Here is a 115,343-nt window from a genome sequence, read left to right on the forward strand (position 1 = left end):
TCGCAGCAATTTTTAGCTGCGAAGGTCTTTTTGTTGTTGGTTAATTAACCGTGGTGTGCACGCTTGGCAAAGAAATCACCAATGAATTGAATCAAGACGATCAAAAGTAGAATCAAGATCGTTGCTAGCCACATCACGTCGTTTTGGAAGCGTTGGTATCCAGTCACGATTGCGGTTGTTCCCAAACCACCAGCACCAATGGCACCGGCCATGGCTGTCAAACCGACCAAACTAATCAATGTGACCGTTGATACACGGATTAATTCAGAACGGCCTTCACGTAGGTAGACATCGGTAATGATGTCCCAGTTTGTCGCACCAAATGAACGCGCGGCTTCAACTTTACCAGCATCAACACCAAGCAAAGCGACTTGGACTTGACGTGCGTAGAAGGGGAAAACACCCAATGACAATGGCACCAAGGCGGCTGTCGTTCCGATTGTTGTGCCGACAATCAACTGGGTCAAAGGTGAGAAGGCGACCACCATGATGATAAATGGAATGGCACGTCCAACTGAGACAACCTTATCCAAAATCTGGAAGAGTGGTCGGTTTGGCGTAATACCATCATCCGCCGTTAGCACCAAACCAGTTCCGAAGAGTAAGCCAATCAAACCACCAATGATGGCAGATCCGACCGTCATGAAAATGGTTTGCCAGATAGCGATCCCCCAACCGAAATCACCACCCCAACCAAGTGAGTAAACGTTAGGTAAGTTTTGTTGTATCCAATCAGCCATTAGTGTTGTCCTCCTACGTGTAATTCTTGAATTTGAACACCGTGATCAGCAAAGCTTGCCTTTGCCGTTGCACGTTGTGACGCTGTTCCCTTGAAGATAGCAATTGCTAAGCCAACCGGTGTCTTGGTTAGGATTTCCATGTTTGAGTACAACAGGTTGGTTGTGACACCGTAATCGGCGTAAATCGTTGACAACAGTGGTTGGGCCGTATCGGCACCAACATAGTTAATTTGCAACAATTCTTCATCATCAGCCAAAGGTTGTTCTTCGAGCAGCTCAGTCACCTTTTCAAGGGCTTCATCACGGTTTGTGGCCGTGTTGATAAAGTCCTTGGTCAATTGCTTCTGTGGGTTCGTGAAGATTTCCAACAATGAGCCACGTTCGATGATGACACCGTTTTCCATGACGGCCACCTTGTTGGCCGCTTCCTTAACGGCTTGCATCTCGTGCGTAATCAAAACGATTGTTAGGCCGAGTTCTTGGTTTAGCTTCTTCAATAGCGCTAGGATTTGGTTTGTTGTCTTAGGATCCAAAGCAGAAGTTGCTTCATCGGAAATCAAAATTTCAGGGTCGTTTGCCAAGGCTCGGGCGATGGCAACACGTTGCTTTTGACCACCAGACAATTGGGCAGGGTAGTTACCAGCACGGTCTGCCAAGCCAACCAAGTCAAGGAGGTCATTAACCTTCTTTGCCTTGTCGGCCTTGCTCATCTTGGCGTGCTTCAATGGTTGCGCAACGTTCCCAAAGACGGTTAACTCGCTCATCAAGTTAAAGTGTTGGAAGATCATCCCAATCTTCTTGCGCTCATCACGTAGTTGCGCTGGCTTAAGTGACGTCATCTCAGTGCCGTTAACAAGGACGCTACCAGATGTTGGTCGTTGTAGCAGGTTGATGGTGCGGACAAGTGTTGACTTACCAGCTCCAGAGTAACCAACAATACCGTAAATATCGCCTTTTTCAATTGTGATTGATTCGTTTTGTACGGCCACGATTTCGCGATTTTTTTGCTTAAAAGTGACGTTAATGTCTGTTAATGAAATAACTGCCATGAATCTTCTCCTTATATCTCCGTTATGTATAACTGCCAGACTAAAATAGCCTGGCAGTTGGATTGTCTATGTGGGTGATGATTACTTCAACGTAATATCCCAAGCTGGCAATTCAGCTTGACCCCAAGTCTTCTTCAAGTATTGCTTTGTAGCCTTAGTTTGGTAAGCCTTCACAACTTCCTTGTAAATCTTCTTGTTAGCATTCTTCTTAGAAGCAGCGATGATGTTGATCCACTTCTTTGAATCCTTGTTAACCGGCTCAACGTAGATTGCTGAGCTCAACTTCAACTTAGCTTGTTGGGCGTAGTTCGTGTTGATAACGGCGCCTTCAACAGACTTCAATGATGAAGGTGCTTGATCAGCTGCGACTTCCTTGATATCCAACTTTAACTTGTTTGACTTAATGTCCTTAACCGTTGGCATATCAACACCCTTCTTCAAGGTAATCAAACCAGCTGATTGTAGCAAAACCAAAGCACGTGCTTCGTTTGTCGCATCGTTTGGAACGGCAATCGCGTCACCCTTCTTAAACTTCTTCACAGACTTGTACTTCTCAGAGTACAAACGAATAGGGGTGATAAACGTCTTACCAATTGCCTTAACGCCGTTCTTGTTTGACTTGTTCCAGTTTTCCAAGAAGTAGTAGTGTTGGAAGGCGTTCAAGTCCAATGTGCCATCGGCAACGGCTTTGTTAGGTTGGTTGTAGTCCGTAAAGACCTTGGTCTTCAATGTGATGCCATACTTCTTCTTGGCAGTCTTGGCGACTTCCTTCCAGAGGTCAGCATCTGAAGTACCAACGATACCAACCGTTACGGTCTTTGAGTCAGCACTGACGGCTGCGGCTGGCAAAATAACTGAGGCTGTCAAAGCAGTAGCAGCAACGGCTACCCCATAAGTAAAGAACTTCTTCATAAGTCATGTCTCCCAATAAAAACTTTTTAGTATTATTTGTTAATTGCTTCAAGTTATAACATAGCGTTCGGTGGCTAGGAAACAAAAAAGACCCGTTTCCGTCAGGCCATCCAATTGACAGCCAGATAGAAACGAGTCTTCGTGTTACCATTCTACATTTATCCAGAAAATTACTCTTCTGAACCTTAACAACGAGCGGGCAGTGAGCGATATGATGCTTTGCCGATTCGTGTGTCTTGTAACGTAGACCAACCCGTCGTTCGCTTACAGACTTGCTGCTCACCAACGCCAATCACAGGCCATTTTCAATTACTCACCACATAACAACTTCCACCGAACGTTGTCTCTCTTAGATGCTTTAAGCAATTTACTTTCCTGCTCAACTTGTTTGTTAACTTGAAATGCTTGATTTGTATATTAAACGATTCTCATAATCATGTCAACACTTTTAGGGTTACTTTGTGCCTAATTCATCCTGTCGTACGAAGAACCAAACGAACAGTAGCATGATTGGGGCACCAAACATGGTCCAAGCCCCGATGATCAAGCCAAGGTAGTGTGCAACGATGGCGGCGATTAGAAAGGCGGCAATGACTAAGCCGACGTTCCGCGTCTTCACAAATTGGGTCTTATCGTGATTGAGCAGACCACTGCCTAGCGTGGCCCCAAAAGTCTTCAAATTACCAGTACTCAAGACGGTGGCGTAGGGCATCCCCCGCAATTTACCGAAAGTATCAGCCTGCATCGCCATAAAGATGGCCAAAATACTGAGGACGAGTTCTGTTGGCACGTGAGTCATTTCCAAGATGGCTACCAAGAGAACACCAAACATTTCGATAAGGACCGAACGGGCTTCCCATTGCATCTGCGTGCGGAAGGAATACTTCTTGATTAATTGGTTTAGCATCGCCCCAAATAAGAAGGCGATGACAGGCCAGAAAAAGAGGCTCGCTTGGTGCCAGTGCCCTGAGGCAACGTTAATCCCAAATTGCAACAAGTTACCACTTTGGAAGCTAGCGAATCGATTGTCGTGAAAGGCAAAGGTGTAGGAGTCGATGTACCCAGCGGTTCCGGCCAGCAACATCCCCACACGCAATGACTCCTTATATGCGAATTTTTGTTCTGCCATTAGTACTTTTACCTGCTTTCTACTTATATAAATGATAAAATAATTCCAACTGATAGTTTAACACTTACGCAAAGAAAGGTGTTTTTTTAGGCGTCCAATGTTAACAACTGGTTGTGGTAGAATAGCAGTTAATGAATGAAAATTAGGAGACAGAACGTCATGACACTGGAATTTCCAGATGATAGTATGGCCCTCCATACTGATGCATACCAATTATCAATGATGCAAACTTACTTCAAGAAGGGCATTCACGAGCGTAAGGCTGTTTATGAGATGTTTTTCCGCAATATGCCATTTAAAAATGGCTACGCGGTTTTTGCCGGTTTGGAGCGAATTGTTGACTATTTGCGGGGCTTGCATTTTTCAGAAAGTGATATTGCTTATCTGCGTTCAACGGGTGAGTTTGATGAAGACTTCATGGATTACCTAGCAACTTGGCAATTTAAGGCCACGGTGCGCGCACCGCATGAAGGCGAAGTCGTTTTCAATAATGAACCAATTATTCAAGTTGAAGGTAGCGTGTTTGATGCGCAACTCGTTGAGACACCGCTACTTAACATTGTTAATTACCAAACGTTAATTGCGACCAAGGCGTCACGCATTCGCTCAGTCGTCGGTGATCAACCGCTCTTGGAATTCGGCACGCGCCGTGCGCAGGAAATGGATGCTGCTTTGTGGGGGACACGTGCGGCTTATATTGGTGGCTTTAATGCCACTTCGAATGTGCGGGCTGGTAAGCTGTTTGGCATTCCAATTTCAGGGACGCACGCGCACAGCTTGGTGCAGGTCTATCGCAATGACTATGAAGCGTTTAAGGCCTATGCCGAAACCCACAAGGATGTGGTCTTTTTGGTCGATACTTATGATACGTTGCGTTCAGGTGTCCCTTCAGCCATTCGTGTGGCTAAGGAAATGGGCGATAAGATTAACTTCATCGGCGTGCGTATCGATTCAGGTGACTTGGCTTATGTCTCAAAGGGCGTCCGCAAAATGTTGGATGAAGCGGGCTTCCCAGATGCTAAGATTGTCGCCTCAAATGATTTGGATGAAGAGACGATTACGAGCTTGAAACTGCAAGGCGCTAAGATTGATACTTGGGGAATTGGTACTAAGCTGATTACGGCCTATGATCAACCAGCTTTGGGTGGTGTTTATAAGGTTGTGTCGATTGAAAACGAAGCCGGCGAGATGGTTGATACCATCAAGATTTCGGGCACTGCTGAGAAGATTTCAAACCCAGGTAAGAAGCAGGTTTGGCGCATTACCCGTAATTCAGATGGTAAGTCACAAGGCGATTACATCGCGTTGTGGGATGAGAATCCCCGTGATTTGCCTGAAGGTTTGTACATGTTCCATCCAAGCTATCCTTATTTGAATAAAACAGTTGTGGATTATACGGCGCGACCAATTTTGCACGACATCATCGTTGATGGTGAATTAGTGTATGAATTGCCAGCCTTGGACGACATCCGCAACTATACGGCTGAGCATATTGAGTCATTGTGGTCAGAGTACCGCCGTGATTTGAATCCACAAGAATACCCAGTTGATTTGTCACAAGCGGCTTGGGACCACAAGATGAACTTAATTAAGGAAATGCGTGAGTACGTTTCTGAAGTTGCAAAAGAGTACGATAAAGATTAAGGAGCATAAATCGCATGCGTGAGTTACAAAAGCACATTATTGATACATTAGGCGTTCAAGCCACGATTGATCCGGAAACGGAATTCCGTCGTTCAGTTGAATTGTTGAAGGACTACCTTAAGAAGACGGGCATGAAGACGCTGGTTTTGGGTATTTCAGGTGGGCAAGATTCAACGTTGGCCGGTAAGATGTCACAAACTGCTGCTGAAGAGCTGCGGGCTGAAACCGGAGATGACAGCTACAAGTTTGTGGCGATGCGTTTGCCATACAATGCCCAAGCTGACGAACAAGATGCCTTGGATTCAATCGCCTGGCAACAAGCCGACCAAACGGTCCGGGTCAACATTGAAGATGCCGTTGTGGGGATGACGAACCAATTGGCTGAAGCAGGTATTGCAATCAGCGACTTCAACAAAGGAAACATCAAGGCCCGTGAACGCATGATTGCCCAATATGGTGTGGCTGGTGCGATGCATGGTGTTGTTGTCGGCACGGACCACGCGGCTGAAGCGTTGGCTGGGTTCTACACGAAGTTTGGGGATGGCGCTGCGGATATTACACCGTTGTACCGTTTGAATAAGCGCCAAGGTCGTCAAATTTTGGCCTACTTGGGTGCCCCAGAACATTTGTACCAAAAGACGCCAACGGCGGATCTTGAAGAAGACCGTCCAGCTTTGCCTGATGAAGTTGCTTTGGGTGTTAGCTACGATGCCATCGATGATTACCTTGAGGGTAAGGATGTTGCTGAAAAGGATGCCATCCAAATTGAAAAGCTCTTCACCATGACGGAACACAAGCGTCAATCACCAGTCACGGTATTCGACGAGTGGTGGCGTTAATTTAATAAGCACGACTAATTTTTAAAGCGCAAATCTGTTGCTGACACAGGCAACGGATTTGCGCTTTTTTGCTATGGGGAAGTAATTCGGACCGCTATTAAATTCTTCACCTTAAAAACGGACAAAGTTCACAAATGAGCATGAAAATGGAATTATAAGCGAAATTTATAATTATTTTCGTTTGTAATATATACAGTTAGAAACGCTTATATAAAGGCGTTTGTTAACTAAAAACAAGTTTGTGAAGTTTTGACCAATCTGTTAGTTGTGTCGTTTAATTAACTTATCGATAAAATATGTGAAACAAAGAACTAGTTGAGAGTTTTTGAGGAAGAGCAATGAATTATGTAGCTATTGTTGGTACGAATGCTCGTAAGTCATATAACCGAAGTTTACTTTGGTTTATGAAGAAGCATTTCAATGCCCAAGCAAATATTGAGATTGTGGAGATTGCTGATTTACCACTATTTAGTGAAGATGCTGAAACGCCAGTACGAATTGCTGAAATTGCACGTCAAATCGCCGCGTCAGATGGTGCTATCATCTCAACGCCTGAGTATGATCACTCGATTACGGCAGCGTTGAAATCATTCGTTGAGTGGATGAGTTATGGTGACTTACACCCATTCACGAATTTACCCGTCATGATTGTCGGGGCGTCACTTGGCCGCCAGGGAACGAATAATGCGCAAGAACATTTACGGCAAATTATGGATGCACCAGGAATTGATGCGTTTGTGTTACCAGGTAATCAATTTTTAGTTGGACCAGCGGCCACGAATATTGATATTAAGACCGATGACATGACAGATGCGCGGACGATTTCATTTTTGGAAACGATTTTCCAAAACTTTATGGTCTTTGCTAAGTCATTGCAACCAATGCGCGCCATGGCGTTCGACCGGACAAGTGGTGCTATGCCAACAGTTGCGGGTGAAGGCGTGGTGGAATCTGTTAAGTTGGGTTATGCCAACCTTGATAAGGTGATGCCGGGTTCGGGACTCGATGTGGATGCGGTACCAACCGTCATTTCACCTGATGTGGATGCAACGGTTGTTGAACAAGGAGACGGTTGGTGGATTGAAAAGACGACATTGACTGATGATGTCGTTACCAGTCAGCTTGTTACAGCAGGGGCGGCCGTTGATGACGATGAAGAAGATGCCACCACGGGAGCTTCTATGTTTTGATTAAAATATCGAAAGCATGGCGGGCGATGGGCACGACCAATCAAATTACTTTGTTTGGCACGGATGATGAACGATATCTCGATGATGCGATTCGTTTTGTGAACCATTACGAGGATTTATTGACGGTAAATCGCCCAGTGTCGGCGGTGATGGCTATCAATCATGCTGCCGGTCAGTCGCCGGTGGTGGTACCACCAGCAGTTTATCAGTTGGTCAAACGGGCGGTTGCAGTTAGCAACCAGCATTTTGGATTTAATGCCGCGATTGGGCCGTTAGTCAAACTTTGGCACATCGGTTTTGCCGATGCGCGGGTCCCTAGCGATATCGAAATTGGCCAGCGTCGTGAATTGATTGGCAGTGATGAGATTGTCCTGGATGATGAGCGCTTGTCGGTCTATCTACCGCATGCGGGGATGGAATTAGATTTAGGAGCTATTGCGAAAGGGTACATTGCGGACCGGTTGCAGGATTATCTGAGGTCCCAGGGCCACATGGCTGCGATTATTAATTTCGGTGGCAACATTGTGTTGATGAACGAGGCGCCACATAAAGCTGACGGTCGTTGGCGCATTGGTGTCCGGGATCCCTTGGTCCGACATGGCAAAACGATTGGTTTACTTACCACACCGGCAACCTCGGTCGTGACAAGTGGGGTGGCAGAACGGCACCTGGTCGCAGACGGGCAGACTTATCACCATATCATTGATCCAGAAACAGGTTATCCACATGATAATGAGTTGGCTAGTGTCACGGTTATTTCACCTGAATCAATTGATGGTGAAATCGAGACAACCCGGTTGTTCTTCAATGATGGCCCAATCGATGGCCAGTACCCGTTTGGTGCAATTTTTATTTATCGTGATAAATCCATTCAGTTGGTTAACATTCGACCGGATGATTTTAAAATAACGAACCCTGATTTTTATCTTAAGGAGTCATAACAAATGGCAGATCAAATTGAATTAGAAAATAACAAGACGCTGATTGATGAGCAAGGGCTGATTAACTTGCCAACTGGAAAATTGTCATTGCACATGTTGCGCCAAGTGTTGCGCGTGCTGCCATTCGAGATGGATTTGGCAGATGCTGACGATAACTTGATTTATTTTTCAGACAATGACCAACGTGTGAATACACGCGCAACGAAGCAACTTGGCCAACCATTCGTGGGAACTTTTGCGAAGGAAGAACAAGAAGCTGTTGCGATGATGTTGGCCGATTTGCACAAGGGCGCAGCTGATCATTTCGAACAATGGTTTCCTAAAAATGAGCAAACCATCTATGTTAACTTTTACGCAATCCGCGACATTGATGGGACTTTCTTAGGCACGTTGCAATTCACGGGTGACATTACGCGCATTCAAGGGTTCCGTGGTATTCGGACCGCGTTTAATGCCGGAAAGTCAGACAAATAAGCAATTTTAATTGGCAAAACGTTTAACTTGTGTTGCAGGGGTTCTGCCAAATTCAGGGCTATGCTATTATTTGTGAAGGTTATAATTTGCGGAGGTAGCACACGTGTTATTAAATGACTTAGATTATTTTGTCACGCTAGCTGAAGAAGGGACGTTCACAAAGGCGTCCCAGAAAAAATACGTCTCACAACCCTCGATTACCAATGCCTTACAGCGATTGGAAAAAGAGTTGGGTGAGACATTGATTATTCGCCAACGGGGGACACGTTCAGTTGTGTTAACCGAAGCGGGTCAAATCTTATATAAACACAGTAAACAAATTTTACGTGAGACTGAAATCATTAAAAGTGATATCAGTAATCAACAAAAGATTTGGCTAGGTGTACCACCAATTATTGGTGCAACCATTTTTCCAGCGATTATGCGACGCTTGGGGACTGACGAGATTGATGCCATTCACATGGTGGAAAGTGGTTCCAGCGACATGTACGAATTACTGGATAAGGACCGCGTTGATATGGGGTTTGTTGGTAGCTTAACGCCAGAGCGCAGCAAGCAATACGACAGTACCTATATTACGAAGAGTTCCTACGTGGTGGCCTTACCAGTTGATCATCCGCTAGCAACTCGCGATTATTTATCGTTTGAGGACTTACGTGGTGAACGGTTCATCTCCGTGGGGGATGCCTTCACGCAACACCAAGTTCTCGTTGATCAGCTCCGTCGTTATGATATGCATGATGAAATTGACAATATGTATATCACGAACGAGCTGATGACTGAGCAAGGATTGATTGCAGCGGGTAATGGTGTTGGCATCATGATTAAGTTGGCCGTTGCCGGTCGTCGCGATATTGCGATGGTACCGCTCCGAGATCCGATTGATTTTTATATCTATTTGATTCAGAAGCGTGATCATCAATTATCAGATTTTGAAAATATCACAAAACAGAAAATGGTTGAGGCAATTAATGACCTTAACTTCTAATTAATGAGGAGAAATATTATGTCACAAGAATTCCGTATTGAATCAGATGCAATTGGTGAAGTACAAGTGCCTGTTGAGGCTGCTTGGATGGCCCAAACACAACGTTCATTGCAAAACTTTCCAACTGGTGCACGGATGCCTTTGGGAATCATCCGCGCTTTGTTGAACATCAAGCGTGCGGCTGCAATGGCTAACAAGGCTAACGGTTCATTGGCTGCCGACATGGCCGATGCGATCGTGGCAACGATTGACGGCTTGTTGCAATTGGATGATGTGGAATTGCGTAAGGACTTCCCACTATCTGTTTACCAAACGGGTTCAGGTACGCAAACAAACATGAACACGAACGAAGTGGTTGCCCACTTGGCAAGTGAACAAAGTGGTTTGCAAATCTTGCCTAACGACCACGTGAACATGGGTCAATCATCAAACGATATCTTCCCAACGGCGATGCACATTGTGGCGGTTGAAGCTGTCGATAACGTTGAAAAGGCATTGGCCCACTTGATTGATGAATTGCGTGTTAAGCAAGACGCCTTCTGGGAGACAATCAAGGTTGGTCGTACGCACTTGCAAGATGCAACGCCATTGACATTTGGTCAAGAATTGTCAGGTTACATTTCAGCTTTGAAGCACAACCAAGCTAACATTGATGCTTTGCGCCCACAATTGTACGAATTGGCAATGGGTGGTACGGCAGTTGGAACTGGCTTGAACGCGAACACGGAATTGGGTAAGGCAATTGCTGCAACAGTTTCAGAAGTTTACGGCTTCCCATTCACGGCCGAAAGCAACAAGTTCTACGGTTTGGCTAACCACACAGCCATGAACACGGTTCACGGTGCCTTTAAGTCATTGGCTGCCGACTTGATGAAGATCGGAAACGACATCCGCTTCTTGGCGTCAGGTCCTCGTGGTGGTTATGGTGAGTTGTCAATTCCAGCTAACGAACCTGGTTCATCAATTATGCCAGGTAAGGTTAACCCAACCCAAGTTGAAGCATTGACGATGGCTGCTGTGCGCGTCTTCGGAAATGATACGACGATTACGATGGCCTCAAGCCAAGGTAACTTCGAGTTGAACGTCTTTAAGCCTGTTATGATTGACGCCTTCCTGGAGTCAGCTGAATTGATGGCTGGTACGATGACGGGATTTGCCGATCGTATGATTCACGGTTTGGACGTTAAGCCAGCTCGCATGCGTGAGTTGTTGGATAACTCATTGATGACGGTGACCGCATTGTCACCACACATCGGTTACCACGCCGCTGCTGAAATTGCACAAGCTGCTGACAAGAATGGTACGACGTTGAAGGTCGCTGCGCTTGAGTCAGGTGATTTGACTGAAGAACAATACGACGAGTGGATGGACTTCATGGCAATGACGAACCTTGAGCGTTCAAACAAGGAGTAAAAACATGGCTAAGTTTATTTTCCCTAAGGCAAATATCGCTGACTTGCAAGATAGCTACGATTTCGTCGTTATTGGGTCAGGCGCAGCAGGTATGACGGCCGCAATTCAAGCACAAGAATTGGGTTTGAAGGTTGCCATCTTTGAAAAGCTGGAAGCGCTTGGTGGTAACTCGAACCGTGCATCATCAGGTATGAATGCGGTTGAAACGTTTGTCCAACTTGATCATGGGGTGATTGATTCACAAGAATCATTCTATGAAGATACGCTTAAAGGTGGTGGCGGTGCCAATGACAAGGAATTGTTGCAATACTTTGTGACGCACTCTGAGTCAGCCGTTGATTGGTTGTATAACCACAACATCAACCTAACTGATTTGACGTCAACTGGTGGGATGACGCAAAAGCGTGCACACCGTCCTGGCGATAAGTCAGCGGTTGGTGGTTACTTGGTGAAGGGTTTGCAAAAGCAATTAGCCTTTAAGCAAATTCCATTGTTTGCCGGTACTGAAGTCTTGGAATTGGTTAAGACGGCTGACAAGATTACGGGCTTGAAGATTAAGCACGCCGAAATTGGTGAGCGCACGGTCAATGCCAAGGCGGTCTTGATTGCAGCGGGTGGCTTTGCGCAAAACAAGGAGATGTTGGCTGAATACGCCCCTGAAGTGTTGGACTTGAAGACAACGAATCACCCCGGTGCAACTGGTGACGGGATGAAGTTGGCGACGGCCGTTGGTGGTACGTTGGTTGATATGAGCAAGATTCAAATTCACCCAACTGCGCAACAAGATACAGATCACGTGTACTTGATTGGTGAAGGTGTGCGTGGTGAAGGGGCCATCTTGGTTAACCGGGCTGGTCAACGTTTCGTGAACGAAATGACGACGCGTGATAAGGCGACAGCTGCGATTAACGATTTGCATGAAGACGGGGCAACGTTGATTTTGGATCAAGGTATTCGCGATGCGTTCCCAGCAATTAACTTCTACCACGCCATGGGCTTGGTGATGGAAGGGGCAACGTTGGCTGAGTTGGCAGAAACGGCTAACTTGGACGCTGACAACTTGGCTGCAACCGTTGCTAAGTGGAATGAGTTCCAAGCTGCTGGTGAAGATGCAGAGTTTGGTCGTAACACGGCGATGGATCGTGGGATTGCCACGGCGCCATTCTACGCCATTCACATTAAGCCAGCCATCCACTACACGATGGGTGGCATCAAGATCAACACGTTGACTGAGGTTGTGACGGAAGCTGGCGAGCCAGTGACTGGCTTGTATGCCGCCGGTGAAGTAACGGGTGGTTTGCACGGTAACAACCGTATCGGTGGTAACTCAATTGCCGAAACGGTGGTGTTTGGTCGTCAGGCTGGTAAGCAAGCGGCTAAGTACGTCCTTGGTTTGTAAAATAGCATAGAAAATATAGATAGGAAATTTCTCATGAATTCTTTGGAAAAAGTGGATTATAAGAAATTCATTGCGCCATTGGTAGTTGGGTTAGTGCTATGGTTCTTGGCCAGTGTGCGCCCAGACGGTATGTCAATTAGTGCGTGGCACATGTTTGCGATTTTCGTGGCCACGATTGTTGGGTTGGTCACTAAGCCATTGCCACTTGGTGGTGTTGCTTTGGTTGGGTTCGTTGCGGTTGTGTTGACGGGTACGGTCCCAATGGACACGGCTATCGTGGGATTTGGAAATGGCTCAATTTGGTTGATTGTGATGGCCTTCTTCATTTCACGTGGGTTTATCAAGACTGGTTTGGGGCGTCGCATTGCGTTGATATTCGTACGCGCTTTTGGTAAAAAGACGCTAGGGTTGGCATATGCTTTGTCTGCGGTTGACTTGGTTGTTGCCCCTGGAACGCCATCAAATACGGCTCGTGCTGGTGGGGTGATGTTCCCAATCATTAAGTCATTGGCCCAAACGTTTGGTTCAGATCCTGAAAAGGGTACGGAACGTAAGATTGGTTCATTCTTGATTTTTACGGAATTCCACGCTAACGCTATTACGGCGGCCATGTTCTTGACGGCCATGGCAGGTAACCCAATTGCGCAAGCCTTCGCGGCCAAGCAAGGTGTTGATATTACTTGGATGAACTGGTTCTTGGCAGCTTTGGTGCCTGGTATTTTGTCATTGATTATTGTGCCATTCTTGATTTACAAGATGTATGCCCCTGAAGTTAAGGAAACGCCAGATGCCAAGGATTGGGCAGCCGGTGAGTTGCACGAAATGGGTAAGATTTCGAAGCCAGAAATCATGATGATTGTTGGTTTCGTCATTGCCTTGGCATTGTGGATTTTGGGCTCATTCATTGGGATTGACTCAACGACAACTGGATTCTTGGTTATTGGTTTCTTGTTGATTGCTGGTGTTTTGTCATGGAATGACATTCTAAAGGAAACTGGCGCTTGGAACACATTGTTCTGGTTCTCAGTTTTGGTCATGATGGCGAGTCAATTGAATGCCCTAGGCTTCATCCCTTGGTTGTCAAAGACCATCGGGGCTAGCTTGGGTGGTTTGAACTGGTTCGTAGTGTTGATTGTTTTGCTTGTCGCATACTTCTACAGCCACTACTTCTTCGCCTCATCAACGGCCCACGTTTCAGCTATGTACGCCGCCTTCTTGGCCGTGGCGATTGCTGCTCACGTGCCAGCGTTGTTGGCAGCATTGATGCTTGGATTCTTCGGAAACTTGATGGCCTCAACAACGCACTATTCTTCAGGTCCTGCACCTATCTTGTTTGGCGCTGGTTACGTCAAGCAAGGTGAATGGTGGCGGATGAACTTCATCTTGGGATTGGTTTACATCGTCATTTGGATTGGTGTTGGTAGTTTGTGGATGAAGTTGCTTGGTATGTGGTAAACAACTTCGTTTGAGTTAAACAGAAAAAATAGCAGAGATGACTCGGTTCGCAAGAATTGGGTCATCTCTTTTCGGTAAAGAGGAATTTTAAGATGACGCAAAAACATCATCAAAAGGTCGTACTAGTTGGCGACGGGATGGTTGGATCAGCCTTTAGTTATGCGTTGATGCAACAAGGGGTTGCTGAAGAGTTAGCCATTGTGGATGTGGCGAAGGATTATGCCACGGGGGATGCCTTAGATTTAGAAGATACGGCGCCTTGGACGTATCCAAAGCAAGTGACGGGTGGTCATAATTATCAAGTGGTCGCAGATGCAGATATTGTGGTGATTACAGCTGGTGTTGGACGTAAACCAGGACAGACACGGCTAGAGTTGATTGACAAGAATTTGACGATTGTGAAACAGGTCGTTGATAACGTCATGGCGGAAGGGTTTACAGGGATCTTTGTGGTCGCAACGAACCCGGTTGATATCATCACGTTAGCGGTCCAACAATTTTCGGGTCTCCCTGAACATCGTGTGATTGGGACGGGGACAGCTTTGGATACCGCGCGTTTACAAGTTGCGTTGGCTGAACAGTACGGCGTGGCACCAGCTGCAATTGATGTCTTAGTCTTAGGCGAACATGGTGATTCGGCGTTTGCAAATTTTGATGAGGCGCAAATTGGCGGACAATCATTAAACGACTTTAATAAAAAGTACGGAAATTCTGCCCAAGACTTGGTAGAATTAATGGAAGCAACAACAAAGAAAGGCGGGGCCATTATCGGCCGCAAAGGGGCAACGTTTTATGGCGTTGCGACAGCCTTGGCACGCATTGTCCGTGCGATATTGCGAGATGAAAGCATGGTGTTGCCAGTTAGTGCGTGGATGAGTGGCCAGTATGGCTTGTCAGATATGTACATTGGTAGCCCGGCAGTTATTAACGGGGATGGTGCAAAAACCGTCATCATGGCAGCGTTATCATCAGCTGAACAGATGCAAATGCAACGTTCGGCTGAGATCCTGCGAGCCGTGACGGCTGACGCACTAGCAAACTTCATGAAGTGAAGATGTTGAGGGATATTGAATGAAAAAATTATTAGTCGCAAATCGTGGTGAGATTGCTATCCGTTTGATGCGTGCTGCAAGTGAATTGGGCATGCAAACGGTTGGTATCTTTGCAAAGGAAGATGAGTTTGCAAAGCACCGTTTCCGAGCAGATGAAGCCTATCAAGTGGGTGAGGGCAAGGCACCTATTGCAGCGTACTTAGATATTGATGATATTTTGCGAATTGCGAAGGAAACGGGAGCGGATGCAATCCACCCAGGTTATGGGTTCCTATCTGAAAATGCTGAGTTTGCTGCTAAGGTTGAAGCAGCCGGCATCAAGTTTGTTGGGCCAAAGGTTAAACACTTGGAGATTTTTGGTGACAAGATTCTTGCGAAACAGGCTGCGATTGCTGCGGGTGTCCCAACAGTGCCCGGCACTGACCACCCAGTCGAAACGCTTGCGGAAGCAATTGCATTCGGTCATGAAAACGGCTTCCCAGTCTTTGTAAAATCAGCAGCCGGTGGTGGTGGCCGTGGGATGCGTGTCGTTAATCATGAAGAAGAATTGCGTGAGGCATTTGAACGTGCTGCGTCAGAAGCCAAGGCCAGCTTTGGTAAGTCAGATGTCTACCTAGAGAAATACTTGCAAGATCCCAAGCACGTTGAAATTCAAATTTTGGCTGACGAACAAGGGGAAGTCATGCACTTGTTTGAGCGTGACTCATCAATTCAACGTCGTCACCAAAAGATTATTGAATACGCCCCCGCAGTTTCTGTTTCGAAGGATATGCGTGCGCGAATTCAGGCCGCAGCGGTCGCTTTGATGCAGAGTGTCGATTACCAAAGTGCCGGTACGGTGGAATTCCTGGTGGATGGGGATGATTTCTACTTTATTGAAGTGAATCCGCGTGTTCAAGTTGAGCACACGGTTACGGAAGAGATTACCGGTGTTGATATCGTGAAGTCACAATTGTTGATTGCCCAAGGCGTTGGGCTACACGACGATCCGTTGCAAATCCCGCATCAGACAGATTTGCAGGCAATGGGTGTGGCAATTCAATCACGTATTACGACGGAAGATCCGATGAATCAATTTATGCCTGATTCAGGACGCATTGAATGGTATCGCTCACCTGGTGGAACCGGGATTCGTCTGGACTCGGGTAGTGTGGAAGTTGGTTCGGTAGTTACGCCTTACTTTGATTCTTTGTTAACTAAGGTCATTTCACACGCAGCCACGTTCTCAGAAGCGGTTGATAAAATGCGCCGAGCGTTGGATGAATTTGAGATTCGTGGGGTTAAAACAAATATTCCGTTCTTGAAGAAGGTCTATGCACACCCCTTGTTCCGAGCCGCCAATGCGCCAACAACGTTCGTTGATCAACACCCAGAACTTTTCGATATTTCAATCGAAAAGCAAGACGACCGCAAATTGATTCAGTATGTCAGTGAAATTACGGTCAATGGCTTCCCAGGGGTTGATTATGACTATCCCAAGTTGCATGAACCACTACAATTCAAAGCGAATACTGATTTGGTCTTGCCAACTGATTTGGTGACGGCGAAGGATATTCTTGATGCACAAGGGCCTGATGCCGTTGCTGAATGGGTAAAAACGCAAGATAAGGTATTGCTAACGGATACGACGATGCGTGATGCGCACCAGTCATTGTTTGCGACCCGGATGCGAACGAAAGATATGTTGGCAATTGCGGATGAGACTCAGGTGGCCATGCCAAACTTGTTCTCTAACGAGATGTGGGGTGGTGCCACGTTTGATACGGCGTTCCGCTTCTTGGGTGAGGACCCATGGGAGCGTCTGCGTGCTTTGCGTGAAAAGATGCCACGGACGTTAACGCAAATGCTATTCCGTGGTTCAAATGCAGTAGGTTATCAAAACTACCCGGACAATGTCTTAGAAGAATTCATTAAGTTGGCCGCCCAAAACGGGATGGACGTGTTCCGTATTTTTGATAGTTTGAATTGGTTGCCACAAATGGAGAAGAGTATCCAATATGTGCGCGACAATAACAAGATTGCCGAAGTCGCCATGGCGTACACAGGTGATATCTTAGATCCAAACCGGACGAAGTATACCCGTGATTACTATGTGCAATTTGCCAAGGAAATTCAGGCAACTGGGGCGCACATGTTGGCGATTAAGGACATGGCAGGTTTGTTGAAGCCGGAAGCTGCTTATGAACTAGTAAGTGCGTTGAAGGACGCGGTTGATATGCCAATTCATTTGCACACCCACGATACAACGGGTAACGGTGTTTATACGTATGCCCGGGCTGTTGATGCGGGCGTCGACGTGATTGATGTGGCACAATCAGCCTTGTCAGGGACGATGTCACAACCGTCAATGGGTGCGACGTATTACGCCTTAAGCGGTAATCAGCGCCAACCTGAGTTGAATATGACAGCAGTTGAGCACGTAAATAGTTACTGGGCGGAAATCCGACCACAGTATAGTCAATTTATGAGCAAGATGGTTGGGGCACAAACGGATATTTTTGAAGTTGAAATGCCAGGTGGTCAATATTCAAACTTGCAGCAACAAGCACAAGCGTTGCGATTAGGCGACCGTTGGGATGATGTGAAGCAAATGTATGCAACGGTTAACCAAATGTTTGGGGATATCATCAAGGTAACCCCATCATCAAAGGTTGTCGGTGACATGGCACTATTCATGGTTCAAAATGATTTGACACCGGCGAAGGTGTTGTCAGATGGGATGACGATGGACTTCCCACAATCAGTCGTTGATTTCTTTGCTGGAAACTTAGGTCAACCGGTTGGTGGCTTCCCGGCAGATTTGCAGAAAGTGATTTTAAAGGGCCGGCCTGCTTTGACGGTTCGACCTGGGGCATTAACGCCAGCAGCTGATTTTGATGCAATGCAGGTCACGGTAGATGGTATTTTAGGTCGCGTTGCAACGCCAGAAGAAGTGATTTCATACATTATTTATCCGCAAGTCTTTAAGGATTATGTGACAAACCAAGGTAAGTTTGGTCCGATGACCGTATTGGATACCCCAACTTTCTTCCAAGGCATGCGAGTGGGCGAACGGGTCGACGTTGCGTTGGCACCAGGTCAAACGGTGATTTTCCAATTGCAACAAATCGGTGATATTAACCCAGATGGTCGTCGGACGATGTACTTTGATGTGAATGGCACACCGGTTGAAATTTCAGTGCAAGATGAATCAGCGCAAGTGACAACCGTGCAACGACGTAAAGCTGAGCCAACGAACCCAAGTGAAATTGGTGCAACGATGGCTGGCAATGTTTTGTCGGTTCACGTTGAGAACGGCCAAGCTGTTAAGCAAGGGGATGTGCTAATTGTCACAGAAGCCATGAAGATGGAAACGACGGTACAAGCGCCATTTGATGGCACGGTTAAATTTGTGCATGTGGCCGACGGTGAAGTTGTGGCCGGTGGTGACTTGTTGATCGAAATGAATCCTGAATAACGGATGCAAGTGTAAATGCTTAGAGTATTTGAAGTCATATGCTAAAATTAACTTATTAAATTAAAGGAGCATGCAAAAATGATGAAGACCTTCAACACGATGAGCTTGGAAAAGGAAACTTTTACGCCCATCAATGAAAAGACGATCAATATGTATGTCTGCGGACCAACTGTTTATAACTACATTCACATCGGTAATGCACGTTCAGCGATTGCATTCGACACGATCCGCCGTTACTTCGAGTATCGTGGATACGAAGTGAACTATGTGTCAAACTTCACGGACGTTGACGACAAGATGATTGCTGCAGCTAGCGAGCAAGGTATCACCGTACCAGAATTGGCTGATAAGTACATTGATGCCTTTAACGAAGATACGGCACCATTGAACATCAAGCCTGCCACTGTTCGTCCACGTGCAACGGAGCACATCCCAGAGATTATCGAATTCGTTGAGGATTTGATTAAGAAGGGTTACGCCTACGAATCAGAAGGTGACGTTTACTTCCGTGCCAAGAAGTTTAAGGGTTACGGTATTTTGGCCCACCAAGACTTGGCTGAAATGGAATCAAACGCTGCTGGTCGTTTGGACGATGGCGAATTGGCTCGTAAGGAAGACCCAATGGACTTCGCAGTCTGGAAGGGTGAGAATGGCGATGGTGCAATTGCCTGGAACTCACCTTGGGGTAAGGGACGTCCTGGTTGGCACATTGAGTGCTCAGTGATGTCAACGAAGTACTTGGGAAACCACTTGGACATCCACGGTGGTGGAATCGATTTGGCTTTCCCACACCACACAAATGAAATCGCACAAACTGAAGCTCACACGGGTGAAAAGTTCGTTGAGAAGTGGTTGCACAACGGTTTCGTTACGGTTGGTGATGAAAACGAGAAGATGTCAAAGTCATTGGGAAACTTCACGACTGTGCACGAATTGTTGCAACAAATCGATGATCCAATGGTTTTGCGTTTCTTCATAGCTACGACACAATACCGTCGCCCAATTGCCTACTCACAAAAGAACATGGACTTGGCTGCCCGCAACTTGGAGCGTATCCGCACTGGTTACCGTAACTTGCAATTCCGTTTGGGATCAGCAGTTGCCGGTTCAGATGCTGATATCGAAGCAAAGGCGCAAGAAAAGGTTGATGCCTTTGTTGAGGCTATGGACGATGACTTCAACGCACAAAACGCGATGACTGCGGTTTATGAGTTGATTGAATTGGCCAACTTGTACTCACAAGCTGAAGAAGTTAAGACTGACACGGTCAACTTTGTTTTGAAGCAAATCAAGGACTTGATGAACGTGTTTGGTGTTGATGGTTTGGAGCAAGCACCTTTGTTGGATGCAGATGTTGATGCATTGATCAAGGAACGTGATGCTGCCCGTGAGACGTCAAACTTTGCTCGTTCAGACGAAATTCGTGATGAATTGGCTTCACGTGGCATTATCCTAGAAGATACGCCACAAGGAACGCGTTGGCGTCGTGCCTAATCAAACATTTTTACATGATTGATTAATTAGTAATAGAAATCCCCAGAGACAAGTGATCTTGTTTCTGGGGATTTCTTTTTGTGGTTCTCTGATAGTGTTGCTATCAAAGCTTGGGAGCATACGGGCTCACTAATGGCTGGTGCCTGGTTAGCCGTGACACTGACAAAAAAGGCACCCCGTTGAGAACGGGGTGCCAAAGCTTTGGATGTAGAAATGATTTGAAAGGTTTAAACAATGCTTGTTGAGAACATTATTAGTTATTGATTGTGAGATTTATTTAGGAATCAGCTCAATTCTACGTCTTTTATTATACTTTATTAGAAGTTAAAAAGTGAACAATCTGTCCGTTTAGCTGTACCGCATTCGAGAATTTAATCCGCCTGAATTAAGGCTTAGTGCCTTTAAATAGGCGTTTTTTAATAATGTTCATGGAACGTCGCCAAGATATAATTGTCGTTTATAACTTAACTATTGGTGTTAATTAATTGCTTTTTAGGTTTTTATCTAATCTAATTCTAATTAAAGTGTTGACGTTTTTTAATGTGGTGCTATGATAAGGATATCGACTAAGAAGAGATAAGTACTTTTTAACGGTTGCCCAGAGAGTTAGCGTGTGGTGCGAGCTAATCAACTGAAGAATTGGAAAATGGTCTTGGAGTTAGAATGACGTGAGCAAAACGTGTTAGCGTCATTCGGGTGCGCCCGTTATTGCGCTTAGATATCGTCCGACATAGGACCGTATTGAAAGAGGGTTATTTCGTATGGGAATAACTAAACCCGGGTGGTAACACGTGTCAACGTCCCGTAGCTAATTGTAGCTACGGGACGTTTTTTTACGTCAAAACTTAAATGTGGAGGACAGACAATGCAAGTATTATGCGTGACGATTCACCGATGTCTTGTTGTCGGTGAGGGATTAGGCCAAAGTCGAATGTGATGCGACGAAATTGACACTCGTAGCGCAAACAGACGGAGAAATTGGCATGGATGATTTGACAAAGATTTTACAAGTAACGACGACGCATGATCAACTGACAGGAGCGGTTAATACACCGATTCAATTATCAGCGACGTTTGCTCAAACGGATTTTGATAACTTAGGTGAATTTGATTACGCCAGAAGCGGTAATCCAACCCGCTTGGCAGCGGAGAAGGCGGTAGCGGCTTTAGAACATGCGACACATGGTTATCTCTTTAGTTCGGGGATGGCAGCCATTAGTAGTGTGCTCATGACCTTCTCAGCTGGTGACCATATCGTGGTGACGTCGCACGTTTATGGTGGGACATTTCGTGTATTAACGGATGTGTTATCACGATTTGGTATCACACATACGTTTGTTGATTGTGGTGAACTAGCAGACGTCGCGGCCGCAATTTTGCCGAATACAAAGGCGATTTATATTGAAACGCCTTCCAATCCAACCTTGTCAGTGACCGATATTGCAGGGATTGTCGCAATTGCAAAAGCGCATGATCTTTTAACGATTGCGGACAATACCTTTATGTCACCTGCTTTACAGAAGCCGCTAGATTTCTTCGTTGATGTCGTCGTACATTCAGCTACCAAGTTTTTAGCAGGACATTCAGATATTTTAGCTGGCACGGCAGTGACAAAACGGGATGATTTAGCTGAGCAAATCTATTTCATTCAAAATGCAGTTGGCGCCACCCTGGGTGTGTTAGACAGTTGGCTGCTATTGCGGGGAATGAAAACGCTGGGGGTGCGAATGGCGCAGGCGAGTGCCAGTGCAACTCAGCTGGCCGCATGGTTAACTGACCAACCGCAAGTAAATGCCGTGCATTACCCAGGCTTACCGACGCATCCGAACTATCAGGTGCAATTAACGCAAGCCAAAAATGGTGGGGCAGTCTTGTCATTTGATGTTGGGTCGATTGAAAACGCCCGACAATTGGTTAAACATCTCACTATTCCAATTTACTCAGTCAGTTTAGGTGGCGTAGAAAGCATTATCAGCTATCCGCCAAAAATGTCCCATGCGGAATTATCGGCAGCTGAACAAGTAGCTAGTGGTATTACACCAGGCTTATTGCGCTATTCAGTGGGACTCGAAAGCATTACAGATATCATTGCCGATTTGTCGAATGCCTTTTCATATTTAGGAGAAGAATAATTATGACAACAGCAACTAAGCAACGTTACCATTTTGATCAAGTGGGTTCATATTTGCGACCAGCAACGCTAAAGCAAGCGCGAGCAGCCTTTGCAGCTGGTGAAATCACACAGGAGGCTTTGGTAAAGATTCAACATGACGAAATTCACGATTTGGTTATTCACCAGCATGAAGTTGGTTTGAAAGATGTAACGGATGGTGAATTTGCACGGTCATGGTGGCACTTGGACTTTCTGTGGGGTTTGACCGGTGTTGAACGATATGTACAAGAAGATTCCTATAAGTTCCACGGCGAGAAGACTCGTACGGATAATGTCCGGTTGACTGGCAAAATTGCCTTTAATCCAGATCATCCATTCTTTGCTGATTTTGCGTATTTACAATCAGTCGCACCGGCAGGAACCGAGCCGAAGTCAACCATTCCGGCACCAACGTTGTTATTCCGTGATGGCCGTTCAGATAATGCCTTGTCATTTTATGATACTTGGGATGACTACTTGGATGATTTGGCTTTGGCCTATCATGAAACATTGCAACATTACTACGATTTAGGTTCACGTTATGTGCAATTAGATGATACAACCTGGGCGTTTTTGATTAGTAAATTGAACGAATTTGCCACCAATCCAACTGAACGGGCAAAGTATGAAAAGATTGCAGCCGACAGCGTGTATGTCATTAACAAGGCGTTAGATGGCTTGCCTGATGATTTCAAAATTTCGACGCACATTTGTCGCGGTAATTTTAAGTCAACGTACTTGTTCGAGGGTGGGTATGCGCCAGTAGCGGACTACCTGGGTCAATTACATTACGACACGTACTTCTTGGAGTACGATGACGCACGTTCTGGTGATTTCACACCGTTAACGGCGATCTGGGCTAATCGACCTGATGTGACGCTAGTGTTAGGCCTGGTCACGAGTAAGTCACCAGAACTGGAAGCAGCGACGGATATTAAGGCGAGAATTCAGGAGGCCACGCAATTTGTGCCACTTGAGAATTTGGCGCTTTCTACGCAATGTGGGTTTGCCTCAACCGAAGAAGGTAATGCACTGACGCCAGATGAGCAATGGGCGAAGTTAGGGTTTATCAAGCAAATTGCCGAAGAAGTGTGGGGATAGGCCGATGACGAATAAAGTTGGGTTAACCATCGTGGCGGGTTTAGCAGCAGTTAGTTTAGGCGTCCTGGCAGGCACAACCGCAGCACATGCGGCTGAAAAGGTAACGGTTGGATCCGTCACCTCTGATGCAGATATTTGGCGTCATATTGCGAAGTCACCAGCGGCGAAAAAGGCAGATTTGCAAATTAAAGTGAAAGAATTTACCGACGGCGCAACCTTGAATCGAGCGACTGCTTCAGGTGAAGTTGATGTCAATGCGTTCCAATCGTATAGCTATTTTCAAGCCTTTAATAAGGAAACTAATACCGCGAAGCTGGCTGCGTTAGGCACGACGTATATTGAGCCAATGGGTGTGTATTCACATCGATACAAGAAGGTGGCAGACATTCCGAATGGCGCAACGATTGCCATTGCACGTGACAATGCGGACGCGGCCCGTGGGTTGAAATTATTGGCCAGGGCGGGATTAATCACCTTGAAGTCTGATTTCTCAGCCCTTTCAGGGGTTGCCGATATCGCAACCAATCCCCATCATTTTCAATTCAAGGAAATTGATGACACGACTGGGGTTGCCGTGTTGAAAGACAAAGCGGTCGCGGCGGTGTTGATTTCTAATTCAGTCTCACAAGCCGGTGGGTTGAACGTGTTACATGATTCGATTTATCGCGAGTCAATTAACACCAGCACGAAGGCAAATATTAATATCTTGGCAACGCGTCAGTCAGAGGCTAAAAATAAGACCTATCAAAAGTTGGTCAAGTTGTATCACAATGCATCAGAACAAAAATGGATTAAGGCAAAGTACCACGGCACCAAAGTTGAGGTACAAAAGCCACTTAGTTATGTGGAGGGCAATTAATTATGGCAGAAGTTGAAAGTTTTACATTAGATCACACACAAGTTAAGGTACCGTACGTGCGTTTGATTGCAGAAGAGCACGGGCCTCAAGGTGGCACGATTGCCAATTATGATTTGCGCTTGGTCCAACCTAATGAGACGTCAATTGAGACGGCGGGCATTCATACATTGGAACATTTGTTTGCGAGCTTAGTTCGCGATGAGCTAGATGGCATCATTGATATTTCACCATTTGGATGTCGGACAGGGTTCCATGTCATCAGTTGGCAGTCGTACACGCCAACGCAGCTAGCCGAAACGTTTACTCGCGTGTTGCGCAAGATTCGTGATGACATTACGTGGGATGATGTCCCAGCCACGACTATTCGAGAGTGCGGTAACTTTAAAGATCATAGTTTACATTCGGCAAAGGCGTGGGCAGATGTTATCTTGCAAGCCGGTTTGTCAGATGATCCGTTTGTCCGTCATGTCGTTGAAGCATAAGCATAATTTGTTAAACCGGGTCATTGGCCCGGTTTTTCTGTTATTATAGTAAGCATGAATGAGAAGATTAATTATGAGCAATTAAATGGCTTGGATTTGGCCTATTATGGGGATGCGGTGTATGAAGTGTACATCCGTCAACATTTGTTGGCTAAAGGGATTACGAAGCCGGCCCGCCTGCAACGTGAATCAAAGAACTACGTGTCTGCTAAAGCACACGCGGCTTTGTACGCCTTGATGGAAGCGGAAGATTTGTTGACTGAAGAAGAAATGGTGTACTTTAAGCGTGGACGCAATGCTAATTCACATACAAAGGCGAAGAATACAGATGTCGTGACATACCGTATTTCGACTGGATTTGAAGCATTGATTGGTTTTTTGGCAGCTAGCAATCAAACAGCACGTTTAGATGAGATTGTGGCTTGGGTATACGAACAAGTAGAAAGTGGGCGAACGAGAGCAAATGGCACAACAAACAAATAATCGTAACGGTCGTGATCGTGGCGGACGTCAAGAACGACCAACTAATCGTCGCGGTGCCGACCGTCGTTTCAACGACCGCGATCGCCAACCACGCCAGAAGCGTGAAATGCGAGTAGAAGCTGAAGCCGTCGATGATACGGCACAAACTGAGTTCGTGTTTGGCCACCATGCGTCGGTTGAGGCGTTGAAGGGTGAAACAGAAATTAACAAGGTTTGGCTACAAAGTGGTTTGGCTGACAAGATTCGTAATGAAGTGATGGCATTAGCGAAAAAGCGGGGCTTGATTATTCAAGATGCGCCAAAAGCTAAGTTAGATGAATTGACGAATGGTCAAAATCACCAAGGTGTGGTGTTATCGATTGCGGCCTATGCATATGCAACGATTGACGATTTGTTTGCGAAGGCAGCTGAAAAATCAGAAGCACCATTTTTCTTGGTGTTGGATTCAATTGAAGATCCGCACAACTTAGGCTCAATTTTGCGTACGGCTGATGCGGCCGGGGTGCATGGCATTATTATTCCTAAGCGCCGAGCGGTACAATTGACATCAGTTGTTGCGAAAACGTCAACAGGGGCAATTGAACACGTGCCTGTTGCACGTGTGACGAACTTAGTGCAAACGGTTGAACAACTTAAGGAACGTGGGTTGTGGGTCTTTGGCACAGACATGGATGGTAAGGATTACCGTCGTTGGGATGCTGCTGGTCCAACTGCTCTAATCATTGGTAATGAGGGTAAGGGGATTTCACCGTTGTTGAAGAAGACGGTGGATGAAACGCTGACGATTCCAATGGTTGGTCACGTCCAAAGTTTGAATGCGTCGGTTGCAGCTAGCTTGTTAATTTATCAAGCATTTAGTAGTCGTAACCCGCTTTAACCACATGAAAAAATGCACAATAACCGGTAACTTGATGCCGGTTATTGTGCATTTTTTCGTCTTGAATCCGAATCATCGGCACACTGTTAGCAAGCCGGAGGAGGGTAAAATAAGATGACGAACCAAAAGGCAATGCAGTTAATTCAGGCGGCACAAGCGGGTGATGAAGCTGCTTTTCAGGATATTTTTGAGGCGTTTCGGGGATTGGTGTGGACGTTATACCGTGATCACAGTCTCCAGACGCAGCAATACGATTGGGAACAGGAGAGTCGGTTAGTGTTGTACCAAACATTACGCAAGCTAAAGGCCACACATTGGGGTGCGCTGACGCGGTACTATAATCAAGCGTTGCGGCACCGAATTGTCCAACTGTGGCGGGAGTCCTATCGGTACGAGTCGGTGGAGGGCGTTTCGTTGAATGAAGCGTGTGTAACGACGTATGTGCAGAGTGCACAAATTACGCCGCCTAGTGCAGCAGTGGCGACCATTGTTGATTTAATATCGAATTTAGGTGTAAAGGAACGGGAATTCGTCTTGTTACTCGCGATGGGATACGACATCAATGAATGTGCGGTCCAACTCGAACGATCACGTTCTTGGTGTTATGCAACGCGACAAAATTTGAAGAAAATCTACCAAGCTGAGGCGAAAGGTAGCTGAATAAAGGCATTCGTGGTAAACTGAAAATACTATATTAGAGAATTTTAAAAGAGCGGAGACACGATTATGGCAGCGAAGAAAGTCGCATTAGCGTGCAGTGTCTGCGGATCACGAAACTACATGGTAACTAAGAAGCCCAACCGTCTTGAGCGTCTTGAAGTTATGAAGTTTTGCAAGTTCTGCGGGCAACACACGATGCACCGTGAGACGATGTAAGAACGGAGTTGGGTCGCCCCACTCTGGAAACAGGAGTACATACTGATGAAGTTTTTAGCAAGCGTTGTCGCTGAAATGCGCAAGGTCACTTGGCCTACGTTTAGTGAAAATGTTCGAGACACATCAATTGTTTTGATGACCGGTTTGTTCTTCGCCATTTTGTTTGGTGGCGCTGACTGGGTCTTTGAACAAGGGGTTACTTGGTTGTCTAAGTAAGCTTATTGCGATATAATAAGGACATTGAAAAGCGACTAATAAACCCTCAATCTTGAGGGTTTTTAATTTACAAAAATTACAGGCACGACCTAAGGAGGCAATCATGGCAGTTGAGTCATATGATAAGCAATGGTACGTCTTGCACACTTATGCAGGATACGAAAACAAGGTTAAGGCGAACCTCGAGTCACGTATTGAGACGATGGGGATGACGGACTACATCTTCCGTGTTATCGTGCCAGAGCAAGAAGTTGAAGTTGAAAAGGATGGCGAGACGAAGATTGTTAAGGAAAACGACTTCCCTGGTTATGCTTTGGTTGAGATGATTATGACCGACGAAGCATGGTATGTTGTGCGAAACACACCAGGTGTAACTGGTTTCTTGGGTTCACACGGTGGTGGATCAAAGCCCGTGTCATTGTTGCCTGATGAAGTTGATGACATGTTGGCTCGCATGAACATTGTTGAACGTAAGGTTGCCGACTTGAATGTTGAAGTTGGTGAATCAGTGAAGATTGTCGCTGGTTCATTCTCTGGTATGCAAGGTGAAGTAACGGCTATCGATAATGACAAGCAAGAAGTAACTGTTTTGGTTGACTTCTTGGGTCGTGAAACGCCAACGGAAATCTCATTTAACGACGTTGAGTCAGTACTATAAAGTCATTTCCATAAAAAATTGAATTTTTATTGAACACCTGACTTGTCAAAAGTCAGGTGTTTTGTTATTATAATCTGGTATGTGTGGTGACACGCATATGTGGGAGGCGTAAATCGAAACGCGCCATTACACCACAAACACGAAGGAGGAAACAATCGTGGCTAAGAAAGTTTCAAGCATTGTTAAGTTGCAGATTCCAGCCGGTAAGGCTACCCCTGCACCTCCAGTTGGACCTGCTTTGGGTCAAGCTGGTGTTAACATCATGGGATTCGCAAAGGAGTTTAACGCTCGCACTGCCGACCAAGGTGGTTTGTTGATCCCAGTAGTTATTACTGTATATGAAGATCGTTCATTCGAATTCATCACTAAGACGCCTCCAGCAGCAGTTTTGTTGAAGAAGGCAGCCGGTGTTGAAAAGGGTTCTGGTGAGCCTAACACGAAGAAGGTCGCTACGGTTACTGCAGCACAAGTACGTGAAATTGCAGAAACTAAGATGCAAGATCTAAACGCAGCTGACGTTGATGCAGCTGTTCGCATGATCGAAGGTACTGCTCGCTCAATGGGCTTCAACGTTGAAGGCTAATTTAACGAGTTCCGTACGGATCGCGTAGGAAACTAAGCATGATCAAGCGGGAGGTCAATGACCGTTTGACCGCATTTGCAAGGAGGAATAGCTACCATGGCTAAGAAGTATGGTAAGAAGTATTTGGCAGCCGCTGAAAAGGTTGACAGTGAGAAGTTGTACACTGTTGAAGAAGCTGCCGCATTGGTAAAGGACATCGACTTTGCCAAGTTTGATGCAACTGTTGAAATCGCGTTCAACTTGAACGTTGATACTCGTCAAGCAGACCAACAATTGCGTGGTGCCGTTGTTTTGCCTAACGGTACTGGTAAGGACCAAACTGTTGTGGTCTTTGCTCAAGGTGATAAGGCTAAGGAAGCTGAAGAAGCTGGTGCTGACGTTGTTGGTGCTGCTGACTTGGTTCAACGCATTTCTGACGGTTGGTTGGACTTTGACGTTGCCATTGCTACGCCTGACATGATGGCCCAAGTTGGTCGTGTTGGACGTGCATTGGGTCCTAAGGGATTGATGCCTAACCCTAAGACGGGTACTGTTACGTTTGACGTAGCAAAGGCCGTTTCTGACGCTAAGTCAGGTAAGGTTACTTACCGTACTGATCGTGACGGAAACGTTGCTGTACCAGTTGGTAAGGTATCATTTGACGCCGACAAGCTTGCTGGAAACATCAAGTCATTGTCAGACGTTATCTTGAAGGCTCGTCCTGCCGCTGTTAAGGGTGCATACGTAAAGCACGTATCAATCGCTTCAACGTTCGGACCTGCTGTTAACATCGATCTAGCTTCATTGTAATTTTAGAATTTTTCTAGATTATAATTTAGCTTTTCATGTTGACACTTCCTCGACTACCTGTTAGAGTAGTTTGAGTAATAAATCGATTCTACCTAAGACGCAGGTGTCGTAAGACTTAATAACCCGCCGAGGAAGTGAAAAACGCGTAAGCGACTTTTGACCCCCGGTGCAGTATGTGCTGGGGGTTTTTGGTACGAATCAAAATCTTAACAGGAGGAACATTACCATGAGTGAAGCAACTATTGCTTTGAAGGCACAACAAGTTTCAGAAGTTGCTGACAAGTTTAAGTCAGCTGCATCTGCAGTTGTTGTTGACGTGCGTGGGTTGACGGTTGAACAAGCCAACAACTTGCGTTCAGAATTGCGTTCAGAAGGCGTTGAGTTGAAGGTTATCAAGAACAAGATCTTGACGCGTGCTGTTGAAGCCGCTGATTTGACTGACTTGAACGACTTGTTTGTCGGACCTTCAGCCGTTGCATTCTCTAACGAGGACGCAATCGCTCCTTCACGTATTTTGAAGAAGTTTGCTGATAACATCGAAGCCTTGGAAATCAAGGGTGGTGTTGTTGACGGTCAAGTTGCATCTGTTGAAGATATCAACAAGTACGCAGCTTTGCCAGACCGCGACGGTTTGTTGTCAATGTTGTTGTCAACGTTGCAAGCACCTGTTCGCAACTTTGCTTACGCAGTTAAGGCTGTGTCAGACGCAAAGGAAGAAGCTGCTGAAGCCTAAGCTTTTGCTTAGTGCGACGCACTTTTATATCGGGCTTAGCCCACAAATTAAAATCGCCGTATAGGCAAATAAACGAGGAGATTAATTATCATGGCATTTGATAAGGATTCAATCATCGCTTCATTGAAGGAAGCTACGATTTTGGACTTGGCTGACTTGGTTTCAGCTATTGAAGAAGAGTTTGGTGTTTCAGCTGCTGCCCCTGTTGCAGTTGCTGGTGCAGCTGGTGGTGCCGAAGCAGCCAAGACTGAATTTGACGTTGAGTTGACTTCAGCTGGTTCAGCTAAGGTTCAAGTTATCAAGGCAGTTCGCGAAGCAACTGGTTTGGGCTTGAAGGAAGCTAAGGACTTGGTAGACAACGCTCCTTCAGCTATCAAGGAAGGCGTTTCAGAAGACGAAGCTAACGAATTGAAGGCTAAGTTGGAAGAAGCTGGTGCCGTTGTTACTGTTAAGTAATTAACGTCCCTTAAAAAGACGAGATACTCCGGTATCTCGTCTTTTTTTATGCATTTTTTTGACAAAGTCGTCCTTCTCAAGGCCAATAGATGTTGTGATAAAAGATTCGATTAAGTTTCTTGAGTATACTAATAATTAGTTAATAGCGTTTAGTAACGATTACGACGAAAGGAAGTGCTGTGTGCCATGACATCGCGTACAAATTTAAAGCGACCCTACAAGCAGGTATTGTTTGTCGGCGTTGTGTTGGTGTTTGGCATAGCCTTGGCCTATAAATATGCTGGGCGTCAATTAATAGCCGATTTCGAAGCCACCAAGGCTGCCGTAGTCAGTGATGAATCCAATAATCTAAAAACGGCCTGGCGTGGCATTTTAGATAAGCAGAATGCCCCGGTTGATATTGCAGTCTATGACCATAAAACGGGCGTTACAACCCAATTATCTAACGATGCAAATGTGCAATTTAAAACGGCAAGTATTGTGAAAGTCGCAATTCTCGCTAACTTGTTACGACAGCATGCGACTAATGGCACTGGTTTGTCGAATTATGAAGATGAATTGGCAAGCGCAATGATTCAAGACAGCGATAATGATGCGGCGACAGCCCTACTTGAAACAGAGGGGGGCAATACGCAACCAGATGCCTTGTTTAAGCGCCTGGGTATGACCCATAGTCACATGGATAGTGAATCATGGGGGTACTCGACAACAACGGCAACAGATCAACTGACGTTGCTTAAGAATATTTTTTATCAGAGTCGGGTGTTAACAGATAGTTCACGAACGTATATGCAAGGCTTAATGAATAATATTGCGGTAGATCAGAGTTGGGGGATTACAGCTGGCTTAACGCCGGATGCCACAGTTGCACTAAAAAATGGTTGGCTGGCAGATAAAAATGGCTGGATTATTAACTCAACTGGTCATATTACGAGTAAACAATCAGACTATGTTATTGCCATTTTAAGCAATCAAACCGTCTCTGAAGACGCTGGTATTGACCTGGTACAACAATTGGCTAAGGCAACTTATACGACATTGAATGCGCAATAAAAAATACAGACGAAGCACTTGGCTAAACAATCGTATTAGCTAGGTGTTTTTTATTTGCACCTGTTAACTATTAACAAGCGTTCATGTCAGTTAGATGTTATCTAGTTACATTTATTTTTCAATCTAAGAAAAACTATTGTTTAGCGTGTGCGGATAAGTTACTCTTAGTGAGTTGGTTTTGGAAAAGAATATTTTGCATAACCAAAAACAATCATAGGAGGCAGTCATGCTAAAAATTAAGGAACTGACAGTCGCCTACACATCGACGCCGGTGTTTAGCGATTTGTCAGTCGCGTTTAGTCCGGGCAAGATTACGGGGATTATTGGCCCGAATGGCGCGGGTAAGTCGACCCTAATCAAAGGGGCCTTGGGTCTGATTCGGCGAACGGGTGAATCGTTTGTGGATAATCAACTGGTCCGGCGTGTTCGACGCAAAATTGCATATGTCGAACAGCGAGCAGCGTTAGATTTAACATTTCCGATCAGTGTTTTTGAGGTGGTTCTAACCGGCACTTATGGCAAGCTAGGATTATTCAAAAGCCCTGGGCAAACAGAGCGTAATGATGTTATGAAAGCGCTCGAACAAGTTAATCTGACGGAATTTCGAAATCGTCAAATAGGTGAATTATCCGGTGGGCAATTGCAGCGTGTCTTTGTAGCACGCGCTATTGTTCAGCAAGCAGATGTTGTGATTTTAGATGAACCTTTCGTCGGGATTGATATGAAGTCGGAAGAAGAAATTATGCATGTGCTGCGAGACTGGCGTGCAGCCGGTAAGACCATCATTGTTGTTCACCACGACTTGAACAAAGTTGCGAATTACTTTGATGACTTATTAATTATGAACCACGGCATTGTCGCGCATGGACCTGTGTCGGACGTTTACAATAAGGTCAATATCCAACAAGCCTTCTCAGCGGATTTGAGCGCAGTTCTGTTCACTGAAACGGAGGATGTATCATGACGAGTATTGGTGAATTTATCGCGGCCTTAGGACACTATAACTTCTTGCAGAGTGCGTTGTTAGCATCTGTGATGGTTGGGATTATGTCAGGCATTATTGGTAGTTACATTATTTTACGTGGCATGTCGTTGATGGGTGATGCGATTTCTCACTCTGTGCTACCGGGAGTTGCGGTTGCGTATATGCTGGGGATTAATCTGCTAATTGGTGCCTCAGCATTTGGGGTCATTGCGGCGCTGTTGATCGGCTTTGTTGCGACAAACAGTAAGCTAAAGAATGATACAGCAATCGGTATTGTGTTCTCGGCATTCTTTGCCTTAGGATTCATCCTGATTTCGATGGCTGAGTCATCAACGAATTTGCATCATATCTTGTTTGGAAATGTGTTAGCAGTGTCAGACCGTGATTTGATTACGACGATTATTGTATTAGCAATTGTCATTTTGTTTATCGTGTTGTTCTTCAAGGAATTATTGATTACATCGTTTGATGAAACATTTGCTAAGACATATGGCCTGAAGACAGGGTATGTCCATTACGGTTTGATGATTGTACTAACGTTAGTCACGGTATCGGCACTTCAGACGGTCGGGATTATCTTGATTGTGGCGATGTTAATTACGCCAGCTGCTACCGCGTTTCTTTGGACGAACCGGTTGACCACGATGGTTGTCTTAGCCTCGGCACTTGGGGCATTGGCCTCTACGATTGGGCTATATCTGTCATATACGTTAAATTGGGCGTCTGGTCCTGCTATCGTGTTGGTGGCAGCGCTTATCTTTTTGGGGTCGTTTATCGTGTCACCAAAGCAAGGCTTTGTGACAAAACTAATGGGGGTTAAAAATGCTTAAGAAACTTGGGTTAACAGCAGGTGCGCTGGCAATTGCAATTGGGGGAACGGTTTGGTTTGTGCAAAATCGTGATGCACAAACGGCTACGGCAAGTGGTGAACTACGTGTTGTCACGACGAATTCAATTCTTGAAGATATGGTTGAACAAGTTGGTGGTGATGATGTATCGGTTTACAGTATCGTTAAGCGCGGAACAGACCCGCACGAATATGAACCAAAAACAGCCGATATCACTGCGACAACGGAAGCTAATGTCATCTTCCACAATGGACTTAACTTGGAAACGGGCGGTAACGGATGGTTCTCAAAGCTTACGAAAACAGCTAATAAGCGGGATAACCAAGAAGTATTTTCAGCTTCACGTTTAGTGGAACCATTGTTCTTGACGTCAAAGGGCAAGGAAGATGAAATGGATCCCCACGCCTGGTTGGACTTAAACAATGGTATTAAGTACGTTGAGACGATTACAAACGTCTTGAAGGATAAGGACCCAGAACACGCCCAAGCCTTCCAAAAGCGCTCAGATGCGTACATTGCGAAGTTGCGTGCGTTGCATAACGAAGCAAAAGACAAATTCGCTGATGTCCCAGTAGAAAAGCGTTTGTTGGTGACATCGGAAGGTGCCTTTAAGTATTTCTCGAAGGCATACGGCATTCAACCAGCCTTTATCTGGGAAATTAATACTGAGTCACAAGGAACCCCTGAGCAAATGAAGCAAGTATTAGCCAAGATTGCGGCATCGAATGTAAAGTCGTTGTTTGTTGAAAGTTCAGTATCACCAAAATCAATGGAAAAGGTATCAAAGGAGACTGGGTTACCAATCTACGAAAAGATTTATACCGATTCACTGGCGAAGAAGGGGACAACCGGGGATACCTATTACGATATGGTTAAGTGGAATATTGATAAGATTCACGCGGGCATGTTAGTCGATTAATACCGGGAACGATTACCTGACCTAAACAACACACAATTAATTTAGAAAGTCACGTTCAGCCATGGCGTGGCTTTTTTGTTGCACTTTCGGGGCACATAAAAGTCCGATATATTGCACTTTTGGTTGAGCGTTTATGCACGAACAGACGGTCCTAAATTGCTATAATGAAACGAGAAACCTTTTGTTTATAGGACAAAACATGCACAAAAAACAAGTGAACACGTTTACAAATTCAATTTTCAGGTCTAAAATGGCTAATGGATTTATTTTTTATTAGTGGGATTATTATTGAGGAGATTTTTGTATGGCTACTAAAAACATTGTTGTCGTCGGCGCTGGTTATTCTGGTGTCTTCACGGCACGTAAATTGGCTAAGCGATTGAAGGGTACTGACTACCAAATCGTTTTGGTTGATCGTCACTCATTCTTTACGTACATGACTGAGTTGCACGAAGTTGCAACGAAGCGTGTTGAGCCTAAGCACATTCAACTTGACTTGCGTACATTGTTCGTACGTCAGCCAAACGTTAAAATTGTGACGGCTAATCTTGAAGGTGTTGATAAGGATGCCAAGATTGTAAAGACGTCAGAAGGCGATATCGCCTATGAGAAGTTGGTTTTGGCAACTGGTGGTACAACGAACACGTTCGGTACGCCAGGTGTTGAAGAATACGGCTTCACATTGTGGTCATTTGAAGAAGCTGTTAAGCTTCGTGCCCACATTGAAAAGGTTATTCGTGAAGGTGCCATGGAATTGGATCCAGCCAAGCGTGAAGCAAAATTGCGTATCGCAGTGGTTGGTTCTGGATTCACGGGTGTTGAATTGGCTGGTGAGTTGATTGAACAACGTCGCGAATTAGCCGAAGCTAACAACTTGGATGAATCAGAAATTAAGATTGATGTTATCGAAGCAGCACCAACAATTTTGAATATGCTTGCAAACCGTAAGTTGGCTGACAAGGGTGAGCAATACATGATTAATCATGGTATTAACTTGCGTAAGTCTGCTGGTGTTGTTGAAGTTAAGGAAAGCGCTGCTGTCTTGAAGGACGGCACAGAAGTTCCAACTGAGACGTTGGTTTGGACGGCTGGTGTTAAGGCGAAGGAACAAGGCTCACTTTGGGGCTTGGAACAAGGACCTGCTGGTCGCTTCATGGCGGATGATTACTCACGCGCAAAGGGCGAAGAAGATATCTATGTTGTTGGTGACGTCGCTGCTTATCAAGAACCTGCCCGTACGGTTGCAGACAACCCACGTTCAGGTTGGACACCACAAACGGTTGAGGGTGGTGAATCAGCTGCGAACACGGCCGTACCTAACATTGTGTATGACTTGACTGGTAAGGGTTCACGTAAGGCCTTTAAGGGTCACTACCAAGGATATGCCGTTTCAATCGGTGCTCACTACACAGTAGGTATTGCGGAACAATTCGGTAGCATGAAGTTTGGTAAGAATGGTATTCCACTAACGGGATTCTTTGCCAACATGTTCAAGCACGTGATTAATTTGTACTTCTTTACGCAAATCACGAGTGGTTACCACATTTTCCACTACATGATGGATGAATTCTTCCGTACGCCAAACGGTCGTACGCCATTCTTTGGCTGGACATCACGTATGGGTAACGTTTTGTGGTCATTGCCACTTCGTATTGTTGTTGGAATTTTGTGGATTCAAGCGGGTGCTGCTTTGAACGGTGGTGTTGGTGTCTTGGCTTCACTTGTTGGTTGGTTGATTACATTTGGCTTGTTCACGTCATTGGCTTCATTTGTCGCCTTTGTGACGGGATTGGTTATGTTGATTGCTGGTCAAAGCGTTGCTGGATCTGCTATCTTGATGACGTTCGCCTCATTGGCCTTGATGAACGGTGCGGGACGCACGGTTGGTTTGGACTACTGGGTCGTACCATTCCTTGAAAAGTCATTGGGACGTAGCTTGTACGGTAAGCACGAGTCACGTTACAACGATTTGAAAAAGTAAATTGTCGCTAAAAAAGCTCGTCGATTGTTAAGTCGACGAGCTTTTTACATATGTTGTGAGGCATAGAAGGCGGCAATGATTCCGTGAGCGACACTCACGTTGATTGAACGAACACTACCGTACTGTGGAATATAAATCATGGCATCAGCTGCTGCGATGAGGTCATCAGCTAAGCCGAGTCGTTCTTCACCGAAAAGAAAGGCTGATTTTGCCGGGAAGGTCACGTTATATAACGACTGTGGTTGGTAACCTGGTGTGTTGTCGACGGCGTAAATGGTATAGCCGTCGGCATGCAACTGGTCAAAAACAGCTTGGTAATCAGTTACCCGCCGATGTTCAATGTGCTCATAATTTTGTGTGCCCAAAGACCCGCGCCGGTCCCATTTTTTGATCCCTTCTGGGGCGTCTGGAATAGCCGGATTTTCAGGGTTTAAAAAAATGAGCTTGCGCATACCAAAGGCATTACTATTACGTACGGCAGAAGCTTTGTTGAAGTCGTGGCTGAGATTTTGCATAATTGAAATCATTTCGCCGCGGCGTTGGTCAAGGTCAGCGCGAATTTCATCGTCGGACTTGCCTTTGTAAAAGTCCGTCACGTTACGATAATCGGCTGACCGGGTTAAATCAATATCAGACATAATGGTATTCCTCTGTCTTCTATTGTAACCGACAAACAAACATCCTCAAACTAAACAAAAGCAAGCGGTTGTTTGTTATTATTGTAAGTATTAGAAAATAAAAGGGGGCGCAAACATGACGCCAATTATTGAGTTGTCACACGTGACTTACTCATATCCTAATAGTGACACCCCAGCGTTGAAAGATTTATCGTTGACGATTAATCAGGGCGAGTGGGTGGCAATTATTGGACATAATGGGTCAGGTAAGTCGACCTTAGCAAAATTACTGAATTACCTATTGGCGCCCACTGCAGGAGATATCACGATTGCGGGGACGCCAGTGACAGAAGAGAATATGTGGGCCATTCGCGATATGGTTGGCATGGTGTTCCAAAACCCTGATAACCAATTTGTTGGCGCAACAGTTGCTGATGATGTGGCGTTTGGACTTGAAAATCGAGGTATTGCCCGTGAAGAAATGATTACACGGGTGCAAGCTGCGTTGACTGAGGTCCAAATGGCGGCGTTTGCTGACCGCGAACCTGCACGTTTATCGGGTGGGCAAAAGCAACGTGTTGCGATTGCATCGGTTCTTGCTATTCAACCTAAAATTTTGATTCTTGATGAAGCGACAGCCATGTTAGATCCTAAGGGCCGTCGTGAAATGATTGCGCTGGTGCACGAACTGAAGACCCGGATGGGGGATGAATTGACTGTCCTATCAATTACACACGATATTGAAGAAGCGGCGAGTGCTGATCGTGTCGTGGTCATTAATGATGGTGATTTGATTGAGACGGGCGCACCAGCACAGGTTTTTGCAAATGCGGATAAGCTGCGCGAGTTTGGCTTAGCCGTCCCATTTGCTGAGCAACTTAAGGAAAAATTGCGGGAACGTGGCATTGACGTCCCTGCGTCATATTTGACGACAGAAGGGATGGTGGATTGGTTATGGCAATCAATTTCAACCAAGTAGGATTTACGTATCAATTAAATACACCATTCGCGACCCAAGGCCTGCATGATGTCAATTTTACGATGCCAGAGGGTAAGTTTACGGCTGTGATTGGTCACACCGGCTCAGGTAAATCAACGATGGTGCAACATTTAGATGGCCTGGTTATCCCAACTGCTGGTGAGATTACAATTGCCGAGCAACGGATTGTGCCAACGACGAAGCCCAAAGAGTTGAATAAGATGCGTGCGCACGTTGGGTTGGTATTTCAATTTCCAGAAGCGCAACTGTTTGAACAAACCGTTTTAAAAGACGTGATGTTTGGGCCAAAGAACTTTGGTAAGACGGCTACTGAAGCTGAAGCGGCCGCAAAGCGCGCGCTTCGGACGGTTGGGATGGCCGAAAAGTACGATGAACGCTCGCCATTTGAATTATCAGGTGGTCAAATGCGGCGAGTCGCCATTGCTGGCGTGCTCGCAATGGAGCCAGATTTGCTGATTCTAGATGAACCAACTGCTGGACTTGATCCAGCGGGGCAAGAAGAGTTAATGACCTTGTTTGCGCGTCTGCAGAAGGAACGTCATTTGACGGTTGTATTAATCACACACCAGATGGAGTATGTGGCCCAATATGCGGATCATGTGGTTGTTTTTGAAGGTGGTACGGTTGTCAAAGAGGGCACACCAGCAAAGATTTTTGATGACGTGGCCTGGTTACAAGAGAAGCAACTTGATGTACCAATCGCCAAGCAATTCGCCGATAAGTTGGCGACAAAAGGTGTCACGTTAGATACGGTGTTGGATATCGATGCACTAGCTGATCAATTGGCAGAGCAGTTAGGAGGGTCAGCACATGTTCACTAATATGATTATTGGCCGTTATATGCCAGGGAATTCTTGGATTCATCGTTTAGATGCTCGGACAAAATTGATTTTGAGTGTCGCCTTCATTTTCGTTGTATTCTTTGCGAATAATGTGGCGGGGTATGTCGTGGCGATTGCGTTCACGCTACTATCAATTTTGTTGACGGGACTTGGTGTGGGCGTCTTTATTCGTGGCGTTCGACCACTGATGTTTTTGATGTTTATCACAACCTTATTGCAATTATTCTTTGTTCAAACTGGTGACGTCCTGTGGCATTGGGCTTTTCTAACCATCACGACTGATGGTGTGACGAATAGTATCGCGGTCTTCGTCCGCTTTATGTTGATTATCATGTTTTCAACCATCTTGACGTTAACAACGCAACCGTTGGCAGTCGCTGATGCGATGGAGAGTTTGTTGCAACCCTTGAAGAAGGTTGGCTTCCCAGTGGCTGAGTTGGCGTTAATGCTATCAATTGCGCTCCGCTTTGTGCCAACGCTCATGGACGAAGCAGAGTCGATTATGAACGCACAGCGTGCCCGTGGGGTTGAATTTAATGAGGGTAATATTATTAGTCGCATTAAGGCATTTGTGCCCCTCCTAATCCCTTTGTTTATCAACGCGATCAAGCGAGCAATTGAATTGGGGGATGCCATGGAGGCACGTGGTTATCGTGGTGGTGATAACCGCACGAAGTACCGTGTCTTAACCTGGCAAAAGCAAGATACCATTGCGGTAATTGGGTTCATTGTGTTTACGGTGTTACTCATCGCGACTAAATGGCTATAAAAAATGAAGTAAGAGGTGTTGAATATGCCGCGCTATAAAGCGACAATTTCATACGATGGTACTGAATTTTACGGGTGGCAAGTGCAACCTGGGAAACGAACAGTGCAATTAGAAATGGAGAAGGTCGTCAATAAGATGGCTAAAGATCCAGCGGACCACATTCGGGTGCAAGGCTCGGGCCGAACTGATGCGCGAGTACACGCGCAAGGGCAGGTTGTCCATTTTGACTTACCGTTTGATATTCCAAATGAAGCGGTTCGAAAAGGGTTATCAACCATGTTGCCTTATGACATTGGCATTAAGTCAGTTGAAAAGGTTGATGAGTCGTTCCACGCACAATTTAGTGCACACAATAAGACGTATCGCTATCGGTTGTCGACGACAGAGTTCATTGATCCCTTTAAACGTAATTATACGGGGCATTGGCATCGTCGCATTGATACGTCATTGATGCAGCAGGCGATTGGTGATTATGTGGGAGAGCACGATTGGTTGAGTTTTGTTGCGTCTGGGTTCCAGCAAAAAACAACGGTGCGTACGGTCTATTCTGCTAAGATGTGGGAGAAACCGGAAGAGGATGAAATTTGGTTTGAATTTACTGGGAATGGTTTTTTGTATAATCAAATTCGCATCATGGTCGGCGTTTTGCTGGAAATTGGTAACGGGTCACGGCCGGTTGATGATATTCAGCGATTGTTTGCCGTAAAAGATCGGCAACAAGCGCGATTTACAGCGCCAGCACAGGGCCTCTATTTAATGTCGGTTGACTATTAAAAAGCACGAAAACAAGCAAATAGTTCAAATCTAGGGCGTATTTCCGTTGACGTTTCGGTAGAAAAAAGGTAAGATAAATCTCGGTATTGTTTACCACACCGCAATGGGAATGTCCTGGTACGACTTTTTTAATTATTGGTAAAGTAAACAAACAGAATATTGGAGGAAATTTCCATGCGTACAACTTATATGGCAAAGCCAGGTGAGATCGATCGCAAGTGGTACGTCATCGATGCAACTGATATTGCATTGGGACGTTTGTCAACTGTCGTAGCATCAATCTTGCGTGGTAAGAACAAGCCTACTTTCACGCCAAACGTCGACACGGGTGATAACGTTATCGTTATCAACGCCGAAAAGGTCGCTTTGACTGGTAAGAAGGCAACGGACAAGATTTACTACCACCACTCAAACCACCCAGGTGGATTGAAGGAGCGCAAGGCCGGTGATTTGCGAGAGAAGAACCCACAACGTTTGATCGAGCTTTCAGTTCACGGTATGTTGCCAAAGGGTACTCTTGGTCGCCAACAAGGTTTGAAGTTGCACGTGTTTGCTGGTTCAGAGCACACACACGCAGCACAAAACCCTGAAGTGTTGGATATCACTAACCTTATTTAATTTAACGAAAGGAGAATAGTTAATTATGGCTCAAGTACAATACTACGGAACTGGCCGTCGTAAGAACTCTGTTGCCCGCGTACGTTTGGTACCTGGTAACGGTAACATCACGATCAACGGTCGTTCAGCTGAACAATACATTCCTTTCGCTAACTTGCGTGAGGTTATGGTACAACCATTCAACGTTACTGAAACTCTAGGAAACTACGATGTTTTGGTTAACGTAAACGGTGGTGGTTTCTCAGGTCAATCTGGTGCCATCCGTCACGGTATCTCACGTGCTTTGTTGCAAGTGGATCCTGACTTCCGTGCAGCTTTGAAGAAGGCTGGATTGTTGACTCGTGACGCTCGTATGAAGGAGCGTAAGAAGCCAGGTTTGAAGAAGGCCCGTAAGGCTTCACAATTCTCAAAGCGTTAATATCAACTTGCTGGAAACAGCGGTATATCAACGAATTCGAGAGTTTGTGGGAAACATCATGGGAAACATGGTGCTTCAACCTACTTAATACGAATCAAAAAATTAAGACGACTCATGACTTTATGTTGTGGGTCGTCTTTTTTAGCGCACTGAATTTAACAAAAGCTTCTTCAATAAAGCCGCATGCTGAAAATTATCTGTATCAAAGATGTGCCCAAACTCAGTTGGTTCTTTATCCATTAACATTTGAAAGACATCCGGTGTCACGGCGGTAGTGGCTGACTAAGGTCATATGATAACTTTTTGTTATAGTTCACCATAAAACAAAGGTATTGGTAATGGTTTGGCCGCACATGTTATTATTGCTGTACGGATGATGTTTACCTTATGTAAGGATTATCTTTTAGACTGTTTATTGTGAAATATGATTAAAAGGAGTCACAAAATGACGATTGAAAATAAAGTTGTTGTTATTGCAGGTGCGTCATCTGGTATCGGTGCTGCAACCGCTAAGCTACTTGCTTCAAAGGGAGCCAAGCTGGTTTTGGGGGCGCGACGCGAGGAGCGTTTGGCGGAAATTGCATCCGAAATTGGTGGCGATAACGTTATTTATCAAGCAACTGATGTGACGGATAAGGATCAAGTTAAGGCTTTGATTGACCTAGCCGTAGAAAAGTTTGGCCGTTTGGATGTTTTGTACAACAATGCTGGTATCATGCCACGTGAAAAGTTGGCAGACGCAAAGTTTGAAAACTGGGAAAAGGAAATCAACATTAACATTATGGGTGTTTTGCATGGTATTGCAGCGGCATTGCCAATTATGCAAGAACAAAATGATGGGTTGATTATCACAACCGACTCTGTTGCTGGCCACGTTGTTTATCCTGAATCAGCTGTCTATAACGGAACGAAGTATGCTGTTCGTGCTATCATGGAAGGCCTTCGTCAAGAGGAGCGCTTGCATGGTATCCGTTCAACGATTGTTTCACCAGGTTCAGTGGGAACTGAGTTGATGAGCACTTTGGATAATCCTGAAATGCAAGCAGCGATGGATGAAATGTTTAAGCATGTCTCACAAGAAGAGATGCGTATGAATGTGTTGGATCCAGAAGATATTGCCAATGCAGTGGCGTATGTCGTAGATCAACCAAAGCACGTGTCAATTACGGATATGATTATTCGTCCGACGGCTCAAGAAGTCTAGTATTGATAATGATTGCAAACACTTAAAAGATGCTCACGCCGCACGATCACATTGTGTAGTGTGAGCATCTTTGTCTTGCAGATTGGTCACCGTCTTGTCAGCGAGGGCAATTAAGTCTTCACTTAGCCAGATAGATACCTGCCGGGGTGAGGGAGCCTGTTTTGTGGTTGCGATTTATTATAGTGACACCTAGTGCAGCTTCGAGTAATTTTAATTGACGAGATAGTGCAACTTGGGTTGTGTTGAGCTTGATAGTGGCAGCAGTCAAAGCCCTTTGTATCAACGTTTTCGGAATTGTGTGGATCGAGTACCATTCAAATTTGCGATTTAACGACATTAAAAGCATCTATTACTTCGGTAGTAGTTTGGAATTTAACGAAAAGTTCCAGAGTCAAAAGATTGTTCTTATTTTCTAGCAGTAATATAATGACTGATGTTATTTAAGTGGAGAGGAATTTATCATGACAACCTTATTGGAGTTTGGCAGTGCTTGGTTAATTTTTACTTTTTCATTGTACCAAGGTTTGTTGGAGTTAAATGAACAATTATCAGTAGTTCGTGAACAAAAAGGACAAAGTGAAAAGAAAGTTTCACCATGGCTTTGGTTGTTACCGCCATTGAAGGTGCGCAACGAGAAAAAACGGACCTTGAAAATCTTAGCTGAAAATAATGTGAGTCGAGATCAACTAAGTAAGGTCATTGGATTTTTGGATAAAGCGACAGGCTGGTTCTATGTAGCACTTGGTGGTTGGTTGCTGGCAATTGCCGAAACATATTCGTTAGTAGAAGAGCATGTCGAAGAACATACTATGTTAATATTTGTGATTGTACTAATTCTGTTAACCGGTATGGGTATTGCTAATGGTTTTTACCGGACGAGCGATAAGAGAAAGAAAAAGGCTTTAATGGAGCTAGAGAATCAGCTTCAACAATTAAATAAGTAAGTTTTTCAATGATGATTTGAGTGTTTTGGTTATCCAAAAAAAGGTGCAAAGATATGTATGCAAGCAAAGCATGGAGCGATTTGTGGAGCAATTGATATGTTTTCAGTGATTTTTGGTGACTTTGTATGACTCAGAAACGTTGATTTAACGGCATTCTAGGGTCATGGAGAGTAATCAAAATCGTCTCAAAGCGTTAATCTTTCGATTTTCACTTTCTGGATTGGGAACGATTCAAAAAACATTAAAAGCACTTATTACTTCGGTAGTAAGTGCTTTTTTGCGTCTATTGCAATCTTTAACAAATATGGGCAATTGTGACTAAATGAAAACTACCCGCCGTTGTATAATTGACAGCATCATATCAAAGCGTTAGTTCTTTATGTTTAGTCCGAAGCAACTAATGACAATTGAGGGGGAAATTATGGGAGTTGGTAAAATACTTGGTGCGACAATCCTGACGATTTTAGTCACAGGAGGGACGTTCACCTACCTATCGCATGGTGTAATTGGCCACGAAGCAGCACCAAAGGTTCGGAAAATTCATAAACCGGTGGTTAAGCAAAATATAAACGCGCCCGTGCAACCACAGTCGGTTTTGGCCAAAGCGATTGACCAGCAAGTCAAAGCGACTGGTCGAAGTGGCACATTATTAGTAGCCAAAGCCGGTAAAATCATTCTCAATCAGGGATATGGTTTGGCAAATAAGCAGACTAACCAGCCAGCGACAACCCAATCTTTGTATGGGATTGCGTCACTTCAGAAGAATCTAACGGCATTGCTCGTGATGCAACAAGTGGCAACGGGGAAGATTAAGTTAACTGATAAGGTGAGCCAATATTTACCACAATTACCGGCAGCCAACACCGTTACTGTACAGCAATTGTTGAATATGACAGCTGGTTATAATCAAATAGGCAAAACGGAAGCCACGCTTGATGAAGCAGGCTATGAAAAGTATGCGTTATCACAGTTGGTGATGGATCAACGTGGGGCTTGGTACTATTCAGCTGGTAATTACGTCGCGTTAGTTGGCATCTTGCGCCAGGTTACTGGTCGTTCTTATGCCGATTTATTAAAGGAAACGTTCAAGGGCCAACATCATATCGATTATACGGACTACAACGACTTCATTGACAGTCCATATAAGACAGCAAACTACGGGGCAGATGGGACAGCTTATTTTGATAATCCGAATATCTTTAACCGAGAAATTGGGACCGGTAGTATTGAGATGACGACGGGTAATCTCTATAAATTACTGCGAGATGAGTTAAGCAACAAGATTATTTCAAAGCTGCAATTTAATGCAATGATGCGACTGGCACCTAATGAAACCTATGCGAGTGGGATGTACGATGATGGCAATGCCTACCGGATGCACGGGATTATTTTAGGCTTTGAACCGTCAGTTAAGATGAGCAAAGATGGTAAAAACATAGTTATTTGGTTAAGCAACGAAGATACAACCAAGGCACACACGAATGTGGATCTTGTTATTCACCTCTACGATAGCCTACTAACAGTTGAGTAAAGTCGCGAAGCATTTCGTCCGCATGAAACAGCGGAATGTTTCAATTTCGGTTCGTGAATAGTCCCAGAAACTTGACAATCGATGCTTACTTAAAATACAATGTAAACAAGAAAGCGCTTACAACGTTTGCTTTAAATTTATGGGGGGCATTGAAATGTCAGATACGAAGATTTCTGCAGGATTAGCAGCATTGAAAGTCATGGAAGGTTGGGGGATTGACACCATGTACGGTATTCCATCAGGTACGCTTAGCGGCTTGATGAATGCAATGGGAAATCCAGAAAACAACATTAAGTTTATTCAAGTGAAGCACGAAGAAATTGGTGCCATGGCTGCCGTTATGCAATACAAGTTCGGTGGTAAAATTGCGGTAACAGTTGGTTCAGGGGGACCAGGTGCGACCCACTTGATTAACGGGTTGTATGATGCCGCAATGGATCACATCCCCGTGTTGGCCATCCTAGGTTCAAAGCCAGTTCGCGAATTGAATATGGATTCATTCCAAGAGCTAAACCAAAATCCAATGTATGAAAATATTGCGGTTTATAACCGACGTGTCGCAACGGCTGAACAATTGCCACACTTGGTGGATGATGCCATTCGTACGGCTATCTCACAACATGGTGTTGCGGTACTTGAAGTCCCTGCTGACTTTGGGTTTGCAGAGCTTGACGCCGCTTCAATTTACTCATCGCCATTGTATTCATCAGGTCCTAAGTTCCAAAACTACCGACCAGTTGAGCCACAAGCATCTGATATCGATGCGGTTGTCGACATTTTGGCTGAATCTGAGCGTCCAGTGATTTATGCTGGATTTGGTACACAAGGCCACGGTGATTTAGTCCAAGAGTTGTCACGGAAGATTAAGGCACCAGTCATTACGACGGGTAAGAATTTTGATAACTTCGACTGGGATTTTGAGGCATTGACGGGTTCAACCTTCCGTGTTGGTTGGAAGCCAGCTAACGAAACGGTATTGGAAGCTGATACAGTATTGTTTATGGGAACAAACTTCCCATTCTCAGAAGTTGAAGGGACGTTCCGTAACGTTAAGAAGTTTGTGCAAGTTGATGCGAACCCAGCAATGCTTGGTAAGCGTCACGAAACGGACGTTGCCATTTTGGCGGATGCAGGTAAGACGCTTGAAGCGTTGTTGGCAAAGGTGGCCCCTGTTGAAGAAAACGCTTGGTGGCGTGCAAACATTAAGAACGTGCAAAACTGGCGCGATTACATGAACAAGTTGGAGCAGAAGACAGAAGGTCCATTGCAGGCTTACCAAGTCTACAATGCGATTAACAAGTTGGCTGATGAAGATGCCATCTTCTCAACTGATGTCGGTGACGTGACCCAATTGTCAACGCGTCACTTGCACATGAATCCTAAGAACATGTGGCGAACATCACCATTGTTCGCGACGATGGGAATCGCTTTGCCTGGTGGAATCGGGGCAAAGAACACGTACCCAGACCGTCAAGTTTGGAACATCATCGGTGATGGTGCCTTTTCAATGACATACCCTGATGTGGTTACGAACGTTCGTTACGACATGCCAGTTATCAATGTCGTCTTTACCAACACAGAATACGGCTTCATTAAGAACAAGTATGAGGATACTAACGAGTACAACTTCGGCGTTGATTTCACTGACGTTGATTACGCCAAGGTTGGTGAGGCGCAAGGTGCCGTTGGTTTGACGGTTAACCGCATTGAAGATATTGATCGCGTTATGCAAGAAGCGGTTGATTACTACAAGCAAGGTCGTGTAGTGGTAGTGGATGCCAAGATTACAAAGGATCGTCCAATTCCAGTTGAAACATTGAAGTTGGATACCAACTTGTACAGTGAAGATGTCGTTGCAGACTACAAGGCCAAGTATGAGGCTGAAGACCTAGTACCATTCCGTGAATACTTGGAAGGTGAAGGCTTGACGTCAAACTACATTAAGGCTGACGAAGGCAATAAGTTTAGCTTCTAAACACACCTAAATTAGATAACCATACACAAAAAAGCAGCTAACGACACTTAGCTGCTTTTTCTTATGGTGTTAATTATTGATCATTGTGCTAGCAGAATTGTTCAGGGCGTAAATCAAAATTGGCGCGAAGGACTCTGGTAAGACCGGCTCAGTTTGATTCATCCAGATTGACACAAGGCCAATGAATTCATGGATAATTACTTTAGATTGCACAGTCGCTGGGACAACCACGCCCATATGTAAGCGATCTTGAAACAGTGGTAGTAGTAAATCACTGTAACGGTCTTCCATAAAGCCGTTCCAAGTGGAATTGATTTTATCAGAATAAAGGATTTGAAAGAAGTCACGTTTGTCATAAATCAGTGGTAATACAGCATAAACCAAGTGATGAATGATAGATGGACTACCAGCCCGCTCTGTGACAACCGCTTTAATTTCATCCTGAATATCTTGATCAACATAGTAATACAAAGATGTTAATAGCTCGTCGGTATTGCGAAAATGGCTTTGATACATGGCCTGGCGTGAGATGCCGACCTCATCAGCAATCGCTTTGATTGTAATATCAGAAAATGATGCGGTACGTTGGGCGACTTTAGCGAATGCTTGAAAAATTTGAATGTCAGAGTCAGTGAATTGCATGATTACCTCCTTGAATTGTTAATGTGGCAATCTGATGAAACAGTATTGTATACATGACGTATATTATATAACGTTGATTTAATGAAGTCTTATTTCATTTTCAATTTATTTTTAGGTGACGTTTACAAGTGACAACGACGAGGCATTGAGTGCGCAAGGCGACCAAGTGTATCATAAGTTTATGGGGTACGGTTTATGATGAGGAGGTGGGACGATGTCAGCAATTGTGACGTTATTCGTGGTGACAGTGGTGGTCTGGATAGCGCTGATGACGACACGTAAAAAGCAAACAAAGTTTTGGACGCTGCTAGATATACTTTTTGGCGTTATGCTAGTACTTTGGCTGGTCGTGTTAGTAAAATTGAATGCCTAATAAAACGCTCGCACTGAAATTAGTTGGTGTGAGCGTTTTGCTTTTGTTTGCTATGATAGCAGTAATAAGGAGGCGGGGAAAATGGATTTAAAAGCAGAGATTATGGCTGACCCACGGAATCAATCATTCACTGAGCGAGGTCTCGAACCAATTTACATGGTCGGGCAAGATGTCCGGATTTTAATCATTGGGCAAGCGCCGGGGTTGAAGGTTGAACAGACGGGCGTATCGTTCAATGATAAGAGTGGCGACCGACTGAGAGAGTGGATGGGCATTGATCGTGACGTATTTTATGATTCGGGCCTAATTGGTGTTTTGCCAATGGATTTTTATTATCCAGGTAAAGCGAAAACGGGTGATTTGCCACCACGTAAATTTGTGGCGCAGGAATGGCATCAACGGATTATGGCGACGATGCCAAAGATTGACCTGATTTTGCTGCTTGGCGGTTATTCACAAAAGTATTATTTAGACGTCAAATCTAGCGAAACCTTAACGTCGATTGTGAAACGCTTTGCAGATTTTGGCCCTAAGTATTTTCCGTTGGCTCACCCATCCCCACTTAACAATATTTGGCTGGCTAAGAATCCATGGTTTGAAGCCACGGTTGTGCCGGCACTTCAAAAACGAGTGGCGACGATTTTGGCCAAATAAGTTTGTGAAAACATTGTTTATTGGTAAGTATTCCTGTACACTCCTAAAAGTAGGACTAATTTAATGTCAGCTATGAACGTGCTGACCTAGAATGTGTAGGTAAGAGAATCTTATGAATATAAAGCGGACGGCAATGATTGGTGGTTTGCTATTTAGTAGTGTGTTAGGTGGCATGACGATTATGTCTACGCCAACATACGCGACTGACAATATTGCTATGGCAACTGATGCTGCATCTGACTGGGTACCAGATGCAGCGCTGCGTCAAGCACTACAAAGTGCGTTGGGTGCCGGTGTACCACTGACTAAAAGCAATGTTGCCCAAATTCAGCAATTGAATTTGACTTATGACGGCATCACGGACTTAACTGGTTTGGAATACGCCACTAATCTCGGCATCATTGACTTAACGGGGAATGCGATTTCAGACATTAGTGCGTTAGCCAAGCTGCCTAAGTTGCAGGATGTTAGCTTGCGGATGAATAAAGCGACCGTCTTACCTGATTTAACGCCTTTAACGAGTACACCGATTAAAAGTTTGAACTTAGTTGCAGACGATTATGGGTTGGTTCCTGAAAAGTTAGCGGCGCTTAATCAGATGACGACGCTAACATCACTTGAAATGCAGAATACGAAAGTAACCAGTGTGCCCGAACTAGGCAATTTGCATCAACTGCGTGAATTAGGTTTGGCAGGTAACAAACTAACAGATGTTAGTGCATTGGCACCTTTGACACAATTAACGTCATTAAAGGTTGGTTCGAATCAAATTACTGATTTTACACCAATTGCCAAACTAACGAATTTGACCACGCTTTCAATTGGTAATAATCGTAGCAGCGATATCAGCATGTTAAGCACTCTGACGAAGTTGCAACAGGGAACGTTCTCGCAGATGGGCTTAACGGATGCGATGATGCCAACATTTGCGGCAATGCCAGGTTTGACGGATTTATCAATTGATTTTAATGATCAAATCACAAGTTTGACCGCGTTGCAGCAGTTAACGAAATTGACGAGTTTGAACTTTAGCAAAGATCAAGTCGCCGATTTAACGCCACTGCAGCATCTGACGTCGTTGACGAGTTTGAATTTCTCAAATGCGCAAGTGACCACGCTACAACCAATCGCGGGCTTAACGAATTTGACTTATGTGAACTTGCTGCGTAATCATGTACGGGATTTGACGCCTTTAGCTAAGATGACAGGGTTAACCTATGTGAATGCAAAGCAACAGTCAATCACGTTGCCAGCGGCTGCGGTTAGTGCAGGGCAGACGGAGGTCACCGTACCAGTCACTGCTAAAGCGATTGACGGCACGTCGGTCGCAATTACCCCACAAGCAGATACTAACGTAACAGTAACGGATGACCAGGTCACATTTACCGGGGTCACAGCTGGTACGACTGGTTATTTGGCGTGGGATAACGCAGCGGCAACGGGGAACAGTCAGCGCTTCTCTGGAACGATTACGCAATCGTTTGAGCAGGCAGTTGAGACAACCACACCAGAATCACAACGGATTGCAGTGAAACTAGCCGTACTAAAAGGTGACGGCAGTCAATTAACATCGGTTGCTAGTAATTATGTCCAACCAGATGCGACGTTTGAAGCTGATGGTAACGGTGGTGGCTACTTGTATGTCAATGTCAGTGTGCCAAGTGCTTATGGGGATGATAGTGTGACTTTTAAGGATGGTGAGCGACTATCAACGAAGACGGTTGGTGTGGCAACCTTAATGACGACAAAGTTTCATCTAACGCCAGCGCAAGTTGCGAATCCGTACTTTATGGAAAATATGCACGTGAATATTGCTAGTATTGGCTATAATCATCGTTATGATGTCGCCTTTAAGGTAACCGGCATTCCGGACAGCCAACCAACGGTGACATTACCCGGTTCGGTAGCAGCTAGCTCACAGGCGCCCCAGTCTAGCCAAGCCAGTTCACAGTCATCAAGTATGAGCCAAGCGACGTCACATACAAAATCAAGTCAGGTGCTAACGAGTAAGCAGTCTCATTCGTCGCAGCAGTTTAGCAGCCAGGCTTCTCACGTACATCAAAGCTCATCGATGACGACCCAGACGCGGACTAAGCACTCTGCGGCAACACAGGAAGTGGCTTCGTCAGCAGAACGCGCAACGTTAGCCGGCAAGCGGGGCGTCACATTGGTGGCTGCTAGTCAGGCAACGTCAGCTAGTGGGGTGATTGATACGACACCAGCAATCACGCAAACCTTGCCATCGGTAGTCGCATCACAAACCGTAGCACCAAATAGCGTCGCAACTAGTGTGCCAAGTCTGGCGGGGAGCCAAGCGGTTAGTGCTGTGGCGGCGCCGTCAAGGATGCAACCAACACAAATTGAGGCAACGGTACCGACGAGTGCAGCGGTGCAACCAATCCAGCGTGGTCAAACCGTGCCGGTAGCGTCACAAGCTCAAGCTGCTGACCGTGTGACAACACGGCAGCCGACGCAAGCAACGACTCATACCAGGGCCGTGAGCCAACCGGCAACCGCTGCTAAAACGTGGTCAACGCTTGATACGGTTGCCAGCGTTATCGGCGGTCTGGCCGGATTAGGAATTGCATGGGGCTTCTTAGTTTGGTTTAAAATTTTATAGACACTAGTGTGCGAAAAAGGCCGCCAATCATCTGATTACATCAGGAGATTGGCGACCTTTTTAACTATTCAAATTCTTCGTACTCGTTAGGATCCTGCCCGTCAATACGGCCATCGGCACGATTTAGCTGGTTAATCGTGTCAATTTCTTCAGCAGTCAGCTTGAAATCAAAGATCGTCGCATTATCGCGTTGGTGAACCGGGTTGGTTGAACGCAAAATTGGGACAATACCGCGGTCGATATGCCAACGGGTGATAATTTGACTTGGCGTCTTGCCGTACTTGTCAGCAATTGTTTGAACGACTGGTTCGCGCATGGCGCCACCACCACGACCAAGCGGACTCCAAGCTTCAACCGTGATGCCACGATCAATATTTGCTTGGACGTTATCCGTTTGCACCCAGTAAGGATGAATTTCAATTTGGTTCACGGCTGGCTTGACGCCGGTTGCATCAATAATACGGTCCAAGTGTTCGGGTTCGAAGTTTGAAACACCGATTGAACGAATCAAACCTAGCTTCTGAGCTGTAACCAACGCTTGCCAAGCTTCAACGTATTTATCGCGCTTTGGGAGTGGCCAGTGAATAATGAACAGGTCAAAGTAATCCAACCCCATGCGAGCTAGTGATTCTTGAATGGCCATCAAAGCATCATCGTAGCCGTGATATTTACCGGGCAACTTTGAGGTGATGAATAATTCACTGCGTGGTACGCCAGATTGGCGAATGGCTTCACCAACAATACCTTCGTTGTCGTAGTTTGTTGCAGAATCGATTAAACGGTAACCGCTTTTAATAGCTGCCAGAATTTGTTGACGACCAGCGCCACCACGTATCTGGTATGTTCCTAATCCCATAACAGGGAGTGGATGTCCGTCATTTAAAGTTAGTGTTGGAATGTTAACCATTTGATGTAACCTCACTTTCATTTGATAACCATACTGTCTCACTAAAAAGCAATTTATGCAAACGCTATCATTATCAAGAGCAATTCTTTGCGCGACTAGGAAACAATTCGGTATATTGGCGGTAAGAACACGCGTAGTTAAGAGGAGGACACAGTAATGGCACAACGACACTGGTGGCAAGACGAAGTCGTATATCAAATTTATCCCCGTTCCTTTCAAGATAGTAATCATGATGGCATTGGCGATATTCAGGGCGTGATTAACCAACTAGATTATATCCAATCGTTAGGAATTACGACAATTTGGCTATCGCCGGTCTATAAGTCACCCATGGTTGATATGGGTTATGACATTTCAGATTATCAAGATATCGACCCGCAGTTTGGGTCGCTGACAGATTTTAAGGCGCTACTAACGGCAGCAAGTGAACGACAAATTAAAATCGTAATGGATTTAGTGGTCAATCATACATCGGATCAACATACTTGGTTCAAACAAGCATTAGCAGATCCAGCGAGTCCATATCGTGAGTTTTATATTTTTAAGACCACAACAGACGGCACGGTACCGAATAATTGGCGCAGCATTTTTGGCGGCTCAACATGGACACCAGTACCGAATGAGCCCGGGACTTATTATTTTCATACCTTTGCGTCGGAACAACCGGATTTGAATTGGGAAAATCCAGCACTACGCCGGGCAATCTATGACATGGTTAACTGGTGGCTAGACCTAGGTGTCGCCGGCTTTCGCATTGATGCGATTACGCATTTAAAAAAGGATTTGGATTGGGCGAGTTTACCGGCTGATGGTAGCGATGGGTTGGTCTCGGTAACAAAGAAGGGGCAAAACCGGCCGGGAATTGAACGCTTTCTAAGTGAGCTGAAAGCGGAAACGTTCGCTAAGTATGATGCCGTAACGATTGGTGAAGCATATGGCGTACCGCAACAAGACTTACATCAGTACATTGGACCGGATGGTTATTTTTCAATGATTTTCGATTTTTCGTACATGAATATTGAAGTTGAAAATGTTGATGAATGGTACCGCGGTCGTTCGGCATGGACCACCAGTGATTTACGTGACTTGCTCTTTGAATCGCAACAGCAAGTACAAGCGATTGAAGGTTATTTGGGAAACGTGTTGGAAAACCATGATCAGCCACGCGTCTTATCAAAACTAGTGCCAAATGTTGCTTATCAAACGGCGGTTGCAGCTAAAAGTTTAGCGACAATGTACTATTTCCTACCAGGTGTGCCATTTATTTACCAGGGGCAAGAATTGGGAATGAAAAATTTTGAACGCCGGCATATTTCAGAATTCAATGATGTCTCATCGTTGAATAACTATGAAATGGCACTGCGTGATGGTTTTTCAGAGGCCGAAGCACTGCAATGGTTAAATGCAAAGTCACGAGATAATGCCCGCACGCCGATGCAATGGACTGGTGAAGCGTTTGGTGGTTTTTCAGAGGTTGAACCATGGTTGCCAATGGGGGAGCATCGGGCTGATATTAATGTTGCAACCGAGGAGCAAGACCCAGCGTCGGTCTTAAACTATTACCGTGGTCTGGCCAAAGTGCGTCGTCAGTCACAATGGCATGATGTGATTATTGATGGCACCTTCCATCCATTAACACGCTTGCCGGCCGATGTTATCGCGTACCAACGGCGCTTAGGTGACCGGCTGATTACCGTGTTGGTTAATTTGAGTGTGCAATCATCACGCTTTAGTCTGATTCAAATTGGTGAGGTGCTGACGCAATCGGGTGAAGTCACGATGACAGGGCATCGTATTACGATGGCCCCATATACGGCTGTGGTAATGGGGATTTCTTAGTCCATTTGTTGGTATACTAAAGAACAGATAGGAACGAATGGGGGATTTCATCACGATGATTGCGTTGACTGATAATTTTGCGGTAACGCCAGATGATTTGTTGCGACAACATCTGCTAATTCTAGGAGCGACTGGTAGTGGCAAGTCGACGAGCGCGGTGACAATTTTGCATGACTTGATGATGCAGAACCAAACGACGATTATTATCGATCCAACTGGCGAGTACACGAAGTTGCCACACGCCGTCGTTGCGAAATTAGGCTACAACGCTTTTATTGATTATGAACAACTAACGGGTGCCGAAATCGCGCAAATATTTGGCGTCACGGAGGCGGTGGCGACAGAGAAAGTGGTTGATGCGTGGCAAAGTTTGAAAATTCAAAAGAACGTTGTCCGTCAGTCAGGGGTTTATCAAAAGGTTAACCGTCCTTGGGCAACGTTTGAGGCGGATGCCCAGCGATTGTATGACTATCCGCAACCGGCCGATATGCATTTGCTGCCAGAACAGTTGCAGCAAGAATTTGCTGTGCCAACAGATGATTTTGATTTGATTGGTCAGACAATTGATCAAGCTGGTTTTCGGACGCTGTTGCCACTCATTCGTCGCATTAAAAGTCAAACAAGTCAACCAGCTTTCCAGCAGTTATTCAATTTGCCAAGTCGTAAGAAAATTGCGACGGTGGGGATGAGAACTGATGTAATGTATTTGATGCGGTTGTTTAGCAGTCAACGGAGCGAACAAAAAATTCTGGTCATTGATTTGTCAGAATTAGCGGATAATTTAGGTTTAGGTAAGGTTGTTGTGTCACTATTGATGACGGCGTTGCTACGTATCAAGCAAACAGGCACACAATAGTTGCCCGTAACGGTGTTGATTGATGAAGCACACCGTTATTTGTTGCAACAACCTGGTGTAGTGGACGGCATTTTGCGGGTTGCACGTGAAGGACGTAAAGCGGGCTTGTATTTGATGTTAACGACACAAAGTCCGCTTGATTTGCCGGCTGGGTTGTTGGGACAATTTGGTAATTACCTGATTCACCGTTTAAATACGGCAACAGAATTGGCACAATTACCGGCGCTTGCGCCATTGGGGCAACGCATTGCACTGCAGCAAGTTGGTGAAGCCATCTTGGCGGGTAATCAATTTGTGCCACCACGTGAGCTACAGATACGACAGGTTGCAGCAATGCAACATCAGACTGCATCGCCCAAATTTTTTTAGAGGATGTGGTCATTTTGAATAAACGATTAACAATGCCAATTAGTGGCTTAGCGATACTGCTGTTTGCTTTTTTTGCGTGGGGCGTCATGCAACATGCAACATGGATTTCAGACATTGATCGCACTGGTATTGCTTGGATTCGAGGTGATTTTACACCTGGCAAAACCGCCTTCTTGACCGGCATTACGCTGTTGGCTCAGCCGGCGACGGGGGTTACCCTGACGGCACTGTTTGTTGTGTGGGCAGTTATCACCAAACGCCTTCGTATGGGGGCGTTTGTAGGATTCAGTGTGGTTGCGGGGGCTGGTTTAATGTGGATTATTAAAAATATTGTCCAACGGCCACGGCCGACCGCAAACCGGTTGATTACCGAACATGGGTATTCATTTCCATCAGGCCATTCCATTAATGCTATGGCGTTTTATGGGGCTTTGTTGGTATTGATTTGGCTATATGCACGTAAACAATGGGTAAAGGGGGTTGCAACAATCGTTTTGGTTGCAGTCATCATCTTAATTCCAATTAGTCGCGTTTACTTGGGTGTGCACTATCCAAGCGATGTGCTAGCTGGCTTACTGCTTGGACTAGCAACGATGTTAACAGCAGCGACGATTATTCTGCCTAAGAAAGCTTAATTAAAAACGGTCACACCCAACACGATGAATTGTGCGGTGTGACCGTTTTTAATTAAGCTTCTGTTTTTGGTTCAGGAACAAACGTGTCTAGGGCTGACCAGAAAGCGACCAGCGAGAAGACAACGATAAAGTGCCAGAAGACCGTTGCCCAGGCGTTACCGTAAATGTTTGTGTATGTATTGATTAAGTGTTGCATCGTAATCAACGCCACGATTTCTTCGACCGCAATAATCAATGCAGTCAATGCAATCGCCGCGGCCAGTACCGCGCCGGCAAGCAGGATGAATGAAGCAACGTGTTGCGCAATCCAAGTGATTGACCAGGCTTTTGCTGCCTTATGATTCATGAATAGCGACCTCCAAGTGAATAATAACTAGTCCCTATTATACGTTAATTTAGTGTTGTTGTGGGTATTGGTTTGTGGGAAACTAGGGATATTGAAATAATAGGGGTGAGTGATGTATGGCAAAAACGGATCAAACGGTTAGTCCGCAGATTATTTGGGCAATTGTGGGGACGGGTATTTTAGCGTTTACGGGTATTTTAACAGAGACATCCATGAACGTGACCTTTCCGGATTTGATGAAGCAATTTAATATTTCGTTGAGTGTGGTGCAATGGCTGACTACGGCCTATTTGCTAATGGTGTCATTGGTGATGACTACCTCAGCGTTCTTAAAAGCAAAATTCAATCCACGGCAAATTTTTATCATCGCAATTGTGGCGTTCTTGATTGGGGACATTGTGGCGATTATGTCGCATTCCTTCGCGCTGCTGTTAGTTGGCCGTGTGATTCAAGGGATTGGGACAGGCGTCATTACGCCATTGGTATTCAATATTATTCTTGAAAATGTTCCGATGGCTCATATTGGTAAGTATATGGGCTTTGGTACGATGATTTTGTCGTTGGCACCAGCCTTTGGACCGATTTTTGGTGGTGTCGTGGCCTACTACTTAGGTTGGCGCGAAATTTTCTTATTGGTGTTACCAGTTGCGTTTGTCTCGCTGGTTATTTCAATTAAGACAGTGCCAACGGAGCATATTAAAAATGACGCATTCCGCTTTGATTATGTGAGCTTTGCGATGTTGGCCATCGCCTTTACCAGTTTCTTGTGGGCATTAAGTCAGCTAGAACATGGACATGTTAGTGGCATGCTCTTTGGTTTGCTGATTGTTGCTGCTTTAGCATTTGCTGGCTTCTTATACCGAGCTAAGCATGCGACGCGCCAATTTTTAAACTTAGGTATTTTTAAAGTGCCTGCGTTGCGTTTTGCGATGTTGGGGTACGTTGCATACATGTTTACCAATTTGATGGTTAATTTTGCCGTACCGACATTTGTCCAATTATCCTTGGGAGCAACAACGATGATTGCCGGCTTTGCCTTGATGCCGGGGTCGTTGGCTGGGGCGCTATTGAACCCAATTTATGGGCGGGCGTATGATGTGTACGGACCAAAGATGCCCTTGTTGGCAGGTAATGCAGCGTTTGTTGTGATTATGATGGTTTGGTCGATGATGACGATGAATGGCACAGTTATCTCAATGACAATCTTTTACTTGTTGATGACGCTCGGCCGGAATCTAGCCTTTGGTACGTCGATGACCGCTGGGCTAGCGCAGTTATCATTGCCCGAACGTGCCGATGGTAACGCGATTTTTAACACGGCGCAGCAGTTTGCCGGCGCCATCGGAACAACGGTGGCGTCATTGTTAATGAAGGTGAATCCCGACAGTGCTGCCTCCGTTGCAACACAAACAGCGCGCGGTGCCCAGCATGTCTTTTGGTTTATGTTGGCATTGGGTGTGCTGAATTTCGTATGGTTTAATCGCTTTTTGAAGCATAACGCGCCTTATTCAGAATAGGCTAAGTTGAATTTAATTTAAGAAAGCAAGTGAGGTGTTAGGTTATAACTAACACCTCACTTGCGTTTAGGGGTATAATAACACTAACTAAAAACACATGAAGGAGGCCGCCCGAAATGGCCAATGATTGGATCAATATTCACGGCGCGCGCGCTCACAATTTGAAAAATGTGGACGTGGCGATTCCCCGTGACAAATTCGTGGTGATGACCGGACTCTCTGGTTCTGGTAAGAGTTCACTTGCCTTTGACACGCTATATGCAGAAGGACAGAGACGTTATGTTGAAAGCTTGTCTGCCTATGCCCGTCAATTCTTAGGACAAATGGATAAGCCGGATGTAGATGCCATTGAAGGATTAAGTCCTGCTATCTCTATCGATCAAAAGACGACCTCAAAAAATCCCCGCTCAACGGTGGGGACGGTAACCGAGATTAACGACTATTATCGACTATTATTTGCTCGTGTTGGACAGCCCGACGCGGCCGAAGATGGCACAATCGTGAAGACGTCAATTGACCAAATGTTGAATTATTTGACGGAGAACTTGGATGAAGGGGCGCGGATGCAAATCCTATCACCAATTGTTCGTCATAAGCGTGGTTCGCATGCGACGGCTTTTGAACGTATTCAAAAAGAAGGTTTTGTTCGTGTCATGGTTGATGGTGAGATGCATGAAATCACCGATGAGCTGACGTTGGACAAGAACAAGTATCACGATATTTCAATTGTGGTTGATCGTATTATTTTGCGGGATGGTTCACGCGCGCGTTTGTTCGAATCATTTGAATCAGCAATGCGCATGGCCGAAGGGGTCGTGACAGTTGATGTGATTGGTGGTGAACCAATTACGTTCTCAGATCACTACACCGGTCCGTTGAAGGACTTTGCGGTTGGTAAGCTGGAACCACAGCTCTTTTCATTCAACGCACCTATGGGAGCGTGTGAAATCTGTGGGGGCTTGGGGATGACACTTGAGGTCGATGTTGACCGAGTTATTCCTGATAAGTCAAAGTCATTGGCTGACGGTGCCATTGTGGCCTGGAACCCAATTTCATCATCATACTACCCAGAAATGTTGCGCCAATTTGCTGAGCAATTTGAAATTCCAATGGACATCCCATTTGAAGAATTGACCGCTGATCAACAAGACATGGTGCTATATGGCTCACGTTTGAAGCCATTCCACTTCCACTATGAGAATGATTTTGGTGGGGTACGTGATGTTGATGTCCCATTCGAAGGGGTGATGAATAACATCGACCGTCGCTACCGTGAATCAAATTCTGATTTTACCCGTGAACAAATGCGTGGTTACATGGACGAATTGACTTGCAACGCTTGTGGCGGATACCGTTTGAACCCGGCTGCTTTGTCGGTTAAGGTTGGTGATAAGCACATCGGTCAAGTGTCAGAAATGCCGGTTGATAAGGAATTAGAATTCTTTGAAAACGTGACGTTTGGTGAGCAAGACAGTCAGATTGCAGCGCCCATCGTTAAGGAAATTACGGATCGCCTGAGCTTCTTGAAGAACGTTGGGCTAGATTATCTAACGCTCTCTCGTTCAGCGCGCACGTTATCAGGTGGTGAGGCACAACGAATTCGTTTGGCAACGCAAATCGGGTCAAACCTTTCGGGTGTGATGTACGTTTTGGACGAGCCGTCAATTGGCTTGCACCAACGTGACAATGACCGTTTGATTAATTCGTTGAAGCAGATGCGTGATTTAGGTAACACGTTGATTGTCGTTGAACACGACGAAGATACGATGAAAGCGGCCGACTACATCATCGACGTGGGGCCAGGAGCTGGTGACCACGGTGGTGAAATCATGGCGACGGGTACCCCAGCGGAAATCGAAGCAAATGATAACTCGCTAACGGGACAATACCTATCAGGCAAGAAGTTTATTCCAGTTCCTGAAACGCGACGTGAGGGTAATGGTAAAAAGATTACAATTACCGGTGCATCGGAAAACAACTTGAAAAACGTGAAGGTTGACTTCCCCTTGGGTAAGTTTGTCGCCGTGACCGGTGTTTCTGGTTCCGGAAAATCAACGCTGGTGAACACAATCTTGAAGCGGGCTTTGAAGATGGAGTTAAACAACAACTCTGAAAAGCCTGGTAAGTACAAGAAGATGACCGGCTTTGAGAATGTCGACAAGATTGTTGATATTGATCAAAGTCCAATCGGGCGTACGCCACGTTCAAACCCAGCGACGTATACGGGCGTCTTTGATGATATTCGCACGCTATTTGCGCAGACAAATGAAGCTAAGCTACGTGGCTATAACAAGGGTCGCTTCTCATTTAACACGAAGGGCGGTCGTTGTGAGGCATGTAAGGGTGATGGGGTCATCAAGATTGAGATGAACTTCCTCCCTGATGTTTACGTGACATGTGAAGTTTGTGGTGGTACCCGTTACAACTCAGAAACGCTTGAAGTAACGTATCGCGGTTTGACGATTGCAGATGTTTTGAATTTGACAGCCGAACAGGCCGTTGACTTCTTTGCACCAATTCCTAAGATTCGTCGTAAGTTGCAAACGATTGTTGATGTTGGGTTGGGTTATGTGACGCTTGGCCAATCAGCGACAACGTTGTCTGGTGGTGAAGCGCAACGTATGAAGTTAGCGTCAGAACTACAACGTAAGTCAACGGGTAAGACATTCTACATCTTGGACGAGCCAACCACTGGTTTGCACGTTGATGATATTTCGCGCTTACTTGAAGTGTTACAACGCCTAGTCGATGGTGGTAACACCGTTTTGGTTATCGAACACAATTTGGATGTTATCAAGACCGCTGACTGGCTGATTGATATGGGGCCAGAAGGTGGTGAAGGTGGTGGAACGGTGCTTGCAACCGGTACGCCAGAGGATATCGCTGCTGTGTCAGCTTCATATACAGGTCAATATCTTGGCCCAATTATGACGCGCGACCGCGAACGTGCGGCTGCAGCGACAGCAAAGTAAAGATTAAGTGCATGTTACAGTTGGCCTTTTTAGTTGCGTTCGCAGCTTGATGCGTGTATACTCCCTTTTTGTAAGTGATATTTTTAAAGAAAATAAAGACTAAAAAGTGAGGTAAACATCATGGCTGAAAAGTTGGATGTGGCATCAGCTCGTCGTAAGATGAAGAGCCCAAACATTAAGACTCGCAAGCGCGCATTGAAGGCATTGCACGATGCACGTAAGGCAGCGAACAACAAGAAGTAATTCTTGGCGTTATGTAAAAACTCCCTAGAAAGCTGAAATCAGCTATCTAGGGAGTTTTTTGATATCAAGCTAACGTTCACAAAAACCACATAGCCGGGCGTTTCCTCTCAATGGTATAATAACCTAGACACATTATATGTTCGGAGGGAACGCGTATGCCTAAAAAAGAATTGGTCATCGTTACGGGGATGAGTGGCGCTGGTAAAACAGTTGCGATTCAAGCCTTTGAAGACCTTGGCTACTTTACTGTTCAAAACCTGCCACCTGCTATGTTGCCAAAGTTTTGGCAAATGATTTCTGACGAAGAAAACATTCAGCGGGCAGCCGTGATGATTGACTTGCGGTCACAAAGCTTTTTCGCTGACCTAGATGACGAGATTCGCATTATGTCGGATTCAAATCATGATAAGTATGATTTGAAGATTGTGTATATCGATGCGACGGATGAAGAATTGGTGGCCCGCTATAAGGAAACCCGTCGTTCGCACCCCTTGTCAGGTGACCGAGGCACGTTGTACGGTATTCAAACTGAACGTCAACAACTAACAGAAATTCATGATATGGCGAGCGAAGTGATTCATACAGATGATTTCGCTCCTCGTCAATTGCGTAACTATATTCAAGAACATTTCGGGTCGGATGCTGATCGTGCGGGCACTTTTTCTGTGCAAGTGATGAGCTTCGGCTTTAAATATGGTGTACCAGTCGATGCTGACTTGATTATTGATGTGCGCTTTTTAAAGAATCCCTACTACATTACGGCTTTGCGTGAACAAACGGGCTTGGATAAAGCAGTTTGGGATTATGTTTGGTCAAGCGAAGATGCCGAAGAATTTTATGAGCGCCAAAGTAGTTTGATTAAGTGGTTGTTACCAAAGTATAAGGCTGAGGGTAAAAGTACGCTAACGATTGCCTTTGGTTGCACTGGTGGTCAACACCGGTCAGTGGCGTTTGCACACCGCTTGAGTCAGGATTTGGCAGCTGATTGGAAGGTAAACGAATACCACCGTGACATTGAGCGTCGTAAAGAAAGCAGTAATCGCTCATGACAGAGGCCTTTAAAGTAACAACACGGCCAAAGATTGTTGTCATTGGCGGTGGTTCCGGTCAACCGGTGATTTTGCGGGGGTTGAAGCAGTATGATACTGATTTAACTGCCGTTATTACGGTGGCTGATGATGGTGGTTCTTCTGGGACGTTGCGGGATTATCTCAATATGGTACCGCCTGGTGATATTCGAAATGTGATGGCCGTTTTATCGAGTTTGCCACAAGAAATTATTGATATTTTCCAATACCGTTTTCGCAAAGAGGATGAAATGCTAGCGAATCACGCGTTGGGGAACTTGATCATTGCGGCGATGGCAGAGAAGGAACGTGACATTTTTACAGGCGTTCAGACGCTTGCAAAAGTCATGGACGTACAGGGGCATGTGTATCCGGTAGCGGATGAGCCACTGGTGTTGCATGCCACATTTTCAGATGGCACAACTTTGTCTGGCGAAGCTGAAATTACAGCTGCCCACAAGCGGATTGATAGTATTTGGGTGACACCGCAGGATGATTCGACGAATGAAGTTGCGCAAGCGCCATCAGAGGTCATTAATGCCATTTTGAACGCAGACGTGATTGTTTTAGGACCGGGAAGTTTGTTTACGAGTGTCTTGCCAAACTTAATGGTCCCCAATGTCGCTGAAGCATTAAAGGCGACCCGAGCAAAAGTGGTTTACATTGCGAACATCATGACGCAAAAGGGTGAAACTGATGATTTTTCAGATGCTGATCACCTACGCGCGATTAATCGACACGTGGGTGATAACGTCGTCGATGCCGTGATTATGAATACTGGCGTCGTGCCAGAAGATTATATTGACTGGAAGAAGTGGAACGAGGTCTCGCACCAGGTAACGTTTGATCCGGAAGAGGTTCGACAAGAAGGTGCGGTGCCTGTCTTGGGCGATTTGTTAGAGTTACGGGATGATGGCGCCTTTCACAATGGTGATATTGTGGCCCAATTAATCATGCAAATTGCGAACTCGCCCGAAATATAAAAAGGAGGTGTAAACTGTGTCATTTGCAAGTGATGTGAAAAAAGAATTAACAATGCTTGAGATTAACAATCCAGATAATGCGAAGGCTGAATTGTCAGCATTGTTGCGAATGAATGGTTCGCTAGGACTAGCAAACATGCGGTTTACGCTGAATGTACAAACAGAGAATGCAGCGACAGCCCGACGGATTCTGGGGTTGCTCCAACAGTTCTACCAGTTGCCTTCAGAAATTTCGGTCCGACGTCAGATGAAACTGAAGAAGAATAATCTGTATGTCGTTCGAATTGTGCAAGGTGTCAATGAATTGCTAGATGATTTGCACATTTTTGAAGACTTTGAATTGTTGCCAACGGTACCAGACGATTGGCTAGCTGATGAAGGCAAAGCACGTTCTTATTTGCGTGGGGCGTTTTTAGCGGCTGGATCAGTTAATAATCCAGAAACAAGTCGGTATCACTTAGAGATTTACTCATTGTATGAAGAACAAGCTCACCAATTGGAAGGCTTGATGAATCGGTTTGATTTAAATGCTAAAGTCGTTGATCGCCGGTCAGGCTACATTGTTTATCTAAAAGAGGCTGAAAAAATCGGTGATATGTTAATGGTGATTGGGGCTACTAATGCCATGCTTAAAATGGAAGACGTGCGTATTCTACGGGATATGCGTAATTCTGTTAATCGATTAGTTAATGCAGAAAATGCTAATTTGGATAAGACGGTTAATGCCAGCCAAAAGCAGATTGATGATATTGAATTTTTAGATGAAGAAATTGGCTTAGCTCGTCTGCCTGAAAAGTTACGTGAAATTGCCGAGGTGCGGCTTGCCCATCGTGAAGACCCGTTGTCGGAACTTGGTCAGTACGTGCCGTCTGGTGAAATTTCTAAGTCAGGGGTTAATCACCGTCTGCGTAAACTCTCGAAGATGGCTGATGATTTACGGACGACGGGGGCACTTCCTAAAGGAATCAACTAGAAGGCTTCTTTTTGTTTGACCATGTTTGACGAAATGTCTAAAATATAGATATGTTCTGATTTGAACATCAGGAGGAAATTAAAAAATGAACCCAATTCCATACGTTATTGAGCAATCATCACGTGGTGAACGTTCTTACGACATTTACTCACGTTTGTTGATTGACCGTATTATCATGGTCAGTGGACCAATTGAATCACAAATGGCAACGGCAATTATTGCCCAATTGCTATTCTTGGATGCACAAGATCCAGATAAGGATATTTACATGTACATTAACTCTCCTGGTGGAGAAGTTAATGCCGGTATGGCCATCTATGACACTATGAACTTCATCCACGCCGACGTACAAACGATTGTTATCGGCTTGGCTGCTTCAATGGCGTCAGTCTTGGCTTCATCAGGAGCAAAGGGCAAGCGCTTTATGCTACCTAACTCTCAGTTTATGATTCACCAACCATCTGGTGGTGCACAAGGTCAACAAACTGAAATCGCGATTGCTGCTGAAGAGATTTTGAAGACGCGTAAGAAGTTGAACGAAATCTTGGCTGCAAACACAGATAACCCATACGAGCGTCTTGAACGTGATACGGAACGTGACCACTGGTTGGATGCGGAAGAATCACTTGAATATGGTCTGGTTGATAAGATCATGAAGAACGCTGACGATCGTAAGTAAATCGTTAATATTTGTCATAAACATGTCCTGAATGTCGTCGTTTGGGGCATGTTTTTTTCTTAGATCAACACCACGCACTCCGATAAGTTGGAGTTTTGGTGGTTTTTGACCGTTTTTTAGGGCCAAATGTGAATTATTCGTGAAATTTGTGAACTTTTACGCAGCGAAAAAGGGCCCTAAAGATACGCCGTTTGACATGCTACTGTAACATTAGTGAGTGTTTTGGCCCGAAGTTTGTCCAAATGGGACAAAACTATGTGAAACTAGTTTGGGAAAGTATGTTGACTTATTCACAAGTTACCTTATAATGAATAAGTGTTAAGAAACGCTTTGGAGGATTTTAGTTATGAAGATTTTTGCATACGGTATTCGTGAAGACGAAAAGCCATCATTGAACGAGTGGATTGCCGCTCACCCGGAAGTTGAAGTTGGGTACACTGACAAGTTGTTGGATCCTGAGACGGCTAAGTTGGCAGAAGGTGCTGACGCAGTTAACGTCTACCAACAATTGGACTACACACGTGAGACGTTGACGGCATTGCACGAATTGGGCATCAACAAGATGTCATTGCGTAACGTTGGTACGGATAACATTGATTTCGATGCTGCTCGCGAATTTGATTTTTCAATTTCAAACGTGCCTGTTTACTCACCAAATGCCATTGCTGAGCACTCAATGATTCAAATGTCACGTTTGTTGCGTCGTGCAAAGGCATTGGACGCCAAGATTGCGAACCATGACTTGCGTTGGGCACCAACAATTGGACGTGAAGTACGCATGCAAACGGTTGGTGTTATCGGTACTGGTCACATTGGTCGTGTTGCAATTAACATCTTGAAGGGCTTCGGCGCCAAGGTAATTGCATACGATTTGTACCGCAATGCAGAGTTGGAAGCCGAAGGCATTTATGTTGATACGTTGGATGAGTTGTACGCACAAGCAGACGTTATTTCATTGTACGTACCAGGCGTACCAGCTAACCACCACATGATCAACGCAGAGTCAATTGCAAAGATGAAGGACGGCGTTGTCTTGGTTAACGTTTCACGCGGTAACTTGATGGATATCGACGCAGTTATTGCTGGTTTGGATTCAGGTAAGATTTCAGACTTTGCAATGGACGTTTACGAAGAAGAAGTTGGTTTGTTTAACGTCGACTGGTCAGATAAGGAATTCCCAGACGCTAAGATTGCTGACTTGATTGCCCGCGAGAACGTCTTGGTTACGCCTCACACGGCTTTCTACACAACAAAGGCTGTGCTTGAAATGGTTCACCAATCAATGGATGCTTCATTGGCATTTATTAATGGTGAAACTCCAGCTATTGCAGTTGAATACTAATTGTGATAACTTACTTTTTGTAAGTAATTATTCATTTTTATAATCCTCTCCAAATGAAATGCCGTCTGTTGTGAGATTCAGCGGTTTTCGAGAATTTGTTGGGAATTGAGTTTTTGGTTTGAAAGGTTAATTGAATATTATGACGAGCGAATTTTTTGACGGCTCATACGAGCTGAAGTTGAAGGATTTCTTCTTCAAGGTGCTTTCAGGTTCTGCCCAAGGTATCTTGATTGGTGTTTTGCCATCTGCCGTAATGAAGTACATCTTGAAGATGTTCGGAACGGCGCAATGGGCGCTTGATTTGTCAGCGATTTTGACGCTGTTCTCATCATTCATTCCGTTGTTGATTGGTCTTGCAATTGCCATGCAATTCCGCATGAAGGCACTTGATGCGGGTGTGATGGCGATTGCGGTTGGTGCATCTGCTGGTTCTGTAAAGTGGGCCATGGCACCTGCTGGCTTTGTAAACCCAGTGACGGGCGTTAAGTTGACAGCACCTGCTAACGTGTACATCGCAGCCGGTGCCGGTGACGTGATTAACGCTATCATTGTCGCTGCAGTTGCCGTGTTGGTTATCTGGTTAGTATCAAAGTACCTAAAGGGCTTTGGTGCGGTAGCAATTATCTTGAGCCCAATTGTTATTGGTGGTGGTGTGGCGTTGTTTGGTAAGGCAATTGCCCCATACGTTGCTTACATCACGACTTGGGTTGGTGATGCTGTGCGTTTGGCAACTGACTTGCAACCATTGCCAATGTCAATTGCCATTGCGATGGCCTTCTCATTCATCATCATCACACCTATCTCAACGGTTGGAATTGCTTTGGCAATCGCCTTGTCAGGTTTGGGTGCTGGTGCTGCCGGTGCTGGTGTTGTTGCCACGACAGTTATCTTGTTGATCAACTCATGGAAGGTTAACAAGAAGGGAACGACGGTTGCCATCTTCTTGGGTGCGATGAAGGGTATGATGCCAGCAATCTTCAAGAAGCCAATTATGATTTTGAGCTTCTTGGTTGCAGCAGCTATCTCAGCTATCCCAGTGGCCATCTTTAACGTACAAGGAACGCCTACATCAGCTGGTTTCGGTTGGATTGGAATGGTTTCACCAATTCAATCAATGATTGCTGATGGTGCTGAACGAGATATCGTAACGCACACGATTGGTGCTTTCCCAGCCTTGTTGACTTGGTTGATTGTGCCAGCTGTTGCTGGTTTCGTAGTCGACATGTTGTTTACAAAGGTCTTTAAGTTGTACACGCCTGCTGATTTTGAGCAAGATATGTAATGTGAGTTAAACAAAAAAGCAGTTATCTCAAATTGAGATAACTGCTTTTTTGCGTAATCGGCGGTAAAATACGAGTAAAGGGGGTGAAGGTGATGGTTAGTCTGGAACGGAAGCAAGCTGAACAAATCATTCAAGCTGTCGGCGGTGCGACAAATATTGAACGGGTGATCCATTGCGTGACACGATTGCGTTTTTATTTAGTTGATCCTAGCAAGGTTGATTCGCCTCGGCTGGTCGCGATTGATGGCGTGGCGGGAGAGGCCTTTAATGCGCTCCTTGGTCAATATCAAGTTGTGATTGGACCTGGTGTCCATGAGGTGTATGAAATGGTGGAGAACGTCTTACAGGATGCGACACGGGAGTTGGATGCACAACCGAACGCAAGTGGTGCTTGGCAACGCGTCAAGCAGTGGGTGAAAGGCATAAAAAAAGACTACTAGGACGAATCCTAGTAGTCTTTTCTAATTACTTAGGTGAAACAACTTGCTTACCCTTGTATGAACCATCAGCGGCCACGTGGTGGTTACGTACGTAAACACCGTTTTCGTTCATGTGGATAGCAGGCGTCTTAAGTCCGCCTTGACCACCGCGACGTGAGCGCTTTGCGTTCTTTGAAGTCTTACGTGCAGGAACTGCCATATTTTTATCCTCCCTTACACCGCCGTGTCAGAAAAGAAAGGCAGTGTTTAATAATCGATTATTTTTTCAACTGTTCTAAATTACATTATTTTTTGATAGTTGTCAAGTGACGGGCGCTTTTTTCCTATTTTGGGTATGGCGATCGAACGTTGATATCACGGGCTTTCATTGTTTACAAAATATACGTAAAGTAAGATAATTAAACGTACCAAAAAACAAGGAGGCATATTTACTGATGGCAAAAGATTCAGTAAAGGATCCGTCAGTTGCAAACGCACAAGCGACTGATGGTCCAAGTTTGGCGGAAATCAACAGCACAGTGGAAGTTCCACAAGGCGGCGGATTTTTGCGGAAGTTGATGGCGTGGAGTGGACCAGGGGCATTGGTTGCCGTTGGTTACATGGACCCAGGTAACTGGATTACGTCAATTGTCGGTGGGGCACAGTATCGATACCTATTGATTTCTGTGATCTTAGTATCTAGTTTAATTGCGATGTTGTTGCAATATATGGCGGCTAAACTAGGGATTGTGGCTCAGAAAGATCTGGCCCAAATGACGCGTGATTCCACGAATAAATGGATCGGATACATCCTTTGGTTTATGACGGAATTGGCGATTATGGCAACTGAAATGGCCGAAGTTATCGGTGCAGCGATTGCCATCCACTTGCTGTTCGGTTTGCCACTTTTGTGGGGTGTGATTATCACGGCACTGGATGTTTTGCTACTCTTGCTCCTAATGAAGCTCGGGTTCCGTAAGATTGAAGGGATTGTCTTGACCCTGATTATCGTAATTCTACTTGTATTCCTATACATGGCGTTCCTAGCAAAGCCAGATATGGGGCAGGTTGCGGTAAACTTGGTACCACACCGCGATATTCTGAAGCATGGTCAATTGATGTTGGCGTTGGGAATTGTGGGTGCGACGGTTATGCCACACAACTTGTATCTCCACTCATCAATTTCGCAAACGCGAAAGGTTGATCGGAGCGAGAAGAAGAACATTGCTGAAGCGATTCGTTTCACAACGTGGGACTCAAACATTCAATTAACGGGTGCGTTTGTTGTTAACTCATTATTGTTGATTGTGGGTGCGGCCTTGTTCTTCGGCCACGGTTCAGAGCTTGAAGCCTTTGGTGATTTGTTTAATGCCCTTAACGATAAAGCGATTGTTGGTGCAATTGCGAGTCCTGTCTTGAGTATGCTGTTCGCTATTGCGTTGTTGGCGTCAGGTCAAAACTCAACCATTACGGGTACCTTGACTGGTCAAATTATCATGGAAGGTTATACTCACTGGCGGATGCCAATGTGGCTACAACGAATTTTGACGCGTGGTATTGCGCTGGTTCCAATTGTGATTTTTGCCATTATCTTCGGTGCAACTGAAGGGGCCTTAGATCGTCTTTTGGTTTACTCACAAGTGTTCTTGTCAGTGGCTTTGCCGTTCTCAATGTTCCCATTGATTTACTTCACGTCATCGAAGAAGTTCATGGGCGAGTTTGTTAACCCACGTTGGGCAACTGTTCTGGGGTATGCTGTGTCAGTGATCTTGACGGGATTGAATATCCAATTGATTGTGTCGACGTTGGCACCATTGTTTAAGTAAAAGGAGGACGAGTTCATGGTAGAGGCAAAGCATTTTAAACGAGTGTTGGCGGCTGTTGATGATTCAAAGTTGGGTCAACTCGCATTAGTTAACGCTATTCACCAAGCGCAAGAAGATGATTCAGAACTGACGATTGTTTCTGTCTTTGAGGCCGAACAGATGAACGTCTTTGATTACTTTTCAAAGGAAAAGAACGCTGCAGCACGTGAGGACGTTGAAGAGGCGCTTAAACGTTACCGACAAACGGCAGTTGATGCCGGTGTTGGTCATGTTGACACGGTATTCGCTGAAGGCGAGCCTGGTGAGGTGATTGTTAAGGATGTCATTCCATCAGTCAAGCCGGATATGGTTGTGATTGGGTCACACTCACAACGAGGCGCGGAAAAGTATTTTGGCTCACAATCTAGTTATGTGGCAAATAATGCCCCTGTAACGGTCATGATTGTTCGCTAATTTTAAAGGTATATAAAAAGCACTTTAACTGAATTGTTAAGGTGCTTTTTTGGTATTCTGACGGTCTGAATTAGGTTCCTTTTCCGGCTGACAAGGCTTGTGGTTTACTGTACAATGGTTAGCGTTATATAACTTTGGGATATTTTGTGGAGGGTAATGATGGAACTGTTAAGTCAGTATATCGATGCGTATTTATCAACGCTGAAGTATTTAGACGAAGTTGTTTCGGAACCGGCAGCTGATTATGGTTTGTCGTTCGAACAATATTTGATTATGCATAGCATCGCTGATCAAGATGGGTTAACGCTAACGGATGTCGTTGAACGACGACATGTTACGCGGGCAGCCGTATCACGTCAAATTAAGATGTTGTTGAAGAAAGAATTCATTTATCAAGAACCTGATGAAATGGATCGTCGCCGCATGTTGCTACATTTAACTGAAGCGGGCGCGGATGTCGAGCGAATTGTGACGAAACGCGTCGAAAATCGCTTTGATGGCTGGGTGGAGTCTTTTGGGGAAGACAAAGCACACAAAGTATTGGCGTTTATTCGTCAGTTCGACGATAAGGTCGTTTCAAAGACGAAGGCAAAAGTAAAAGCACGAAACTTAGAGTAATAGCATGAGATGCCGGACAAATCAGAGGGGGATTTGTCCGGCTTTTTTATAAAAAGGGGTGGTTTTGCATCATTTTTGGTACTTTTCGTTGTTTAGCTAAGTATTGCGGTAGGATAGTAAGTGTTCAGAGATGAACCGTGGTTTCTCTCTCTCTATTAGACCACGTAAAACTCTTTTCTCTTTATCTTAATTTACGTTAAGAAATAAACAGTGGCTTCTCACCACTGAAATTAAATGCTCCGCGGATACGCGGGGCTTTTTGCTATTTTTGAGGCTTGAATTCATCGGCTGGTTGTTGTATCATATAGAAGTTGATTTTTGGGCATTAGCCAAGCGGTAAGGCAACGGTTTCTGGTACCGTCATGCACTGGTTCGAATCCAGTATGCCCAGTGATAACGGAAAGACGTTTCTGATTTTTCGGAAGCGCCTTTTTATTTTGCGTTTATTTGTGAATAAATGTTTCACAAATGGAAAAATCGACTAATTTGTACCACACACGTTGCGAAATGTCGCTATTCGAACGTTGTACAGACATTCACATTGTAAGTGAATTATGCTAAACTATAAAAGATTTGAAACTTATATTAAGTAATTGTGGAGGAATATAATCATGGCACAACACCACCAAAAGGTTGTTCTTGTCGGAGACGGTGCGGTTGGTTCATCATACGCATTCGCATTGATGCAACAAGGTATCGCCGAAGAATTGGTAATCGTTGATATTATGAAGGAGCGTACGGAAGGTGACGCTTTGGACTTGGAGGACGCAGCTCCTTGGACGTTTAACAAGAATGTCTACTCAGGTTCATATGACGATGCCAAGGATGCCGACTTGGTTGTTATCACGGCCGGAGCCCCACAAAAGCCAGGTGAGACGCGTTTGGACTTGGTTGACAAGAACTTGAAGATTATCAAGTCAATCGTGTCACCAATCGTTGAATCAGGATTTAACGGTATCTTCTTGGTTGCTGCTAACCCAGTTGATATTTTGACAATGGCTGTACAAAAGTTCTCAGGATTCCCAAAGAACCGGGTCTTCGGATCAGGTACGTCATTGGACACGGCCCGCTTGCGCATGGCTTTGGCAAAGAAGTTCAATGTCTCACCTGAGGCAGTTGATGCTTACATTTTGGGTGAGCACGGTGATTCAGAGTTCGCTAACTTTGATGAAGCTTTGATCGGTGGCCGTCCATTGAAGTTGTGGGCTGCTGAAGCAGGTATCTCAGACGCTGATTTGGATCAAATCTTGTACGACACAGCACACAAGGCATACGAAATCATTAACCGTAAGGGCGCAACGTTCTACGGTATCGGAACGTCATTGGCCCGTATTACGCGAGCAATCTTCCGCGATGAGAAGATGGTCTTGCCAGTTGGTGCCTGGATGGAAGGTCAATACGGTTTGAACGATATTTACATCGGAACGCCTGCTGTTATCGGTGCTAACGGTGTTGAAGCTGTTATTGAAGCAACGTTGTCTGAAGAAGAAGCTGCTAAGATGGCAGCCTCAGCTAAGACTTTGAAGGAAGTTGCTGAAGGTGGTTTCGCCCGTTTGGACGCCTAAATAAATATTAGTAATTAAGAAAGACGCGACTATTCAATTTGAGTAGTCGTGTCTTTTTGTCGAAAATTCACAAACTAACCAACTTTAAAATCCACATCTTTAGCTCGGTGGGCCTGGTTTATAATGCTATTTTTCACAAGAAGTTTTGTGACTACTCATTTTTACAAAGAAAGCGTACAATGAAAATTATTAATATTATTACGCAATTATTTAAAGAGGTATTAAACTCATGGCTGAGATGAAGAAGTATGGTGCCGACCTAGTTGTCGACAGCTTGAACAATCACGGCGTTGATTTGGTATTCGGAATTCCCGGTGCTAAGATCGACCGTTTGTTTGAAACGTTGGAACACCCAGCAGAAGGTGCTGTGTCACCTAAGTTGGTTGTTACGCGTCACGAACAAAACGCTGCCTTTATGGCACAAGGATTTGCTCGCATTACAGGAAAGACGGGAGTTGTGATTGCAACGTCAGGACCTGGTGTTGGTAACTTGGCTTCAGGTTTGATGACGGCGAGCGCTGAAAACGATCCAGTATTGGCCATCGGTGGACAAGTACCTCGTAAGGACTTGTACCGTTTGACACACCAAAGCACGCCATCAGCTGCTTTGTTTGAGCCAATCACGAATTATTCAGTTGAAATCCAAGATCCAAACAACATTTCAGAAATCTTGTCAAACGCGATTGCACAAGCCAATGGTCCTAAGCCTGGTGCTGCTTTTGTTTCTTTGCCACAAGATGTTGACGATGCAATTGTTGAAGCTAATGCATTGCCACGTGTTGAGCCAGCTCGTATGGGTTCAGCCTCATTGACTGATATTGCTTGGTTGGCTGAGCAAGTTAAGCAAGCTGAAATGCCTGTTATCTTGGTCGGCGCACGTGGATCAGACGACGCAACTACGGAAGCATTGCACCAATTGTTGACGCAAACGACGTTACCAGTTGTTGAAACGTACCAAGGTGCTGGGGTTATCTCACGTGATTTGGAAGAAAAGACTTTCTTCGGACGTATCGGTTTCTTCCGTAACCAAGTGGGTGATCAATTGTTGGCCCAATCTGATTTGGTAATTACGGTTGGTTACGATGCAATTGAGTATGAGCCACGTAACTGGAACAAGAATGCTGATTTGCGTATTGTTGCTTTGGATACGGCTGCTGTTCAAATTGATAACAACTTCACGCCAGAGCGTCAATTGATTGGTACGTTGGCCGACACCTTGGCCTTCTTGAAGGAAAAGGTTGCTGGTTACGAGTTGCCAGTCGCTTCACAAAACAAGTTGGCAGAGTTGAAGGCCGCTTTGCGTGCAGCTGACGAGCCTAAGTACACGCCAGCTGATGCTGGTTTGAACCACCCGTTGAATGTTATCAAGTCATTGCAAAACCACATGACAGATGACATGACGTTGACGTCAGACATCGGTTCACACTACTTGTGGTTGGGTCGTCACTTTAAGTCATACGTACCACGCCACTTCTTGATTTCAAATGGTATGCAAACGTTGGGTGTTGGGTTGCCATGGGCCATGGTTGCGGCGATGGTGCGTCCAAATGCTAAGGCAGTTTCAGTATCAGGAGACGGTGGTTTCTTCTTCTCAGGTGTTGAATTGGCAACGGCTGTTCAAATGAAGTTGAATACTGTACACATCGTTTGGCAAGATAATCACCACTACGACATGGTTAAGTTCCAAGAAGAAATGAAGTACGATGGTAAGTCAGCTGGTGTTAAGATCGCTGATATTGATATCGTGAAGTTTGCTGAAGCGGCTGGTGCCAAGGGATTGCGCGTTGATACGCCAGACCAATTGGACGCCGTCTTGGACGAAGCATTTGCGACTGAAGGTCCAGTTGTTGTTGAAGTACCAGTGGATTACTCACACAACTTCGAATTGATGTCACAATTGATTGAATCAGAAATCTAATGATGAGGGGGTGTCCGGTCATGGACGCCCCTTTTTTGTAAAAAAATAGGAGGAATCGAATAATGGCAACGGTTTATCAACATAGTACGTTAGCTGCATTGATGGCAGGATTGTTGGGCGGTACGATAACTGTCGGCGAACTGAAGGAACATGGTGATACAGGTATCGGTACGTTACACGGTGTCGATGGGGAAGTCATCATTTTGAATGGTGAGGTTTACCAAGCTGAGTCATCAGGGAAAGTTAATCATATTACGGACATGTCGACCCTGGTGCCTTTTGCGACTGTGCACCAGGCTCATGGGCCTGAGTCAAAGGCGATTACCTTGAAAGATGTTACGTTGAGTAATGTTGACGTCATTAATGAATACAACTTGTACAATAATTTTTCAGGAATCGGCCTGCATGGTGAGTTTTCACACATCAAGGTGCGTATTGCACCCAAGGCATCTGAACCGTTTCCGTCATTGCTTGAGATTACCAAGCAACAACCAGTTTTCGAACGTGAAAATGTTTCTGGTACGCTGGTTGGCTATTACTCACCTGAGTTATACCATGGTGTGGTAGCTGCTGGTTGGCACGTTCACTTTATTAGTGATGATCGTCAATTTGCGGGCCACGTCTTGGAATTCCAGGCACCTGAATTAACGGGGTCACTGGTGGCGTTCTCTGACTATCAGTTGCATTTGCCAATTGAAAATACCGCTTTCCGTGAACACCATCTCGATATGAACGGGCTTCGCGAAGGTGTTACTGCGGCTGAAGGTAACACAAACGATTAAGAAGATTATGGCAGACACAATTGTCTGCCATTTTTTTGGTAAAGGCGGTACAATGACTGAGTAAGAAAAGTAGAGGTAAAGAAAGATGAGCGAATTTATGCAAGCAGTTGTGACCACTTCAAATGAGGCACAACCACTCGAGGTAATGACGATTCCTGCGCCAGTTGTTTCAGATGAAGATGTGCTTGTTCGTGTGAAAGCTGTGGCGGTTAATCCGGTTGATGGTAAGCAACGTCAAGCGGCAGTCACAAATAAGTCGTCCCATGTTTTAGGTTTTGATGCGACTGGTGAAGTCGTTGCAGTCGGAGCTAAGGTGACGGATTTCAAGTTAGGCGATACTGTATTTTACGCTGGTCAGTTGGGCCGTTTAGGTGCGAATGCAGAGTTGCAAGCGGTCAACGCAGCACTGGTTGCTAAAGCGCCGACAACGTTATCGCACGCTGAAGCAGCTGCGCTACCCCTGACTTTTTTGACGGCATATGAGTTACTAGTCGATAAGTTTGGCCTGACAGTTGCTGAAAATAGTGCAAAGGGTCAAACGATTCTCATTATTAATGGTGCTGGTGGCGTTGGGTCAATCATGATCCAATTAGCAAAGTGGATGGGGATGACGGTCGTTGCGACGGCTTCACGTCAAGAAACAAGCGACTGGGTAACCAAGTTGGGTGCCGATCATGTGGTTAACCACCGACGTGATTATGTGGCGGATATGCACAGCTTGGGCTTTGATTTAGTACCGTACATTGCAATTTTGCATGCCCCGGAAGCCCATTTTGAACAAGCAGCAGCTTTGGTTGGACCGTTTGGCCACATTGGAGCCATTGTGGAGTCAGTGGAACCTTTGCCGGTTGGGTTAATTAAAAATAAGGCAGCATCTCTTGATTGGGAATTTATGTTTGCCAAGGCTAATTATGGGGTCAACATGGCGACACAGGGTCGTGCCCTAGCATTGGCAGCGACGTTAGCAGATCAAGGTGTTTTACGGACAACTTTGACGGAGACGATGACCGGCATGACGGCTGAAACAATTCTGGCAGCACAAGAAAAAGTGGCCGCCGGCAAAGTTAACGGCAAACTCGCGATTGAATTTTAAATAAAATTTAAAAAACGACCGATTCTTTGTGACATTGGTCGTTTTTTGATTCAGTTGACAAAAAACGGATAATTTGAAAACGTGTCACACCTGAACGTTATACCTAGTCTGGCTTGGTGTCGTAATTGTGGGATTGTGTCACACCATTCAAATTTTGAAAACACTTGTGAAAAACATTTTGTGACCGTGAAATTTGCGCGAAAATTATGGCAATATTTACGCAAAATATGGCTTTGTAATACTAATGCAAACTTCGTCATTGTAAACCAATGAATTGTGCCTTGAAGTGCAAATTATTTCGCGTAGAATAAATAACGTACAAATAATAAAGATAATAAAGAAAAGATTAAGAATTGGTTGGTTCTTACGTTTAATAAATCTATATTTGATAGGGGAATATCATAAACATGAATGTATCTGTTAAAAATACGTTATTGGCAGCTGCGGGAACTGTTGCTGCGTTGACTGGATCATCTGTTGTTGCATCAGCAGATTCTGTAACTGTTAAAGCCGGCGATACGTTGTACGCGATTGCAACAGCGCACAATACAACGGTAAATGCCTTGGCTTCAGCAAACGGATTGTCAAACATCAACATGATTTTTGTTGGACAACAATTGCAATTGCCTGGGACATCAGCTAACAACACTGCACCAGCAACAAACAACAACGCATCAGCAAACACAACGACGTCTGCTGGGGCTTCAAACGCAACGTACACGGTTAAGGCCGGTGATTCTTTGTGGGGCATTGCAAACAGCAATGGCATGACTTTGTCAGAATTGTTGTCATTGAATGGGTTGCAAGCAAATTCATACATCTTCCCAGGTGACTCATTGAAGATTTCGGGTGCCGGTGCTGCGACTGCAACACCATCAGCGCCAGCTACAGATAATAGCCAATCTTCTGCTAACACTAACAACAACTGGGGCACTGTTGATAACGGCTACACAAATTCAAACAACACGGTGTCATCAACAAACACGTACCCATACGGACAATGCACGTGGTACGTTAAGGGTGATTTGAACTGGGTTGGTAACTACTGGGGTAACGCAGTAGACTGGGCTTCAACGGCGGTTGCAGCTGGTCACACTGTTAACTCAGTACCAACGGTTGGTTCAATTGCCTACTTTGCAGCTGGTGTTCAAGGTGCTTCATCATACGGACACGTTGCGGTCGTTGATTCAGTTAACGCTGATGGTACAGTGACGATTTCAGAAGCAAACTATGCAGGAATGTTGTATCACGAGCGTACAATTCCAACGTCAGGTTTGTTGTTCATTCACCAATAAGAGAGATTTAATGAGAGCTCGCAAGTGTGGGCTCTTTTTTGTATAACGAGGAGAAAAGTGATGCCGTTCGAACTAACGCCTGGCCGGGTAATTCATACTGATGATGTTGGTCAGATTGACGCAGAAATGCGATTTGATGTCCCAAAAGGTGAGGCCCCTTTTGCCATTACCTTTGCCGAATTTAAAAATAAAATGGCGGGGGCCCGTGTGCAACGCGTGATGATGCAAATGATCATGGCGAGTTTACGCGAAAACATTGGGCAAACATTGCGCAGTGTACTTGGTCGGCCATATCAATTGCAAGGCAATACACCTGCAGAAGGATTTGATGCCGGCGGCTTGATTCAATATGTCTATAATCACGTATTTGGCGTCAGTTTTCCGCAAAATATTGCCAAGCAGTTCACCTTGATTCAGCAAGTGACCTTAGCGGAAACGATGCCGGGGGATATCTTAGTTTGGGGCAGTCTAGCGGTACCGACGGCGGCTGGTGTGTACTTAGGCGGCGGGAAATATATCACGGTTGATATACTAAATGACGTTGTGCAAATCAAAGCGGTGACCCAGTCGTGGTTGCCTGATGTTATTGGATCATTACGTTAATTTTAGGTACGGTCGGGTATAATGATTATGAGGGGGTGACAATATGGAATTTACATTTGAACCAGGCCGTCTATATCATGAAACAGACGGCCAAGTCGACGCAGAAATCCTATTTCCAGCGATCAACGATGGGCAAACGTGGTCGATTGACTACACCTTTGTGGATCCGGCATTGCGAGGCCAAGGGATTGCGGGTCAGTTGTTAGCTGAAGTTGTTCGGCGAGCCCAAGTTGACCAAGTCACACTACGACCGGTTTGTTCATATGCTAGAATGGCGTTCTTTAGGAATCCGGAATATCAGGCTTTGCAGGCCAAAAGTTAAGAGTTAGTTGAAGCATTCCGAAAATAACCGGTGTGCTTTTTAATTTGGGGCGTTTTTCGATATACTTAAAACATAACTAACTTTGGGGGATAATTATGAAACGTGGATTTGCAGTTGTTTCAAAATACGCAACGGCGGGGCTTAATCTTCCCCAACGCGCAACGAAAATGGCGGCTGGATACGACTTTGAGGTCGCTGAGGACTTTACGCTACCATCAATTTGGAAGCTCCCATTTATTAAGATTTTGGCGTCACTATATATGAAGCGACAATTGACAGATCACGATTATGAAGAGGCGACAGCAACATTGAAGCCTCTCTTAGTACCGACTGGTATTAAGGCATACATGGGTGAAAATGAGTATTTAATGATTGCCAATCGGTCATCCAATCCGTTGAAGCGGGGGATGATTTTGCCAAATGGGGTCGGCATTATTGATGCGGACTATGTGGATAACGATAAAAATGAGGGCGAAATCTTTATTCAGATGGTTAATTGGGGCATCCGAGATATGCATCTAAAAAAGGGTGAACGCATCGGTCAAGGAATTTTCATGCCGTTTTTGGTAACGGATGATGATGCAACACAAGAGAAGAATGATCGTACGGGGGGCTTTGGTAGTTCCGGCGTACATTAAGAGAGGTAGGAGAAATGGCAAAAACAAAAACCCAGTTTGTATGTTCTAACTGTGGGTATGTTTCACAACGTTACATGGGACGTTGCTCTAACTGTGGTGCCTGGGGAACGTTCGTTGAAGAAGTTATTCAACCAGAAAAGGCGGACCGAAAGTCACGCGTTAACCTGGCTGGACAAATTGCGAAGGTTGAGCGATTAGGCCAAGTTAGCATCGAGGAGACGCCACGTGTCGATACGCAAATTGATGAATTTAACCGGGTACTTGGTGGCGGAATCGTACCTGGGTCAATGGTTTTGATCGGTGGTGACCCAGGGATTGGAAAGTCAACGTTGCTACTTCAGGTATCAAGTCAGTTGGCAAATTCAGGCGGAACGATTTTGTACGTCGCTGGAGAAGAAAGTGCTTCGCAGATTAAGTTGCGAGCAGAACGCTTGGGAGTTCGTGGCGATGCGGATTTCTTCTTGTACCCAGAAACGGACATGAGCCAAATTCGTAAGGCAATCGATGAAACAAAGCCGGATTATGTCATTATCGACTCAATCCAAACCATGCAACAACCAGATGTTTCATCGGCGGTTGGATCAGTTGCACAAATTCGTGAGACGACCGCCGAATTGCTCCAAATCGCGAAGACGAACGGGATTACAATTTTTATTGTTGGTCACGTAACCAAGGATGGTGCCATCGCTGGACCAAAGATTTTGGAACACATGGTGGATACGGTACTTTACTTTGAGGGTGATAATCAGCGTAGTTTCCGGTTGCTACGAGCTGTTAAGAATCGATTCGGTTCAACAAATGAGTTAGGGGTCTTTGAAATGAACGAGGGTGGTTTGGCAGAAGTGACGAACCCATCTGGTTTATTCTTGGAAGACCGGCTCTCAGACGCCAGTGGTTCGGCAGTGGTCGTTGCGATGGAAGGCTCTCGACCAATTTTGGTTGAAGTCCAGGCGTTGGTGACACCAACCGTCTTTGGTAATGCCCAACGCACAGCAGCCGGCATTGATCGCAATCGTATTTCACTGTTGATGGCTGTCTTAGAAAAGCGTGCAAACTTGTTGTTGCAGAACCAGGATGCCTATGTGCGTGCTGCAGGCGGTGTAAAGCTAGACGAACCAGCAATCGACTTGGCTGTTGCGGTTGCAATTGCTTCGAGTTACCGGGATAAGGGAACACGGGCAACTGACGCATTTGTCGGTGAAATTGGTTTGACTGGTGAAATCCGGCGGGTGCCAAATGTGGTTGATCGCATTCTTGAAGCGAAAAAACTTGGTTTCAAACGAGTATTTGTGCCACAGCATTCAGTTGATACAATGAAAGATATACCGGGCATTCAAATTATCGGTGTGGCCACATTGGCAGATGCTTTACGGTTGGCATTAGATTAATTTAAAGGGGAAACTATGCGTAGGCGAATAATTCAGGTAGCTTTTTTGGTTGCTGGAGGTGCGCTCGCGATAACAGTATTGCCAATCATTTGGCGCATTTTGGGTGAACATAATCAGATTTGGTTAAATAACCCAATTGTGAACTTTATTATTGGTGGCATATTGTTTTATATCTTGAGCATACCTTTATGGCGACCAATCGATCAGGGGATTAAGCGAATTGAAACGTATTTGAACCAGCAATCACCACTCTTGTTGCTGATTGGTTCATTATCAACTTTGATTGGCTTGGTGATTGCGGTGGTTGTCACCGTACCGTTGCAGCGGGCGAATAATTTCTTTTTAAGTGCAGTTATTCCAGTTATCGTCATGGTGCTGTTGGGGTATTTGGGCTTCCGTTTGGGGACAACGCGGATTGATGAGTGGCGGAATTTAATCCCTAACTTAAATAACGTCACGAAGCGGGTACGGCCACGTCGTTCAGCTAATCAAAGTGACGTGCTAACGGATGAGGAAACAAACTATCACCACTATAAAATTTTAGATACGAATATCTTGATTGACGGTCGAATTGCAGATTTAGTGAAGACTGGCTTTATCGAAGGGACACTGTTGGTGCCCAACTTCGTCCTGTATGAGTTGCAATACATTGCTGATGCGGGTGAGTCATTGAAGCGTGTCCGCGGTCGGCGTGGTCTTGATATCTTGAATGAGTTGCGTGAAACGGACGCTATTCCACTTGAAATGTGGGAGGGCGACTATGAAGAAATTAAAGAAGTGGACGAAAAACTAATTCAATTAGCCAAGGACGTTAACGGTATTTTGGTAACGAACGATTACAACTTGAATAAGGTGACAAAGTTCCAAAACGTTGAGGTTCTGAACATCAATGAATTAGCTGGCGCATTGCGTCCACGGGTTGCGGTTGGTGATCGTTTCAAGGTGACCTTGGTCAAAAATGGTACTGAACGCAAGCAAGCGGTTGGTTATCTTGATGACGGCACGATGGTCGTGGCTGAAGAAGGTCGTGACCATTTGCAAGAGACCGTGACGGTTGAAGTAACGTCGGCATTACAAACAGATGCTGGCCGTATGATTTTTGGTGTGGTTGTCGATTAAGGACTTAACATTGAAAGTCGTTAAAAACCGCGGTATATTAGTAAGCGGTATTATAAACAGAAAAAAGGAGTAGACTAGCATGGCTGAGACTACTGAAAAGAAGATTCGTGTACGTTACGCCCCATCTCCAACTGGGCACCTACACGTTGGAAACGCTCGTACGGCATTGTTTAACTGGTTGTTCGCGCGTCACTATAAGGGTGAATTTGTGATCCGTATTGAAGACACTGACCAAGCGCGTAACATCGCTGATGGTGAGAAGTCACAATTGGACAACTTGGCATGGTTGGGCTTGGACTGGGATGAATCACCAGCCAACCCAGGTGAGTACGGTCCATACCGTCAATCAGAACGTATGGATATTTACAAGCCGTTGATTCAAGAGTTGTTGGACCGCGGTTTGGCGTACAAGTCATACAAGACGTCTGAAGAATTGGAAGCTGAGCGTGAGGCACAAATTGCTGCAAAGCAAGCCCCACACTACGTTTACGAATATGCTGGCATGTCAGATGACGAAATTGCAGCCGCACAAGCTGAGGCTGAAGCAAAGGGCTTGCAACCAGTTGTTCGTTTCCGTGTTCCAGAAGACAAGCCATATGCTTGGGATGATATCGTAAAGGGTCATGTTGAAATCAACTCAAACACTATCGGTGGTGACTGGGTTATTCAAAAGGCTGATGGTATGCCAACGTACAACTTTGCCGTTGTTGTGGACGACCACATGATGGAAATCTCTCACGTATTGCGTGGGGATGACCACGTGTCAAACACGCCAAAGCAATTGATGATTTACGAAGCCTTCGGTTGGGAAGCGCCAATCTTTGGCCACATGACGTTGATTATCAACGCTGAGACAGGTAAGAAGTTGTCAAAGCGTGACGAGTCAATCTTGCAATTCATCGAGCAATATCGTGAATTGGGTTACTTGCCTGAAGCAATGTTGAACTTCATTGTTTTGTTGGGATGGTCACCAGTGGGTGAAAAGGAAATCTTCAACAAGAACCAATTGGTTAAGATGTTTGATGAAGCCCGCTTGTCAAAGTCACCAGCTAAGTTTGATAACAAGAAGCTTGAATGGGTTAACAACCAATGGATCAAGACGGCTGACCAAAACATGGTCTTTGACAAGTTGATGCAACAACTTGTAAAGTCAGAACTGGTTAACCCAGCCGAATTAACGGCTGAAAAGATGCAATGGTTGCGTTCAGTGATGAATGTATACATGGATGGTGTTTCATACACGTCACAAATTGTGCCATTGGTAAAGCCAGTCTTCTTTGAGATGCCAGCTGCTGATGCTATTACGGATTCAGCAAAGGAATGGATGGCCGCTGAAAACGTGCCAGCAATGTTGAACTTGTTCATCGAAAAGATTGAAGCAATGCCATTGTTCACGGCAGCTGCTATCTTGACGGCAATCCGCGAAATTCAAAACGAAATGGACGTCAAGGCCCGTGCTTTGTGGAACCCATTGCGTATTGCAACGACGCGTGAGGAGCAAGGTCCAAACCTTGGTGAATTGCTAGAATTGCTAGGACGCGAGCAAACAATCGCAAACATCCGCGAATTCTTGTAAAATTTAACAACTAATTAGCTCAGTACCAATTCGGTGCTGGGCTTTTTTTGTCGGCGTTCAGGGTCGACGCGTTGCGTCGAGGCATGGGACTGGGGGATTTCTCTGACAAAGATGACCCACGGGACACGCCCAATCGCGAGCACTGCCCGTGGCTCCCTTGCCGGTCGCATGCACCAAACTGGAAACTTGGGGTTTTGGCGCATAGACGGGCAGCGGTCGGGTCGGGCTTCTTTGTCCCGTGGGTCATCGCGCCGAAATCCCCCAGCCCCATGCCAGCGGCCGAGATGTTCTAATCTAGCTAAGATAGTCATACACAAAAAAATGTGTGAACTGTGCGGTATGTTGATGGTATTTCAACCCAAGGCTGGTGTAGCAGATGAGATATTTTGAATTAAGTGAGTTAGCCATATATCATCGGTCAAATGTGCGAACAGTTCATCCATTTGTGTTTTGATGGATGGTAATCAAATGATTAGAGTAGCTCTCGGCTGCTGGCATGTGGGTGGGGGATTGGCGTAGCGATGACAGTGGGGAACTCACAAGTTCGGCCGACCGCCGGTTAGACAAGGCGATCGGAACCAGACCCTTAGCACAATTATTTGGGTGCTAGCCGGTGCTCGCGCCGGCGGAGTTTCCCAGCTGTCATCTTTGTCGAAGCCAATCTCCCACCCGCATGCTTCGTCGCAACGCGACGACCAATGTCATGCCCGACAGGATTCAAAAAGAACGCACACAATCAGGGCCTAGAGTGTGTTAAAATAATTATTAGCACCATTGGCTGTATCAGCCGATGAAGACCAAGAGGGAATAGGTAAATATGGCTAATCCATTACGTAAAATAATTGAAAGTGATAAGGGAACAATGCGTCGCTTGAACCGCACTGCGGATCAAGTTGAGACGTTTGCCGATGAAATGGCAGCCCTTTCTGATGAAGAACTACAAGCAAAGACGCCATACTTCCGTGAGCTATTGCAAAACGGCAAGACTTTGGACGATATTTTGCCTGAAGCCTTTGCGGTTGTCCGCGAAGGTGCACGCCGTGTATTGGGCTTGTACCCATTCCGTGTGCAAATCATGGGTTCTGCCGTTTTGCACGGTGGAAACATTGCCGAAATGCGTACCGGTGAAGGTAAGACTTTGACGGCCACGATGGCGGTTTATTTGAATGCGTTGCCACAAGAAGGTGTTCACGTTGTCACGGTTAACGAGTACTTGTCTGCTCGTGACGGTGAGGAAATGGGTGAATTGTACAAGTGGCTTGGTTTGACGGTTGGTATCAACGGGTCAGAAATGTCACCTGATGAGAAGCGTGCCGCCTACAACGCTGATATTACATATACGACTAACTCGGAAATTGGGTTTGATTACTTGCGTGACAACATGGTTGCCCGTAAGGAAGACCGTGTGCAACGTCCATTGAACTTTGCGTTGGTCGATGAAACTGACTCAATCTTGATTGACGAGGCGCGTACACCGTTGATTATCTCTGGTGCGCCTGCCCAAGAGAGTACGCAATTGTACATTCGAGCAGATCGTTTTGTTAAGTCTTTGACGAAGGAAGAAGACTTTACGGTCGACGAAGAATCAAAGACGGTTTTGCTACAAGATGAAGGTATCAAGAAGGCTGAGCGTTACTTTAACTTGGACAACTTGTACGATTCTGGTAACACGGCTTTGACTCACCACATCGATCAATCATTGCGTGCCAACTACACGATGTTCAATAACAAGGACTACGTTGTCCGCGATGGTGAAGTTGTTCTGGTTGATGCGTTCTCTGGTCGTATTCAAGAAGGACGTCGTTTCTCTGATGGTTTGCACCAAGCTTTGGAAGCCAAGGAACAAGTGCAAATTCAAGAAGATAACCGTGCAATGGCATCAATTACGTACCAAAACTTGTTCCGTCGTTACAAGAAGTTGTCTGGTATGACGGGTACGGCGAAGACTGAAGCAGAAGAATTCCGTGAGATTTACAACATGGAAATTGTTGAAATCCCAACGAACCGACCTGTGCAACGTATCGACGAACCAGACTTGTTGTACCCTAACTTGCGTTCTAAGTTTATCGCGGTTGTTGCCTTGGTTAAGGAACTGCACGAGAAGGGTCAACCAATCTTGATTGGTACGGTTGCAGTTGAAACGTCAGAATTGTTGTCTCAATTGCTTGACCGTGAAGGAATCCCACACAACGTCTTGAACGCGAAGAACCACGCCAAGGAAGCTGAAATCGTTGCCAACGCTGGTCAACGTGGTGCCGTGACGATTGCCACCAACATGGCCGGTCGTGGAACTGACATCAAGCTTGGCCCTGGTGTGTCTGATTTGGGAGGCCTTGCTGTTATCGGAACTGAACGACACGAATCACGTCGTATTGATAATCAATTACGTGGACGTGCTGGTCGTCAAGGTGACAAGGGATACTCACAATTCTTCTTGTCATTGGAAGACGATTTGATGATTCGTTTCGGTGGTGAGCGTATTAAGACCTTGATGGAACGCATGAACCTTGCTGAAGAAGACGCCGTTATCAAGAATCGTTTGATTACACGTTCAGTTGAATCAGCCCAAAAGCGTGTCGAAGGTAATAACTACGACTCACGTAAGAACGTTTTGCAGTATGACGATGTTATGTCACAACAACGTAACACGTTCTATGCCAACCGTAACCAAGTTATCGATGAAGAAGAATCATTGCGCAATGTTATTTTGCCAATGGTTGAGCGAACGATTAACCGTGTTGTAGAGCGACATGCCTTGGGTAAGGAAGATGAATGGGACTTGCAGTCAATTGTTGATTTTGCTGGGGCTGTCATTGTGCCGGATGATTCAATTGATGTGTCAGATTTGCAAGGCAAGTCACAAGACGATATTAAGGCATATTTGTACAACCGTGCCAAGGAAGTCTACGATCAAAAGCGTGATGCTTTGGTTGACGATGAGCAATTATTGCAATTCACACGTGTTGTTATCTTGCGTGTCGTGGATGCCCAATGGACGGACCACATGGATGCCATGAACCAATTGCGTGATGCCATTCAATTGCGTGGTTACGGTCAGTTGAACCCATTGATTGAATATCAAAACGAAGGATTCCGCATGTTTGAAGAGATGATTGCTGGGATTGAATATGACGCCACGCGTTTGTTCATGAAGTCAGAAATTCGTCAAAACTTGCGTGCCTAAACACGAATTTAACGGGGAAAGTCGGGTAGCTGGCTTTCCTTTTTCATATCAAAGAGGAGAAAATAATGGAGCTTTCAGAAGCACGTCGTTCATTAGCTGAAATGGGCGAAGAAATTACGCGATTTGGTGAGTCATTGGATTTGGATGCTTTGAATGACGAAATTGCCGCGAACGAAGACGACATGGCGCAACCTGATTTTTGGAATGATAATGTTGCTGCTCAAAAAGTGATCGACGCGAATAACATTTTGAAGGGGCGCCGAGATGATTATTTGAATCTGACGGCAGGCGTAGAAAATGTTGAAACCGCCCTGGAACTGTTAGCTGAGATGCCGGATGAAGATATGCAAGCCGAGATGGAAGCCGATCTTGAAAAGTTAGCCGCTGACTTGGAATCTTACCGATTGGCTCAGTTGCTTAATGAACCTTATGACAAGAACAACGCGATTCTTGAAATTCACCCGGGTTCAGGTGGAACGGAATCCGCTGACTGGGGTGCTAACCTGCAACGAATGTATACCCGTTGGGCGGAACGCCATGGTTTCAAGGTTGAAATCATGGATTATCACCCCGGCGATGTGGCCGGCATTGATTCGGCGACCTTGATGATTACGGGGCATAATGCGTACGGTTATTTGCGCTCAGAGCGTGGAGTGCACCGATTTGTTCGTATCTCACCGTTTGACTCAGCTGGTCGTCGTCACACGTCCTTTGTTTCAATCGACGTGATGCCAGAATTGGATGATTCAGTGGACGTCGATATTAACCCAGCCGATGTTAAGATGGACGTTTATCGTGCATCTGGAGCGGGTGGACAGCACATTAACAAGACATCATCAGCCGTTCGTTTGACACACATCCCAACTGGAATTGTCGTTGCCTCACAGCAGCAACGTTCACAATTTCAGAACAAGGATACAGCCTACGCTATGCTTCGTGCCAAGCTTTACCAACTTGAGATGGATAAGAAGGAAAAGGAACGTGCATCAATTGCCGGTGAGCAACTAGAAAACGGTTGGGGGTCTCAAATTCGATCATATGTCTTCCAACCATACCGAATGGTAAAAGATCACCGAACTAATTATGAGTCTGGTAATCCACAGGGCGTAATGGATGGTGATCTAGATCCGTTCATTAATGCTTACCTACGTTGGAAGCTTGCTGAGCAAAATCCTGACTAAAAGTAACAAAGTGTTCTTTTCACAATGAATGATTTATCGGAATGTTTGTAAGAAAGTGTTAAACAATACATTTATGTACATTAATTCACAATTTTTCAGTAGCGACAAATGCCTATTTAAAGGTGTTTGTCGCTTTTTGTTTCATGAACGAAACATCATGTGTGAAGAAAGTGTGAATACTCTATTGCTAAATTTATGTAAGTACATTATAGTTATATATGTTAATTGATTCACATATTTTATTTAGGATTATTTAGGAGATATTATTATGATTTCATGGTTGCGTAACAACAAGGTTGCAATGTGGATTTTGACGATTGCACGTGTTTACTTGGGTACACAATGGGTAATGGACGGTGTTGAAAAGGTTACTGCTAAGGGTGGCTTCAACGCTGCAGGTATGATTAACATGGCGCTTGCAAAGCCAGTTACGAACCCTGAAGGTCACAAGGCATTCCCTTGGTATGACTGGTTCTTGAACTTGGCTACGAACCACGGTCACTCAACTGGCTTCTTCTCATTTGCGGTTGCTTGGGGTGAATTGTTTGTTGGTTTGGGATTGATCTTCGGTACGTTGACTTTGGCAGCTGCCTTCTTCGGTATGATTATGAACTTCTCATACTTGGGTGCCGGTGTTGTCTCAGTTAACCCAACGTTCATCTTCATCGAAATGTTCATCTTGATGGGTGGTTACAACTCAGCACGTATCGGTTTGGACCACTGGGTAACGCCATTCTTGCGTTCAAAGTTGCCATTCTTGAACAATGACATTGAGATTAGCAAGTAATAATTACTGATAAAAATAAGCGACTAGAATTTCGGTTCTAGTCGCTTTTTCTTTTGCTTATGCACAAAAAGTAAAAACAAGGTTAATTAACTCAGTTTTAGGACAAAATGAGTACAGCATGGAACTTTTAGTAAACTATCGATAAGTAATGAAGTTAAAGTGGGTTTTATTACGAAGCTGGCTGGGGTGACAATTGGTAATTGTGGCCACGTTAAAGGCTAACTAGCTTTTGAGTAAATTAGGAGTGGGTAAAATGATTCAACGAGATGGGACGAGAAAGAAGCTATATAAGGCAGGCAAGATATGGGTTGTGGCAACCTTATTTGGTGTTGCGCTCAGTGGTGTGGTTGTCGCGCAACCGGCTTCAGCTGCAACAAGACGGCAGACAGCGACGAAAAAAGCGATTGCAACCGCGACCTCGGCAGCGAAAATTGCAAAATCTGTGAGCGTGCAGTCAGCGGCGATTAAGCGAGATGCAACACTGGTAGCTAGTGCTGGCAAACAGGCAATTGCCGCAAGTTCAGCAGCCCGATCAGTAGCGGGTAATGCGTATGCTATCAGCAATAATATGTACGCTGTAAAAGCGTACAGTGCTGGTTCGGCTGCGGCGACGAATGGCAAGACGGCACAAATTGTCAGCCAAGCTACGAGTGCCACAACAGTTGCAACGTCAGCTAGTGCTATGGCGACTAAACAAGTGGCTGACATATCCAATCGGCAAAAAGTGCTCAAGTCATTTGTGAAAAAAGAAGGGGTTTACAAGTCTGTCGCAACATCTGCTGCTAAGGTGGCTAATTCTGCTGCTGCGACAAGTGCCTTACGGAAAACGCAATCGTATGCGACCGCGGGGAACAAGGCGGTATCAAATGCAAATCAGCAACTAAGTGCAGCAAAATCAAATAAAGCCATGGTAAGTTACGTTGCAAGTGAAGTGCGAGATGATGGTCGTAGTACGAATAGCGCAGTTGCGGCTATTCGGAATAACTTGAAGGCCATCTCATCGGCGACAAGTTATTTATCTGCGAGTCGTGCTAATTTTAGCTATACAACACGTTCTGCTGTACCACAAGAAAACAATGGTATGGTGATGGGGTCATTAGCCTTGAATACGATGGTGGACTCATATACAAATCGTGACATGGCAACGAAGTATAGTGGGTATAATTTGTTGACGCGGGCTGACGTCGCAAAGAATTTAAATTCACAGTACATGAGTATTTATTCTGAAGCGTTGTCAGCAACGTCGTCCGCCACAGTCCGCAATCCAGCAGAATTACCAACGAGTTTGTCTGTTCCAGCCTATGGTAAAACTTCGGCGGGTAATTTAGGCGATCAAAGTGACACTAAGTTGTTAGGCTACTTACGCATTAAACCGACTGATGGTGATCGAGCCGTTGATATCTCGAAAGGGTTAACGACAGCGCAAAATCAAGAGTTGACGAATTACGCTGTTCAATTGATAAATGGCTATCGCAAGACTGTAGGCTTAGATACCTTGAAGACATCTGATTTTGTGTTGAAGGGAACCTTGGCTGATATTACAAATCGTGACCAACAAGGTTATGGTGTGCAACAACATACAAGCTTTAACGATATGTTAGCTGCAATGCGCAAAGCCAATGGGTTAAGCGATACGGATAGCATGTTGGCTGATAAGTTTGTTGACTATGAGCCGACGCAGATTACAACAAGTTATTATCAATGGCAAACCCTTGCTTCGGGAAGCCGAAATTCGCCAGAAGATTGGTCATCGGTCTTTACGATGACGGGATTAAAGGTCTCAATTTATAACGGTATTTATGGCATGTTATTTGATGACGGTGGCTCTGCATGGGGACATCGTACGACTTTGTTACAGCCTGGTATTCGGACAAATGAGCTTAATGCATCTGGTGCGACAAAGCAATATCGATTAAATATGGCATTGGCCATTCCAAAAATGCATTCAGGTGCCTCAACCGCGTTTGTCATGGATTTGGCGTACGTTGCTAACTAATTAACGTTTTGATTAGTAGGTAAGGATGCAATATATAAAATAGGCAGCCCACATAGTGGCTGCCTATTTTGCGTTATTTTTGTCTGTCGGGTGTAATAGCGGTGACGACAAAATCGATAATTATTTCCAAGGTAATCCCTAATAAATCCAGTAACACGACAATGCCCCCCAATCTTTTGAGATAAGCATATCATGTTGCAATAGTCAGTTACATAAACGTCTTTTAACGACAAAATAAATAAGCGCTACTAAATTAGTAGCGCTTATTTATTAGCTATTGTTTATTTGCGAACGAGTTCATCGTACGTTGCATCATCAAGTACAACGTCGATTTCGCCAATGTATTCGCGGGGGTCATCCTTAACGAAGGTGCGCTTGAAGACGAACAAACCATCTTCAGGTGAGGCTTCGCCGATACCACCCATATCATATAATGAGACGTTGCTATCCATAGCCCATTGAATCATTTCAGTCTGAACCGCATAAGGGGCGTAGTAGATGTTACCATCCATTGAACCAGCATACATGTACCAGATCTTGTCACCGAACTTGAAGCCAACCCCAGTTGAAAGCAATTCGCCTTCGCGCTCAGCAATGTAGATACGCATAATATCGTCACCAGGGAACGCTGCCTGCATCCGCTCAAAGTATTCCTTAGGACGGTGAGAAATACCGTGACGGTCGGCCATATCGCCGTACGTCTCAAAGAATGCGTCGAGGGCAGCTTGATCGTTAGCATAACGCACCGTCACGCCATCACGGAATGGGCGCTTCAACTTTGACTTTGTCTTTGAAGGGTACAAGTCAAGGGTTTCCTTCGCCTCTGGCTTAGCAGTCAAATCGATGACCATGTTCAACCGTGGTTGGATAGTTGCGTGCATACCTTCATCAGCCACGTTTCGGTTACGTGTTTCATACCCGCGTGCGTGCAAATCAGCATCCAATTCCTCTGAAAAGGCAATTTCAGGGTCGATACGCAATAGGTAGGCATCATCGTCAGCCAAAGCCACCTTCGCTTCGGCAATTAGTTGATCAAACAAGTCTAAGTCAGTCATATCCATGACAGGCCCCTTAGAAGCGTAAGCAAACTTTTTACCACTTGGCGTGTTAGTTAACAACATTGAAATGGCTGCGACAATTTCGCCAGCCTCGTTTTCTACATATGCATATCGAGGCTCCCAGTTATTCTTAACTTGGGCCCAACCAAGGTCTTGTGTCACCTGACCAAACTTTGAACTGCGGACAAAATCGTTGTAACGTGCGACCGCAGTTTCATCACTCATATCCAAAACTGGCATGATATCCTTCTTTCTCTTTGCTTTAAATTCGTCAATTAATTATTGTAGCTTGCTTAGTGCAACTAAGCTACAAAATACCTTAAAAATTATAACATAGGCAAGTTACTTAAATTCAGCGTATAATAGAACTATGGAAACTATTACATCAGTACAAAATAGCCGTGTTAAGTCATGGCAAAAGTTGCAAACGAAGAAGGGTCGCCAAGCAAGTAAGACATACTTATTGGACGGCTGGCACTTGGTCCAAGAGGCCATCCAACACGAGGGTAAGTTGCATGCGATTATGGCAACACCCGAACAATTAGCAGAGCACCAAGAGGCGTTGCCACTTGGTGTGCCTGTTTTTGAAATTACGACGGATATCGCTAAGAAGTTGTCTGATTTGGTAACACCACAAGGTGTTTTTGCGGAAGTATCTTTGCCAACAGCAACCCGTGAGCCACGTTTTATTCACGATGGCGCATGGTTATTCTTGGATGCGATTCAAGATCCTGGTAACATCGGTACGATGGTTCGTACAGCTGATGCAGCAGGTTTCGCCGGGGTTGTCTTCGGAAATGGTTCTGTTGATCCATATTCACCAAAGGCATTGCGTGCGATGCAAGGCTCACAATTCCACATGACACTCACAACGGGTGACTTGCAGGATTGGACCGCAGCCTTCACTCAAAATGATATCAATGTGTATGGAACACAATTGGATCCAGAAGCTGCTGACTTGTTTACCATTCCAGCACAGTCACAATTTGCGCTAATCATGGGTAACGAAGGCCAAGGGATGGCTGCTGATTTGGCTAAGATGACGACTAAGAATCTGTACATTCCATTGACTGGGGATGCAGAATCATTGAACGTCGCTGTCGCAGCTGGAATTGCGATGTTTGCCTTGAAGGCGCGCTAAGTTAAAAGTTAGAACGATTGTTCGTTGATCATGCAAAAGGGGGACATTTATGCAGGATTGGCAACGTGATAAAGCGTATTCAAATATTGTTAAAGATTTATTGGCACACCCACAGGTTCAAGAGTTGGCTAATTACACGCAGCACCACCACTCTGATCGGTTGACACACTCAATTGCGGTGTCATACGTCAGTTATCAATTGGGGCTGCGGTTAGGGCTCAACGCAACGGCTTTGGCGCGTGCTGGTATACTGCACGACTTGTTCTTTTATGATTGGCGAACAACCAAATTTGAATTGGGAACGCATGCGTTCATTCATCCACGCGTTTCATTACGAAATGCGGAGAAAATTACACAACTATCGCCAATGGAAAAGGACATCATTCTAAAACATATGTGGGGGGCCACAGCGGCATTACCACATTATCGTGAAAGTCTTTTATTGGATTTAGTGGATGACTATATGGCCATCGCTGAATTCTTTTCACCGGCATCAGCACGTGTAAAACGACTGTTCCATGCAAACTAATACAAGATAATCTAAATACCCTTTGTGAACGAAATGTATCACAAAGGGTATTTTTAGTATTAACTGACCTTCATTTCATTGACAGAAAATAACCAAAAATTCTTCACTATCGCAAGAAACACGCCATAGTTTGTGTTCATTTCGTCCGAGGTTTGGTCTTATAATGGTCACATATTCAGTTGTATAATGTAAGTATCAAAAGTGAGGAATGAGTTGTTGGGGAGCAACGCATTCTGCTTACATTTTTCAAGGGTTTAGACGTGCAAAATCTTGTGAAGAGGTGTACGATTAAATTACTTATTAAATGTAAATATAAACGCAAATTTTAAAAACATTGTTCAAATTTAGGAGAAGATAATTATGGCAGTAGCATCACACGAATTAACTAACACATTGTGCGACAAGTTCATCGCAACTTTCGATATTTTGGGACGTAAGTGGAACGGATTGATCATTGAAGTTTTGTTGAATGATGGTCCACGTCGTTTCAAGGACTTGGCGCAAGCTGTAACGAAGTGCTCAGACCGTGTTTTGGTTGAGCGTTTGAAGGAATTGGAATCAGCTGGCATTGTAGAGCGTCGTACATACGAAGATTCATCATTGATTGAATACGCTTTGACGGAGCGCGGTGAATCAATGCGTCCAATGATGGCTGCTATCCACGAGTGGTCAGACAACTGGAACGCCTAATTGCATAGCAAATGGAGTCGGTAGACACAGTGATGTGTTTGCTGGCTTTTTTTAATTGTCTGTTTGGGTGCGGGTGTCGTGCTGCCGCACGAGGCTTGGGTGTGGCGGATTGGCTCCGACAAAGATGACAGTGGGAAACTCCGCCGGCACGAGCACCGGCTAGCACCCAAATAATTGTGCTAAGGGTCTGGCTCCTATCGCCTTATCTAACCGGCGGTCGGCCGAACTTGTGAGTTCCCCACTGTCATCGCTACGCCAATCCGCCACACCCAAGCCAGCAACTAAGATGTTCTCATTTAGATGAGATGGTCATAAACTGGAGAACAGATTACTTTGTTGTTTTTGGTAGATGATAATTAAACAATTAGAGTAACTCTTGGCAGCTGCAACGGGGGTGGTTGTATCCGGAGCGTTCAAAAATCGGCAACATGCCGCATGGCCGGCGCTATTCAGGAAAGCCCATACAGACCTTGAGGGTTAGGGGGAATTATTTGCCCCGCTGAATGGCGTCCGCGCCATTCGGTTGCCGAGTTTTTGAACAAAGGCGTAGGAAACAACCACCTCCGTTGCTCGTCGCAACGCGACGACACCCGCAAACACCACAAAACCATACCCAGAATGACTTCCCCTTGCACAGTGCCTAGAATGTTGTACAATAATATAAGAAACTTTGAATGACCTAGTAAGTTAGTGGGCTGTGTTAGAGAGTGGGAGTCGGTGAAAACCCATCAGCATGATAACTGAATTTCAGTCAGGAGTTCAGCGGTTGCAAGGCCGTTGCGGTTCATTTCCGTTAACGAATGTCCGAGGGTAGTCGCATTGACTACTAAAAGTAGGGTGGTACCACGTTAATGAGCGTCCCTGCGACAATGTTTATTTGTCGCAGGGACTTTTTATTTTGATTTTAAATTTTAAGGAGACAGATCATGAGTTTACAAGACGAGCTCACACAATTGCGCGATCAAGCATTGGGCGAAATCGCGGCAACTGCGGACTTGAAGGCTTTGAACCAAGTACGTGTTAATTGGCTTGGTAAGAAGGGACCGCTAACAGAAGTGCTACGCGGTATGAAGGATTTGACGCCTGAAGAGCGACCTGTTGTTGGGGCGCTTGCTAACGAAGTGCGCGATGCACTGACTGAGGCCATTGCAACCCGTCAAACGAATTTGGAAGCCGCTGCTTTGAATGAAAAGTTGGCAGCTGAAACATTGGATGTGACGTTACCAGGCCGTGCAACGGCACAAGGACAACCACACGTGTTGCAACAAATCATCGAGTCACTTGAGGATCAATTCCTTGGTATGGGTTACCAAGTCATTGAAGGACCTGAAGTGGAGCAAGACAAGTATAACTTTGAGATGATGAACTTGCCTAAGGATCACCCAGCCCGTGATATGCAAGATACGTTCTATATCACGCCAGAAATCTTGATGCGTACGCAAACGTCACCCGTTCAAGCCCGCACGTTGGAGTCACACGACTTTAATGCTGGACCTTTGAAGATGGTATCACCTGGTCGTGTTTACCGTCGCGATACGGATGATGCAACGCACTCACACCAATTCCACCAAATGGAAGGACTTGTGATCGATAAGCACATCACGATGCGTGATTTGAAGGGAACGCTTTTGGCAGTTGCGCGCAACTTGTTTGGTGAAGACCATGATATTCGTTTGCGTCCATCGTACTTCCCATTCACGGAACCTTCTGTTGAAGTCGATGTGTCATGGAACGCGGTAACGCCTGACATGAACCCTGAAGATATCGAATGGATTGAAGTGCTTGGTGCCGGTATGGTGCACCCTAACGTTTTGCGTATGGCTGGGGTTGATCCTGAAGTATACGGTGGCTTTGCCTTCGGCTTGGGGCCTGACCGTTTTGCCATGTTGAAGTATGGGGTTGAAGATATCCGTAACTTCTACTTGAACGATGTGCGTTTCTTGACGCAATTTGACCAGAAAGGATAAGCAAACAAAATGAAGGTTTCTGTAAATTGGTTGCGTGATTATTTGCCAATCGAATTGCCAGCAAATGAGTTGGCAGAGAAGATTTCACGTACGACAGTTGAAATTGAAGGACAATACCAACCACAAGCAAACATGAAGAACATTGTGATTGCCAAGGTATTGTCAGTTGAAGAACACCCAGATTCAGACCACATGGTGATTACCCAAGTGGATGCGGGTGAAGATGAGCCAATCCAAATTGTGACTGGTGCACCAAACGTAGCTGAAGGTCAAACAGTTATCTTGGCCAAGCACAACTCAATCGTTGGTGGTGGTCAAAAGATTAAGAAGGGTAAGTTGCGTGGCGTTGTTTCAAACGGTATGTTAGCTGCCTTGCAAGAACTTGGTTTTGATGACAAGGTGTCACCTAAGGACTTTGAAGACGGTATCTGGGTGTTTAACGATGTTGACGCTGCTGATTTGACACCAGGCGAGAATGCTTTGCATGTTTTGGGCATGGATGATGATGTGCTTGAAACAGGCATTACGCCTAACCGTGCTGACTTGTTCTCAATGAACGGCACAGCTTGGGAAGTGGCAGCTATTTTGTCAGAAGAACCAACGTTGCCAACGTTTGAATTGACGGAAACGTCAGAGAAAACAGCTGATTTGATTTCAGCCACAGCCCCAGCTGAATTGGCACCTAAGTATGGTTTGCGTGTTGTTAAGAATGTTGAAGTGAAAGACTCACCTTTGTGGTTGCAACGTCGTTTGTGGACCATGGGCATTCGGCCAATTTCTAACGTGGTCGACGTAACAAACTTGATGTTGTTGACGTACGGTCAACCATTGCACGCCTTTGACTTGGATACGTTGCCAAGCAAGGACATCACGGTTCGTACGGCTAAGCCAGCTGAAAAGATTAAAACATTGGATGGCGTTGAACGTGAAGCATCAGCTGAAGATATTGTCATCGCAGCTGGTGATGAAGCTTTGATGTTTGCCGGTGTCATGGGTGGTGAGTCAACTGAAGTAACGGCTAAGACGACGAACATCGTGTTGGAAGGGGCTATCTTTGAGCCAAAGGCCATTCGTCACGCTGCTCGTGATCAAAACTTGCACTCAGAAGCTTCAACACGTTTCGAACGTGGTGTGAATGTAGAAGATACGTTCACAGCATTGGACCACGCGGCTGCTTTGATTGCTGAAATTGCTGGTGGTGAGGTAACTGAAGGTCGTGTGGTTGCACAAGACTTTGACTACGAAGCACCAGTTGTGAAGGTGACGACGGCCCATGTGAACCATGTGTTGGGGACTGAAATCACAGAGGCTGAAATCTCAGCTATCTTTGACCGTTTGTTCTTCGATTATGAGTTGAATGACGGTGAATTCACCGTAACTGTGCCAGCTCGTCGTTGGGATATTACGATTGCCGCTGATTTGGTCGAAGAAATCGCCCGTTTGTACGGTTACGATAACTTGCCAGCAACGTTGCCAACTGGTGAAACGACACCCGGTAAGTTGACGCCAAAGCAAGCATTGATTCGTGCGACGCGTCATGATCTTGAAGGCTTGGGCTTGAACCAAGCTATTTCATACGTATTGACGACGCCAGAGAAGGCAAATAACTTCAAGTTGCATGATGGGCAACCAATTCAATTGGACTACCCAATGTCACAAGATCGCCAACAAACGCGCGGTAGCTTGTTGACGGGCTTGCTAGATGACGTTGCCTATAACGTTGCTCGCAAGCAAGCTGATGTGGCTTTGTATGAGCAAGGCCGTGTCTTTGTTTCAAATGGGGATGCTTCTGTATTGCCAACAGAAATTGAGCATGTGGCTGGTGTGATTACTGGTAACGTATTACCTCGTACTTGGGCTGCTGGTGCACAAAAGGCTGATTTCTTCGCCTTGAAGGGCATTGTTGAACGTTTGTTGGCTAATTATGCGTTTGCTGATGACATTCGTTTTGTACCAACGACTGAACGTGCTGAAATGCACCCAGGCCGGACGGCTGACATTTATGTTGGTGAGACGTTAATTGGGTTCGTTGGTCAAGTACACCCAGTGACTGCTAAGACTTACAAGGTCAACGAGACTTACGCCTTTGAGTTGAACGTAGACGCCATTTTCGATTTGCCTAAGGTTAAGGATGGTTATGAAGTGGTATCACGCTTCCCAGCTGTTGCCCGCGACTTGGCCATCTTGGTTGACCGTGATGTGCCCGCAGCTGATTTGCGTGCCGCCATCGTAGCTGCTGGTGGTGCTTTGCTGCACGACGTTGAATTGTTTGACGTGTACACGGGTGAAAACGTGGCTGATGATAAGAAGTCATTGGCATACGCTTTGACATTCGTTGATGTTGAAAAGACGTTGGTTGATGAAGATATCAATGCAGCTGTGGAACGTATTACGGCTGCACTTGCAGAGAAGTTTAACGCGGAAATCCGTTAATCTTAAAAAGACTGTAATCAAAAAGTCGTTGTTGCTGGTATACTAGACAGTAACAACGGCTTTTTTATAAGCCCAATTAGAACTAGGAGTTGCATAATGGACGATTTGAGTCGATTGAACGGTAAAAAGTCACGCAAGGGTCTTTGGATTACTTTGGGTGTGGTAGCCGTTTTGCTACTTGGTGGTGCCGGTTACGGTGGTTACCAATACTACACAATTCAAAAAGATAAGACGGATTACTCAGCCTTGAATGCTAAGAGTAAGAAGGATGTACAGGTGCAAATTAAGGCTGGTTCTGATTCAGCTACGATTGCGAAGGATTTGGACAAAGCTAAGGTCTTGCGCTCTGAACGTGCTTTTATGAATTACGTGTTGACGAACAATGTGTCAGACATGAAGGCTGGTTACTATTTGTTTAGCCCATCAGATACGGTGCAAGAAATGGTTAAGTCATTGCGCCAAGGTGGTTCAGCTTATCCGTTGAACAACAAGGAAACGATTACGGTTCGTGAAGGTGAGACAATTTCAAATATTGCGAATGAAGTGGCAGCTAAGACGCACTTCACCCGTGATGAATTCTTGAAGGCTGTTAACGATGATGCGTTCTTTAAGCGTTTGCAAGCTGCTTATCCAGGCTTGCTTGATTCAGAGACCACAAGTGATCAAAAGGATCAAATCCGCTACAAGTTGGAAGGGTACCTTTACCCAGCGACTTATAACTGGAAGGATGCCAAGAACGTTAATGAATTGATTAACCAAATGGTTTACCAAGACTATACCCAATTGAAGGGCCAATTTGATGCGATTAAGAAGTCAGGCAAGACGGTTCACCAAGTTTTGACGCTTGCATCTTTGGTTGAACGTGAAGGAATCGATGAAGATAGCCGACGCACAATTGCCGGTGTCTTCGAAAACCGTTTGGACGTTAAGATGCCATTGCAATCAGATATTGCCACAAAGTACGCGCTTGATACAGACAAGACGAATTTGAGCAATGAAGATGTTAAGTCAGATAACCCATATAACTTGTACAAGTTCTCAGGTTACGGGCCAGGACCATTTAACAACCCATCATTGCAATCAATTCAAGCTGTTTTGAATCCTAAGGATCGCGACAAGGGTTACCTCTACTTCGTGGCTAATTTGAAGACTGGTAAGGTGTTCTACTCAAAGGATTATGATGAACACTTGGGTAAGTCGGGTGACTTGGAATCAACCAATGAATCAGTCGGTAATGCAGCTGATTCATCAAATGCAGCTAAGAAGTCATCAAACACAACGACTTCATCTGCAACATCATCAAAATAAAAACACATGCGAAAAGCGGCTTTCGGGTCGCTTTTTCGTTTGGCTTTACACACTTTCGGTAGCAGTCCATAATGGAACGTAGAGTATTTTACACACATAGGAGGAGAGCATGGCGACAGCATTAGAGACGCTACAACAAACATTTGGTTATAGCTCGTTTCGCGAGGGACAAGCTGAAATTATTGATGCCGTAATGGCTGGCCAGCGCACGTTGGGGATTATGCCAACTGGTGGTGGTAAGTCATTAACATACCAAATTCCAGCGCTGATGTTGGATGGCATCACGGTGGTCATTTCGCCATTGCTATCTTTGATGAAAAATCAGGTTGATGAATTGCATGAGGCAGGCGTGCCGGCAGTGACATTGAATTCAACCCAAAATGATGAGGAATATCGGGCAGCAATGAACAGCCTGCTGAACGAAGAGGCGAAACTGCTGTATTTGGCGCCTGAACGGTTAGGGAGCGAGGGGACGTATGCCTTACTTAACCGCTTGCCAATTTCGCTAGTCGTGATTGATGAGGTTCACGTACTTTCGCAATGGGGTCATGATTTCAGGCCAAGTTATTTGAATGCGGTTGGGTTAATTAATAATCTAGAGTCTGCGCCCCGAGTGATGGCATTGACTGCAACGGCTACAGAACGGGTGCAAGCCGACTTGGAAGCAATGTTGCACATTCAACATACGGTTCGGACGAGTGTTGTCCGTGATAATTTGACAATCCGCATTGAAAAGGGGCTGAATAAACGGAGTAAGGAAGATTTTATTACCAAGTATATTCGCGAACATCGTGGTGAATCAGGCATTGTTTATGCGCCAACCCGCAAGATTGTTGAAGCGTTGACGGAGACACTAACGGCGGCGGGCATTAACGCAGTTGGCTACCATGCTGGTATGCCTGACCAAGCGCGTGCCCAAGCTCAGGATGATTTTATTTACGATCGACGTGACGTGGTTGTGGCGACAAACGCCTTTGGAATGGGGATTAACAAGTCGAATGTCCGGTTTGTGATTCACTATGGGATTCCGGGCTCAGTGGAGGCCTATTATCAAGAAATTGGTCGTGCGGGTCGTGATGGATTACCATCCGAAGCCATCTTGCTGTATGCGGCGGCTGATTTACAAACACAACGCTTCTTCATTGATAATAGTGATAATCAGACGCCAGAGTACCAAAACTTACAGAAGATGAAGTTACAGGAAATGGCAAACTATGGCGCGACGCAAATGTGTTTGCAACGCTATATCACCCGCTACTTTGGTGAAGATACGCCGGATTGTGGCCGTTGTACCAATTGCTTGGATAACCGTGATGCGGTTGATATCACAACGGATGCTCAAAAGGTGTTGAGCCACGTGGTCCGCATGGCAAAGTCACGTGGTGGCGAGAATGGCTTTGGTAAAACGCTGACGGCCGAAACATTACGTGGTAAATTGCCAGATAAGTTCCAATGGACCAATTTGGATCAACTGCCAACGTTTGGGTTACTCCAAGGGACCGCTCGGGTGCATATCATGAGTTTGATTGACTACCTTATTGCGGAGGGGTACCTACGTGTGACGGGGCAGTATGCTGGTTTGACTGTCTCACCAGAGGGCGTGTCGGTGTTGAAGGGAGAGCGTCAGGTTAAGCGTCGTCAAGATGTTCGGTCGATTGATGATCGTGTAAAGGCAGGCTCACCAAGTACGCGTGACGATTTGGATGAGGCGCAACGGACGGTCTTTGAAGCGTTACGAACTTGGCGTTTGGAGCTGGCCCGGGTGACAGAAATTCCGCCATTCATTATTTTCAATGATCGTACTTTGGTCGAGTTGGCCAAGCAGCAACCGCGCAATAACGCAGAGTTGATGGCTGTACCAGGAATTGGGGATGCTAAGGCTGAACGTTACGGTAAGGAAGTGTTGGCCGTGATTGCTAAAGCAACTGAAACTGAATAATAAAAAAGAGGCTAGGACAAATTTGTCCTAGCCTCTTTTATTTATTTATTTGATTTAACTAAGCCAAGTCAACGGCCATGATTTCAACGTCCATTGAGGCACCGTTTGGCAATGGTACTTCAACTTGGTCGCCAACCTTCTTACCCATCAAGGCAACGGCGATTGGTGATTCGTTTGAAATCTTACCCTCAAGTGGGTTTGCTTCAACGGCACCAACGATGGCGTAAGTTTCAGGCTCTTCGTCTGGCAACTCCTTAAAGGTTACCTTCTTACCAACTGATACTTCATCGTCAGCGATTTCTGATGAGTCGATGATAACGGCGTTGTCCAACATGTTTTGCAACGTGTTGATGCGACCTTCAACGAAAGCTTGCTCATCCTTAGCTGATTGGTATTCAGAGTTTTCTGACAAGTCACCAAAGCTACGTGCAATTTGGATACGACCAGTGATTTCAGCACGAGTCTCCGTAATCAATGTGTTCAATTCTTCCTCAATCTTGGCCTTACCTTCGACCGTCATTGGGAATGTCTTTTCTTCAGCCATGTGTGTGGCCTCCTATTTCTAACAGTTTTTTATTTGAAAAAATAATTGTAATCCCGTAGGTTCAAAAAATACGATACCACGGGGGCTGGCGTGTGTAAAGGTTCACAACGGCTTCTTTTAAAATTGGTGCAATGAATGACGTCGTTTTTCGCTTTCTGACCAGCCCAACCCAGCCATAAAGAGGGCAAAGCCAAGAGAAACAATCGCGCTAATCTTTAAGTAAGGTGGCGTGAATTTAAAGGTGACACTGTGCTCGCCAGGCTTTAAGGCCAAACCGATAAAGAATTTACCAACGGTGACAGTATCGGTTGCTTTGCCATCAACGTAGGCAGTCCAACCATCGGCGGCTGGAATCGTAGTCATCATAAGACCGTTACCAGCCGGGATCGTGATTTTACCACTGATACGTGTTTGGCTAACATGGCTTGGCTTAAACGCGTTATGTTGTAGCGTCTGGGCTTGTGCACGGATAGAATCTGTGTTGGCCCGGTACAGTGAAACGTTTTGTAGCCACAAGTCATTCTTTTTCAGGATAAACGTAATAGTTTGCGTTTGACCTTTTTGGTATGACGGTAGTGGCACGATAATCGTGTGACGGTGACTTGGCATGGTTGGTAGTGCCTTACCATTTAATTGAATTTCAACATTGTCATTATTCAATGCATCCCCAATCGTTAAATAGTACGGATCATCCGTGCTAGGCGTATAGGTCACGGTTAATGAACCAACGGCATTGGCGTTTTCTTTCTTCAGAAAGGCCCCCGTGATGGTTGTTGGTGCCGTCATGTTTGTCGCCGCTGAGCTATCAAAATTGGCACTTTCGAAAATCGGTGTGTTGTCATAACCAAGTAGGGCATTCCAAAGGTCGCTTTGATTACGCAAAGGGTCGTTATCTTTGAACTTAACGTTGAGGGCATTTGTGTTCGCTGCAAATGCGAGTGGCAACGCATAAGGGTTCTTTGACAGCACCGCCATCTGGGTGTGCTTGGTCATTTGATAATAACCGTTGGTATCACTCCGCGAGTAAGTGCGCATATTCGTTGGCGTACCAGACGTGTGTGGTTCTTGACCACTTGGCTGGATTAAGTAGCGCATCCCCAGTAAAGCATCGGAAACCAAAGTACCGCCGTTGTAGGTGATGTAATTATCACCCTCGGGTTGACCGATGGCCGCCATGAAATCACTCTGCTGATGTTCAAGGGCCGAGCTAAATGTTGACGCGCCATTGTAGTGTGCTTGGAGCGGATCACCCTTAGTTCGCTGGAATGATTGCGCCACCCGGTAGAAGTCTTTATCTGACTTGGGCAAATCTGCCGTAATTTGATTGAGGCTCTTAATGTAGGTTGTGTACTCTGTGTTTGTTAGATAGCTGAAATTATTGAGAGACCAGATAGTGCTGGTTGTCATTTCACCGACAACCAACAACGTCACCATTGGTAACCACCAACCACTGCGGACTGGCAAGGCATGGAAGCCAAGGAGCAATAGGAAGAAGCTGCCTCCAATGATGAGTTGGTTTTGGGTCAAAAAGTTGAGGCTATCCAGGCGGTAGTAGAGATACACTACTGCGGCGACAGCCAAAATGAAGAGGCTGCCGAGTTGGGTCCACGAGAATCGAAGCGTCGGTGACCACACGGACGCCGCCAGCCAGATGACCCAAAAACTAAAGACGTATGAGAACCGATAAGGGTACCAAACTGGGAACTGGAAGCCATGCCACATCAAGTTCAAAGGGGCGTACATCATTGAGACGACTAAGAATGCCGTAATGAAGAAAGCGACCAAACGAGTTTGCCAGCGAATCAAGCGGTAGGTAAAGAAGAACCAGAGCATGATAATTGGTAGACTACCAACAAAAATGTTTGGTAGGCCGCTTGGCATTTGGTCAAAGTTGAAAGTCCCTAAGAATAACTTACCAAGTAAGTCGGGGGCTTGATATTCAAACTTCCAACTCAAGTTATCCAGCATATGTTGCCCTTTACTATTTAATAACGTGTAGGCAGTAGGTAACCAAATGACGGTCGACAACCCAATGCTGATAATGCTACCGAAAATAAATTTCCGTAAAATATGCCAGCGTTCTAACAGACGGTATGGTTGCCAGAATAAACGCCAGATAATGTATAACACAAGGAATAGCCCAATCATGTAGGCCATATAGTAGTTAATCACGAAGATTGCAAACAGTGGCGCAATGAAGCGCCAAGCCGACCGCCCCTCAATATACCGTTCTAGGCCGGCGATGATTAAAGGCAGTAAGATGGCCGCATCTAGCCAAAGTAAGTTGAGGTCATTCGCGACGAACCACCCCATCATGGCGTAAGTCACACTAAAGAGGGGGAGCCGCCAGCCGTTTTGCCAGCGCATACTTTTTAAGGCGTAGGCGAAACTCCAACCGGCTAAACCGTACTTTAATATAGTAAGAAACAGAATGCCGATGGGCAGATAGGTGTTGGAAAATGGTAATAATAATAGGTTCGTCGGACTTAGCAAGTAGTAAGCCCAGTCACCATACGTTTCACCACCTAACCCTTTCGCAAAACTGTAAAAAATACTGAGCGGATTAGAAAATAGGGCATGTCGATAACTTTCGAAAAAATCAATGTATTGTTGTCCCAAATCAACAGTTAGAATGGAACTTGACCCAAATGGTGCCATCCCACGGAACCCAAAATAGACCGTCATGATAATAACGGGTAGTAAAAAACTAATCCATAGGGTTTTAGTAGATGTGCGCCATTTTAAAGGATTTAAATGTGCGAACATAATGTTTTCTCCAATAATTTCAATTAGTACTATTAAACCATATAATAGGCCTGAAAATTCAGCGAATTCGTTGTAAGAGGTTAAGGTATTAGGGGCATAAAATATGCTACAATTAAACAATTAGATTGAATAGAAAGAAAGGGTCGAGTTATGCAATCACCTAAGCGCCGTGGCAAGCGACGTGTGTCAACTAACGGTTCGTTGTCACGTATTCCTGTCCGGCTGAATGTTTTGATGGGTATTGTTGTACTGATGCTCGGTGCATTGGGCTGGCGATTGGCAACGCTACAGATTACGGACAGCGCAAAATATAAGACTGCCGTGACGAGTGCCGAATCCAGCGTCGAACAAGTTAATGTCCAACGAGGCATGATTTATGATAGTACCGGCCAAGCTTTGGTTGCGAATAAGGGATCGCAGGCGATTACTTATACCAAGCCAAAAAGCATTACTGAATCAGAAATGTACGCCATTGCGAATAATGTTGGTAAGTACTTAACTGTCGATACTAAGCAGTTATCAACACCTAACTATGCAACGTATTATATTCAAGACCCTAAGCGTGCTAAGCGCGTGGTTGAAGCGAGTGGCACAACAGCTGCTCCCGGTACGGATGCATACGTGAATGCGCTACGTGGCTACGTTGAAAAACATAAAAAGCGTTTCCCACTAACGGATTTGCAAAAGAATAAGGCAATGATTTACCAGAAGATGGCAAATTCATATGCCTTGTCAACGGTTTACTTGAAAGAAACTGATGTGACGCAACAAGAAATTTCGGATATCGGTGAGCGTCAATCAAAGATGCCAGGCGTTAAGGTCGGCATCTACTACACACGTGATTATCCACAAGGTGATGCGATTAAGTCACTAGTTGGTGGCACGTCAACTTCAAAGTCAGGGCTGCCTGAAGACAGTGTTAATTCTTTGCTAACCCAAGGCTACTCACGTGACGATGTCGTCGGAACGTCATACTTGGAAAAGCAGTATGAGTCAACGTTAAAGGGGACGAAGGCCCGTGTTGAAGTCACAACTGATAAAGATGGCAACACGAAGGAAACGACCCAGTATAAGGGTCAAGCTGGTGACAACTTGACGTTAACGATTAATGCAAAGTTCCAGAATGATGTGCAAGACATTTTGGAGAAGAATATTCCTGGTGGTAATACAACGGGTGCGTATGCGGTCGTGATTAACCCGAAGACTGGTGGCATTTATGCCACAGCTGGCGTTAACCGTGATTATGAAACAGGAAAGTTAACGGCTGACGCCTTGTCGACAGTTAACCAAGCTAACGTTGTCGGATCTGTTGTTAAGCCAGCGATGATCACAACCGGATTTATGAATGGTGCGATTACACCAGAAAATAATACGATTACTGATCAACCAATTTCGGTTGCTGGAACGCCAACAAAGTCATCATGGTGGAACCGTAATGGTAGTGGAAACATGCCATTGACGGCCGACACTGCCTTGATGATGTCTTCTAACACGTACGTTATGCAAGTTATGCTGCGCTTGGGTGGTTTGAACTACTTCCCAGGTATGTCATTGGGTGCCTTGCCAACGTCTGTTTACCAGACGATGCGTGACGGATTCGCCCGTTTCGGATTGGGTGTGAAGACCGGCATTGATTTGCCTGGTGAAATCACGGGTATCAAGGGATCAACAACTCGTGAGCACATCGGTAATGCCTTAGACGAATCATTCGGACAGTATGATACGTACACGACGATGCAACTTGCACAGTACGTTGCAACAATTGCAAATGGTGGTTACCGTGTCCGTCCACACATTGTGCAATCAATTCAATCCCGTGATACAGCCAATAAGGTAACGACTACGACGACGATACCAACCGAAGTTCTTGGGACTGTTGGTTGGACGAAGGACGAGCGTGACTTAATTTGGAAGGGTATGAATGAAGTTGTGCACAGTAGCTCAGGCTATGCCACTGGAACGCACTTGAAGGATGTTAAGCCTGAAGTTAGTGCTAAGACGGGAACAGCTGAAACGACGACGAATGGGGCAACGACGGTTACGAGTTCATTGATTTCATTCGTGCCGGATTCAGACGTGGCCTTGGCGGTTGTTATTCCAGGAACGGACGATGCTGATGAAAACGTTAACCAAGCAATTGGTTCACAAATCTACGCTGCCTTTTGGAAGGATGTCCAGGACGCTGGGTCAGCTAACAAATAAGGGGTAATACCCTGATAATTAACGGTTCTTAGACTAAGAACTATTGTGATAAACTGGTACTTATGATTGTAAGTACCAGTTTTTTGGTAAGGGGGAATCGGTTTGATGGAAAAAGCAGCAGTTAGACAACAGGCGCTAGCCAATTTAGCGACGCTTTCTGATGCGCAACGGGGCTGGCTGATGCAAGCTGTTGTGGCGCAAGTGACTGCACTGCCAGCGTGGCAATCAGCGAAAACGGTCGCACTAACGTTGTCTCAAGATGATGAAATACCGACCCAATTACTCATTCAAACGGCGATGTTACAGGGGAAACGTGTGGTTTTGCCCCGCGTCCAACCTGGTCGGCAGATGACCTTTATTGTGGTGACGCCAGCCACAACCTATGAGCGGCACCGCTTCGGCATGTTAGAGCCCGTGGGGGATGAGATTGTGGTGCCAACTGAGATTGACTTTGTGGTCGTTCCGGGACTGGCCTTTAGCGAAGCCGGTGACCGCATTGGTTTTGGTGGCGGGTATTATGATCGGTGGTTACCACAGACCACAGCTCGGACAGTCGCATTGGCGCTGCCGGAGAATGTTTATCCCCAACCTAGTTGGCCGCTTGAGCCAACTGACCAACAAGTTGATCAAGTTTTAATTTTTAAAAATGAGGAATAATGTTCATGACTAATGATTTCAAGCGGGCGTTTAAAGCGACGCCAGCCACCGCCGGCTTAGTGACCGTGATGGTGCTTGTCTACTTATGGGAAGTCTTACAAGCGCATAGCTTTACCATTAACTCACAAGTGTTATTTCATTCTGGTGCGCAATTTTCACCGGCTGTTTACCAATTACACCAGTGGTGGCGTCTGATAACGGCGGGCTTCTTGCACGTGACGTTTTCACACCTGGCTTTTAATATGATTACGTTATACTTTATCGGTCGGTTACTTGAGATTGAGCTGGGACCATGGCGTTTCCTAGCACTATTTTTCCTGACGGTGATTAGTGGTAATTTGATGAGCCTAGCCTTTGGTGGAGTGAATGTTATTTCAGCTGGGGCTTCAGGCGGAATCTTTGGCCTGTTCGGTGCCATTGGTATGTTAGGGCTGTTGGACAAGCGCCGCGCATACTGGCGTAGTCAGGCAAAATTGATGGGGATTTTTATCTTGTTATCAATTGTATCGTCGTTTGCAACGCCGGATATTGATTTAAGCGCCCACATTGGGGGCTTACTAGGGGGATTCATTCTGGTACCAGCCTTTATTTCGGGATTTCACTACACCGGCTTGTTTAAGGTACGCGTGTGGCACCGCTTATTAGCAGTGATTGTGTATCTCGCATTATTAGCAGTGGTATTTGGCATTGCGATAAATCGTATCTAAGGAGCGTGATGATATGCGGACGTTTTTGGATGTTTTAAATTTATTGAAGAAATACGATATTTATATTCACGTGGGTAACCGCTTGTGGGATATTGAGTTGGCGGCAATTGAAATCGACAACATGTATAAGGCTGGCTTGTTAGAAGCAAAGGAATACGCGCAAATCAAGCTGGTATTACGACATGAACATGAAGATGAAGAGCGACGCCAAGCCTTATAAATCAACTTTGTAACCGTTTTCACTAAAATGCTTGTTTTAATTGGAAAATGCGTTATAATTAATAATGTTGAAAGCAAGAAAGCGATTACAAATATATTTTTTGAGAAATAACGAGGAAAGAACAGATGGCTAAAGACAAGCTAATCGGTGTTGACCTTGGTGGAACAACCATCAAGTTTGCCATTTTGACTGCTGAAGGTGAGATTCAACAAAAGTGGTCAATCAAGACAAACATCTTGGACGAAGGTTCACACATTGTACCCGACATCATTGATTCTATTAACCACCACTTGGACTTGTACCAATTGGATAAGGACCGTATCATTGGTATCGGAATGGGTACGCCGGGAACGGTTGACACTGAGAACGGAACCGTTCGTGCAGCGTTCAACTTGAACTGGAAGGAAACGCAAAACGTCCGCGAACAAATTGAAGCTGGTACTGGCTTGCCATTGACGATGGACAACGACGCTAACGCTGCCGCTTTGGGTGAGCAATGGCGTGGTGCTGGAAACAATCAACCAGATGTTGCCTTCATTACGTTGGGAACTGGTGTTGGTGGTGGATTGATTAACGATGGTAAGTTGATCCACGGTGTTGCCGGTGCTGGTGGTGAGGTCGGTCACATGATCGTCGAACCTGGTGGATATTTGTGCACATGTGGTAACTACGGTTGCTTGGAGCAATATGCTTCAGCAACAGGTGTTGTCCACTTGGCACAAGATTTTGCCGAAGCTTACGCTGGTAACTCACAATTGAAGGCTATGGTCGACAATGGTGAAGAAGTGACGTCAAAGATTGTCTTTGACTTGGCAAAGGATGGGGATTACTTGGCAAATGAAGTTGTCGACAAGGTGGCTTACTACCTTGGATTGGCTTCAGCTAACATCTCAAACATCTTGAACCCATCTTCAGTTGTTATCGGTGGTGGTGTTTCAGCCGCTGGTAAGTTCTTGTTGGACCGTGTTGCCAAGAACTTTAGCCAATTTGCTTTCAAGGCTACGCGCGACGTAACTGAAGTGAAGTTGGCAGAGTTGGGTAACGACGCTGGTGCATACGGTGCTGCTTCATTGGCCCGTAACTCAGATCGTACGATTGCCTAATTATAAATAGAAGTCATTAAAAACGAGTATCGTGACGATACTCGTTTTTTTGTGGGCAAATATGACGGTGTTTACTGAAAATCGCTGAGATATTTGTAATAAAATGTAACATTGCACCCGTTTATGGTGAAATAGTAAGCTAATTCACAAAATGAAATATGCACGAATTATGAACATGGTATGAACGACTGAAACAAGACGTTGATGTAGCGCTGATTTACACGTGTGTGATTTATGAAGAATTTGTGCGTCACAGGTTGTTTGGCGCCTGTTATACGCCTGTTACGCGTCCTCGCTAAGATAGATTATGTTGTTAAGGCAACGACGAAAACAAAAATCATAAACTTAAAAAAAGTAAGACACGCTTTACACGAGCGACGAAAAGGGAGTTAATCATGCAAAACGTAACATCACGTAAGAAGTTGTACAAGTCAGGTAAGAACTGGGTAGCGGGTACGGTATTGGCGGCAGCGGCTTTGGTTATGCCAATGTTCCACATGGATGCAACATATGCTAATGAAGAAGTAGCACCAACACAAACGACGTCATCATGGCGTGCTAAGACGGTTGATCAGGTTGTCTCAGCCGTTCAAACTGCGGGTCAAACGTACTTGGTTCAAGAAGGTGACACGTTGTCATCAATTGCATCAGCAACGGATTTGACGGCTGAAGAAATTGCGGCTGCTAACAAGATTGATGACATTCACTTCATTGTGGTTGGTCAAACAATTGAATTGACTGGTGCACCAGTTGAAGTGGCAACAGAGCCGGCTCAAGTTGCAGAAACAGTTGCTCAAGTTGAGACGCCAGCCGTGGAAGTAGCCCCTGTTGAGGCACCGGTTGAAGCTGCACCAGTGGCAACGGAAGCGGTTGCCCCAGTAGCAACTGAAGAAGTAGCGCCAGTTGCTGAGACGGTGGCACCTGTCGAAGAAACGGCCGTTCAAGAAGTACCAGCTCAAGAGGCACCAGTTGCAGAAGTAGCGCCATCATATAATGCAGATATGTCAGTAAATGGTGCTAACACGTATCCTGCTGGACAATGCACGTGGTTCGTTAAGAATGCTTTGCCTTGGGTAGGAAACTACTGGGGTAACGCAGCGGACTGGGCTAACTCAGCAACTTACGCTGGTCGTTTAGTTGATACGAACCCTACAGTTGGATCAGTTGCGGTGATGGCACCAGGCGTTGGTGGATCAGGCGGATACGGTCACGTGGCTGTCGTTGTTGCCGTAAATGGTGACCAAATTACGATTGAAGAAGGTAACTACGCTGGTTTGTCATATAACTCACGTACCCTTTCAAAGGCCGGCATGATGTTTGTGCACTAATAGCAAATTTCACATACTTGTAAATTGAAATAAAGGTGTCTGAACCCTATTGGTTCAGGCATTTTTTATTACATTAAATATTACATTTTGTAATAAAACGTAATATTGTAGCCGGTTTTCACGTTTTCGCCGTGACATGTGTATCACGAAGGCAATGTAAAACAAGGAAATCCCTTGATATAACAGCATTTGTGTCTGCTTTCATTTTTTTAGTAACTGTTATACCAGTGTAACTAGGCCGTTAAATCAGGTTGATAGACTTTTTTATGGATAGAGGAAAGACGTTGCCGTAGCGACGCGCCTTAAATCGCATCAAGGGGATAATAAAGAATATGACAACTCAAAACATGACTAAGGGATGGTTTGTTGCTGCTGCAACGGCCGCCGCTGCAATTTTACCAATGACACACACAACGGCCGCTTCTGCTGAAGATTCAACTGCAAATAAGGCTGATGCAAACACAAACAAGGCTGCCTCATGGCGTGCTAAGACAGTTGACGACGTGAAGGCAGTTGTTTTGTCAGCTGGCACTGAATACAAGGTGCAAACGGGTGACACATTGTCAACGATCGCCCAAGCAACGGGAGAAAGCGTTGATGACATCGCGAAGGCTAACGGCTTGTCAGATGTTCACTTTATCACGGTTGGTGAGACGTTGAAGCTGACGCCAGCAGATAAGCAAGATAACAACTCTGCATCAGATGCGCTTAAGCAAGCAGCTGCCTCAGCTGACAAGGCTGCTAGTGCAGCTGCAAAAGTTGCAACGACTTCTGCAGCCGATAACACGCAATACACAAATACGGGTGCGGTTGCGTACGATGCAGCGTCACAACCCGCTGTTGCTGCGCCAACGTATGATACGACTGGTAACACTTACCCAGCTGGACAATGCACGTGGTTCGTTAAGAACGCTTTGTCATGGGTTGGTAACAACTGGGGTAACGCTTCTGGTTGGGGCGCCTCAGCTGCGGCAGCAGGTCGTGTAGTTGACGCAACGCCAGCTGCTGGTGCGGTTGCTGTCTTTGCACCTGGCCTTGATGGCGCTGGTGAATTGGGTCACGTTGCGGTTGTTGATTCTGTTAACTCAGATGGTACGATTACAATCTCAGAGGGTAACTATGCTGGATTGGCATACCACGTTCGTACGATTTCAGCTGCTGGCATCCAATTTGTCCACTAATAATAATGACGAAAAAACCGAGTCCATTTTTGGACTTGGTTTTTTAATTTGAAATGAAGGATTTGTTCTTGCAATTTTCCGAGCACTCTGTTAACTGCTTTGAAGCGCAGATGTAAACAACTGGCAATAATTATTTACTATACTTTTGTAAGTAGATTAAAAGAGAAGAAAATAGATAAGAAACGCTATAGGGAGAAAAACGATTCTTATGGAAAAAGTATCAGTAAATAAATCAATTAAAGGGATGGCCTTGACGACGGCTGCAGTTGCAGCAGCTGTCTTGCCATTTATGCACACAAATGCCGCATCAGCTGACGATTCAGCTAAGGGTTGGCGCAGTAAGACGGTTGACGAAGTGCGGACAACGGTTAAGGATGCTGGACGTGTATATGTTGTGCAATCTGGTGACACGTTGTCAACGATTGCAGCAGCGACGGATCGCAGTGTGGACGATATTGCGAAGCAAAATGACATTACGAATGCCAACATGATTGAAGTTGGGCAGAAGCTTGATTTGGTGTCAGAAGCACCAGCAACAAGTGTTGCGGCGTCAGTAGCACCAAGCGAATCGTCATTGGCCCCAGCTGCGTCATCTGTTGCGCCAGCCAGCTCAGTTGCTTCACAAGCATCATCAGCTAGTTCAGAAGCGCCAGTCGCAACGAGTGCAGCTACATCTACTGCGCCGGTTGCGACAGTTTCACCAGCCAGCGCGGACGCAACGTTGAATGCATTGAACGCATTGCGCGCTTCAGCGGGATTGCCACAACTGGTTTGGGATGATGGCCTGGCTGCGTCAGCGACGGCACGTGCCGCATCAATGTCACAAACAGGTGTTGATCAAGCGCACTATTCAGGGGCAGTGGCCAATGAAGTTGTGGCGGCTGGCTTTGGTGCCGGACAAGACGTTATCTCGGCTTGGTTTAACGAAACCAATATGACGGGTGTACCAAACGGTCACCATGATTGGGAAATGAATGGGTCATTCACGCGAGTCGGATTTGGCTACGTTAATGGCTGGATTGTCGGTCACGCTGAATAATTGAAGAAAAAACAAAGTCTGCCAAAGGTTGGCAGACTTTTTCTTTAGGTTTTGTTAAAATGGTAATTAACATGATTAACGAAACGGGGATTTGAGCAGTATGTTGCAAGCATTGTTTGTCTTGATTTTAATTTGGGTTATTTGGACAGTTGGTACAATCATCTGGACACGTACCACGTTGAAGCGCGTGGCAACGGTATTAAAGTCAGAAGAATTTGAAAAGCAAAGTCGCGGTCAACAATTGATCGATATCCGCGAACCGGCAAAGTTTAAGGCGAAGCACGTCCTAGGTGCGCGTAACATTCAATATGCCATGTTGAATGAAAACCACACTGCTTTGCGTAAGGACAAGCCTGTGTTCTTGTACGACGAGAACATGCAATTTGCAGCCCGTTTGGCACGTAAGTTGAAGAAGGACGGTTATAACGAAATTTTCGTCCTCAAGAATGGGTTTGCCGAATATAACGGTAAGACAAAGTCTAACTAATGAAAAAAGGTTTGGGATGTATATCCCAAACCTTTTCTTTATGTGCTTGATTAAAAACGAGCGCCGTGTGAGTGAGCAGCCTTACGAGCAGCCTTGCGTTCTGTCTCTTCGAACTTAGCTTCCTCTTCTTCCAAAGGCTTTACAGCAACCTTGTGGAAAGTCAAAGCAGCGGCTGCAGCAGTGGCTAACGTACCGGCAACACCAGTCAAAATCCCCAAACCAAACTTCTTCATGATGTGGTTCCTCCATTTATTTGTTAAGATAAGTTTAACATATTTAACAAGAATTAAACTACTGAGGTTCGTGAAATGTCTGTAAACAAAACATTAATTATTGCACACCGTGGCACATATCGCGACCGAGGTGACGAAAATACGCTAATTGCCTTTCAACGGGCGATTGCAGCGGGCGTTGACGGCCTTGAAGTTGATGTCCAATTGTATGGTAATCGGTTAATTTTAAAACATGATCAGGATGGCGTGGTGCCGGCGGATGTTGCAACATTTGGCGATTTTTTGGCGTTGATTGCAACAACGCAGTATCAAGGGTTATTACTAATTGAGTTAAAGGGCCGGGTCGGCGCGGAACAACTGTATCGCGAGTTGCAGGCAAAACAATTACCGAATGCCGTGATGTTGCAGTCATTTCAAGAGTTGCCCTTGCGAAAGTGGCGCCGCTTAGATGCGAACGTACCGATTGGTTATTTGCGGCATGTGCCGAATATGGTGAGCTGGCGTTTGTGGCGTGATGGAATCATTCAGCAAGTTAACCTGGATTATCGTTATTGGTACCTCGCCTGGTTAAGGCCATTCGGTGTGAAGACCTATTGGTGGACCCCAAATACGCGGGGGTGGACAACATTACTCCGGATGTTAAGCGTACGCGGTATCATTACAGATATTGCATCAAAAATTTTATAGGTGAATGAGTAAAAATGGATAAATTAATTGTCATTGTTGGGCCGACCGCGGTTGGTAAAACCGCATTATCTTTGGCATTGGCCCAGGCTATTGATGGTGAAATTGTATCGGGTGACTCGATGCAAATTTATCGACAGCTAAACATCGGGACGGCGAAGGCCACGCCGACGGAACAGGCGCAAGCACCGCATCATATGATCGACATCGCTGAGCCAACTGAAACGTATTCGGCGGCCCGTTTTGTGCAGGAAGCCCAGCAAGCGATTGCTGAGATTTCGGCCCGTGGCAAGGTGCCAATTTTGGTTGGTGGCACCGGCTTTTATGTGCAAGCCTTGTTGGGCGATAAGCCGTTAGCTGCGGTTGATGATATTCAAGATGATGCGTTTACGGAGAAATGGACGCAAATTGCCCACGACGAGGGGGAAGGGGTATTGCGTGATGCTTTGCGCAAGGTGGACGCGGTGAGTGAGGCGCGGATTTTACCTGGTCAAATTCGCCGATTAGTGCGTGCTTTACTGGTGAGTGATCATACCGGCAAGCCTTTCTCTGAACAAAAGCCAGAACCGCGACGACTGTATGATGCCTTTATTATCGGCCTAACAACTGATCGGCAAGTGTTATATGAACGCATTAATCAACGTGTCGACGCCATGATGACGCAAGGCATTTTGGCAGAAGCAGAAATTGCGATGGCTTTACCAGCAGATAGCACAGCTCGAAAGGCGATTGGCTACAAGGAACTGTTTGGCTATTTAACTGGTGATGAATCATTAGAACAAGCAACAGAAACCTTAAAACAGGCATCACGACGGTACGCAAAACGGCAGATGACGTGGTTCAATAATCAGTTTACAGACATTCATTGGTTTGATTTAGTACAGCAACCGTCTGAAATAACTGACATCAAAGAAGCGGTAAAACGGTTCATGTCAGAATAGCTGACATGATTAAAAACTTCACATATAATCGGTGGTAACATGCTAAGCATAGGGGGTCAGAACGTATGGGTGGACGAGAACTTCGTCGCGATTTGGCGGTATTGCCAATGAGCGTCGTACGTGAACTGACTGACTTATCTGATCGACAAATTCGTTATTATGATCAGCAAGGTTTAATTACGCCACAACGGGGGGCTGGTAAACA

109 protein-coding genes, 1 tRNA gene and 4 other annotated features (1 of these 114 running past the window's edge) are annotated in these 115,343 nt (G+C 45.3%); of the genes, 96 read left to right on the plus strand and 14 right to left on the minus strand.

The features are described 5' to 3' along the window. Nucleotides 1–44 precede the first annotated feature (44 nt). The 4 genes from ESE_RS0104755 to ESE_RS0104770 all read right to left on the minus strand — a co-directional run bounded on the left by ESE_RS0104755 (nt 45) and on the right by ESE_RS0104770 (nt 3,830). Nucleotides 45–740, minus strand: coding sequence for a methionine ABC transporter permease (locus ESE_RS0104755; RefSeq protein WP_010372100.1), 696 nt, complete (start codon nt 738–740; stop codon nt 45–47). Beyond that, on the minus strand, nt 740–1,789 hold the full coding sequence (locus ESE_RS0104760) for a methionine ABC transporter ATP-binding protein (RefSeq protein WP_010372103.1): 1,050 nt from the start codon (nt 1,787–1,789) through the stop codon (nt 740–742). The genes ESE_RS0104755 and ESE_RS0104760 overlap by 1 nt, the downstream gene beginning before the upstream one ends. Nucleotides 1,790–1,870: 81 nt before the next feature. Then, nucleotides 1,871–2,701: a MetQ/NlpA family ABC transporter substrate-binding protein gene (locus ESE_RS0104765; RefSeq protein WP_010372106.1), complete on the minus strand. Its 831-nt coding sequence runs from the start codon at nt 2,699–2,701 to the stop codon at nt 1,871–1,873. Between the two features lie 124 nt (nt 2,702–2,825). Continuing rightward, nucleotides 2,826–3,093: a binding site (T-box leader), on the minus strand. A 62-nt stretch (nt 3,094–3,155) separates the two neighbouring features. After that, nucleotides 3,156–3,830: a YoaK family protein gene (locus tag ESE_RS0104770; RefSeq protein ID WP_010372108.1), complete on the minus strand. Its 675-nt coding sequence runs from the start codon at nt 3,828–3,830 to the stop codon at nt 3,156–3,158. A 159-nt stretch (nt 3,831–3,989) separates the two neighbouring features. On the opposite strand from ESE_RS0104770, the gene ESE_RS0104775 reads away from it, so the two are divergent. The 31 genes from ESE_RS0104775 to ESE_RS0104920 all read left to right on the plus strand — a co-directional run bounded on the left by ESE_RS0104775 (nt 3,990) and on the right by ESE_RS0104920 (nt 36,227). Then, the gene (locus ESE_RS0104775; RefSeq protein WP_010372110.1) at nt 3,990–5,474 is read left to right on the plus strand and encodes a nicotinate phosphoribosyltransferase; all 1,485 of its coding nucleotides are present in this window, start codon (nt 3,990–3,992) and stop codon (nt 5,472–5,474) included. A gap of 14 nt (nt 5,475–5,488) precedes the next feature. After that, nucleotides 5,489–6,313: an ammonia-dependent NAD(+) synthetase gene (gene nadE, locus ESE_RS0104780; protein ID WP_010372113.1), complete on the plus strand. Its 825-nt coding sequence runs from the start codon at nt 5,489–5,491 to the stop codon at nt 6,311–6,313. Between the two features lie 338 nt (nt 6,314–6,651). Then, nucleotides 6,652–7,503, plus strand: a complete 852-nt coding sequence (locus ESE_RS0104785) for an NADPH-dependent FMN reductase (RefSeq protein ID WP_010372114.1) — start codon at nt 6,652–6,654, stop codon at nt 7,501–7,503. Beyond that, entirely contained in the window at nt 7,500–8,444 is a 945-nt protein-coding gene (locus ESE_RS0104790) for an FAD:protein FMN transferase (RefSeq protein ID WP_029237458.1), read from the plus strand. The genes ESE_RS0104785 and ESE_RS0104790 overlap by 4 nt, the downstream gene beginning before the upstream one ends. 3 nt (nt 8,445–8,447) lie before the next feature. Beyond that, the gene (locus ESE_RS0104795; protein ID WP_010372116.1) at nt 8,448–8,918 is read left to right on the plus strand and encodes a PAS domain-containing protein; all 471 of its coding nucleotides are present in this window, start codon (nt 8,448–8,450) and stop codon (nt 8,916–8,918) included. Nucleotides 8,919–9,021: 103 nt separating this feature from the next. Beyond that, nucleotides 9,022–9,906, plus strand: coding sequence for a LysR family transcriptional regulator (locus ESE_RS0104800; protein ID WP_010372119.1), 885 nt, complete (start codon nt 9,022–9,024; stop codon nt 9,904–9,906). 18 nt (nt 9,907–9,924) lie between these two features. After that, the gene (locus ESE_RS0104805) at nt 9,925–11,319 is read left to right on the plus strand and encodes a class II fumarate hydratase (RefSeq protein ID WP_010372122.1); all 1,395 of its coding nucleotides are present in this window, start codon (nt 9,925–9,927) and stop codon (nt 11,317–11,319) included. Between the two features lie 4 nt (nt 11,320–11,323). Next, entirely contained in the window at nt 11,324–12,718 is a 1,395-nt protein-coding gene (locus ESE_RS0104810) for a flavocytochrome c (protein WP_010372126.1), read from the plus strand. A 33-nt stretch (nt 12,719–12,751) separates the two neighbouring features. Then, the gene (locus ESE_RS0104815) at nt 12,752–14,173 is read left to right on the plus strand and encodes an anion permease (protein WP_010372129.1); all 1,422 of its coding nucleotides are present in this window, start codon (nt 12,752–12,754) and stop codon (nt 14,171–14,173) included. 92 nt (nt 14,174–14,265) lie between these two features. After that, nucleotides 14,266–15,225, plus strand: a complete 960-nt coding sequence (locus ESE_RS0104820; protein WP_010372130.1) for an L-lactate dehydrogenase — start codon at nt 14,266–14,268, stop codon at nt 15,223–15,225. A 19-nt stretch (nt 15,226–15,244) separates the two neighbouring features. Continuing rightward, on the plus strand, nt 15,245–18,682 hold the full coding sequence (locus tag ESE_RS0104825; protein WP_010372133.1) for a pyruvate carboxylase: 3,438 nt from the start codon (nt 15,245–15,247) through the stop codon (nt 18,680–18,682). 78 nt (nt 18,683–18,760) lie between these two features. Continuing rightward, entirely contained in the window at nt 18,761–20,176 is a 1,416-nt protein-coding gene (cysS, locus tag ESE_RS0104830) for a cysteine--tRNA ligase (RefSeq protein WP_010372136.1), read from the plus strand. Nucleotides 20,177–20,735: 559 nt separating this feature from the next. Continuing rightward, nucleotides 20,736–20,984, plus strand: a binding site (T-box leader). Between the two features lie 175 nt (nt 20,985–21,159). Beyond that, nucleotides 21,160–22,308, plus strand: coding sequence for an aminotransferase class I/II-fold pyridoxal phosphate-dependent enzyme (locus ESE_RS0104835; protein ID WP_010372139.1), 1,149 nt, complete (start codon nt 21,160–21,162; stop codon nt 22,306–22,308). 2 nt (nt 22,309–22,310) lie between these two features. Then, the gene (locus ESE_RS0104840) at nt 22,311–23,429 is read left to right on the plus strand and encodes a vitamin B12 independent methionine synthase (RefSeq protein WP_010372142.1); all 1,119 of its coding nucleotides are present in this window, start codon (nt 22,311–22,313) and stop codon (nt 23,427–23,429) included. Between the two features lie 4 nt (nt 23,430–23,433). Continuing rightward, nucleotides 23,434–24,288 carry a MetQ/NlpA family ABC transporter substrate-binding protein gene (locus tag ESE_RS0104845; protein ID WP_010372145.1) on the plus strand — a complete coding sequence of 285 codons (855 nt, stop codon included), beginning with the start codon at nt 23,434–23,436 and terminating at the stop codon, nt 24,286–24,288. 2 nt (nt 24,289–24,290) lie between these two features. Next, complete coding sequence (locus ESE_RS0104850) at nt 24,291–24,770, plus strand: S-ribosylhomocysteine lyase (RefSeq protein ID WP_010372147.1); 480 nt, start codon at nt 24,291–24,293, stop codon at nt 24,768–24,770. Nucleotides 24,771–24,824: 54 nt separating this feature from the next. Beyond that, complete coding sequence (locus tag ESE_RS0104855) at nt 24,825–25,253, plus strand: Mini-ribonuclease 3 (protein WP_010372150.1); 429 nt, start codon at nt 24,825–24,827, stop codon at nt 25,251–25,253. Between the two features lie 106 nt (nt 25,254–25,359). After that, nucleotides 25,360–26,130: a 23S rRNA (guanosine(2251)-2'-O)-methyltransferase RlmB gene (rlmB, locus tag ESE_RS0104860; protein ID WP_029237459.1), complete on the plus strand. Its 771-nt coding sequence runs from the start codon at nt 25,360–25,362 to the stop codon at nt 26,128–26,130. Nucleotides 26,131–26,244: 114 nt separating this feature from the next. After that, a complete protein-coding gene (locus tag ESE_RS0104865; RefSeq protein ID WP_010372156.1) occupies nt 26,245–26,790 on the plus strand; it encodes an RNA polymerase sigma factor in 546 nt (181 codons plus the stop codon). 66 nt (nt 26,791–26,856) lie between these two features. Further along, nucleotides 26,857–27,006 carry a 50S ribosomal protein L33 gene (rpmG, locus tag ESE_RS12030; RefSeq protein ID WP_010372159.1) on the plus strand — a complete coding sequence of 50 codons (150 nt, stop codon included), beginning with the start codon at nt 26,857–26,859 and terminating at the stop codon, nt 27,004–27,006. Nucleotides 27,007–27,051: 45 nt separating this feature from the next. Next, the gene (gene secE / locus ESE_RS0104870; RefSeq protein ID WP_010372162.1) at nt 27,052–27,222 is read left to right on the plus strand and encodes a preprotein translocase subunit SecE; all 171 of its coding nucleotides are present in this window, start codon (nt 27,052–27,054) and stop codon (nt 27,220–27,222) included. A gap of 103 nt (nt 27,223–27,325) precedes the next feature. Next, nucleotides 27,326–27,880 (plus strand): transcription termination/antitermination protein NusG, encoded by a 555-nt coding sequence (gene nusG / locus ESE_RS0104875; RefSeq protein ID WP_010372166.1) that lies wholly within the window; start codon nt 27,326–27,328, stop codon nt 27,878–27,880. 157 nt (nt 27,881–28,037) lie between these two features. Next, entirely contained in the window at nt 28,038–28,463 is a 426-nt protein-coding gene (gene rplK, locus ESE_RS0104880; RefSeq protein ID WP_010372167.1) for a 50S ribosomal protein L11, read from the plus strand. A gap of 96 nt (nt 28,464–28,559) precedes the next feature. Then, a complete protein-coding gene (gene rplA / locus ESE_RS0104885) occupies nt 28,560–29,252 on the plus strand; it encodes a 50S ribosomal protein L1 (RefSeq protein ID WP_010372169.1) in 693 nt (230 codons plus the stop codon). A gap of 73 nt (nt 29,253–29,325) precedes the next feature. Continuing rightward, nucleotides 29,326–29,452, plus strand: a sequence feature (ribosomal protein L10 leader region). Nucleotides 29,453–29,478: 26 nt separating this feature from the next. Beyond that, nucleotides 29,479–29,985, plus strand: coding sequence for a 50S ribosomal protein L10 (rplJ, locus tag ESE_RS0104890; RefSeq protein WP_010372171.1), 507 nt, complete (start codon nt 29,479–29,481; stop codon nt 29,983–29,985). Nucleotides 29,986–30,075: 90 nt separating this feature from the next. After that, on the plus strand, nt 30,076–30,441 hold the full coding sequence (rplL, locus tag ESE_RS0104895) for a 50S ribosomal protein L7/L12 (RefSeq protein ID WP_004560214.1): 366 nt from the start codon (nt 30,076–30,078) through the stop codon (nt 30,439–30,441). A 186-nt stretch (nt 30,442–30,627) separates the two neighbouring features. Next, on the plus strand, nt 30,628–31,494 hold the full coding sequence (locus tag ESE_RS0104900) for a serine hydrolase (protein WP_010372174.1): 867 nt from the start codon (nt 30,628–30,630) through the stop codon (nt 31,492–31,494). A gap of 226 nt (nt 31,495–31,720) precedes the next feature. After that, nucleotides 31,721–32,458 carry a metal ABC transporter ATP-binding protein gene (locus ESE_RS0104905; protein ID WP_010372176.1) on the plus strand — a complete coding sequence of 246 codons (738 nt, stop codon included), beginning with the start codon at nt 31,721–31,723 and terminating at the stop codon, nt 32,456–32,458. Then, nucleotides 32,455–33,309, plus strand: coding sequence for a metal ABC transporter permease (locus ESE_RS0104910; RefSeq protein WP_010372177.1), 855 nt, complete (start codon nt 32,455–32,457; stop codon nt 33,307–33,309). Before ESE_RS0104905 ends, ESE_RS0104910 begins: the two co-directional genes overlap by 4 nt. Then, on the plus strand, nt 33,302–34,246 hold the full coding sequence (locus ESE_RS0104915; protein ID WP_010372178.1) for a metal ABC transporter solute-binding protein, Zn/Mn family: 945 nt from the start codon (nt 33,302–33,304) through the stop codon (nt 34,244–34,246). The genes ESE_RS0104910 and ESE_RS0104915 overlap by 8 nt, the downstream gene beginning before the upstream one ends. A gap of 304 nt (nt 34,247–34,550) precedes the next feature. Beyond that, entirely contained in the window at nt 34,551–36,227 is a 1,677-nt protein-coding gene (locus tag ESE_RS0104920) for an FAD-dependent oxidoreductase (RefSeq protein WP_010372180.1), read from the plus strand. Between the two features lie 44 nt (nt 36,228–36,271). Here the strand turns inward: ESE_RS0104920 and ESE_RS0104925 are convergent, their stop codons facing one another. Then, nucleotides 36,272–36,865 (minus strand): TrmH family RNA methyltransferase, encoded by a 594-nt coding sequence (locus ESE_RS0104925; RefSeq protein ID WP_010372182.1) that lies wholly within the window; start codon nt 36,863–36,865, stop codon nt 36,272–36,274. A 115-nt stretch (nt 36,866–36,980) separates the two neighbouring features. Here ESE_RS0104925 and ESE_RS0104930 point away from each other — a divergent pair, with 115 nt between their 5' ends. From ESE_RS0104930 to ESE_RS0104965, 7 genes are all read left to right on the plus strand, one after another. Next, complete coding sequence (locus ESE_RS0104930; protein ID WP_010372184.1) at nt 36,981–37,823, plus strand: energy-coupling factor ABC transporter ATP-binding protein; 843 nt, start codon at nt 36,981–36,983, stop codon at nt 37,821–37,823. Then, nucleotides 37,799–38,665: an energy-coupling factor transporter ATPase gene (locus tag ESE_RS0104935; protein ID WP_010372186.1), complete on the plus strand. Its 867-nt coding sequence runs from the start codon at nt 37,799–37,801 to the stop codon at nt 38,663–38,665. Before ESE_RS0104930 ends, ESE_RS0104935 begins: the two co-directional genes overlap by 25 nt. Then, on the plus strand, nt 38,655–39,455 hold the full coding sequence (locus ESE_RS0104940) for an energy-coupling factor transporter transmembrane component T family protein (protein ID WP_010372188.1): 801 nt from the start codon (nt 38,655–38,657) through the stop codon (nt 39,453–39,455). The genes ESE_RS0104935 and ESE_RS0104940 overlap by 11 nt, the downstream gene beginning before the upstream one ends. A gap of 24 nt (nt 39,456–39,479) precedes the next feature. Beyond that, nucleotides 39,480–40,229, plus strand: coding sequence for a tRNA pseudouridine(38-40) synthase TruA (gene truA, locus ESE_RS0104945; protein ID WP_010372190.1), 750 nt, complete (start codon nt 39,480–39,482; stop codon nt 40,227–40,229). A 174-nt stretch (nt 40,230–40,403) separates the two neighbouring features. Further along, nucleotides 40,404–40,847 (plus strand): 50S ribosomal protein L13, encoded by a 444-nt coding sequence (gene rplM / locus ESE_RS0104950; protein WP_010372192.1) that lies wholly within the window; start codon nt 40,404–40,406, stop codon nt 40,845–40,847. A gap of 25 nt (nt 40,848–40,872) precedes the next feature. Further along, the gene (rpsI, locus tag ESE_RS0104955) at nt 40,873–41,265 is read left to right on the plus strand and encodes a 30S ribosomal protein S9 (RefSeq protein ID WP_010372194.1); all 393 of its coding nucleotides are present in this window, start codon (nt 40,873–40,875) and stop codon (nt 41,263–41,265) included. 445 nt (nt 41,266–41,710) lie between these two features. Continuing rightward, nucleotides 41,711–42,469: an SDR family oxidoreductase gene (locus ESE_RS0104965; protein ID WP_010372199.1), complete on the plus strand. Its 759-nt coding sequence runs from the start codon at nt 41,711–41,713 to the stop codon at nt 42,467–42,469. Nucleotides 42,470–42,587: 118 nt separating this feature from the next. On the opposite strand, the gene ESE_RS12035 is transcribed toward ESE_RS0104965, so the two are convergent. Next, nucleotides 42,588–42,815: a LysR family transcriptional regulator gene (locus ESE_RS12035; protein ID WP_075274781.1), complete on the minus strand. Its 228-nt coding sequence runs from the start codon at nt 42,813–42,815 to the stop codon at nt 42,588–42,590. Nucleotides 42,816–42,930: 115 nt separating this feature from the next. Between ESE_RS12035 and ESE_RS0104970 the strand changes: the two genes are divergently transcribed. The 3 genes from ESE_RS0104970 (at nt 42,931) to spxB (ending at nt 46,919) form a co-directional block, all read left to right on the plus strand. Next, entirely contained in the window at nt 42,931–43,413 is a 483-nt protein-coding gene (locus ESE_RS0104970) for a hypothetical protein (RefSeq protein WP_010372201.1), read from the plus strand. Nucleotides 43,414–43,834: 421 nt separating this feature from the next. Next, on the plus strand, nt 43,835–44,944 hold the full coding sequence (locus ESE_RS0104975) for a serine hydrolase domain-containing protein (protein ID WP_010372203.1): 1,110 nt from the start codon (nt 43,835–43,837) through the stop codon (nt 44,942–44,944). 154 nt (nt 44,945–45,098) lie between these two features. Beyond that, nucleotides 45,099–46,919 carry a pyruvate oxidase gene (gene spxB, locus ESE_RS0104980; protein ID WP_010372205.1) on the plus strand — a complete coding sequence of 607 codons (1,821 nt, stop codon included), beginning with the start codon at nt 45,099–45,101 and terminating at the stop codon, nt 46,917–46,919. Nucleotides 46,920–46,988: 69 nt separating this feature from the next. Here the strand turns inward: spxB and ESE_RS0104985 are convergent, their stop codons facing one another. Continuing rightward, nucleotides 46,989–47,561, minus strand: coding sequence for a TetR/AcrR family transcriptional regulator (locus tag ESE_RS0104985; protein WP_010372208.1), 573 nt, complete (start codon nt 47,559–47,561; stop codon nt 46,989–46,991). A gap of 214 nt (nt 47,562–47,775) precedes the next feature. On the opposite strand from ESE_RS0104985, the gene ESE_RS12270 reads away from it, so the two are divergent. The 3 genes from ESE_RS12270 (at nt 47,776) to ESE_RS0105000 (ending at nt 51,208) form a co-directional block, all read left to right on the plus strand. Continuing rightward, nucleotides 47,776–47,934: a hypothetical protein gene (locus ESE_RS12270; RefSeq protein ID WP_010372211.1), complete on the plus strand. Its 159-nt coding sequence runs from the start codon at nt 47,776–47,778 to the stop codon at nt 47,932–47,934. Between the two features lie 81 nt (nt 47,935–48,015). Continuing rightward, nucleotides 48,016–48,588 carry a uracil-DNA glycosylase family protein gene (locus ESE_RS0104995; RefSeq protein WP_010372213.1) on the plus strand — a complete coding sequence of 191 codons (573 nt, stop codon included), beginning with the start codon at nt 48,016–48,018 and terminating at the stop codon, nt 48,586–48,588. A 112-nt stretch (nt 48,589–48,700) separates the two neighbouring features. Then, complete coding sequence (locus tag ESE_RS0105000; RefSeq protein ID WP_010372215.1) at nt 48,701–51,208, plus strand: leucine-rich repeat domain-containing protein; 2,508 nt, start codon at nt 48,701–48,703, stop codon at nt 51,206–51,208. Nucleotides 51,209–51,272: 64 nt separating this feature from the next. On the opposite strand, the gene ESE_RS0105005 is transcribed toward ESE_RS0105000, so the two are convergent. After that, nucleotides 51,273–52,115 carry an aldo/keto reductase gene (locus ESE_RS0105005; protein ID WP_010372218.1) on the minus strand — a complete coding sequence of 281 codons (843 nt, stop codon included), beginning with the start codon at nt 52,113–52,115 and terminating at the stop codon, nt 51,273–51,275. Nucleotides 52,116–52,271: 156 nt separating this feature from the next. Between ESE_RS0105005 and ESE_RS0105010 the strand changes: the two genes are divergently transcribed. From ESE_RS0105010 to ESE_RS0105020, 4 genes are read left to right on the plus strand one after another with little or no spacing between them, the layout of a single operon-like run. Then, a complete protein-coding gene (locus ESE_RS0105010; protein WP_010372219.1) occupies nt 52,272–53,954 on the plus strand; it encodes an alpha-glucosidase in 1,683 nt (560 codons plus the stop codon). A gap of 37 nt (nt 53,955–53,991) precedes the next feature. Beyond that, the gene (locus tag ESE_RS11475) at nt 53,992–54,810 is read left to right on the plus strand and encodes a helicase HerA domain-containing protein (RefSeq protein WP_223823003.1); all 819 of its coding nucleotides are present in this window, start codon (nt 53,992–53,994) and stop codon (nt 54,808–54,810) included. Further along, on the plus strand, nt 54,811–55,179 hold the full coding sequence (locus tag ESE_RS12475) for an ATP-binding protein (protein WP_235048774.1): 369 nt from the start codon (nt 54,811–54,813) through the stop codon (nt 55,177–55,179). Nucleotides 55,180–55,184: 5 nt separating this feature from the next. Next, the gene (locus tag ESE_RS0105020; protein WP_010372224.1) at nt 55,185–55,814 is read left to right on the plus strand and encodes a phosphatase PAP2 family protein; all 630 of its coding nucleotides are present in this window, start codon (nt 55,185–55,187) and stop codon (nt 55,812–55,814) included. Between the two features lie 52 nt (nt 55,815–55,866). On the opposite strand, the gene ESE_RS0105025 is transcribed toward ESE_RS0105020, so the two are convergent. Continuing rightward, entirely contained in the window at nt 55,867–56,160 is a 294-nt protein-coding gene (locus ESE_RS0105025) for a hypothetical protein (protein WP_010372226.1), read from the minus strand. 116 nt (nt 56,161–56,276) lie between these two features. Here ESE_RS0105025 and ESE_RS0105030 point away from each other — a divergent pair, with 116 nt between their 5' ends. From ESE_RS0105030 to ESE_RS0105075, 10 genes are all read left to right on the plus strand, one after another. Beyond that, on the plus strand, nt 56,277–57,677 hold the full coding sequence (locus ESE_RS0105030) for an MFS transporter (protein WP_010372229.1): 1,401 nt from the start codon (nt 56,277–56,279) through the stop codon (nt 57,675–57,677). 116 nt (nt 57,678–57,793) lie between these two features. Beyond that, a complete protein-coding gene (uvrA, locus tag ESE_RS0105035; protein ID WP_010372232.1) occupies nt 57,794–60,649 on the plus strand; it encodes an excinuclease ABC subunit UvrA in 2,856 nt (951 codons plus the stop codon). A gap of 120 nt (nt 60,650–60,769) precedes the next feature. Beyond that, nucleotides 60,770–60,892 (plus strand): putative metal homeostasis protein, encoded by a 123-nt coding sequence (locus ESE_RS12180; RefSeq protein WP_010372234.1) that lies wholly within the window; start codon nt 60,770–60,772, stop codon nt 60,890–60,892. Nucleotides 60,893–61,047: 155 nt separating this feature from the next. Further along, nucleotides 61,048–61,941, plus strand: coding sequence for an RNase adapter RapZ (rapZ, locus tag ESE_RS0105045; protein ID WP_010372237.1), 894 nt, complete (start codon nt 61,048–61,050; stop codon nt 61,939–61,941). Continuing rightward, nucleotides 61,938–62,942, plus strand: coding sequence for a gluconeogenesis factor YvcK family protein (locus ESE_RS0105050; RefSeq protein ID WP_010372239.1), 1,005 nt, complete (start codon nt 61,938–61,940; stop codon nt 62,940–62,942). The genes rapZ and ESE_RS0105050 overlap by 4 nt, the downstream gene beginning before the upstream one ends. Nucleotides 62,943–62,958: 16 nt before the next feature. Further along, entirely contained in the window at nt 62,959–63,915 is a 957-nt protein-coding gene (gene whiA, locus ESE_RS0105055) for a DNA-binding protein WhiA (RefSeq protein WP_010372242.1), read from the plus strand. Between the two features lie 85 nt (nt 63,916–64,000). Beyond that, nucleotides 64,001–64,594 carry an ATP-dependent Clp protease proteolytic subunit gene (locus ESE_RS0105060; RefSeq protein WP_010372244.1) on the plus strand — a complete coding sequence of 198 codons (594 nt, stop codon included), beginning with the start codon at nt 64,001–64,003 and terminating at the stop codon, nt 64,592–64,594. 346 nt (nt 64,595–64,940) lie between these two features. Beyond that, nucleotides 64,941–65,936, plus strand: coding sequence for a D-2-hydroxyacid dehydrogenase (locus ESE_RS0105065; protein ID WP_010372248.1), 996 nt, complete (start codon nt 64,941–64,943; stop codon nt 65,934–65,936). A 139-nt stretch (nt 65,937–66,075) separates the two neighbouring features. Continuing rightward, the gene (locus ESE_RS0105070; protein WP_010372251.1) at nt 66,076–67,218 is read left to right on the plus strand and encodes a PTS sugar transporter subunit IIC; all 1,143 of its coding nucleotides are present in this window, start codon (nt 66,076–66,078) and stop codon (nt 67,216–67,218) included. 92 nt (nt 67,219–67,310) lie between these two features. Then, nucleotides 67,311–67,658: a PTS transporter subunit EIIB gene (locus ESE_RS0105075; protein WP_010372254.1), complete on the plus strand. Its 348-nt coding sequence runs from the start codon at nt 67,311–67,313 to the stop codon at nt 67,656–67,658. A gap of 25 nt (nt 67,659–67,683) precedes the next feature. Here the strand turns inward: ESE_RS0105075 and rpmF are convergent, their stop codons facing one another. After that, nucleotides 67,684–67,857: a 50S ribosomal protein L32 gene (gene rpmF, locus ESE_RS0105080; protein WP_003608705.1), complete on the minus strand. Its 174-nt coding sequence runs from the start codon at nt 67,855–67,857 to the stop codon at nt 67,684–67,686. Between the two features lie 235 nt (nt 67,858–68,092). Between rpmF and ESE_RS0105085 the strand changes: the two genes are divergently transcribed. The 19 genes from ESE_RS0105085 to ESE_RS0105175 all read left to right on the plus strand — a co-directional run bounded on the left by ESE_RS0105085 (nt 68,093) and on the right by ESE_RS0105175 (nt 89,981). Next, entirely contained in the window at nt 68,093–69,463 is a 1,371-nt protein-coding gene (locus ESE_RS0105085) for an Nramp family divalent metal transporter (RefSeq protein WP_010372260.1), read from the plus strand. A 15-nt stretch (nt 69,464–69,478) separates the two neighbouring features. Further along, nucleotides 69,479–69,916 (plus strand): universal stress protein, encoded by a 438-nt coding sequence (locus ESE_RS0105090; protein WP_010372262.1) that lies wholly within the window; start codon nt 69,479–69,481, stop codon nt 69,914–69,916. 159 nt (nt 69,917–70,075) lie between these two features. Next, nucleotides 70,076–70,534, plus strand: coding sequence for a MarR family winged helix-turn-helix transcriptional regulator (locus ESE_RS0105095; RefSeq protein WP_010372265.1), 459 nt, complete (start codon nt 70,076–70,078; stop codon nt 70,532–70,534). A gap of 319 nt (nt 70,535–70,853) precedes the next feature. Beyond that, nucleotides 70,854–70,925 (plus strand) — tRNA-Gln (locus tag ESE_RS0105100). Between the two features lie 220 nt (nt 70,926–71,145). Next, on the plus strand, nt 71,146–72,099 hold the full coding sequence (locus ESE_RS0105105) for an L-lactate dehydrogenase (protein WP_010372268.1): 954 nt from the start codon (nt 71,146–71,148) through the stop codon (nt 72,097–72,099). A gap of 229 nt (nt 72,100–72,328) precedes the next feature. Continuing rightward, a complete protein-coding gene (gene alsS, locus ESE_RS0105110) occupies nt 72,329–74,017 on the plus strand; it encodes an acetolactate synthase AlsS (RefSeq protein WP_010372271.1) in 1,689 nt (562 codons plus the stop codon). Nucleotides 74,018–74,079: 62 nt separating this feature from the next. Then, nucleotides 74,080–74,799 (plus strand): acetolactate decarboxylase, encoded by a 720-nt coding sequence (budA, locus tag ESE_RS0105115; protein ID WP_010372273.1) that lies wholly within the window; start codon nt 74,080–74,082, stop codon nt 74,797–74,799. Nucleotides 74,800–74,884: 85 nt separating this feature from the next. Beyond that, a complete protein-coding gene (locus ESE_RS0105120; RefSeq protein WP_010372276.1) occupies nt 74,885–75,892 on the plus strand; it encodes a zinc-binding alcohol dehydrogenase family protein in 1,008 nt (335 codons plus the stop codon). Between the two features lie 407 nt (nt 75,893–76,299). Next, nucleotides 76,300–77,187: a LysM peptidoglycan-binding domain-containing protein gene (locus tag ESE_RS0105125; protein ID WP_010372279.1), complete on the plus strand. Its 888-nt coding sequence runs from the start codon at nt 76,300–76,302 to the stop codon at nt 77,185–77,187. Nucleotides 77,188–77,247: 60 nt separating this feature from the next. After that, nucleotides 77,248–77,790, plus strand: a complete 543-nt coding sequence (locus tag ESE_RS0105130) for a C40 family peptidase (RefSeq protein ID WP_010372283.1) — start codon at nt 77,248–77,250, stop codon at nt 77,788–77,790. A 43-nt stretch (nt 77,791–77,833) separates the two neighbouring features. Next, nucleotides 77,834–78,112: a GNAT family N-acetyltransferase gene (locus tag ESE_RS0105135; RefSeq protein WP_010372287.1), complete on the plus strand. Its 279-nt coding sequence runs from the start codon at nt 77,834–77,836 to the stop codon at nt 78,110–78,112. A gap of 95 nt (nt 78,113–78,207) precedes the next feature. Further along, the gene (locus tag ESE_RS0105140) at nt 78,208–78,750 is read left to right on the plus strand and encodes a dCTP deaminase/dUTPase family protein (protein WP_010372290.1); all 543 of its coding nucleotides are present in this window, start codon (nt 78,208–78,210) and stop codon (nt 78,748–78,750) included. A 14-nt stretch (nt 78,751–78,764) separates the two neighbouring features. Next, complete coding sequence (gene radA, locus ESE_RS0105145) at nt 78,765–80,138, plus strand: DNA repair protein RadA (RefSeq protein WP_010372293.1); 1,374 nt, start codon at nt 78,765–78,767, stop codon at nt 80,136–80,138. Between the two features lie 15 nt (nt 80,139–80,153). Further along, nucleotides 80,154–81,257: a PIN/TRAM domain-containing protein gene (locus ESE_RS0105150; protein ID WP_029237460.1), complete on the plus strand. Its 1,104-nt coding sequence runs from the start codon at nt 80,154–80,156 to the stop codon at nt 81,255–81,257. Nucleotides 81,258–81,336: 79 nt separating this feature from the next. Next, nucleotides 81,337–82,833, plus strand: a complete 1,497-nt coding sequence (gltX, locus tag ESE_RS0105155; protein ID WP_010372298.1) for a glutamate--tRNA ligase — start codon at nt 81,337–81,339, stop codon at nt 82,831–82,833. 817 nt (nt 82,834–83,650) lie between these two features. After that, nucleotides 83,651–86,017, plus strand: coding sequence for a preprotein translocase subunit SecA (gene secA / locus ESE_RS0105160; RefSeq protein WP_010372301.1), 2,367 nt, complete (start codon nt 83,651–83,653; stop codon nt 86,015–86,017). Nucleotides 86,018–86,082: 65 nt separating this feature from the next. Next, nucleotides 86,083–87,198, plus strand: coding sequence for a peptide chain release factor 2 (gene prfB, locus ESE_RS0105165; RefSeq protein ID WP_029237461.1), 1,116 nt, complete (start codon nt 86,083–86,085; stop codon nt 87,196–87,198). A 268-nt stretch (nt 87,199–87,466) separates the two neighbouring features. Then, complete coding sequence (locus tag ESE_RS0105170) at nt 87,467–87,985, plus strand: DoxX family membrane protein (RefSeq protein ID WP_010372306.1); 519 nt, start codon at nt 87,467–87,469, stop codon at nt 87,983–87,985. Nucleotides 87,986–88,238: 253 nt separating this feature from the next. Continuing rightward, on the plus strand, nt 88,239–89,981 hold the full coding sequence (locus ESE_RS0105175; protein WP_010372309.1) for an SEC10/PgrA surface exclusion domain-containing protein: 1,743 nt from the start codon (nt 88,239–88,241) through the stop codon (nt 89,979–89,981). 281 nt (nt 89,982–90,262) lie between these two features. Here ESE_RS0105175 and femX read toward each other — a convergent pair whose 3' ends face one another. Further along, nucleotides 90,263–91,279: a UDP-N-acetylmuramoylpentapeptide-lysine N(6)-alanyltransferase gene (gene femX, locus ESE_RS0105180; protein WP_010372312.1), complete on the minus strand. Its 1,017-nt coding sequence runs from the start codon at nt 91,277–91,279 to the stop codon at nt 90,263–90,265. 130 nt (nt 91,280–91,409) lie between these two features. Here femX and ESE_RS0105185 point away from each other — a divergent pair, with 130 nt between their 5' ends. The 7 genes from ESE_RS0105185 to recQ all read left to right on the plus strand — a co-directional run bounded on the left by ESE_RS0105185 (nt 91,410) and on the right by recQ (nt 101,046). Next, entirely contained in the window at nt 91,410–92,180 is a 771-nt protein-coding gene (locus tag ESE_RS0105185) for a TrmH family RNA methyltransferase (protein WP_010372315.1), read from the plus strand. A 49-nt stretch (nt 92,181–92,229) separates the two neighbouring features. Further along, entirely contained in the window at nt 92,230–92,709 is a 480-nt protein-coding gene (locus ESE_RS0105190) for an HD domain-containing protein (RefSeq protein WP_010372317.1), read from the plus strand. 360 nt (nt 92,710–93,069) lie between these two features. Beyond that, nucleotides 93,070–93,399, plus strand: coding sequence for a winged helix-turn-helix transcriptional regulator (locus ESE_RS0105195; protein WP_010372319.1), 330 nt, complete (start codon nt 93,070–93,072; stop codon nt 93,397–93,399). Nucleotides 93,400–94,060: 661 nt separating this feature from the next. Continuing rightward, nucleotides 94,061–94,265 (plus strand) — a binding site (T-box leader). Nucleotides 94,266–94,325: 60 nt separating this feature from the next. Continuing rightward, the gene (gene pheS, locus ESE_RS0105200; protein WP_010372322.1) at nt 94,326–95,366 is read left to right on the plus strand and encodes a phenylalanine--tRNA ligase subunit alpha; all 1,041 of its coding nucleotides are present in this window, start codon (nt 94,326–94,328) and stop codon (nt 95,364–95,366) included. A 9-nt stretch (nt 95,367–95,375) separates the two neighbouring features. Beyond that, the gene (gene pheT, locus ESE_RS0105205; RefSeq protein ID WP_010372326.1) at nt 95,376–97,799 is read left to right on the plus strand and encodes a phenylalanine--tRNA ligase subunit beta; all 2,424 of its coding nucleotides are present in this window, start codon (nt 95,376–95,378) and stop codon (nt 97,797–97,799) included. A 96-nt stretch (nt 97,800–97,895) separates the two neighbouring features. Continuing rightward, nucleotides 97,896–99,107 carry an endolytic transglycosylase MltG gene (gene mltG / locus ESE_RS0105210; protein ID WP_010372329.1) on the plus strand — a complete coding sequence of 404 codons (1,212 nt, stop codon included), beginning with the start codon at nt 97,896–97,898 and terminating at the stop codon, nt 99,105–99,107. A gap of 109 nt (nt 99,108–99,216) precedes the next feature. Further along, entirely contained in the window at nt 99,217–101,046 is a 1,830-nt protein-coding gene (recQ, locus tag ESE_RS0105215; protein WP_010372331.1) for a DNA helicase RecQ, read from the plus strand. 58 nt (nt 101,047–101,104) lie between these two features. Here recQ and greA read toward each other — a convergent pair whose 3' ends face one another. Both greA and ESE_RS0105225 read right to left on the minus strand, forming a co-directional pair. Beyond that, complete coding sequence (gene greA, locus ESE_RS0105220) at nt 101,105–101,590, minus strand: transcription elongation factor GreA (RefSeq protein ID WP_010372334.1); 486 nt, start codon at nt 101,588–101,590, stop codon at nt 101,105–101,107. A 117-nt stretch (nt 101,591–101,707) separates the two neighbouring features. After that, nucleotides 101,708–104,356 carry a YfhO family protein gene (locus ESE_RS0105225; RefSeq protein ID WP_010372336.1) on the minus strand — a complete coding sequence of 883 codons (2,649 nt, stop codon included), beginning with the start codon at nt 104,354–104,356 and terminating at the stop codon, nt 101,708–101,710. A 150-nt stretch (nt 104,357–104,506) separates the two neighbouring features. Here ESE_RS0105225 and ESE_RS0105230 point away from each other — a divergent pair, with 150 nt between their 5' ends. The 9 genes from ESE_RS0105230 to ESE_RS0105270 all read left to right on the plus strand — a co-directional run bounded on the left by ESE_RS0105230 (nt 104,507) and on the right by ESE_RS0105270 (nt 113,280). Then, nucleotides 104,507–106,558 (plus strand): peptidoglycan D,D-transpeptidase FtsI family protein, encoded by a 2,052-nt coding sequence (locus ESE_RS0105230; protein WP_010372339.1) that lies wholly within the window; start codon nt 104,507–104,509, stop codon nt 106,556–106,558. Between the two features lie 105 nt (nt 106,559–106,663). Next, a complete protein-coding gene (locus ESE_RS0105235; RefSeq protein WP_010372343.1) occupies nt 106,664–107,215 on the plus strand; it encodes a 5-formyltetrahydrofolate cyclo-ligase in 552 nt (183 codons plus the stop codon). Between the two features lie 5 nt (nt 107,216–107,220). Further along, nucleotides 107,221–107,922 carry a rhomboid family intramembrane serine protease gene (locus ESE_RS0105240; protein ID WP_010372346.1) on the plus strand — a complete coding sequence of 234 codons (702 nt, stop codon included), beginning with the start codon at nt 107,221–107,223 and terminating at the stop codon, nt 107,920–107,922. Between the two features lie 13 nt (nt 107,923–107,935). Further along, nucleotides 107,936–108,142, plus strand: coding sequence for a YqgQ family protein (locus ESE_RS0105245; protein ID WP_010372349.1), 207 nt, complete (start codon nt 107,936–107,938; stop codon nt 108,140–108,142). 125 nt (nt 108,143–108,267) lie between these two features. Further along, nucleotides 108,268–109,245, plus strand: coding sequence for an ROK family glucokinase (locus ESE_RS0105250; RefSeq protein WP_010372352.1), 978 nt, complete (start codon nt 108,268–108,270; stop codon nt 109,243–109,245). Nucleotides 109,246–109,640: 395 nt separating this feature from the next. Beyond that, nucleotides 109,641–110,573, plus strand: coding sequence for a CHAP domain-containing protein (locus ESE_RS12540; RefSeq protein ID WP_010372354.1), 933 nt, complete (start codon nt 109,641–109,643; stop codon nt 110,571–110,573). A gap of 332 nt (nt 110,574–110,905) precedes the next feature. Beyond that, a complete protein-coding gene (locus tag ESE_RS0105260; protein ID WP_010372357.1) occupies nt 110,906–111,754 on the plus strand; it encodes a COG3942 and LysM peptidoglycan-binding domain-containing protein in 849 nt (282 codons plus the stop codon). Between the two features lie 208 nt (nt 111,755–111,962). Further along, nucleotides 111,963–112,793, plus strand: coding sequence for a CAP domain-containing protein (locus tag ESE_RS0105265; protein ID WP_010372359.1), 831 nt, complete (start codon nt 111,963–111,965; stop codon nt 112,791–112,793). A 100-nt stretch (nt 112,794–112,893) separates the two neighbouring features. Next, a complete protein-coding gene (locus ESE_RS0105270; protein ID WP_010372361.1) occupies nt 112,894–113,280 on the plus strand; it encodes a rhodanese-like domain-containing protein in 387 nt (128 codons plus the stop codon). Nucleotides 113,281–113,330: 50 nt separating this feature from the next. Here the strand turns inward: ESE_RS0105270 and ESE_RS0105275 are convergent, their stop codons facing one another. Further along, a complete protein-coding gene (locus ESE_RS0105275) occupies nt 113,331–113,513 on the minus strand; it encodes a DUF3042 family protein (RefSeq protein ID WP_010372363.1) in 183 nt (60 codons plus the stop codon). A 75-nt stretch (nt 113,514–113,588) separates the two neighbouring features. Between ESE_RS0105275 and ESE_RS0105280 the strand changes: the two genes are divergently transcribed. The 3 genes from ESE_RS0105280 to ESE_RS0105290 all read left to right on the plus strand — a co-directional run. Continuing rightward, nucleotides 113,589–114,200: a glycerophosphodiester phosphodiesterase gene (locus ESE_RS0105280; protein ID WP_010372365.1), complete on the plus strand. Its 612-nt coding sequence runs from the start codon at nt 113,589–113,591 to the stop codon at nt 114,198–114,200. A gap of 14 nt (nt 114,201–114,214) precedes the next feature. Then, nucleotides 114,215–115,138, plus strand: a complete 924-nt coding sequence (miaA, locus tag ESE_RS0105285) for a tRNA (adenosine(37)-N6)-dimethylallyltransferase MiaA (RefSeq protein WP_010372368.1) — start codon at nt 114,215–114,217, stop codon at nt 115,136–115,138. A 65-nt stretch (nt 115,139–115,203) separates the two neighbouring features. Next, nucleotides 115,204–115,343, plus strand: partial view of a MerR family transcriptional regulator gene (locus tag ESE_RS0105290; RefSeq protein ID WP_010372371.1) — the 5' portion only. 211 nt of this gene lie beyond the right edge of the window; only the first 140 of its 351 coding nucleotides appear in the window; the start codon lies at nt 115,204–115,206; the stop codon falls past the right edge of the window.

The organism is Weissella cibaria KACC 11862 (genome assembly GCF_000193635.1).
GTDB lineage: Bacteria > Bacillota > Bacilli > Lactobacillales > Lactobacillaceae > Weissella > Weissella cibaria.

What these genes read in the sequence shown, in the direction of transcription:
- ESE_RS0104755 (WP_010372100.1), bottom strand. Translation starts at nt 740, where the DNA reads ATGGCTGATTGGATACAACAAAACTTACCTAACGTTTACTCACTTGGT.
- ESE_RS0104760 (WP_010372103.1), bottom strand. Translation starts at nt 1,789, where the DNA reads ATGGCAGTTATTTCATTAACAGACATTAACGTCACTTTTAAGCAAAAA.
- ESE_RS0104765 (WP_010372106.1), bottom strand. Translation starts at nt 2,701, where the DNA reads ATGAAGAAGTTCTTTACTTATGGGGTAGCCGTTGCTGCTACTGCTTTG.
- ESE_RS0104770 (WP_010372108.1), bottom strand. Translation starts at nt 3,830, where the DNA reads ATGGCAGAACAAAAATTCGCATATAAGGAGTCATTGCGTGTGGGGATG.
- ESE_RS0104775 (WP_010372110.1), top strand. Translation starts at nt 3,990, where the DNA reads ATGACACTGGAATTTCCAGATGATAGTATGGCCCTCCATACTGATGCA.
- nadE (WP_010372113.1), top strand. Translation starts at nt 5,489, where the DNA reads ATGCGTGAGTTACAAAAGCACATTATTGATACATTAGGCGTTCAAGCC.
- ESE_RS0104785 (WP_010372114.1), top strand. Translation starts at nt 6,652, where the DNA reads ATGAATTATGTAGCTATTGTTGGTACGAATGCTCGTAAGTCATATAAC.
- ESE_RS0104795 (WP_010372116.1), top strand. Translation starts at nt 8,448, where the DNA reads ATGGCAGATCAAATTGAATTAGAAAATAACAAGACGCTGATTGATGAG.
- ESE_RS0104805 (WP_010372122.1), top strand. Translation starts at nt 9,925, where the DNA reads ATGTCACAAGAATTCCGTATTGAATCAGATGCAATTGGTGAAGTACAA.
- ESE_RS0104810 (WP_010372126.1), top strand. Translation starts at nt 11,324, where the DNA reads ATGGCTAAGTTTATTTTCCCTAAGGCAAATATCGCTGACTTGCAAGAT.
- ESE_RS0104815 (WP_010372129.1), top strand. Translation starts at nt 12,752, where the DNA reads ATGAATTCTTTGGAAAAAGTGGATTATAAGAAATTCATTGCGCCATTG.
- ESE_RS0104820 (WP_010372130.1), top strand. Translation starts at nt 14,266, where the DNA reads ATGACGCAAAAACATCATCAAAAGGTCGTACTAGTTGGCGACGGGATG.
- ESE_RS0104825 (WP_010372133.1), top strand. Translation starts at nt 15,245, where the DNA reads ATGAAAAAATTATTAGTCGCAAATCGTGGTGAGATTGCTATCCGTTTG.
- cysS (WP_010372136.1), top strand. Translation starts at nt 18,761, where the DNA reads ATGATGAAGACCTTCAACACGATGAGCTTGGAAAAGGAAACTTTTACG.
- ESE_RS0104835 (WP_010372139.1), top strand. Translation starts at nt 21,160, where the DNA reads ATGGATGATTTGACAAAGATTTTACAAGTAACGACGACGCATGATCAA.
- ESE_RS0104840 (WP_010372142.1), top strand. Translation starts at nt 22,311, where the DNA reads ATGACAACAGCAACTAAGCAACGTTACCATTTTGATCAAGTGGGTTCA.
- ESE_RS0104845 (WP_010372145.1), top strand. Translation starts at nt 23,434, where the DNA reads ATGACGAATAAAGTTGGGTTAACCATCGTGGCGGGTTTAGCAGCAGTT.
- ESE_RS0104850 (WP_010372147.1), top strand. Translation starts at nt 24,291, where the DNA reads ATGGCAGAAGTTGAAAGTTTTACATTAGATCACACACAAGTTAAGGTA.
- ESE_RS0104855 (WP_010372150.1), top strand. Translation starts at nt 24,825, where the DNA reads ATGAATGAGAAGATTAATTATGAGCAATTAAATGGCTTGGATTTGGCC.
- rlmB (WP_029237459.1), top strand. Translation starts at nt 25,360, where the DNA reads ATGCGAGTAGAAGCTGAAGCCGTCGATGATACGGCACAAACTGAGTTC.
- ESE_RS0104865 (WP_010372156.1), top strand. Translation starts at nt 26,245, where the DNA reads ATGACGAACCAAAAGGCAATGCAGTTAATTCAGGCGGCACAAGCGGGT.
- rpmG (WP_010372159.1), top strand. Translation starts at nt 26,857, where the DNA reads ATGGCAGCGAAGAAAGTCGCATTAGCGTGCAGTGTCTGCGGATCACGA.
- secE (WP_010372162.1), top strand. Translation starts at nt 27,052, where the DNA reads ATGAAGTTTTTAGCAAGCGTTGTCGCTGAAATGCGCAAGGTCACTTGG.
- nusG (WP_010372166.1), top strand. Translation starts at nt 27,326, where the DNA reads ATGGCAGTTGAGTCATATGATAAGCAATGGTACGTCTTGCACACTTAT.
- rplA (WP_010372169.1), top strand. Translation starts at nt 28,560, where the DNA reads ATGGCTAAGAAGTATGGTAAGAAGTATTTGGCAGCCGCTGAAAAGGTT.
- rplJ (WP_010372171.1), top strand. Translation starts at nt 29,479, where the DNA reads ATGAGTGAAGCAACTATTGCTTTGAAGGCACAACAAGTTTCAGAAGTT.
- rplL (WP_004560214.1), top strand. Translation starts at nt 30,076, where the DNA reads ATGGCATTTGATAAGGATTCAATCATCGCTTCATTGAAGGAAGCTACG.
- ESE_RS0104900 (WP_010372174.1), top strand. Translation starts at nt 30,628, where the DNA reads ATGACATCGCGTACAAATTTAAAGCGACCCTACAAGCAGGTATTGTTT.
- ESE_RS0104905 (WP_010372176.1), top strand. Translation starts at nt 31,721, where the DNA reads ATGCTAAAAATTAAGGAACTGACAGTCGCCTACACATCGACGCCGGTG.
- ESE_RS0104910 (WP_010372177.1), top strand. Translation starts at nt 32,455, where the DNA reads ATGACGAGTATTGGTGAATTTATCGCGGCCTTAGGACACTATAACTTC.
- ESE_RS0104915 (WP_010372178.1), top strand. Translation starts at nt 33,302, where the DNA reads ATGCTTAAGAAACTTGGGTTAACAGCAGGTGCGCTGGCAATTGCAATT.
- ESE_RS0104920 (WP_010372180.1), top strand. Translation starts at nt 34,551, where the DNA reads ATGGCTACTAAAAACATTGTTGTCGTCGGCGCTGGTTATTCTGGTGTC.
- ESE_RS0104925 (WP_010372182.1), bottom strand. Translation starts at nt 36,865, where the DNA reads ATGTCTGATATTGATTTAACCCGGTCAGCCGATTATCGTAACGTGACG.
- ESE_RS0104930 (WP_010372184.1), top strand. Translation starts at nt 36,981, where the DNA reads ATGACGCCAATTATTGAGTTGTCACACGTGACTTACTCATATCCTAAT.
- ESE_RS0104935 (WP_010372186.1), top strand. Translation starts at nt 37,799, where the DNA reads ATGGCAATCAATTTCAACCAAGTAGGATTTACGTATCAATTAAATACA.
- ESE_RS0104940 (WP_010372188.1), top strand. Translation starts at nt 38,655, where the DNA reads ATGTTCACTAATATGATTATTGGCCGTTATATGCCAGGGAATTCTTGG.
- truA (WP_010372190.1), top strand. Translation starts at nt 39,480, where the DNA reads ATGCCGCGCTATAAAGCGACAATTTCATACGATGGTACTGAATTTTAC.
- rplM (WP_010372192.1), top strand. Translation starts at nt 40,404, where the DNA reads ATGCGTACAACTTATATGGCAAAGCCAGGTGAGATCGATCGCAAGTGG.
- rpsI (WP_010372194.1), top strand. Translation starts at nt 40,873, where the DNA reads ATGGCTCAAGTACAATACTACGGAACTGGCCGTCGTAAGAACTCTGTT.
- ESE_RS0104965 (WP_010372199.1), top strand. Translation starts at nt 41,711, where the DNA reads ATGACGATTGAAAATAAAGTTGTTGTTATTGCAGGTGCGTCATCTGGT.
- ESE_RS12035 (WP_075274781.1), bottom strand. Translation starts at nt 42,815, where the DNA reads ATGCTTTTAATGTCGTTAAATCGCAAATTTGAATGGTACTCGATCCAC.
- ESE_RS0104970 (WP_010372201.1), top strand. Translation starts at nt 42,931, where the DNA reads ATGACAACCTTATTGGAGTTTGGCAGTGCTTGGTTAATTTTTACTTTT.
- ESE_RS0104975 (WP_010372203.1), top strand. Translation starts at nt 43,835, where the DNA reads ATGGGAGTTGGTAAAATACTTGGTGCGACAATCCTGACGATTTTAGTC.
- spxB (WP_010372205.1), top strand. Translation starts at nt 45,099, where the DNA reads ATGTCAGATACGAAGATTTCTGCAGGATTAGCAGCATTGAAAGTCATG.
- ESE_RS0104985 (WP_010372208.1), bottom strand. Translation starts at nt 47,561, where the DNA reads ATGCAATTCACTGACTCTGACATTCAAATTTTTCAAGCATTCGCTAAA.
- ESE_RS12270 (WP_010372211.1), top strand. Translation starts at nt 47,776, where the DNA reads ATGTCAGCAATTGTGACGTTATTCGTGGTGACAGTGGTGGTCTGGATA.
- ESE_RS0104995 (WP_010372213.1), top strand. Translation starts at nt 48,016, where the DNA reads ATGGATTTAAAAGCAGAGATTATGGCTGACCCACGGAATCAATCATTC.
- ESE_RS0105000 (WP_010372215.1), top strand. Translation starts at nt 48,701, where the DNA reads ATGAATATAAAGCGGACGGCAATGATTGGTGGTTTGCTATTTAGTAGT.
- ESE_RS0105005 (WP_010372218.1), bottom strand. Translation starts at nt 52,115, where the DNA reads ATGGTTAACATTCCAACACTAACTTTAAATGACGGACATCCACTCCCT.
- ESE_RS0105010 (WP_010372219.1), top strand. Translation starts at nt 52,272, where the DNA reads ATGGCACAACGACACTGGTGGCAAGACGAAGTCGTATATCAAATTTAT.
- ESE_RS11475 (WP_223823003.1), top strand. Translation starts at nt 53,992, where the DNA reads ATGGGGGATTTCATCACGATGATTGCGTTGACTGATAATTTTGCGGTA.
- ESE_RS0105025 (WP_010372226.1), bottom strand. Translation starts at nt 56,160, where the DNA reads ATGAATCATAAGGCAGCAAAAGCCTGGTCAATCACTTGGATTGCGCAA.
- ESE_RS0105030 (WP_010372229.1), top strand. Translation starts at nt 56,277, where the DNA reads ATGGCAAAAACGGATCAAACGGTTAGTCCGCAGATTATTTGGGCAATT.
- uvrA (WP_010372232.1), top strand. Translation starts at nt 57,794, where the DNA reads ATGGCCAATGATTGGATCAATATTCACGGCGCGCGCGCTCACAATTTG.
- ESE_RS12180 (WP_010372234.1), top strand. Translation starts at nt 60,770, where the DNA reads ATGGCTGAAAAGTTGGATGTGGCATCAGCTCGTCGTAAGATGAAGAGC.
- rapZ (WP_010372237.1), top strand. Translation starts at nt 61,048, where the DNA reads ATGCCTAAAAAAGAATTGGTCATCGTTACGGGGATGAGTGGCGCTGGT.
- ESE_RS0105050 (WP_010372239.1), top strand. Translation starts at nt 61,938, where the DNA reads ATGACAGAGGCCTTTAAAGTAACAACACGGCCAAAGATTGTTGTCATT.
- ESE_RS0105060 (WP_010372244.1), top strand. Translation starts at nt 64,001, where the DNA reads ATGAACCCAATTCCATACGTTATTGAGCAATCATCACGTGGTGAACGT.
- ESE_RS0105065 (WP_010372248.1), top strand. Translation starts at nt 64,941, where the DNA reads ATGAAGATTTTTGCATACGGTATTCGTGAAGACGAAAAGCCATCATTG.
- ESE_RS0105070 (WP_010372251.1), top strand. Translation starts at nt 66,076, where the DNA reads ATGACGAGCGAATTTTTTGACGGCTCATACGAGCTGAAGTTGAAGGAT.
- ESE_RS0105075 (WP_010372254.1), top strand. Translation starts at nt 67,311, where the DNA reads ATGGTTAGTCTGGAACGGAAGCAAGCTGAACAAATCATTCAAGCTGTC.
- rpmF (WP_003608705.1), bottom strand. Translation starts at nt 67,857, where the DNA reads ATGGCAGTTCCTGCACGTAAGACTTCAAAGAACGCAAAGCGCTCACGT.
- ESE_RS0105085 (WP_010372260.1), top strand. Translation starts at nt 68,093, where the DNA reads ATGGCAAAAGATTCAGTAAAGGATCCGTCAGTTGCAAACGCACAAGCG.
- ESE_RS0105090 (WP_010372262.1), top strand. Translation starts at nt 69,479, where the DNA reads ATGGTAGAGGCAAAGCATTTTAAACGAGTGTTGGCGGCTGTTGATGAT.
- ESE_RS0105095 (WP_010372265.1), top strand. Translation starts at nt 70,076, where the DNA reads ATGGAACTGTTAAGTCAGTATATCGATGCGTATTTATCAACGCTGAAG.
- ESE_RS0105105 (WP_010372268.1), top strand. Translation starts at nt 71,146, where the DNA reads ATGGCACAACACCACCAAAAGGTTGTTCTTGTCGGAGACGGTGCGGTT.
- alsS (WP_010372271.1), top strand. Translation starts at nt 72,329, where the DNA reads ATGGCTGAGATGAAGAAGTATGGTGCCGACCTAGTTGTCGACAGCTTG.
- budA (WP_010372273.1), top strand. Translation starts at nt 74,080, where the DNA reads ATGGCAACGGTTTATCAACATAGTACGTTAGCTGCATTGATGGCAGGA.
- ESE_RS0105120 (WP_010372276.1), top strand. Translation starts at nt 74,885, where the DNA reads ATGAGCGAATTTATGCAAGCAGTTGTGACCACTTCAAATGAGGCACAA.
- ESE_RS0105125 (WP_010372279.1), top strand. Translation starts at nt 76,300, where the DNA reads ATGAATGTATCTGTTAAAAATACGTTATTGGCAGCTGCGGGAACTGTT.
- ESE_RS0105130 (WP_010372283.1), top strand. Translation starts at nt 77,248, where the DNA reads ATGCCGTTCGAACTAACGCCTGGCCGGGTAATTCATACTGATGATGTT.
- ESE_RS0105135 (WP_010372287.1), top strand. Translation starts at nt 77,834, where the DNA reads ATGGAATTTACATTTGAACCAGGCCGTCTATATCATGAAACAGACGGC.
- ESE_RS0105140 (WP_010372290.1), top strand. Translation starts at nt 78,208, where the DNA reads ATGAAACGTGGATTTGCAGTTGTTTCAAAATACGCAACGGCGGGGCTT.
- radA (WP_010372293.1), top strand. Translation starts at nt 78,765, where the DNA reads ATGGCAAAAACAAAAACCCAGTTTGTATGTTCTAACTGTGGGTATGTT.
- ESE_RS0105150 (WP_029237460.1), top strand. Translation starts at nt 80,154, where the DNA reads ATGCGTAGGCGAATAATTCAGGTAGCTTTTTTGGTTGCTGGAGGTGCG.
- gltX (WP_010372298.1), top strand. Translation starts at nt 81,337, where the DNA reads ATGGCTGAGACTACTGAAAAGAAGATTCGTGTACGTTACGCCCCATCT.
- secA (WP_010372301.1), top strand. Translation starts at nt 83,651, where the DNA reads ATGGCTAATCCATTACGTAAAATAATTGAAAGTGATAAGGGAACAATG.
- prfB (WP_029237461.1), top strand. Translation starts at nt 86,083, where the DNA reads ATGGAGCTTTCAGAAGCACGTCGTTCATTAGCTGAAATGGGCGAAGAA.
- ESE_RS0105170 (WP_010372306.1), top strand. Translation starts at nt 87,467, where the DNA reads ATGATTTCATGGTTGCGTAACAACAAGGTTGCAATGTGGATTTTGACG.
- ESE_RS0105175 (WP_010372309.1), top strand. Translation starts at nt 88,239, where the DNA reads ATGATTCAACGAGATGGGACGAGAAAGAAGCTATATAAGGCAGGCAAG.
- femX (WP_010372312.1), bottom strand. Translation starts at nt 91,279, where the DNA reads ATGCCAGTTTTGGATATGAGTGATGAAACTGCGGTCGCACGTTACAAC.
- ESE_RS0105185 (WP_010372315.1), top strand. Translation starts at nt 91,410, where the DNA reads ATGGAAACTATTACATCAGTACAAAATAGCCGTGTTAAGTCATGGCAA.
- ESE_RS0105190 (WP_010372317.1), top strand. Translation starts at nt 92,230, where the DNA reads ATGCAGGATTGGCAACGTGATAAAGCGTATTCAAATATTGTTAAAGAT.
- ESE_RS0105195 (WP_010372319.1), top strand. Translation starts at nt 93,070, where the DNA reads ATGGCAGTAGCATCACACGAATTAACTAACACATTGTGCGACAAGTTC.
- pheS (WP_010372322.1), top strand. Translation starts at nt 94,326, where the DNA reads ATGAGTTTACAAGACGAGCTCACACAATTGCGCGATCAAGCATTGGGC.
- pheT (WP_010372326.1), top strand. Translation starts at nt 95,376, where the DNA reads ATGAAGGTTTCTGTAAATTGGTTGCGTGATTATTTGCCAATCGAATTG.
- mltG (WP_010372329.1), top strand. Translation starts at nt 97,896, where the DNA reads ATGGACGATTTGAGTCGATTGAACGGTAAAAAGTCACGCAAGGGTCTT.
- recQ (WP_010372331.1), top strand. Translation starts at nt 99,217, where the DNA reads ATGGCGACAGCATTAGAGACGCTACAACAAACATTTGGTTATAGCTCG.
- greA (WP_010372334.1), bottom strand. Translation starts at nt 101,590, where the DNA reads ATGGCTGAAGAAAAGACATTCCCAATGACGGTCGAAGGTAAGGCCAAG.
- ESE_RS0105225 (WP_010372336.1), bottom strand. Translation starts at nt 104,356, where the DNA reads ATGTTCGCACATTTAAATCCTTTAAAATGGCGCACATCTACTAAAACC.
- ESE_RS0105230 (WP_010372339.1), top strand. Translation starts at nt 104,507, where the DNA reads ATGCAATCACCTAAGCGCCGTGGCAAGCGACGTGTGTCAACTAACGGT.
- ESE_RS0105235 (WP_010372343.1), top strand. Translation starts at nt 106,664, where the DNA reads ATGGAAAAAGCAGCAGTTAGACAACAGGCGCTAGCCAATTTAGCGACG.
- ESE_RS0105240 (WP_010372346.1), top strand. Translation starts at nt 107,221, where the DNA reads ATGACTAATGATTTCAAGCGGGCGTTTAAAGCGACGCCAGCCACCGCC.
- ESE_RS0105245 (WP_010372349.1), top strand. Translation starts at nt 107,936, where the DNA reads ATGCGGACGTTTTTGGATGTTTTAAATTTATTGAAGAAATACGATATT.
- ESE_RS0105250 (WP_010372352.1), top strand. Translation starts at nt 108,268, where the DNA reads ATGGCTAAAGACAAGCTAATCGGTGTTGACCTTGGTGGAACAACCATC.
- ESE_RS12540 (WP_010372354.1), top strand. Translation starts at nt 109,641, where the DNA reads ATGCAAAACGTAACATCACGTAAGAAGTTGTACAAGTCAGGTAAGAAC.
- ESE_RS0105260 (WP_010372357.1), top strand. Translation starts at nt 110,906, where the DNA reads ATGACAACTCAAAACATGACTAAGGGATGGTTTGTTGCTGCTGCAACG.
- ESE_RS0105265 (WP_010372359.1), top strand. Translation starts at nt 111,963, where the DNA reads ATGGAAAAAGTATCAGTAAATAAATCAATTAAAGGGATGGCCTTGACG.
- ESE_RS0105270 (WP_010372361.1), top strand. Translation starts at nt 112,894, where the DNA reads ATGTTGCAAGCATTGTTTGTCTTGATTTTAATTTGGGTTATTTGGACA.
- ESE_RS0105275 (WP_010372363.1), bottom strand. Translation starts at nt 113,513, where the DNA reads ATGAAGAAGTTTGGTTTGGGGATTTTGACTGGTGTTGCCGGTACGTTA.
- ESE_RS0105280 (WP_010372365.1), top strand. Translation starts at nt 113,589, where the DNA reads ATGTCTGTAAACAAAACATTAATTATTGCACACCGTGGCACATATCGC.
- miaA (WP_010372368.1), top strand. Translation starts at nt 114,215, where the DNA reads ATGGATAAATTAATTGTCATTGTTGGGCCGACCGCGGTTGGTAAAACC.